94 protein-coding genes, 1 tRNA gene and 1 riboswitch (1 of these 96 running past the window's edge) are annotated in these 115,343 nt (G+C 39.2%); of the genes, 50 read left to right on the top strand and 45 right to left on the bottom strand.

Translation table 11 applies throughout. From position 1 onward, the window contains the following. The 4 genes in view from F580_RS0107875 to F580_RS27100 are tightly spaced (at most 34 nt apart) and all read left to right on the top strand, a layout consistent with a single transcriptional unit that may run on beyond the window. Positions 1 to 12: the end of a PilW family protein gene (locus F580_RS0107875; protein ID WP_019027167.1), read on the top strand. 951 nt of this gene lie to the left of the window's left edge; the window shows 12 of its 963 coding nt (coding positions 952-963); its start codon lies off the left edge, out of view; it ends in the stop codon at positions 10 to 12. 11 nt (positions 13 to 23) lie between these two features. After that, positions 24 to 554, top strand: coding sequence for a pilus assembly PilX family protein (locus F580_RS0107870; protein WP_019027166.1), 531 nt, complete (start codon positions 24 to 26; stop codon positions 552 to 554). A gap of 34 nt (positions 555 to 588) precedes the next feature. Continuing rightward, complete coding sequence (locus F580_RS0107865; RefSeq protein ID WP_019027165.1) at positions 589 to 3,705, top strand: pilus assembly protein; 3,117 nt, start codon at positions 589 to 591, stop codon at positions 3,703 to 3,705. A gap of 24 nt (positions 3,706 to 3,729) precedes the next feature. Further along, the gene (locus F580_RS27100; protein WP_019027164.1) at positions 3,730 to 4,194 is read left to right on the top strand and encodes a type IV pilin protein; all 465 of its coding nucleotides are present in this window, start codon (positions 3,730 to 3,732) and stop codon (positions 4,192 to 4,194) included. A gap of 142 nt (positions 4,195 to 4,336) precedes the next feature. On the opposite strand, the gene F580_RS0107855 is transcribed toward F580_RS27100, so the two are convergent. The 5 genes from F580_RS0107855 to F580_RS0107835 form a co-directional block, all read right to left on the bottom strand. After that, positions 4,337 to 5,686 carry a sensor histidine kinase gene (locus F580_RS0107855; protein WP_019027163.1) on the bottom strand — a complete coding sequence of 450 codons (1,350 nt, stop codon included), beginning with the start codon at positions 5,684 to 5,686 and terminating at the stop codon, positions 4,337 to 4,339. Further along, positions 5,676 to 7,028, bottom strand: a complete 1,353-nt coding sequence (locus tag F580_RS0107850) for a sigma-54-dependent transcriptional regulator (protein ID WP_019027162.1) — start codon at positions 7,026 to 7,028, stop codon at positions 5,676 to 5,678. Before F580_RS0107850 ends, F580_RS0107855 begins: the two co-directional genes overlap by 11 nt. 188 nt (positions 7,029 to 7,216) lie before the next feature. Then, entirely contained in the window at positions 7,217 to 9,709 is a 2,493-nt protein-coding gene (locus F580_RS0107845) for an ABC transporter permease (protein WP_019027161.1), read from the bottom strand. After that, entirely contained in the window at positions 9,706 to 10,449 is a 744-nt protein-coding gene (locus F580_RS24175) for an ABC transporter ATP-binding protein (RefSeq protein WP_019027160.1), read from the bottom strand. Before F580_RS24175 ends, F580_RS0107845 begins: the two co-directional genes overlap by 4 nt. Before the next feature lie 110 nt (positions 10,450 to 10,559). Continuing rightward, the gene (locus F580_RS0107835; protein WP_019027159.1) at positions 10,560 to 11,798 is read right to left on the bottom strand and encodes an efflux RND transporter periplasmic adaptor subunit; all 1,239 of its coding nucleotides are present in this window, start codon (positions 11,796 to 11,798) and stop codon (positions 10,560 to 10,562) included. A 401-nt stretch (positions 11,799 to 12,199) separates the two neighbouring features. On the opposite strand from F580_RS0107835, the gene F580_RS0107830 reads away from it, so the two are divergent. The 9 genes from F580_RS0107830 (at position 12,200) to F580_RS0107790 (ending at position 25,024) form a co-directional block, all read left to right on the top strand. Continuing rightward, on the top strand, positions 12,200 to 12,628 hold the full coding sequence (locus F580_RS0107830) for a hypothetical protein (RefSeq protein WP_019027158.1): 429 nt from the start codon (positions 12,200 to 12,202) through the stop codon (positions 12,626 to 12,628). A gap of 211 nt (positions 12,629 to 12,839) precedes the next feature. Beyond that, entirely contained in the window at positions 12,840 to 13,562 is a 723-nt protein-coding gene (locus F580_RS0107825) for a pseudouridine synthase (protein ID WP_019027157.1), read from the top strand. A 139-nt stretch (positions 13,563 to 13,701) separates the two neighbouring features. Then, positions 13,702 to 14,001: a hypothetical protein gene (locus F580_RS0107820; protein WP_019027156.1), complete on the top strand. Its 300-nt coding sequence runs from the start codon at positions 13,702 to 13,704 to the stop codon at positions 13,999 to 14,001. 69 nt (positions 14,002 to 14,070) lie between these two features. After that, positions 14,071 to 16,674: a sensor domain-containing phosphodiesterase gene (locus tag F580_RS0107815; protein ID WP_019027155.1), complete on the top strand. Its 2,604-nt coding sequence runs from the start codon at positions 14,071 to 14,073 to the stop codon at positions 16,672 to 16,674. A 242-nt stretch (positions 16,675 to 16,916) separates the two neighbouring features. Continuing rightward, positions 16,917 to 20,756, top strand: coding sequence for a bifunctional proline dehydrogenase/L-glutamate gamma-semialdehyde dehydrogenase PutA (gene putA / locus F580_RS0107810; RefSeq protein ID WP_019027154.1), 3,840 nt, complete (start codon positions 16,917 to 16,919; stop codon positions 20,754 to 20,756). A 133-nt stretch (positions 20,757 to 20,889) separates the two neighbouring features. Further along, the gene (locus tag F580_RS0107805; protein WP_026301320.1) at positions 20,890 to 21,366 is read left to right on the top strand and encodes a winged helix-turn-helix transcriptional regulator; all 477 of its coding nucleotides are present in this window, start codon (positions 20,890 to 20,892) and stop codon (positions 21,364 to 21,366) included. Positions 21,367 to 21,494: 128 nt separating this feature from the next. Then, positions 21,495 to 22,337 (top strand): HDOD domain-containing protein, encoded by an 843-nt coding sequence (locus F580_RS0107800; protein WP_019027152.1) that lies wholly within the window; start codon positions 21,495 to 21,497, stop codon positions 22,335 to 22,337. Positions 22,338 to 22,533: 196 nt separating this feature from the next. After that, positions 22,534 to 23,958 (top strand): sodium-dependent transporter, encoded by a 1,425-nt coding sequence (locus F580_RS0107795; protein ID WP_019027151.1) that lies wholly within the window; start codon positions 22,534 to 22,536, stop codon positions 23,956 to 23,958. A gap of 154 nt (positions 23,959 to 24,112) precedes the next feature. Continuing rightward, the gene (locus F580_RS0107790; protein ID WP_019027150.1) at positions 24,113 to 25,024 is read left to right on the top strand and encodes a class I SAM-dependent methyltransferase; all 912 of its coding nucleotides are present in this window, start codon (positions 24,113 to 24,115) and stop codon (positions 25,022 to 25,024) included. Positions 25,025 to 25,067: 43 nt separating this feature from the next. Here F580_RS0107790 and F580_RS0107785 read toward each other — a convergent pair whose 3' ends face one another. Further along, complete coding sequence (locus F580_RS0107785) at positions 25,068 to 25,931, bottom strand: DNA ligase (protein WP_245560598.1); 864 nt, start codon at positions 25,929 to 25,931, stop codon at positions 25,068 to 25,070. 113 nt (positions 25,932 to 26,044) lie between these two features. On the opposite strand from F580_RS0107785, the gene F580_RS0107780 reads away from it, so the two are divergent. Further along, positions 26,045 to 26,581, top strand: a complete 537-nt coding sequence (locus F580_RS0107780) for a hypothetical protein (RefSeq protein WP_019027148.1) — start codon at positions 26,045 to 26,047, stop codon at positions 26,579 to 26,581. 29 nt (positions 26,582 to 26,610) lie between these two features. On the opposite strand, the gene F580_RS0107775 is transcribed toward F580_RS0107780, so the two are convergent. After that, on the bottom strand, positions 26,611 to 27,333 hold the full coding sequence (locus F580_RS0107775) for a DUF3581 family protein (RefSeq protein WP_019027147.1): 723 nt from the start codon (positions 27,331 to 27,333) through the stop codon (positions 26,611 to 26,613). Positions 27,334 to 27,443: 110 nt separating this feature from the next. Further along, positions 27,444 to 27,716: a GIY-YIG nuclease family protein gene (locus F580_RS0107770; RefSeq protein WP_026301318.1), complete on the bottom strand. Its 273-nt coding sequence runs from the start codon at positions 27,714 to 27,716 to the stop codon at positions 27,444 to 27,446. A 55-nt stretch (positions 27,717 to 27,771) separates the two neighbouring features. On the opposite strand from F580_RS0107770, the gene arfB reads away from it, so the two are divergent. The 3 genes from arfB to F580_RS0107755 all read left to right on the top strand — a co-directional run bounded on the left by arfB (position 27,772) and on the right by F580_RS0107755 (position 30,368). Further along, the gene (arfB, locus tag F580_RS0107765; protein WP_019027145.1) at positions 27,772 to 28,185 is read left to right on the top strand and encodes an alternative ribosome rescue aminoacyl-tRNA hydrolase ArfB; all 414 of its coding nucleotides are present in this window, start codon (positions 27,772 to 27,774) and stop codon (positions 28,183 to 28,185) included. Positions 28,186 to 28,549: 364 nt separating this feature from the next. Continuing rightward, entirely contained in the window at positions 28,550 to 29,401 is an 852-nt protein-coding gene (locus F580_RS0107760) for a DUF2797 domain-containing protein (RefSeq protein ID WP_019027144.1), read from the top strand. 115 nt (positions 29,402 to 29,516) lie between these two features. Further along, positions 29,517 to 30,368 (top strand): HDOD domain-containing protein, encoded by an 852-nt coding sequence (locus tag F580_RS0107755; RefSeq protein ID WP_019027143.1) that lies wholly within the window; start codon positions 29,517 to 29,519, stop codon positions 30,366 to 30,368. A gap of 107 nt (positions 30,369 to 30,475) precedes the next feature. Here the strand turns inward: F580_RS0107755 and F580_RS0107750 are convergent, their stop codons facing one another. From F580_RS0107750 to F580_RS0107730, 5 genes are all read right to left on the bottom strand, one after another. Next, positions 30,476 to 32,149, bottom strand: a complete 1,674-nt coding sequence (locus tag F580_RS0107750; RefSeq protein ID WP_019027142.1) for an FAD-binding protein — start codon at positions 32,147 to 32,149, stop codon at positions 30,476 to 30,478. A gap of 43 nt (positions 32,150 to 32,192) precedes the next feature. Then, complete coding sequence (locus F580_RS24170) at positions 32,193 to 33,035, bottom strand: PEP-CTERM/exosortase system-associated acyltransferase (RefSeq protein ID WP_019027141.1); 843 nt, start codon at positions 33,033 to 33,035, stop codon at positions 32,193 to 32,195. A 90-nt stretch (positions 33,036 to 33,125) separates the two neighbouring features. Continuing rightward, positions 33,126 to 34,376 (bottom strand): pyridoxal-dependent decarboxylase, exosortase A system-associated, encoded by a 1,251-nt coding sequence (locus F580_RS0107740; protein ID WP_026301316.1) that lies wholly within the window; start codon positions 34,374 to 34,376, stop codon positions 33,126 to 33,128. Between the two features lie 16 nt (positions 34,377 to 34,392). Further along, entirely contained in the window at positions 34,393 to 36,015 is a 1,623-nt protein-coding gene (locus tag F580_RS0107735; protein ID WP_019027139.1) for an acyl-CoA ligase (AMP-forming), exosortase A system-associated, read from the bottom strand. A 39-nt stretch (positions 36,016 to 36,054) separates the two neighbouring features. Then, positions 36,055 to 36,894: a patatin-like phospholipase family protein gene (locus F580_RS0107730; protein ID WP_019027138.1), complete on the bottom strand. Its 840-nt coding sequence runs from the start codon at positions 36,892 to 36,894 to the stop codon at positions 36,055 to 36,057. 195 nt (positions 36,895 to 37,089) lie between these two features. Here F580_RS0107730 and F580_RS0107725 point away from each other — a divergent pair, with 195 nt between their 5' ends. Beyond that, positions 37,090 to 37,854: a S1 family peptidase gene (locus F580_RS0107725; protein WP_019027137.1), complete on the top strand. Its 765-nt coding sequence runs from the start codon at positions 37,090 to 37,092 to the stop codon at positions 37,852 to 37,854. Positions 37,855 to 38,134: 280 nt separating this feature from the next. On the opposite strand, the gene F580_RS0107720 is transcribed toward F580_RS0107725, so the two are convergent. From F580_RS0107720 to gpmI, 3 genes are all read right to left on the bottom strand, one after another. After that, positions 38,135 to 38,917: a divergent polysaccharide deacetylase family protein gene (locus F580_RS0107720; RefSeq protein WP_019027136.1), complete on the bottom strand. Its 783-nt coding sequence runs from the start codon at positions 38,915 to 38,917 to the stop codon at positions 38,135 to 38,137. A 563-nt stretch (positions 38,918 to 39,480) separates the two neighbouring features. Continuing rightward, positions 39,481 to 40,665, bottom strand: coding sequence for a murein hydrolase activator EnvC family protein (locus F580_RS0107715; protein ID WP_019027135.1), 1,185 nt, complete (start codon positions 40,663 to 40,665; stop codon positions 39,481 to 39,483). 110 nt (positions 40,666 to 40,775) lie between these two features. After that, positions 40,776 to 42,341: a 2,3-bisphosphoglycerate-independent phosphoglycerate mutase gene (gene gpmI, locus F580_RS0107710; protein WP_026301314.1), complete on the bottom strand. Its 1,566-nt coding sequence runs from the start codon at positions 42,339 to 42,341 to the stop codon at positions 40,776 to 40,778. Between the two features lie 197 nt (positions 42,342 to 42,538). Here gpmI and F580_RS0107705 point away from each other — a divergent pair, with 197 nt between their 5' ends. The 4 genes from F580_RS0107705 to gpsA all read left to right on the top strand — a co-directional run bounded on the left by F580_RS0107705 (position 42,539) and on the right by gpsA (position 44,887). After that, positions 42,539 to 42,964, top strand: a complete 426-nt coding sequence (locus tag F580_RS0107705; RefSeq protein WP_019027133.1) for a rhodanese-like domain-containing protein — start codon at positions 42,539 to 42,541, stop codon at positions 42,962 to 42,964. Positions 42,965 to 43,034: 70 nt separating this feature from the next. Further along, positions 43,035 to 43,295, top strand: coding sequence for a glutaredoxin 3 (grxC, locus tag F580_RS0107700; protein WP_019027132.1), 261 nt, complete (start codon positions 43,035 to 43,037; stop codon positions 43,293 to 43,295). 46 nt (positions 43,296 to 43,341) lie between these two features. After that, the gene (gene secB, locus F580_RS0107695) at positions 43,342 to 43,842 is read left to right on the top strand and encodes a protein-export chaperone SecB (RefSeq protein ID WP_019027131.1); all 501 of its coding nucleotides are present in this window, start codon (positions 43,342 to 43,344) and stop codon (positions 43,840 to 43,842) included. Positions 43,843 to 43,882: 40 nt separating this feature from the next. After that, positions 43,883 to 44,887: an NAD(P)H-dependent glycerol-3-phosphate dehydrogenase gene (gene gpsA / locus F580_RS0107690; protein ID WP_019027130.1), complete on the top strand. Its 1,005-nt coding sequence runs from the start codon at positions 43,883 to 43,885 to the stop codon at positions 44,885 to 44,887. A 101-nt stretch (positions 44,888 to 44,988) separates the two neighbouring features. Here the strand turns inward: gpsA and trmL are convergent, their stop codons facing one another. Then, positions 44,989 to 45,453, bottom strand: a complete 465-nt coding sequence (gene trmL, locus F580_RS0107685) for a tRNA (uridine(34)/cytosine(34)/5-carboxymethylaminomethyluridine(34)-2'-O)-methyltransferase TrmL (protein ID WP_026301313.1) — start codon at positions 45,451 to 45,453, stop codon at positions 44,989 to 44,991. 87 nt (positions 45,454 to 45,540) lie between these two features. Here trmL and F580_RS0107680 point away from each other — a divergent pair, with 87 nt between their 5' ends. After that, a complete protein-coding gene (locus F580_RS0107680) occupies positions 45,541 to 46,458 on the top strand; it encodes a cation diffusion facilitator family transporter (RefSeq protein WP_019027128.1) in 918 nt (305 codons plus the stop codon). 25 nt (positions 46,459 to 46,483) lie between these two features. On the opposite strand, the gene F580_RS0107675 is transcribed toward F580_RS0107680, so the two are convergent. The 5 genes from F580_RS0107675 to rsgA form a co-directional block, all read right to left on the bottom strand. Continuing rightward, positions 46,484 to 47,488: an alpha/beta fold hydrolase gene (locus F580_RS0107675; RefSeq protein ID WP_019027127.1), complete on the bottom strand. Its 1,005-nt coding sequence runs from the start codon at positions 47,486 to 47,488 to the stop codon at positions 46,484 to 46,486. 99 nt (positions 47,489 to 47,587) lie between these two features. Next, a complete protein-coding gene (locus F580_RS0107670; protein WP_019027126.1) occupies positions 47,588 to 49,759 on the bottom strand; it encodes a M56 family metallopeptidase in 2,172 nt (723 codons plus the stop codon). Between the two features lie 18 nt (positions 49,760 to 49,777). Further along, entirely contained in the window at positions 49,778 to 50,158 is a 381-nt protein-coding gene (locus F580_RS0107665) for a BlaI/MecI/CopY family transcriptional regulator (RefSeq protein WP_019027125.1), read from the bottom strand. A 169-nt stretch (positions 50,159 to 50,327) separates the two neighbouring features. After that, positions 50,328 to 51,161 (bottom strand): archaetidylserine decarboxylase, encoded by an 834-nt coding sequence (gene asd, locus F580_RS0107660; protein ID WP_040357074.1) that lies wholly within the window; start codon positions 51,159 to 51,161, stop codon positions 50,328 to 50,330. Between the two features lie 63 nt (positions 51,162 to 51,224). Next, on the bottom strand, positions 51,225 to 52,277 hold the full coding sequence (gene rsgA, locus F580_RS0107655) for a small ribosomal subunit biogenesis GTPase RsgA (RefSeq protein WP_019027123.1): 1,053 nt from the start codon (positions 52,275 to 52,277) through the stop codon (positions 51,225 to 51,227). A 97-nt stretch (positions 52,278 to 52,374) separates the two neighbouring features. Here rsgA and orn point away from each other — a divergent pair, with 97 nt between their 5' ends. From orn to F580_RS0107625, 5 genes are all read left to right on the top strand, one after another. After that, positions 52,375 to 52,920 carry an oligoribonuclease gene (orn, locus tag F580_RS0107650; protein ID WP_019027122.1) on the top strand — a complete coding sequence of 182 codons (546 nt, stop codon included), beginning with the start codon at positions 52,375 to 52,377 and terminating at the stop codon, positions 52,918 to 52,920. Between the two features lie 150 nt (positions 52,921 to 53,070). Continuing rightward, positions 53,071 to 54,810 carry a DUF885 domain-containing protein gene (locus tag F580_RS0107645; RefSeq protein ID WP_019027121.1) on the top strand — a complete coding sequence of 580 codons (1,740 nt, stop codon included), beginning with the start codon at positions 53,071 to 53,073 and terminating at the stop codon, positions 54,808 to 54,810. 442 nt (positions 54,811 to 55,252) lie between these two features. Next, positions 55,253 to 55,335: riboswitch (cyclic di-GMP riboswitch) on the bottom strand. 143 nt (positions 55,336 to 55,478) lie between these two features. Beyond that, positions 55,479 to 57,383, top strand: a complete 1,905-nt coding sequence (locus F580_RS0107635; protein WP_019027119.1) for a tetratricopeptide repeat protein — start codon at positions 55,479 to 55,481, stop codon at positions 57,381 to 57,383. Then, complete coding sequence (locus tag F580_RS0107630) at positions 57,383 to 57,919, top strand: hypothetical protein (protein ID WP_019027118.1); 537 nt, start codon at positions 57,383 to 57,385, stop codon at positions 57,917 to 57,919. Before F580_RS0107635 ends, F580_RS0107630 begins: the two co-directional genes overlap by 1 nt. Before the next feature lie 101 nt (positions 57,920 to 58,020). Beyond that, on the top strand, positions 58,021 to 59,634 hold the full coding sequence (locus F580_RS0107625) for a GGDEF domain-containing phosphodiesterase (protein ID WP_019027117.1): 1,614 nt from the start codon (positions 58,021 to 58,023) through the stop codon (positions 59,632 to 59,634). Between the two features lie 8 nt (positions 59,635 to 59,642). Here F580_RS0107625 and rraA read toward each other — a convergent pair whose 3' ends face one another. Then, a complete protein-coding gene (gene rraA, locus F580_RS0107620) occupies positions 59,643 to 60,128 on the bottom strand; it encodes a ribonuclease E activity regulator RraA (protein ID WP_019027116.1) in 486 nt (161 codons plus the stop codon). Positions 60,129 to 60,870: 742 nt separating this feature from the next. On the opposite strand from rraA, the gene F580_RS0107615 reads away from it, so the two are divergent. Continuing rightward, positions 60,871 to 62,730 (top strand): methyl-accepting chemotaxis protein, encoded by a 1,860-nt coding sequence (locus F580_RS0107615; protein ID WP_019027115.1) that lies wholly within the window; start codon positions 60,871 to 60,873, stop codon positions 62,728 to 62,730. 465 nt (positions 62,731 to 63,195) lie between these two features. Here the strand turns inward: F580_RS0107615 and F580_RS0107610 are convergent, their stop codons facing one another. The 5 genes from F580_RS0107610 to priA form a co-directional block, all read right to left on the bottom strand. Further along, positions 63,196 to 63,573: a gamma-butyrobetaine hydroxylase family protein gene (locus tag F580_RS0107610; RefSeq protein WP_019027114.1), complete on the bottom strand. Its 378-nt coding sequence runs from the start codon at positions 63,571 to 63,573 to the stop codon at positions 63,196 to 63,198. A gap of 201 nt (positions 63,574 to 63,774) precedes the next feature. Then, positions 63,775 to 65,106, bottom strand: coding sequence for an ATP-dependent protease ATPase subunit HslU (gene hslU, locus F580_RS0107605; RefSeq protein WP_019027113.1), 1,332 nt, complete (start codon positions 65,104 to 65,106; stop codon positions 63,775 to 63,777). Between the two features lie 85 nt (positions 65,107 to 65,191). Then, positions 65,192 to 65,710, bottom strand: a complete 519-nt coding sequence (gene hslV, locus F580_RS0107600) for an ATP-dependent protease subunit HslV (RefSeq protein ID WP_019027112.1) — start codon at positions 65,708 to 65,710, stop codon at positions 65,192 to 65,194. A gap of 77 nt (positions 65,711 to 65,787) precedes the next feature. After that, entirely contained in the window at positions 65,788 to 66,363 is a 576-nt protein-coding gene (locus tag F580_RS0107595) for an SPOR domain-containing protein (RefSeq protein WP_019027111.1), read from the bottom strand. Positions 66,364 to 66,496: 133 nt separating this feature from the next. Then, positions 66,497 to 68,707 carry a primosomal protein N' gene (gene priA / locus F580_RS0107590; RefSeq protein ID WP_026301311.1) on the bottom strand — a complete coding sequence of 737 codons (2,211 nt, stop codon included), beginning with the start codon at positions 68,705 to 68,707 and terminating at the stop codon, positions 66,497 to 66,499. 283 nt (positions 68,708 to 68,990) lie between these two features. Between priA and rpmE the strand changes: the two genes are divergently transcribed. Continuing rightward, positions 68,991 to 69,203: a 50S ribosomal protein L31 gene (gene rpmE, locus F580_RS0107585; protein ID WP_026301310.1), complete on the top strand. Its 213-nt coding sequence runs from the start codon at positions 68,991 to 68,993 to the stop codon at positions 69,201 to 69,203. Between the two features lie 193 nt (positions 69,204 to 69,396). On the opposite strand, the gene F580_RS0107580 is transcribed toward rpmE, so the two are convergent. After that, a complete protein-coding gene (locus F580_RS0107580) occupies positions 69,397 to 71,955 on the bottom strand; it encodes a zinc-dependent metalloprotease (RefSeq protein WP_019027108.1) in 2,559 nt (852 codons plus the stop codon). A gap of 394 nt (positions 71,956 to 72,349) precedes the next feature. Between F580_RS0107580 and F580_RS0107575 the strand changes: the two genes are divergently transcribed. The 4 genes from F580_RS0107575 (at position 72,350) to dnaB (ending at position 76,158) form a co-directional block, all read left to right on the top strand. Further along, entirely contained in the window at positions 72,350 to 72,958 is a 609-nt protein-coding gene (locus F580_RS0107575; protein ID WP_051092063.1) for an RNA polymerase sigma factor, read from the top strand. Continuing rightward, a complete protein-coding gene (locus F580_RS0107570) occupies positions 72,951 to 73,508 on the top strand; it encodes a hypothetical protein (protein ID WP_019027106.1) in 558 nt (185 codons plus the stop codon). Before F580_RS0107575 ends, F580_RS0107570 begins: the two co-directional genes overlap by 8 nt. Positions 73,509 to 73,605: 97 nt before the next feature. Beyond that, positions 73,606 to 74,571: a DUF4097 family beta strand repeat-containing protein gene (locus F580_RS0107565; protein WP_019027105.1), complete on the top strand. Its 966-nt coding sequence runs from the start codon at positions 73,606 to 73,608 to the stop codon at positions 74,569 to 74,571. Positions 74,572 to 74,739: 168 nt separating this feature from the next. Next, positions 74,740 to 76,158 carry a replicative DNA helicase gene (gene dnaB / locus F580_RS0107560; RefSeq protein ID WP_019027104.1) on the top strand — a complete coding sequence of 473 codons (1,419 nt, stop codon included), beginning with the start codon at positions 74,740 to 74,742 and terminating at the stop codon, positions 76,156 to 76,158. Positions 76,159 to 76,423: 265 nt separating this feature from the next. Here the strand turns inward: dnaB and F580_RS0107555 are convergent, their stop codons facing one another. Further along, positions 76,424 to 76,843 (bottom strand): secondary thiamine-phosphate synthase enzyme YjbQ, encoded by a 420-nt coding sequence (locus F580_RS0107555; protein ID WP_019027103.1) that lies wholly within the window; start codon positions 76,841 to 76,843, stop codon positions 76,424 to 76,426. 38 nt (positions 76,844 to 76,881) lie between these two features. Continuing rightward, positions 76,882 to 77,844 (bottom strand): LysR family transcriptional regulator, encoded by a 963-nt coding sequence (locus F580_RS0107550; RefSeq protein WP_019027102.1) that lies wholly within the window; start codon positions 77,842 to 77,844, stop codon positions 76,882 to 76,884. A gap of 137 nt (positions 77,845 to 77,981) precedes the next feature. Between F580_RS0107550 and metE the strand changes: the two genes are divergently transcribed. Next, positions 77,982 to 80,291 carry a 5-methyltetrahydropteroyltriglutamate--homocysteine S-methyltransferase gene (gene metE, locus F580_RS0107545; RefSeq protein ID WP_019027101.1) on the top strand — a complete coding sequence of 770 codons (2,310 nt, stop codon included), beginning with the start codon at positions 77,982 to 77,984 and terminating at the stop codon, positions 80,289 to 80,291. A gap of 124 nt (positions 80,292 to 80,415) precedes the next feature. Here the strand turns inward: metE and F580_RS0107540 are convergent, their stop codons facing one another. From F580_RS0107540 to F580_RS0107525, 4 genes are all read right to left on the bottom strand, one after another. Continuing rightward, positions 80,416 to 80,946, bottom strand: a complete 531-nt coding sequence (locus tag F580_RS0107540; protein ID WP_019027100.1) for a VOC family protein — start codon at positions 80,944 to 80,946, stop codon at positions 80,416 to 80,418. 193 nt (positions 80,947 to 81,139) lie between these two features. Continuing rightward, a complete protein-coding gene (gene purU, locus F580_RS0107535; protein ID WP_019027099.1) occupies positions 81,140 to 82,000 on the bottom strand; it encodes a formyltetrahydrofolate deformylase in 861 nt (286 codons plus the stop codon). A gap of 128 nt (positions 82,001 to 82,128) precedes the next feature. Beyond that, positions 82,129 to 82,380 carry a VF530 family protein gene (locus F580_RS24160; protein ID WP_019027098.1) on the bottom strand — a complete coding sequence of 84 codons (252 nt, stop codon included), beginning with the start codon at positions 82,378 to 82,380 and terminating at the stop codon, positions 82,129 to 82,131. 152 nt (positions 82,381 to 82,532) lie between these two features. Further along, complete coding sequence (locus F580_RS0107525) at positions 82,533 to 83,261, bottom strand: glutathione peroxidase (protein ID WP_019027097.1); 729 nt, start codon at positions 83,259 to 83,261, stop codon at positions 82,533 to 82,535. A 297-nt stretch (positions 83,262 to 83,558) separates the two neighbouring features. Between F580_RS0107525 and hutG the strand changes: the two genes are divergently transcribed. Further along, complete coding sequence (gene hutG / locus F580_RS0107520) at positions 83,559 to 84,347, top strand: N-formylglutamate deformylase (RefSeq protein WP_019027096.1); 789 nt, start codon at positions 83,559 to 83,561, stop codon at positions 84,345 to 84,347. 332 nt (positions 84,348 to 84,679) lie between these two features. Continuing rightward, positions 84,680 to 86,089, top strand: coding sequence for a formimidoylglutamate deiminase (locus tag F580_RS0107515; protein ID WP_019027095.1), 1,410 nt, complete (start codon positions 84,680 to 84,682; stop codon positions 86,087 to 86,089). Positions 86,090 to 86,159: 70 nt separating this feature from the next. Here F580_RS0107515 and F580_RS0107510 read toward each other — a convergent pair whose 3' ends face one another. Continuing rightward, on the bottom strand, positions 86,160 to 86,516 hold the full coding sequence (locus tag F580_RS0107510; protein ID WP_019027094.1) for a hypothetical protein: 357 nt from the start codon (positions 86,514 to 86,516) through the stop codon (positions 86,160 to 86,162). Between the two features lie 161 nt (positions 86,517 to 86,677). Here F580_RS0107510 and ccoG point away from each other — a divergent pair, with 161 nt between their 5' ends. From ccoG to F580_RS0107495, 3 genes are all read left to right on the top strand, one after another. After that, positions 86,678 to 88,138 (top strand): cytochrome c oxidase accessory protein CcoG, encoded by a 1,461-nt coding sequence (ccoG, locus tag F580_RS0107505; protein ID WP_019027093.1) that lies wholly within the window; start codon positions 86,678 to 86,680, stop codon positions 88,136 to 88,138. Further along, positions 88,138 to 89,124, top strand: a complete 987-nt coding sequence (locus F580_RS0107500) for a serine/threonine protein kinase (RefSeq protein WP_019027092.1) — start codon at positions 88,138 to 88,140, stop codon at positions 89,122 to 89,124. The genes ccoG and F580_RS0107500 overlap by 1 nt, the downstream gene beginning before the upstream one ends. A gap of 82 nt (positions 89,125 to 89,206) precedes the next feature. Then, positions 89,207 to 89,851, top strand: a complete 645-nt coding sequence (locus F580_RS0107495; protein WP_019027091.1) for a thiol:disulfide interchange protein DsbA/DsbL — start codon at positions 89,207 to 89,209, stop codon at positions 89,849 to 89,851. Between the two features lie 169 nt (positions 89,852 to 90,020). On the opposite strand, the gene F580_RS0107490 is transcribed toward F580_RS0107495, so the two are convergent. From F580_RS0107490 to F580_RS0107480, 3 genes are all read right to left on the bottom strand, one after another. After that, positions 90,021 to 91,091 (bottom strand): trypsin-like peptidase domain-containing protein, encoded by a 1,071-nt coding sequence (locus F580_RS0107490; protein WP_019027090.1) that lies wholly within the window; start codon positions 91,089 to 91,091, stop codon positions 90,021 to 90,023. A 161-nt stretch (positions 91,092 to 91,252) separates the two neighbouring features. Further along, positions 91,253 to 92,653, bottom strand: coding sequence for a Do family serine endopeptidase (locus tag F580_RS0107485; RefSeq protein ID WP_019027089.1), 1,401 nt, complete (start codon positions 92,651 to 92,653; stop codon positions 91,253 to 91,255). A gap of 139 nt (positions 92,654 to 92,792) precedes the next feature. Continuing rightward, positions 92,793 to 93,248, bottom strand: a complete 456-nt coding sequence (locus tag F580_RS0107480; RefSeq protein ID WP_019027088.1) for a Z-ring associated ZapG family protein — start codon at positions 93,246 to 93,248, stop codon at positions 92,793 to 92,795. 252 nt (positions 93,249 to 93,500) lie between these two features. Between F580_RS0107480 and zapE the strand changes: the two genes are divergently transcribed. Both zapE and F580_RS0107470 read left to right on the top strand, forming a co-directional pair. Then, entirely contained in the window at positions 93,501 to 94,616 is a 1,116-nt protein-coding gene (gene zapE / locus F580_RS0107475) for a cell division protein ZapE (RefSeq protein WP_019027087.1), read from the top strand. Between the two features lie 114 nt (positions 94,617 to 94,730). After that, entirely contained in the window at positions 94,731 to 96,668 is a 1,938-nt protein-coding gene (locus F580_RS0107470) for a putative bifunctional diguanylate cyclase/phosphodiesterase (protein ID WP_040357071.1), read from the top strand. 47 nt (positions 96,669 to 96,715) lie between these two features. Here the strand turns inward: F580_RS0107470 and F580_RS0107465 are convergent, their stop codons facing one another. The 4 genes from F580_RS0107465 to folB all read right to left on the bottom strand — a co-directional run bounded on the left by F580_RS0107465 (position 96,716) and on the right by folB (position 99,420). Then, positions 96,716 to 97,558, bottom strand: a complete 843-nt coding sequence (locus F580_RS0107465; protein WP_019027085.1) for a tetratricopeptide repeat protein — start codon at positions 97,556 to 97,558, stop codon at positions 96,716 to 96,718. A gap of 118 nt (positions 97,559 to 97,676) precedes the next feature. Next, positions 97,677 to 98,498 (bottom strand): undecaprenyl-diphosphate phosphatase, encoded by an 822-nt coding sequence (locus F580_RS0107460; protein ID WP_019027084.1) that lies wholly within the window; start codon positions 98,496 to 98,498, stop codon positions 97,677 to 97,679. A 53-nt stretch (positions 98,499 to 98,551) separates the two neighbouring features. After that, positions 98,552 to 99,049, bottom strand: a complete 498-nt coding sequence (gene folK / locus F580_RS0107455) for a 2-amino-4-hydroxy-6-hydroxymethyldihydropteridine diphosphokinase (protein ID WP_019027083.1) — start codon at positions 99,047 to 99,049, stop codon at positions 98,552 to 98,554. After that, complete coding sequence (folB, locus tag F580_RS0107450; RefSeq protein ID WP_019027082.1) at positions 99,049 to 99,420, bottom strand: dihydroneopterin aldolase; 372 nt, start codon at positions 99,418 to 99,420, stop codon at positions 99,049 to 99,051. Before folB ends, folK begins: the two co-directional genes overlap by 1 nt. 168 nt (positions 99,421 to 99,588) lie before the next feature. Here folB and plsY point away from each other — a divergent pair, with 168 nt between their 5' ends. Beyond that, positions 99,589 to 100,179 carry a glycerol-3-phosphate 1-O-acyltransferase PlsY gene (plsY, locus tag F580_RS0107445; protein WP_040357059.1) on the top strand — a complete coding sequence of 197 codons (591 nt, stop codon included), beginning with the start codon at positions 99,589 to 99,591 and terminating at the stop codon, positions 100,177 to 100,179. A 434-nt stretch (positions 100,180 to 100,613) separates the two neighbouring features. Here the strand turns inward: plsY and tsaD are convergent, their stop codons facing one another. Next, positions 100,614 to 101,675: a tRNA (adenosine(37)-N6)-threonylcarbamoyltransferase complex transferase subunit TsaD gene (tsaD, locus tag F580_RS0107440; protein ID WP_019027080.1), complete on the bottom strand. Its 1,062-nt coding sequence runs from the start codon at positions 101,673 to 101,675 to the stop codon at positions 100,614 to 100,616. 289 nt (positions 101,676 to 101,964) lie between these two features. Between tsaD and rpsU the strand changes: the two genes are divergently transcribed. The 6 genes from rpsU to F580_RS0107410 all read left to right on the top strand — a co-directional run bounded on the left by rpsU (position 101,965) and on the right by F580_RS0107410 (position 107,606). Beyond that, positions 101,965 to 102,180 carry a 30S ribosomal protein S21 gene (gene rpsU / locus F580_RS0107435; RefSeq protein ID WP_011045067.1) on the top strand — a complete coding sequence of 72 codons (216 nt, stop codon included), beginning with the start codon at positions 101,965 to 101,967 and terminating at the stop codon, positions 102,178 to 102,180. Between the two features lie 37 nt (positions 102,181 to 102,217). After that, positions 102,218 to 102,667, top strand: coding sequence for a GatB/YqeY domain-containing protein (locus F580_RS0107430; protein ID WP_019027079.1), 450 nt, complete (start codon positions 102,218 to 102,220; stop codon positions 102,665 to 102,667). A 132-nt stretch (positions 102,668 to 102,799) separates the two neighbouring features. Continuing rightward, on the top strand, positions 102,800 to 104,557 hold the full coding sequence (gene dnaG, locus F580_RS0107425; RefSeq protein WP_019027078.1) for a DNA primase: 1,758 nt from the start codon (positions 102,800 to 102,802) through the stop codon (positions 104,555 to 104,557). 216 nt (positions 104,558 to 104,773) lie between these two features. Further along, positions 104,774 to 106,612, top strand: coding sequence for an RNA polymerase sigma factor RpoD (gene rpoD, locus F580_RS0107420; RefSeq protein WP_019027077.1), 1,839 nt, complete (start codon positions 104,774 to 104,776; stop codon positions 106,610 to 106,612). A 122-nt stretch (positions 106,613 to 106,734) separates the two neighbouring features. Beyond that, complete coding sequence (locus F580_RS0107415; RefSeq protein ID WP_019027076.1) at positions 106,735 to 107,352, top strand: outer membrane beta-barrel protein; 618 nt, start codon at positions 106,735 to 106,737, stop codon at positions 107,350 to 107,352. 177 nt (positions 107,353 to 107,529) lie between these two features. Further along, positions 107,530 to 107,606 (top strand) — tRNA-Ile (locus tag F580_RS0107410). A 156-nt stretch (positions 107,607 to 107,762) separates the two neighbouring features. On the opposite strand, the gene F580_RS0107405 is transcribed toward F580_RS0107410, so the two are convergent. Then, the gene (locus tag F580_RS0107405) at positions 107,763 to 108,011 is read right to left on the bottom strand and encodes a hypothetical protein (protein ID WP_019027075.1); all 249 of its coding nucleotides are present in this window, start codon (positions 108,009 to 108,011) and stop codon (positions 107,763 to 107,765) included. Positions 108,012 to 108,988: 977 nt separating this feature from the next. Between F580_RS0107405 and F580_RS26830 the strand changes: the two genes are divergently transcribed. Further along, a partial coding sequence (locus F580_RS26830; RefSeq protein WP_051092059.1) for a thrombospondin type 3 repeat-containing protein occupies positions 108,989 to 115,343 on the top strand: 6,355 nt, incomplete at its 3' end.

The following is a 115,343-nucleotide window of genomic DNA, read 5'->3' as shown; positions in this document are numbered from 1 at the left end:
AATAATAGTTAATGGTGATTAATATGCTGAAAAAAGACTTTTCTTTTCGTTCTTCAACAGATGGTTTTATATTACCTGTCGCTTTACTGATTTTATTGCTAGTTACATTAATTGGTATAACGGGCTATAAAACGGCTATTTTACAACTGGCTATGTCAGGCAATAGCCAGTTTCAGACGGTTACGCGTAGCAACGCCGATAGCTCTTTAGTAATAGCAGAAAACGCATTAGAAACACAGGTAGCTATAGCGGGCACTTTTGATTTTAGTATCGCTGGAGACGGCTATTATAATAACGATGAGATACTTAATGTTAGAGCGTTGAATTGGGATACTTTTACCGCTGTAGAGGCGGGTAGAACGGCTAATGAAGCCTTTGTTATCCAGTTTGATGGTAGGCAAACCTTGCCAGGGGAAGATGAATCCTCCGAGAGTAGTGGCTTGTCTAAGACCGGTTCATATGTTTATGCCTACAGGGTCACGGCGAGAAGTTTGGGATTAAAAAGATCGGAACGAGTGGTACAGTCTGTCTATGTAACATTAGAACAACCATAACACGGAATATATCAGTTTAAATTGGAGCAATGAAATGAATAGATTATTGATGTGTAGTTTGTATTTTATCTTACCGGCTTTATTTTTCCTAAGTCCTGCCTATGCAGCCGACCCTTTTACTGCAAAAAATCAGCCTCCTGGTTATATCCAACCGATGGCACTAAGTACTTTTGATTTGAAAGGTGGTGCTAAAGGCTATCGTCCTTGGTTTGAAAATGGTGCTTGGCAAGGGGATCTCGTTGAGTACGATATATCCTCTTTAGGGGCAATATCAACAAGTGTTGACTTATCTACTTTAGAGCCGAGAAATACAGGTACCGGCGCTAACTGGTCTGCACGCCTGCGGTTTAATGCAGCAGAAGCTGCGAATCCAAATTATTGGGATGCTCGTAAAATAATCACTTGGGATGGTAACAAACAAGTTGCTTTTAGGTGGAAAAATTTATCAGCTGAAAGGAAGAGAAAACTAGATAAAATTGCCTTTAATAATGATGCTACTACTACAAGCCCGATATTGGATTTTATTCGAGGCGATAGAAGCAACGAAAAGCCTAATGGCACATTACGAACCCGTTATAATTTATTAGGCGATATTATTCATTCAAATCCTGTATATGTCGGGGCACCAGCAGGCAATTATTCAGATTCAAGCTATATAGCCTTTCAAAAGCTTCACGCGTCACGAGCGCCAAGGGTTTATGTAGGCGCAAATGATGGCATGTTACATGTTTTTAATGCCGTAACCGGCGATGAAGTTTATGCCTTTATTCCAATGTCAGTTATTCAAAGGTTAGATAACCTTTCAGCAGATCCTTATAGCCATACATATTATGTAGATGGGGAACTTTCTGTAAACGATGTTTATTTCGATAATGCTTGGCATACTGTTTTAATAGGAAGCTTAGGTGCGGGTGGTAGTGAACGTTTTGCTTTAGATATTACAGATCCTAACTTATCTTCAGAAACAAAAAATACCGGAACTGATAGCAAAGTGATGTGGATAAAAACTAGCTGGGAACAACCTGTATTAGGTGATGCTTACGGCCGAGCAAGCGTAGTTAAGTTAGCAGATGGTAAGTACTACTCTATCGTTGGTAATGGCTATAACAGTGCTAGTGGAGTAGCACAACTGATTCTTAGCGACATTGAAGATGGTACGTTCACAACCATTAGCACTAACTCAGGCACTCCTGAAGCCCCCAATGGTCTATCTACCCCTTCATTAATCGATATCGATGGTGATGGCATTTATGATTACGCCTATGCGGGTGACTTAAATGGTAATTTATGGAAGTTTGATTTAAAAACCAAGTCATTGGCCTATGGTAAAGCTATTTTTTCTGCAGGCGTGACCCGCCCTATCACAACAAAAGTTAGTGTTACCACTCATCCACACGGTGGGAAATTAATATTCTTCGGTACAGGAAAAATACTGTCTGACAGCGACCTTTCGGATATATTTACACAAGCTATCTACGGTATATGGGATAAAGGTACAACCCCAGGTACCCATTCATTGCTAACGCAAACATTATCGGCTGAAAAAACCATTTCAACGCAGACCATTAAAACATTATCGAATGCTGCGATTGATTGGACCAGTCATACCGGTTGGATGGTCGAATTAACGGGTGGCAATCGTGTGGTGACTAATCACCAATTAAGGGATGGACGAATTCAAACGACAGTGACAAATCCCATCAATGAAGAAAACTGGTTAATTGAACCTGCCTATTTAAATGGTGGTCCACCGCCACACGCAATTTTTGACATTGATGGTGATGGTTCGTTAGATCATGACGATAATGTGGGGGGTAGTAAGTTAGTTACTGATGTCGCGGTCGCATGGAAGGTTTCATCAGGCATCATGTCTGGCCCGCTAATAGCTAGAATTGCCAATGGTATAGATACCAAGTTCCTTAACTTTGAACAGTTAGCTGTTGCGCCAATAGCTTGTACCGAGGGCTGTGGGTTTTTAGGGGGTCATATTGATGTTGATACAGATTCACCAAAGGGCCCTAATAATAAGGATAAAAATGCTGGTTATGGCGGAAAAACAACGGCACATACCCATGAATACGATAAAAAAGTAAATCAACCTTATGTTGACTATTTTGAAGTAAACCAAGGGGATGCAAAACAATTACAAGTTGATGAAATTCTCGCTAATGACAAGAACTTCATTGTCATCATTGCAAACGCGGATTTATCTTCAAAAAGTCTACTGCATATCGGCACTAATACTTATAATGTGCTTGAATATCAGACCATGATCCATCGTAGATTAAAAGCTTTGCAAGCATCGGGGACTGCTATAACTACCCTAACAGACGATGACGGTAACTCTCTTCTTGTTTCTATTAACGATATTCAAGCCAATGGCGGCACACTGAGAAATGCCTTCGATAACCACTCAATTTTAGATGGAGGTCTGCACGCAACAAATACAGGTTGTGTTAATAAAAATTCTGCCATCACCCTTGGTCGCTGGAGAAATGGCGCGCTCATTACCCAGTTAATTGATCCAACCGAAATAACGACTTTGTCAGACTTATATCATCAAAATCCAGATGATTTACCTGCATCAATGTTGATCAATGGTAATACCATTGTTTTAAAAGAAGATGTTGATGGTGATGGCACCTTTGAAAATATATATGGCGGACTTAGAGTTAAAGTTGAGGAAGAGGCAGGGCTATTATACGAATCAACGTTATTTTGGCATTACAAAGGACCTGTATGTTATGGCGACGATACTTGGAAAGCGGCCGTTGCCGTTAAGATTAAAGAGGCATTAATTGCGGAGTTTTTGCAGATACTGGAACCTTACGATGACCTTCATAGCATTGAAGATGTTACCGCTGCTTATGACAGAATAATCGCAACGCATTGTGCTGGAAGTTCTGATATAGAACAATGTGCAAATGAAAATAGAGATCAAATAGATGTGGATAACACAGAGATAAGCTTAGGGATTCTGATTAACTTAATTGCCATTTATGATGGTGTGCAGGATGGTCCTGGTTCGGGGGATCCTGCTGTTCCAATTACTCCACTTGTTATTGTTGGTGGCAATGAAAGTACTGGCTTTACCGCAGGCCCTAACTTTATCAAAGGAAGGCGCACTTGGATCGATATTACCGACCAATAAAACTAAAAAAGGAGTGTCATCGGGATGTTAAGTAAAAAATCAAAGGGTAAGTATGCCAGTAAAGCAAAGGGTTTTACCCTCATTGAATTGATGATTACCGTGGCTATTATTGGCATTATTTCATCAATTGCCTATCCAAGTTATATGGATTCGGTGAGAAAAGGCCTCAGGGCTGATGCCACAGAGTCGTTAATGCGCCTTGCTATTTCACAGGAGAAATTTTTTATTCAAAACGGCACTTATACCGCAGATATAACATCATCGAGTGGTTTAAATAATGGTTCTGCAGAAAGCACAAAAAGCTATTACACGCTTTCGTCGAGTGCGGGTTCTAGTGGCTCAATTACCACTAGCTTCTCGTTAAGTGCCACGGCTAAATCGGGATCTTCACAGGCTAAAGACAGCTATTGTAAAACCTTTACCATTGACTCTAAGGGGCAGAGAACGGCAAAAAACACTAGCGGCACTAGTAATCCTTACTGTTGGTAGCATATAACCCCGGGTGCTAATAAGTCACTATTGATAGCAGAAATTTACTCAATAAGAACGGGCCATTAGGCCCGTTTTTGTATGTATTGGTAAGTGTTTATTAAGGTGAAAGCACCGGAGAAGTTATTACTAGCACGGCGGTCTAATTATTCATTTTATTGCCTACAGGCCATGACATAATTATTTTTGCTCCACTATCGATATTTTCTAAGCTGAATTCGCCACCATGATTACGTGTTATTTCGGCGCACAATGATAGCCCTATACCCGAGCCATGACTTTTTGTGGTGTAAAAAGGCGTTAAGGCATTATCAAGGTTGGCAAAACCAGGACCATTATCGATAATTTCAATAACCTGCCTGCCATGTTGATTGCCTTGCAGGCTGTCTTGCTGATAGAAAATACAGACGCTAATTTCACAGCTTTCTTTCTCACAAGCTTCTTGGGCATTTTTGAAAATATTGATTAATATCTGCGCCATTTGTTGTTCGTCAGCATAACATTGGGCGTTACCTTGATAATGGATAGTGCAAGGCTCGGTGATCATGGCTTTGGCTTCATCAAGTAAGGTATTAAAATCAAACCAAGTCGATTTAGGCGCTGGCAGGTGACTTAGTTGACTATATTGATTAATAAAACTAAGTAAGCGTTCACTTCGTATTTTGATTCTACCCAGTACCATGCGGACTTGTTCTTCATTAAAACTATCGTTGCATAATAAGGTGTCTGCCATTGAGGCCATGGGCGTTAATGAATTACGCAGTTCATGGGCCAATACCCGAATAAGGTTCTGTTGGGTAATGCTTTGTTGCTGATGCAGCGGCTGGGAAATATCTAAGGCAGAAAAAATGTGACATTTTTTTTGCTGATAAAGGTAGCTAATACTTTGGCACTGCCACTGTTGATTGAACTGGCTGTGCGTTAATGTATCGTTCTCCATGACAAAACCTAAATCTGCAGCACTAGTACCCATTAACATAGGCTGTTGGATTTTTTCTTTCATGGCTATATTACGATAAGTTAATTGGTTGTTTTCATCGAATAAGCACACCGGAATAGGCCAAGAGTCGAGAATATGGCTAAGCACATTTTCAAGGGTTTGGTTTTGTTTTACTTTTTGTTCGTTGCCTAAGGCTAGGGCAGATATTTCTTGTTGTAAACCCGCGAGTAAATTGTCTGGGTGTTGTGCTTTAAAGCGTAAGTTTGTTTCACCCTCTCGAATAACCTGGGTGTAGGTAGTTAGCTGCATAATGGCTTGCCGCCAAAAATGGTAACACCGCCACGCAAGCCAAATAAGGGGATAACAGAGCAAGAATACTAAGGTAGCAACCGCCAGTTTGCTCCAACCTAAGCTGTACGTTAAGGCCGAAACCAGTATTAAGATTACTATTAGCGTACTTGTTAAACCCAAAGCAAGCCATTGCTCATGGCTAAATTTTAGCGTGAAAGATTTTCCTGTTTTAGGATTACCAGCTTTAATATTATTGGTCATGATGAATAGCAAATTTTTCTAAACGTCGATAAAGCGCGTTTCGTGAAATATCTAATAATTTTGCTGCTTCAATAACTTGCCCGTCAGTCACGCTCATTGCTTTTTCAATTAATTGTCTTTCAGACTGTTCAAGGGGTTGTAATATTACCGAATCGCTAGTGTTATCTGTGCTTTCTAATAACAGTTGCTGCGCGGTTATTTCATCAGTAGAGCTAAGTAATACTGCACGTTCAATAACATGACTAAATTCGCGAATATTGCCTGGCCAACTGTGCTGTTTTAATTTATTGATCGCACAAGCACTCATAGTTAAAGTTTGCTTACGATACTTAGCGCTAAATTGACTGATAAAACTAATGGCTAAGTCTGCAATATCTTCAAGGCGTTCGCGCAGGGGCGGAATGGTAATCACTAAGGTATTTAAGCGATACAATAAGTCTTGGCGAAAAGCTTGCTTGCTCACCAGTTGTTTAAGGTCGGCATTGGTGGCGCTTATCAGCCTAACATCAGCAACTTGCGTTTGGCTTGAACCTAAAATTTCAAATTGTCCGGTTTCTAAAACCCGTAATAATTTAGGTTGCAGAGTGAGTGGCAAGGAACCAATTTCATCAAAAAACAAGGTGCCCTTGTCGGCCAGTTGAAAGCGGCCGATGCGATTTTGTTTGGCATCAGTAAAGGCGCCTTTCTGATGACCAAAGAGTTCACTTTCAAATAAGCTATCAGGAATTGCCGCCATATTTACGGTAATAAGTGGCGCATGCTGGCGTAAAGAGAGTTGATGAATACGCTCGGCCAGCAGTGATTTACCGGTACCATTTTCGCCTAAGATTAGAATGTTGGCATCGGTTGGTGCTATTTGTGCTATCAAGGTTTCAATGGCCTGCATGCTAGGAGATTGACAGACCCAAGCTTTTTTACTCTCTGGGGCGAGTAATTGTCGGTAGCCTTGGTTTTGTTCTTTCACCTGAGAAAAACTTAATTGTTGTTTGATACTGTTTAACAGCTTTAGTTTATTCCATGGCTTTTCGATAAAGTCATTGGCACCTTTTTGTAAACCTTGCACTGCCAACTCGATTGAGCCCCATGCTGTCATTAATATCACCGGGATATTGAGCGGCTGTAACTGCTCTAAAATGGCTAACCCTTCTTGGCCACTGGTAGTATCACGAGAAAAATTCATATCGAGTAGCACTAAATCTGGCTGTTGTCGATTGCTTTGAATGATGATCTCTTTGGCATTTTCGGCTTCAATGATCTGGTAACCCTCAGAGCTAAGTAATAAGTTTAACGCAAAACGAATATCTTCATCATCATCAGCAATTAAAATCGTGGCATTGGTCATATAGGTTTCCATTAAAATAAGTGGTCTTGCTTAGCTAAAATATACAGTGTGGTAAAAGAAAAGGAAACGAGTGAAGTCGCTTCCTTTATTATTTTATTGGCTAGTAGTATGCCAACTAGTTTGGTCGATTGGCTAGTGTTATAGCAATAAAGACTCTATTTATCGGTACATTACCAGAGGTTAGCTGATTACTCTTCACGTAAGGCTTGCATCGGATCGCTACTGATAACTCGCCATGCAGGCATAATGACCGACAAAATAACGATAATAACTAAGGCAGCATCTAAGGCGGCCATCGCTAACCAGTTAAAGTCGGGTAACATCTCTAAGTGTTGTGATATTTGTGCATAGCCAAATACTGAGATAATAAAACCTAAGCCTAAACCTACCACTAACATAACAAGCGCATCTTTTAAGATAAAGTTAACCAATTTAGCTTGTTTCGCTCCTGTAGCCATACGTACGGCAAGCTCATATTTTCTGTGGTTAGTGGTCATTTGTGTTAAGCCAGCAACACCGATGGCAGCAAGGAAAAGGGTTAAGCCGGTCATAGCTAATACTATCCATAAACTAAGGCGCTGGTTTAGTGTTTGTCTCTGCCAAGCATCATTTAATGACTCCACTGTCACGTTAGTTAAACGCGGGAATTGGCGTTTAACTGCACTTGTTAGCATGGCGGCAGTTACGGTTTCACCTTCAGGCAACATCACAGTGAACTGCATGGTCGTGCCGGGTCTTACTCGATGAGAGTAAATTGCCGGTAAACCTAACGGCTCAGCAATACCCGTTTGACCTATGGTATTTCCAACAATGCCAGTAACAATTGAGGGAGGGATTGAGCTATCAGCACTCATTTGAATCGTTTTGCCGATAACCTCTTGGTAAGTTAACTCTGAAAATAATAGTTTTGCCATATTTTCATCTATGACAATTCTATCTTCATCATTATCGATTTGCGCTTGGCTGACATTAGCACCCGCTAACATAGGGATATTAAAGGTAGAGAAATACTTCGCCCCTAAGGTTTTTATTTGGTGAATAACCCGCTGACCTGAGGTTTCATCGCGAAAGGCATTTACCCGTAAAGAATCAGATAAAGGGCCATAGTTAGGTGTTATAACTTGGCTATTGCTAACTTCTTGTTCGATTAAACGAGATAAGTCATCAAGCAACTGTTTAGCTTCGCTCTTGCCGTAATCGTCAAAGGTGTTTAATTGCGTTACGTATTCTTCATCGCTAACGGTTACGCCAATTTCATAACTATTGCCAATATCATAACCAAGATCTTGGTAAACGGCCTGATAGCTTTGCATAGCGATCATCACCGAAGCGGTCAGTAATATCGAAGCAATAGATAATTGCAGCACCATTAATACCCGGCTTAACCATTGATTGCTTTGTGCCTGAATACCTTTACCACTACTGTTTAAGTTGTTACCCAAAGCCTGTTTATCAATATCAACTAGGGCTAGTGCGCTAAATAAAACGCTTAACACTAAGATGATAGCAACTGAAGCAAGCATGGTTGTGCCATCAATGGCAATGGCATCCATCATTGGTAAACTATCACCGGCAATTAACGGTAAACTTCTTATTGCCCAGCCGGTAACTAATAAACCAGTTAATGCCGCTAAAATAAAACTCGGTAGGTTTTCAAGTAATACCAACAAGCGCATTTTTGTTAGACTGGCGCCTAAGCTTATTTGAATAGCAAACTCTTTGGTTCTTCCTTGGTAATGGGCGATAAATAAATTAAGTAGATTAAGCGTCGCCATTAATAACAAACCGATAACCGCGGCAAATAAAGCAATAAGTAAACTTTCGGTTTCCCCTAACATATTGCTGCGATAGCGACTGCCCTTGGCGACTTTATTGGTGTTGTTGATAAAGTCCATAAACATTTGTACTTGCTCACCATCAACATTGCGGGTGACATAATCTTCTAACCAGGCATCAACTTGTGCTTGTGAAGGCACTTTTTCTTGGCCATCAGCTGATTTTAGAATGAGGTTATCAAGTTCATTGCTGATATTACCGACGTTATCCGTTTGAGCTTTTACCTTGGTTAGGTTGGCGATAAACCACACTTGTTGAGGTAAAATGGCTTGGTTACTTTTAATCGCCATAACATCTTCAATGACACCGGCAATGATATAGTTTTTATTGGCAATGGTAACTTGTTTACCGATGACAGATTTAACACCAGCAAAAGCATTTTGCCAAAGGCTGTCTGATATCCATACGTATTTTTCTGGTGACTCAATGGTGACATCATCTCCCAGTAATAGCTGGCTACCTAACACTGAAGTAATGTTACTGGAAGCATCATAACGGGTGGTGGCAAACGTGGTGTTATTGACGACAACATCTTGCTCTGACGGGGCGATACCTGCCCATTCACCTAAATCGCCAAACTGTTCACTAAAATCGACCAAGCGACTCATGTTCCAATAAGACACACTTAAGGTATCCGACATATTAAAGCGATAGTCAAAGGTTTTCAGCGAAGCCTCATTTTTAACACCTTGCAATGGTTGGTATAACAAGGTCGATGCAATTGAGATAACACTTAGTACAGCACCTAAGGTTAATCCTAAGGTTAAAATCAACGGTACGCTTAAGCGCGGTAATGAAAATACCCGAGTTATGCCTTGATATAAGGCTTTTTTCAATAAACTCATGCAACCCCCTGCAATGACTTTTTATTTGTCTCAACAGTACTTAAATCGGCGCTTACATTAGCGCTGATTTCTGAAACAATCTGGCCATCCAATAACTGAATTTGGCGGCTAGCACAACGTGAATAACGGCTATCATGGGTTACCATAACAATCGTTGAGCCGTTTTTGTTTAGTTGCGCTAATAGCGACATAACTTGGTCACCATTTTTGCTGTCTAAGTTACCTGTTGGCTCATCCACTAATATCAAGTCGGGTTTGCCGACAAGGGCACGAGCAATGGCAATTCGTTGTTGCTGACCACCGGAGAGTTGATTCGGTCGATACTGTTGACGGTGTAACATATCAACCTGGTTGAGCACTTCTTCTACTCGCTGTTTTATTTCTGCTTTTTTACAACCTCGGTGTTCAAGCGGCAGCGCCACATTTTCAAATACCGTTAAGTTATCGATTAAATTGAATGATTGAAAAACGTAGCCAATATGTTCATTACGAATTTGCGTGCGTTGATCCACTTTTAAGCCATTGGTGGCAATATTAGCCAGTTGATATTCGCCTTCACTGGCGGAGTCCATTAAGCCCATAATTGATAACAACGTTGACTTGCCACAACCTGAAGGTCCGGTAATAGCAACAAACTCACCTTGGTTTATTTCTAAACTAATACCTTGTAAAGCATGGGTTTCTATTTGTTGGCTGTCGTAACGTTTGTGGATATTTTTCATAGTAACTATATTTTTCATAGGGTATTCCTTAATTTTTATCGTTGTTGCTGCAGAATTAGCCATCTGCTTTCATGTGCGTTATTTTTAATATTGGTTATTTGTGCTGTTCAGTGCCGTTGTTTAGGTTTTTATTCAATGAGTAAAAGTTGCTGATATTTATTGTATTTCTGGGTATCGCTGCTGACTAGCTGCTCGCCAGGTTGTAAGCCTGAGGTGATCACTAATTTATTTTTTGAAAGTTCGCCGAATGTGACCGTTTTTTGCACTAGCAAGTTGTCTTGCGTGCGAACAAAAACGCTTTGCTTACTACGTGGACGAAAGCCTGGTACTTGCTCAATATAGCTAGCCGCTTGTTGATTTTTAACAAATACTTGCGCTGAGATTGATAGTGCTGGGCGAGCATTAGAGGTTAATGGCTCATCAATTACCGCCTCGGCTAATACTGAACCGTTGCTAACGACACTTTCGATACGAGTGATATGGCCTTTGATAATACCTTTTTGCGTGTCAATAAAAACAGGCGCATTGATGTCTATTTGATCGGCTTGATTTTGTGGTAAACGTAAACGCACAATGAGTTCTTCATCACTACCAACTTTTGCTAGCGATTGACCTAATTGTACACTTTGTCCTAATTCAACTTCTAAGGTTTGCAGTGAGCCATTGATGCCGGCTTTCACCTTCATATCATCCAGTTGCTGTTCAAGTAAGCTAACTTGGGCTTGCTGTTGTTTGATGGTGATATCGCGTTGGGTAAGTTGGTAGCCTTGCATTTCAATGAACTGCTTATATTTTTTCTTTTCAAAACCCAATCGTCTACTTTCTTGTTTTACTGCCAACTTGGCACGTTGTAATTCTATTTTTGATGAAACACCTAGATTCATTAAATTATTGTTAACGGATAGTTCTAGCTCAGCTTTTTCAATTTCAGCTTCAATGTCGGCAATTCGGCCCTGATAATTTAAGCGTTCACTTTGTTGTTCGTATTTGTACGCTTCTCTTTGCGCTAATTGCTGAGCAAGTTGGCCATTGGCGGCATTAACTTCTTGCACGAGCCTAGGATTGGTTAAATGGAGAATAACCGTTTCTGGTGTTACTTTCGTACCCGGGCGTACTAAAATTTCAGCAACCTTACCTAATGCGGGCGCCGTTAATAAACGTTCTTTTGCTGAAGCAAACTCCCCATAGGCATTCGCATAAATATCTAAGTCGCCTTGTACTACCGTTTGAAAACTTAACTGACTTAACGACACCGATTTTGTTGCTTTGCCGCTGACACTGTAACCGGCATAGGCCATTAATAAAGTAAAGCTGGCGATGGCGGTCCATTTTTTCCAAGGTTGTTTTTTTGTTAATGCAATCTTCATAAAGTTTCACTGTTATTCTTAACTGATGAGTTAAGTAATGAAATAACCATGCCAATATAAAGAATATAATAAAATCAACTAGTTAGTTGTTTGTTTTTGGTTTTTACTGCCAGTGCTGTTCGCTTTTAAAGCAGGCATGTTCGAAAGTGAACGTGGGGTTAGACCAATGACACTAATAAAATGGTCAATTAATTAATGTACTTGGTATTAGTTAACCTGAAATAAGTCACCAATCGCCACAACAGTAATTTTTGTAATGCGCTGTAATGTAATCATTCAACGCTATAGCGTAAATTAATAAATGGAGTTTGATTATATTGACTGAACAAGCTGGAGTTTAGCGGCAACACGGTTATGATAGGGGTTACAGCACAGAACTGATAAAATGAAGAGCATATGTAATGACCGAAACGCTACCCATATCGATTCAAGTAGCTCAAGACTTACTTGATAAGTTTGTAAAATTAAAAGCCATCGCTAATAAGCTCGAGGCATTGTTTAATTTTCAGACCTTAACCGCTAATTGGTATGGTGATGAAGAGGATATTTTAACTATTCGATTATCTTTGGAGACACCGGCAAGTTTTAAGCAATGCCAAGGTGAATTAGAGACGTTATCAGCCGATAGCCTTGCTATTAGTGAGTTCTCTGATGATGTAATTAGTGGCTTTAACCAAAGCGAACAACAATTACGTTGCCATATCGCCATTACCGAATCAGAGTTGTCGCTACTTACACAGCAGCCGAAAATATTAAAGGGATTTGTACAAGCTAAATTACACAAAGTCCTTAATTTAATTGCTACACAGCAATCATTGGCCAGTATTTAGCAGCTAAAGCTTCTCTTTTTCAAGCGTATCTTTTTAAGGAAATACCATTTTCATTAAGTTTGTGATCTTGTTGTGCTTAGAGAAAATAAATCAGGGCAAGGCGCTTGATTGAGTAATAGCTGGCTATTGGGATTGAGAGCAACGCAGACGTGGAATATTTTAACCAGCACAAGTGAGCAATAATTTAATGGAATTGGTATAAGTAAAGTCTATGGCTATTAGTACCACACGATTAGATCGTTTTATCAGCGAGTCTTGCCTAGTGAATCGAAAATCAGTACGGCTGATTTTGGCACAAAAGCGAGTGTATGTTGATGGCAGAGTAGCAAGCGACATAGCTCAGCTTGTTGATAAATTTTCGCACATCACTTTGGACAATAAAGTATTACAGTCTAATCAAGCCCATTATATCATGCTCAATAAACCTATTGGCGTGGTTTGTGCGACCAAAGATGACAAGCATAAAACGGTTATTGATTTATTAGCGCCACTGTTTGCTCAAAACATTAGAGATAGCTTACACATCGTTGGTCGACTCGATCTAAATACGTCAGGGCTAGTGTTATTAACCAACGATAGTCGTTGGTCTGAGCGGTTAACCTCACCGGAACATAAAATTGCTAAGCATTATCATGTAACACTGGAGCAGCCTTTGACTACTGAATATATCGGTGCTTTTGCCAAGGGTATGTATTTTTCCTATGAAAAAATAACCACCCAACCGGCAGTGTTACACATTCTTTCTACTTATGAAGCCGAGGTTACTTTAACCGAAGGACGTTACCATCAAATAAAGCGTATGTTTGGTCGTTTTGATAATAAAGTACTGGCCTTGCATCGTTTTGCTATTGGTAAATTAGCTTTAGATGGCAACCTCAATACTGGCGAGAGTAGATCGTTAGAGCGTTTCGAAATAATGAATATAAGTGGTTAAAAATAAAGCTAAAAATACAAATGATAAGTTTAAGTAATTGATATCGTTTAGAACAATATAGCTACTCGCATTTTAGCCTTGCTTGGGTATAATAATGCCATTGTAATAAAATGTTTTCAAAAGTTAATGGAATGGTAAAATGAATAAATTATTGTTATTGGTAGTTCCTGTTGTCGTGTTATTAACAAGTTGTTCAAGTGTGGATAGTGCATGTGAAGACATCACTTTAGCCACTGAGCAAATCCAAGAGTGTCAAACGCTGCATAAGCAAATTATTAATGCAAAAAGTATTATTGTGCGCACCGAGTTAGATCGTCGTTATCAGCAAGATTGTATTGAAATACGTTATTATCGCGATGAAAAACAATCGGCAATTTGTGGGAATAAACACAAGATTAAAGATATTAGCAAGTCGGCCCTAGACGAAGCTAAGCAATAAGAAAAACTACGCTTTAAAAGCTATGCTTTAAAATCTATGTGAGCGAATTAACTAAACGGTACGGTAATTTTGAAACCAGAAAGTCAACAAACTACAACTCAAACTAAAAAGCCATTAATGGGTGCTAAAGAGCCCGTTATTGCTGATCTGGCTGAAAAAATTGATTTTTTAGAGAAAAAAAATGCTGATTTAGACGCTCGCTACACCGCATTATTTAAACTTAATCATCTATCACAAGAATGTAATGAACTTGATAGTTTTTATTCTCAAGTCCACAACACTATTGCCTCGTTAATGACCGCAGAAAACTTTTTTATTGTGCTTTATGAACAAACCTTTGAAACCTTAGAATTTGTCTATTTTGTTGATGAGAAAGATGATAAACCGTACGGCATTATTGACTATCTAGACTATGAAGGCTCATTTACTAATTTAGTGATTGAATCAAAGCAACCGCTCTTACTCACACCTGAGTTGGAACAACAGCTTTTTGAACACTATAAAATTAAGCAGTTTGGTGCTCGAGGCACAGATTGGCTAGGGGTACCGCTACTCCACAATGGCTTAGTTATTGGTATCATGACAGTACAAAGTTATGATGAAGTTAATCGTTATAATGAAGCCGATCTAGATTTACTTACCTTTGCCGCTCAACATGTTGTTGGTGCTATGGTGCGTTTACATGATCAACAACGCCTGAAAAATGCGGTTAATGCGCGTACTAAAGAATTAATGGCACAAATTCGAGAGCGTGAAAAATCAGAGTTATTACAAGAGTCACTCTATAGAATATCTGAATTAAGTACGGATATTGAACTGGATATAGATACCTTCTATAGCAAAGTACATAATATTATTGGCCAATTAATTAATGCTAAAAATTTCTTTATCGCCAAATATGAACAAGCCCGTGACACTTTACATTTCTCCTATTATGTTGATGAGAATTACACTGGTTCAGTAGGCGAGGCTCGACCACGAAAACTGACTAACTTCTACTCTGAATTAGTTCTGCGCCGACGTGAAACTGTTTTACTGACTTATCAGGAAATGTTGACTTTACATTTAGCAGGCGAAACGGGAAAACCACAAGCGGATATCCATTCTTGGCTTGGTGTACCGTTAATCTATTCAGGGCAGTTACTTGGTGTAATGGTACTACAAAGCTACCATTATAAGACTACCTACAATCAGCAAGATGCAGAGCTACTTAACTTTGTTTCCAACCATGTCTCTACAGCAATCAAGCGCCGTGAATTAGCAGACTTTGAAAGACGTAGTCATGAGCTACTTGAACAGCAAGTGAAATTGCGTACCTTGGCGTTAGAAGAAGAAATTAACCACCGTAAACAAGCGGAAAAATTATTAAAACATACCGCAGCACATGATAGCTTAACTGGGCTACCTAATAGAATGGTTTTCCTCGATTTACTTAATCACGCTATTGCCTGTGCGAAACGCAAAGATGACTTTTCTTTTGCGGTACTCTTTTTAGATTTAGACCGTTTTAAAATGGTCAATGATAGTTTAGGGCATCATGCCGGTGATCTATTATTGAAAATTATTGCCCGAGAGTTACTTACTATTGTACGTGATAAAGATACCGTCGCTCGGTTAGGTGGAGATGAATTTGTTATTCTCATCGAAGACTTAGCCACTAACGAGGAAGCGTTTGATGTAGCAAAACGCATCACTGACTTTCTTCAAGAACCCTTCACTATTGATAATCAGCTGGTTTACACTGGCACGAGTATTGGTATTTCTTTTAGTAATCAACGTTACGATGATGCCAATACCATGCTGCGCGATGCAGATACGGCGATGTATCATGCTAAAGATAATGGTAGAGGGCGCTTTGAAGTTTTCGATGACAGTATGCATCAAAAGGTACAGAACGCGTTAAGCCTTGAGGCTGATATTCGAGAAGCGATTGCTTGGCAGGAGTTCATTCCCTATTTCCAACCAATACTTAAACTTGATAACCAGGAGCTGAGAGGCTTTGAAGCTTTAGCTCGCTGGAAAAGTACTAAGCGGGGCTTTGTTTATCCTAATGACTTTATTCCGCTAGCAGAAGACACTGATTTAATTCAGGCTATTGATATGCAAATCATTGAAAAATCATGTCAGCAACTTAAAGTTTGGCAAGATGAACTCGGGTGTCACGATCTTTATGTCAGTTGTAATTTATTTGCTAAACAATTCTTTAGTCCCAGCTTACCGCAACGAATAGAAAATGTCTTACAAAGCACGGGTCTTGCTCCACATAACTTACGGGTAGAATTAACCGAGCGCGCTTTATTAGATAACGCTGACATTGTATTAACCAATATGCAGGCGCTAAGGAATATGGGGGTAAAAATATTACTCGATGATTTTGGTACCGGTTACTCCAGTTTAGGTTACCTGCACCGTTTCCCTATTGATGTCTTAAAAATTGACCGCTCTTTTATTAGTAATGTCCATGAACATGATAACCATAGGGCCATTATTCGTACTATTGTCGATTTAGCTAATAATTTAAAAATGGCTACCGTAGGAGAGGGTATTGAAAACTTAGCCGATGCTCAACTGCTACAGCAAATGGATTGCAAATACGGGCAAGGTTATTATTTTGCCAAGCCGATGTCACCAGAAGATGCCGCTGACTATATAATTAAAAAAACCAAAAAGTAAAAGTCAACTCAGCTAATACAACAGACTGCTGAATCGTCGTTTCAGTAGTTAATACTGTAATTCAACGATTTCCCCCCATAAAAACCCTTTTAAAGCGAAAAATAAACAGCACATTCTGTGGTTGCTCTCCTAAAATGCACTTATTAAATATCTCTTGTTAGTCACGGTGAAAACTTTTATTAGCAAGAATAATGACTATAACTAAAGCAGGATTTAACCTGCTTGCATTTGAGGAAAACGTTATGCTTTTTACTGGTTCATTAATCACCGATTGTCCCATTAGACAAAAAATTCGTGAATTTTATCGTATTGACGAAAATGTTGCTGTTGACCATATTTTACCCGCAGCTGAAGTAAACGTTAGTGCACGAAGCCGTGCTTGGGAACGTGCCCGTAAAATGGTCTTACAAATTCGTCAAGACCAAGAAGGTAAAGGTGCTATAGATGCCTTGCTAAATGAATATTCACTTTCTTCAGAAGAAGGGGTGGTGTTAATGTGTTTGGCCGAAGCTTTATTACGGGTGCCAGATAAGCATACTCAAGATGAGTTGATTCGCGATAAAATATCTCAAGGACAGTGGAGCTCTCATTTAGGCGCCAGTGACTCAATATTTGTTAATGCTTCCTCATGGGGACTATTACTGACTGGCTCTATGGTTGATTACGCCGATAAACGTAAAAAAGATCAATTTGGTTTATTGAAAAAAATTGTTGGTCGTTTAGGTGAGCCCGTTATTCGTAAATCAATGAACTTTGCCATGAAAATCATGGGCAAACAGTTCGTTATGGGTGAAACCATTAAAGCCGCTACCGTACGCGCAGCCACTAAAGAGCAGCAAGGTTATGTTTATTCATACGATATGCTGGGTGAAGGTGCGCGCACCATGGCTGATGCAGAAAAATACCTGACAGCCTATCAAGATGCCATCACTGCTATTGGTGAAGTTGCTGTCGCTTCAGGCAAGAATGATCCGCGTAAAGTACCGGGTATTTCAATTAAATTATCTGCTATCCATCCACGTTATGAGTTTTCTCATAAAGGTCGAGTAATGGCTGAATTAGTGCCTAAGTTAAAGGCGCTTTGTTTACAAGCTAAGCAGTACAACATAGGTTTAACGGTTGATGCAGAAGAGTCTGAGCGCTTAGAAATTTCGCTTGATGTTATCGAAGCGGTCTTTTCTGACAACGACTTAGGTGACTGGCAAGGTTTTGGCATAGCGTTACAGGCCTATCAAAAACGTGCTATTTTCGTCGTTGACTGGTTACGTGATTTAACGATTCGCACCAACAGAAAAATGATGGTGCGCTTAGTCAAAGGAGCTTATTGGGATACTGAGATTAAAAACACCCAAAAAGATGGTTTAAGTCATTTTCCTGTTTTTACTCGTAAGTCATCTACCGATGTTTCCTATCATGCTTGTGCAAACAAGTTATTAGCATACCGTGATACCATTTACCCGCAATTTGCAACCCATAACGCTTACACCGCAGCCACCATTGTTGAATTAGCTGGCGATGATAAAGCCGGTTTTGAATTCCAATGTTTACATGGCATGGGGGATTCTTTGTATGATCAAATTGTTAAAGAAGACGGTATTCAATGTCGAATTTATGCACCCGTAGGTCATCATGAAGACTTACTGGCTTACTTAGTACGCCGACTTTTAGAAAACGGAGCTAACTCATCATTCGTTAATGCCATAGTTGATGATTCTCAACCGGTCGAGTCATTATTAGAAGATCCCGTTGAAAAAACCCAGCGTTTGAAAGTTAAATATAACAACCAAATCATCATGCCCATTGCTCTGTATCGTGGTGAAGATAAAGCTGAAGGCGACAAAGGTCGTGATAACTCAAAAGGTTTAGATTTAACCGATATCAATGAACTTACGCCATTAAAAACCTCATTAGATACTTGGTTTGTTGAGCACTCTCTTAACAAAGCCGATGTTCCAGTAGGTGCTAATGCAGTAATGAACCCGGCTAATCGCAGTGAAATTATAGGTTTTCATCAACACGCTACTGCTGATGAGATGTTGGTGATGATTGATAAGGCTGAAACGGCTTTTAGCAGCTGGTCAAAAACACCAGTAACTGAGCGCGCTGCATTACTTTGTCGTATCGCTGATATCATAGAACGCCATATGGATGAGCTTATTGCCCTTTGTATTAAAGAAGCAGGTAAGGTTGCCAAAGATGGTATTGATGAAGTACGCGAAGCCGTTGACTTTTGTCGTTACTACGCAGCACGTGCTATTGAATTAAATGATGATGAGCGATTAGAAGCACGTGGCGTGGTGTTATGTATTAGCCCATGGAATTTCCCACTAGCTATCTTCTTAGGGCAAGTTGCCGCAGCAATAGCTACCGGTAATACTGTTTTAGCAAAACCCGCAGAGCAAACTGGTTTAATTGCTTTGCGCACTATTGAATTGATGAAGTCTGTTGGTTTACCAGAAAATGTAGTACAAGCGGTTATTGCGCGCGGTAGTGCGGTCGGAAGTACCATTATTCCAGATAGCCGTATAAAAACGGTAATGTTTACTGGCTCTACGGAAACAGGCACACTCATTTCTCAAACGCTGGCTGAGCGTGGTGGTGATCAAGTGCCCCTCATTGCTGAAACGGGTGGTCAAAACTGTATGATCGTTGACTCGACTGCTCTACCTGAGCAAGTGGTTGATGATGTTATCTCATCGGGTTTCCAAAGTGCTGGTCAACGTTGTTCGGCACTACGGGTACTGTTTTTACAAGAAGATATTGCGGATCAAGTTATCACTATGCTGCAAGGTGCTTTAGCGGAGTTACATATTGGTAACCCTGAGAAATTAAGCACTGATGTTGGCCCGGTAATCGATCAAAAAGCACTTGATGCGCTTAATGCTCATAGCGATTATATGAAATCGCATGGCAAATTATTATATCAATGTCAGTTTTCTGATGAAGTAGTAGATGAAGATGGCCATTTCTTCTTCGCGCCACGCTTATATGAAATTGATGATATTAGTGTCTTAACTAAAGAAGTGTTTGGTCCTTGTGTACATATTGTGCGCTTCAAAGGGGATGAAATTGAAAATGTAGTTGATAAAATTAATGGTACTGGTTTTGGTTTAACTATGGGCATTCATACTCGTATAGAGCAAAGAGCCATTGAACTGGCAAAACGTTCACGTGCCGGAAATATTTATATTAACCGTAATATGATTGGCGCTGTTGTTGGTGTGCAACCCTTTGGTGGCCGTGGTCTTTCGGGTACCGGTCCTAAAGCCGGAGGTCCAAATTACCTAACGCGTTTAGTGAAAGAAAAAGCAACACCGGACGCTAATACCTTAAACTTACCCGCAGATAAAATTGCTACCTTAAAGGGGGATGCCGCACAAAACCATGAAGCAACACGTTTAATGGATAAAGCAAACTGGGCCGAAAAAGAATGGCGCTCAACTGAGCTTAATACCCGTATTTCATGTGTACGTCAGTTACTCGCTAAAATAGCGCATGTGGAAATTGTTGATGATTTAGCCGATGATTTAAATAAAACCTTAACAGCGGCACGTTCACAGCTTATCAATATTGAAAAACGTTTGAAAAAACCGCAAGAGTTACCAGGGCCAACAGGAGAGTCAAATATTATTTACCTAGAAAACCGCGGTAATATTATTTGTTATGCCGATGAAAAGGTGAGTTTCCACTTTTGGGTGCAATCTATTGTTACTGCATTAGCGACCGGCAATACCGTTATCACTGTTGTTTCTGATCTGTTCTACCAAGAAGCCTTAGCGTTTAGAGATAAATTTATTGCTACGGGTGCCGGAAAAGATGTTTTCCAAGTGGCTAAATTATGTCATTTAGAATCGATGTTAGCTCATCCGGCCTTATCAGGTGTAGTGGTTGATAGTCAGTGTGAAAGCAAACATTATGTTAGTGAAAAATTAGCACAACGTTATGGCGCTATTTTACCGGTAATAAGCTCGGAATATTTTGATAACTTGATTCAGCGTTTAGTCACTGAAAAAACCATTAGTATCGATACCACGGCATCGGGTGGTAATACTTCCTTGATGACTTTGGTTGAAGAAGACTAAGCAGTACGGCTAACCGCTAGATAAAGACTAAGCGCGAAATTTTGCTGTAAGGTAGAGTTCGCGCTTTTTTTAACTATTTTTTTTAATGTTTCTATGGCAGTATTGGAAATATACCCGATTAAATAGTGATCATATGCCCACAAACAAAATAAAACCCATTGATCGTATTGATAGAGTCATTTTATCTACTTTACAAGCGGATGGCAGAATTTCCAATGTCGATTTAGCTAAAAAAGTTAACTTGAGTGCCAGTCCTTGTTTAGATCGAGTCAAGCGTTTAGAAACCGAAGGCTATATAGAGCGCTATGGTGCTTTTTTAAATGCTAGAAAACTTAATTATAGTATGACCGCCTTTGTACAAGTGACCTTAAATAGAACAACGTCGGATACTTTTAAGTTGTTTAAAAAAGAAGTGGTGACCATAAAAGAAATTGTTGAATGTCATCTAGTCGCGGGGGGCTATGATTACCTGTTAAAAATACGTTTTGCTAATATAGAAAGTTATCGCTTGGTATTAGAAAAAATTGGCGGTCTACCTGCAATTGCTCAAACCAGTACTTATATGGTCACTGAAAACATTAAGGAAGATACTGGCGTACCATTAGACTAGTGTTTACTTACGGCTATGGTCGACTAGAGCGCTGCAGTTCAAAAGTAAATGCTAGGTTGTCAACCAGATAAGCTTTTGCTATAAATCTAAGTACTGACTTATTAAGGCTGATATTCTAAGGATAAACTATGCGCGCACATGATTATGCATTACAAGCCAATGGCTCCTTTGCTTTGCCAGATGCCTGTTTTAAAGTTAAAGCATTAATGTCTGATGACAGCGCTGAAATATCTGATTTTGCTGATGTCATTAGTATCGATCCCTCCATGACCTCACGCTTGTTGAAAATAGCTAATAGCGCTATTTATAGTTTCCCGGGGGAAATTAGTACTATTTCGCGTGCCATTACCATCATAGGCACGCAAGCCATTTATAATATGATGTTGGTTGATGTTGCCGCTTCAGCCTTTAAGCACTTTGAAAATCAAGCCATTGACTTGAAACGGTTTTGGCGTATGAGTGTTTATTGTGGTTTAGCCGCAAAAAACATTGCCATAAGTGCCGGCGTTCGTGACATAGAGCGACTATTTATTGCCGGTTTATTGCAAAACTTTGGTGAGTTATTAGTCGCTAAAATAAGCCCAGAACTTGCTCAAAGCTGTGAAAAGTATAATAAAACTCAATTACCTTGGCAGCTGCAAGAACTTACTTTAGGTTACACCTACACCGATATTTCGGCCAACTTATTAAAAATTTGGCAAATTCCTGAAAAAATAATTTTACCTATTCGTCACTTTAATGCGGCACCAAGCATTGAAATTAATAAAGATGTTAAAATCTTAAACCTCGCGTCGAGGTTGGCGTTAATTGATAGTCACCGTGAAGAGTTTTCTATGGATGATGTCATTGACGCGTCCCTTTGTCCGTCTTTGGGCATGTCTTGTGAGGATCTTAAGCAAGCGGCTGATTTTGCTGATAAAGAAGCGACCAATATTTTATTAATGATGAATCCAAAACTGTTTTCCAAGTAAAACGCTATGCCACCAAAGTGACTTTACTTAACCTCAAGCTTTATTGACGGCAGGTGAAAGTAAAACTCAGTTGCAATGGTGTACGAAAGTAACACTAAGAATCTAAATAAAGCATAGTGTTAGCAAGAAAAGCTTGTTAGCATCGAAAGATTAATTTTAGCAAAACTCTCCATAATAATTATAAAAAAGGATAAGTATGACAGCTACAAGAGAGCACTTTAGCTCACGCATGGGCTTTATTTTAGCCGCTGCAGGTTCAGCGGTAGGTATTGGTAATTTAGTCGGTTTTCCCGTTAATGCCGCAAAAAATGGCGGTGGCGCATTTTTATTAATGTATGCCGTGTTTGTTTTTCTTATTTGTTTACCGGTAATGATTGCTGAAATGGCTGTCGGTCGCAATACGGCTAAAGAGCCTGTAGGTGCCTTTAAAACTTTAAGCCAAGGTAATAAATTTTGGGGAGCTGCTGGCTTTTTAGCTGTATTGACGCCCTTTATGATCGCCGTTTTTTATATGGTGATCACCGTGTGGATATTTGGTTATATCGCCTTAACGGTAACCGGACATTTAGATTATTTGGCGAGTAACGCGGGTTTTGGCGAATTCATCAATAGCCCTTACTTGTACCTTGCGTTGGTTGCGGTAGCGGGCATTGTTAGCTTTATACTGGCGGCAGGGGTTAAAGACGGTATTGAAAGGGCCGCTAAAACCTTAATGCCCGCTTTGCTAATAATGCTTATTATTATGGTGGTATTTGTCTTAACGCTTGATAATGCGATGGCAGGGGTAAGATTTTTCTTAGTGCCTGATTTTGATAAACTCAATGCCAGTGTCATTAACGGCGCGTTATCACAAGCCTTCTTCTCCTTATCTTTAGGTATGGGGATTTTATTGACTTACGGTTCGTATATTAATAAACAAACTAATATCCCTAACTCGGCCAAATTAGTCGCAATAACAGATACGGGTGTGGCCTTTATTGCTGGTTTGATGATTTTACCTGCAGTATTTTCATTTAACCCCGAAATCAATCCAAGTGAGTTAAATGACAGTTCAGTCAATTTGATTTTTACTTTTTTACCGAAAATATTTTTAGCAATGCAAACCTCACTAGGTTATGTTGGCGCCAGTGCCGTGGCAGCATTCTTTTTCTTATTGGTGTTTTTTGCTGCGATTACCTCTTTAGTTTCTATCATTGAAGTACCTGTTTCATATTTAGTTACAGAGAAAAAGCAAACCCGTAAAAAGGCGCTAGGTTATTTAACGGTTACTGCAGGTTTATTAACTCTATTTGCCATGGCGTCATTTGGTATGGTGTCATTCTTTACTGAATTTACCTCCTATGCTGGCGGCACTAAATCATTTTTCGACGTTGTCTATGATGTGTTTTATGACACTATTTTACCGCTGAATGGCTTTTTACTCTGTGTGTTTGTAAGCTACCGTTGGAAGAAAAAGCAATTATCAGAAGAACTAAGTATTGGTAATGAAAACTATAAAGGCTCATGGGTAGAGAAGTATATTAATTTCTCATTGGGCACTTTTATTCCGGCGATAGTTTTACTTATTTTTATTAATACCGTAGCCACTAAGTTTTTTGCAGTAAGCCTGTTTGGTTTATAGTTAAAATGATCAGCTGAGGTAAACTTAGCTAACGACTATAAACGTCCAACAATAACTTAATAGCACAATTATTAATGTTATTATTGGGCGTTTTTTATTATTTATTATTTATTAATTATTCGACCCTCAGCCAAGATAGAAGCTATTACCCGCCATGATTGAACATATTAGCAGTACTGATTTCACTGATGCCCAACGACTATTTCATGGTCGAGGCCATGCTTACCCCAATTTAAACCACGTGAATGTTGATTGGTTATCACCGGTCATTCTTATCACCTTATACCAAGCGGTAGATAGCGATTGGTTAATTGAACAAGCGACTGCCTTAAAAGTATTAGTGAGTGATTGCCGCTCTGTGCAAGTACAGCACCGCTATGAGAAATTCTCTCCTACAACCGTATTACTTGGCGAAACAATATCGAACACAGTGGTCAGTGAGCAGGGACTTAATTACTATATCGAATTTGGCAAAGCGCAAAATAGTGGTTTATTTTTGGATATGGCTAATGGCAGGGCGTGGTTAAAACAGCATGCAGCAGGAAAAAATGTGCTAAACCTCTTTGCTTATACCTGCGCCTTTTCTTTAAGTGCTATTGCTGGTGGAGCTAGCAAAGCGGTTAATATCGATTTAAGTAAAGCCTCATTAAGTAAAGGGCGAGAAAATCATCAGCTGAATCAATTAGCAAAGAAACAGGGCAAAAAAATTATTTTTGAAGGTGTCGATATTTTCAAATCTAATAGTCGTATTAAAAAATATGGCCCCTATGATATATTGGTTTGCGATCCGCCATCATTTCAAAAAGGTAGTGTCAATATTGAACGTGATTACGCGAAAATAATTCGTCGAATTCCGCAGTGGATGAATGCAGGGGCGACCTTGATGTTATGTTTAAACTCCCCTGATTTAGATGAAGACTTTTTAAAAGCTGAGGTGGCACGTGAATGCCCTGATTGTTTATTTGAACAGCGACTTGAAAACCCCAGTGTCTTTAAAGAAGCGCATCATGGTAAGGGTCTTAAAGTATTGATTTTCAGTTATCAACCCACACTTATAGCCGATTAGTCTTCAGCTAATATCGTTATTTTTAAGTTACAGCTCAATCGATTTACTGGCTAGCCTTTACTCGCCAAAAACGGGCGAAGCGAGGGATACCTGCTTGTGTTAGTCCATTGTATTTAAAGGTGATGATGGTGCCAATGTCCGGTGGGTTGGCACGCTGATAATCACTAAAACCTGAGCCAATTTTAAAGGTAATACCTTTTGCTGTAGCCACTTCAAGTGCGCCTAGTTTGCCTCGATACTTACCCTTCCCCTCTGTATGACCAATGACAGTCGCTTCAGCGTCTTGGTGTCTCTTTAGCTTCATTAACCCCGAGTTTCGCCCTACTTTATAATGAGCACTGGCAAGGTGTAGCATAAGGCCTTCTCCATAAGCCTTGATGATGAGATTCATCTTATCATCAAGCGCTTTGTTATCTTTAAGCTGGACTTGGTCAATCATGGCAAAATAAGAGGACGGTACCCGCGATAATAAGCTGCGCATTTTAGTCACTCTTTGGGCAAAGTTACCTTGCTCGCTCGGCAGATCAAACATCATGAAGCGTAGGTTTTTCCAACAACTTAAGGGGAGATTTTCTTCAGGTATGTCTTTACTGGTACAAGAGAGTACCGATTGAAATTTACCTCGACCAATCCATAACTCGCCATCAATTGGTAATGGTGGCCAGTGATGGGTGAACCAGGTAGGACTATGAATCACATTGCCTTGTCGAGTTAGTAGCTGCTTACCATCCCAATAACCTCTTATACCATCAAGTTTTTCAGAAACGTAATACTGACTAATATTGGTTACTTCTTGATAGTTAACGCCGTGCTGAATAGCCGGTTTGGTCTTTTGTTCAACGGCCATAGACCACTGCGCAGTTAATGCTAAGGTGAGTAGAATCCAGATAAAATAGTGCTTCATCATTACCTCCATGTAAATCATTTTTTTAGCGTATGTTTTTTGATAACAATGCTAAAAAGTAAAGTCTAGTCTATATTTGAAAAAAGGATGTTTAATTTAGAGCAAGGACTGCTGTTATGAAGAGAGTTATTAATTCCACCATGCTTTACTTAATGGTATTGCTGTTTATTCTGCCATTGAGCCCCGCGACTGAGGCTAAAAAACGTTGCAAGCCACTCCTGAAAAAGTTACATAATATTCAAGCTTTACAACGTAATGGTTACTCATTAAAACGCGGTCAGAGCCTTAGGCGCAAGGAAGATAAAGCGAGAAAGTTGTGGTGGCAATGTGAGCATAGCGCTGTGGTTAAGGTTAAGAAAAAAAAGCGTAGGAAAAAAAGCAATAAACAGAAAAGTAGCTTGGTAAAAAATACTAGCCATAAGGCTACCAAGAAAAATCCGAGCCTTTATCGACCAAAAAAACTGGTTAGTTTCAATCAAAGCAGCGCTATTGTAATTAAATCAAAATACCAAGGGGTAAAGAGACAGGCTTGGTTACTGTTTTATCAGCAACCAAGTAAGTGTCAACGGCCCAAAAACCTGAGCGAGTTTGCTTATTGTCATGAAAAGAAGCGACAGCAACAAAGTGTCTTTGAGCAGGGATATCGTCGCTAAGTAACCTTATGCCCTAGCATAGTAAGTAGCTAAGCTAGGTAACTGGCTTTACTTTCACGGTATTGGCTCACCATAGCATCGATAGTTTCTTGCTCATAGGGACGAAGACCACTTAACAGCATATGTTTCTTACCATGACCAATAACCTTATCGTTTGATAATAAATCAAACTCAAGCCAGGCATCACCACGTTTTCCATTAATGGATAAGCTAGTTTTTGCTAGCTTTAAGGTTATTGAATCAGCGACTAAGGTATGTAAATCGATAGACATTGATTGGTACATTACCATAGGGCGTGAAGGATTGATCATGACATTATTTTCAGACATTAATTTAACCAAAATATCGGGGAAAGTCTGGCCAGAAAAATCTACATAGGCTTTCGTTAACGCATTAATTAGAATGGGGTTGTGAGTCGATTTACCACTGACACTAACGGTTAAACAGGTTTTATCTTTATCATCTTTAATATCGTAATGATTATCAATTTCCTGAGGGAAAGTGAGGTTAACATTGTCGCTAACCATGCCAGAAAAATTGAAGGTCATTTGCTGATGAAGCCCAGATTTGGCGATAATAATTGAAAAAAGTAAATCACCGGGTACACAGAAACGTCTTGCATCAATATTGTGTAAGGGATTAAAATCATCAGCTACTTGCTTGGCAAAATCACTGCCTTGTTGGCGCGTAAAGCTGATTTTATCAGCGCTAAGAGAGCAATAATTTTCAATAAACATTTCTTTTATAGACATGGCTACAACTTAATTTTTAATAATATTTTTATGACCGCTGCATTCTAACAGTACTTTTGCCCTAAATCGAAAAAAAAGTGCATATCGCTAACTGAGCAGACCTGTTAATTTTACAGATAATTGCTGACTAGCAGTTCTTTCTTAACTTTGGCGAGATGGCGTATTTTATACTCTCTTTTACACGCTAAACTTTTATTATCAGCTTCCTCAATATACGCCAGGCTTACAGGTCGTCTTGCACGGGTATATTTTGCGCCAAGTTTACTGTTATTATGTTCATCAATACGGCGGTGTATATCGGTGGTAACACCAGCATATAAGCTATTATCGCTACAACGTAGTAAATAAACCCACCAAGTTGTGGTCTTGTTATGTTCTATCATTTTGAATAACTGGTTCATCATAAATAATGTCAGAGTGTATAAAGGGTAATTAAAAGTGCTTGAAATATCAAACAATGTAATTTTGGCTGGTTGGGAAATAGAGTTGAGTGCTATCCGTGCTACAGGTAATGGCGGCCAACGTGTTAATAAAGTGGCCACAGCTATCCACTTGCGGTTTGATATCAAACGTTCATCTCTACCAGTCATTTATAAAGAACGCTTACTTGCTTCTAAAGATAGCCGTGTCACTAAAGATGGGGTGGTTATTATTAAAGCACAAAGTTTTCGTACGCAAGAAATGAATAAAGACGATGCCCTATCTCGACTAAAGGACTTCATTCATTCAGTGATGGTGGTGCAAAAAAATAGACGAGCGACAAAACCGACCAGGGGCTCAGTACAAAGGCGTCTGACAGGAAAGTCAAACCGAAAAGAGGTTAAACAAACACGAAAAAAAGTTCAATTTTAGCTAGGTGTTCGGCCTTTAATATCACTGAAAAGGGTAGCTGAACATTTAGACAAACTAAAAAAGTTAAGGTACTTTAACGCTACCCTCAAATTTAATATTTAACCTGAACTCTGGATGATGAGTGTTTGATGTTTAAGTAAAAACAACAATTTACGGTTGTTAAGAACAAAGTTTACAAGTTTAAGTAGCGATATACTCTATCGATGTTTCAATTTATTCGATTATCAAGGCAAAACGTTTATGAATAACGGGTTATTTATCGACGTTTTAACGCTGAGAATCGGATAAAGGGGAATATTGAGCAAATGCTGCTTATCCAGAGTTCAGGTTATTTAGTCAAACAGAAATAAAATAGAGAGCAATTATGCCAATTAGTGAAGTCGGTGCGATAGAGAAACTTACCGCACAACTTGATAGTAATAATGTCGTCCAGTATCAATTACCTTTAGCTAGCCTTAGCGCAGATGGCACTAAGCAGAGTATTGAGCTGAACCCTTTAATAGGTAAGCATATCAGTTTACATTTTACCGGTACTATTGCTTGTAAGCATTGTGGTAAACGTACCAAAAAAAGCTACTCTCAAGGGTATTGTTACCCATGCATGAGTAAGCTCGCTCAATGCGATATGTGTATAATGAAACCAGAAACTTGTCACTTTCATCTAGGCACTTGTCGTGAGCCTGAATGGGGAGAAAGTCACTGTATGGTTGACCATTATGTTTACCTAGCCAATAGTTCAGGCTTGAAAGTTGGCATAACTCGTCATACTCAATTACCAACGCGTTGGATTGACCAAGGTGCTTGCCAAGCGCTCCCTATCTTTAAGGTAAGTACTCGCTTACAGTCTGGGCTTGTTGAAATAGCACTGGCGGAATTTATTAGCGATAAAACAAATTGGCGTGCCATGCTAAAAGGTGAACCAGAGCCTTTAGACTTAAAAGCTAAAGCAGAAGAGTTAATCCCAGAGATTAGTTTACGCTTATCGCAACTGAGGCTTAAATTTGGCAGTGACGCAATAAAAGAATTGAATGCAGAAGTACAAGAGATCCATTACCCGGTCAATGAGTACTTAAGTAAGATTAGTTCGTTTAATTTTGATAAGACAGCAACGGTTTCAGGACTGCTTTTAGGGATTAAAGGCCAATATTTAATCTTTGATAAAGGTGTTATTAACATGCGAAAATTTAGTTCATATCAAATAAGTATTGACTATTAATAGTTTGAACTTGAGAATAACTCATTATAGTTAGCTATAATTAGCTAACGGGTAAGTAAGATTACTTAACCACTTAATAGTCAACTTTATAGACTGCTGTAATTAAGGGACCAAGATGACCGCAGATGAATATGTAGAGCAAGCGGGTAAGATTTTTGTTTTATCTGATTCTTTTATAAGGATCAGAGAATTAATTGATGATGAAGCATCAACTATAGATGATATTTCAGAAGTTATTTTACTTGATCCTGCGCTTGCTGGTAGCGTATTAAAGTTGGCTAATAGCCCCTTTTTTAATTACTCAGGTAAAATCGATACCATCTCTAAAGCGGTATTAGTTTTAGGTATTACTGAGGTCTATAACCTTGTGATTGCTTATTTCACCACTGAAGCATTTAAAGGCATTGATGCCAACCAAGATTACCTTGATGATTTTTGGGTAAAAAGTATTGATTGTGCCTTACTGATGAAATTTTTAGGCACCAGCTTAGGTATTGTTCATGCAGAGCGACTGTTTATTTTAGGCTTACTGCATAACTTAGGTGAGTTAGTGGTACATCAAATTACGGCTGACAAGCAGCATGCTTGTGAAAGTCAGGATATCAACCTACTACCTTGGGTGAAACAACAAGATATTTTAGGTTTTACTTTTGGTGAGTGTTCTGCTGAATTACTAAAACAATGGCAGTTACCTTATAGTATTTTTGCTCCTATTCGAGATCAAGATATTGACGACTTAAGTCAGTACAACACCGAAACACAGTTGTTATATGTAGCTAAGCGAGTGATGAGTAATAGCCAAGTATTTAAAGGACAAAACCTAGATTACAGTGAGTTATTAACCGGTTCGCAGCTAAAACAACTGGGTATTGATATGGATATGTTAGCTAATGCTGTTGATTATTGTGATTTAGAACGTTTAGGCTTATTGTGTATTTTGAATCCTAACACTTCGATGCTTTATTAGCCTGTAGATGTAGATGAAGTGAATTTCTTGACACAAACTATTGTATTAAGCCCGCTAAGCGTCATCTTAGCGGGCTTTTTTTATCCGGTTAATCAGTCCAATTGGTATTACCTCGGGTTATATCGTCCTTGGCTTAAAATATTATAGGGGTCTAAGCTCATTTTTAGTTGGTTAACTGTTCGCCAAAAATCACTATCTTTGTTAAGCAACCATTGTTGCTGATCGATATTAAGTCGATAAGGGACAAAGCCTTTTTTAAGGCCTTCTTCAACTAATGCTTTTAAACAATTATGCGCATCATTAACTGCTTTAGGGTTACTCAAGTCAAAGACTATTGGGATAGTGCTATCAACACAGTCATGTTTTAAGTTGGTGAAAGTGATGAAAGGTTCAATGTTAAATCTTGGACAAGTTTCTCTAATAAACTCGACGAACTCCCGCATTTTTTTTGCTTTCATTATTATTAATGGCGCATACCAAAGTAATCCACAACCATCTTTCCCAGGAGATAAGGTGTTTTTATCGAAACTCTCGGCATCTTTATGACGCCAATAAGCGAGTTTTAAGGCGACCTTATTGGGTTTACCAAGCATAATCTCCTTGCCTTTATTAAAGGAATCGAGTTGTTCTGCTATTTTACTTAAGGTGGGAATCCTATTAATCAACGGGGTTGGCAGGTGTTTGATTAATTTATTTGCGATAAAAATTGCCGGGCTATTTGAGTAAACTCGCTTACAAGGCAGTTGTTTGAAAATGTCATTTATTTCTTTTTTTACCGCTTTAACGACTCGGCGACTACCGTAGATACTACCAACGACAGTCCAACAAGGGGCTTTTAAATCTTTAGCTAAAACATTAATGTCTTTATTTAACATTACTTTATGGGCATCGTAACCATTGGGGTTTTTAGCAAACATCGATAACAAGCGGCGTTGATCCATTAAGTTAATGGATCCGACAATACCCTCGTAATCTTGTAAAACCTGTCGAATTAAAGGCACTACTTTTTCAAGTAAGCCATCATCATCCATCTGGATAAAAAAAGAGGTAAAATCAGGCTTTACTTTAGCTAAGCGAATGGTCATTTGGCTGACAATACCAAGGTTTGATTGAGTGAATAGCCCTTCTAAATATGGGCCTAGCCCCCACTTAAAGGTTTTGTCGACGAACTTTTCTTCGCTAGCATCTAGCTCATTGACAGCAGATTGATAAGGGGTGCCATTTCCCCAAAAACCTTGAATGCTAGTCACTGCGCTAAAATGATCGGTATAAGGGGTTATACCATAACCACGTTCTAATGCATTGGATAGGATGGAACAACTAGGGCCTGCGCCCGTCACGGGCACCATGTAGTGATGATTATGTGCAATTAAATAGTCGCTCAATTGCTGCTGGGTAACGCCTGGTTCAATAGTCACTAAGCCCAATTCACTATCAAAATGACTTATGTTAGTTAAGTTACCTAAATCTAAAAGGATTATAGTTTTGCTTAAACCTGCAGGCTGACTTGTGCCATAGCCCCAATTATTACCGGTACTAATGGGGTACAACGAAAAAGCGAGTTCTTCATCTGTTGCACATTGGTTAGCTAAATCGAGCAGTACCTTAATTTCACTTACCTGGCTTAACGTAATAATAGCCAGTAGACTTCTTTGCTTATCGGAAAAGTTATCTAATCCCTCGGTGCCTTGTATGGAATGAGCAAGTAGTGAGGGGTCAATTGACAGGCTTGAGTTTGAACAAAGGCTATCTTCAATAAGTGAGGCAAGTTTCGGTAACATGGGATTGCGCTTAGCGGTTAGCCGCTGTTAAGTTGTATTTTTTTTACTTATTGCTCTTTAGTGAAGCTAGGTCTGCTTGTGCTAATTGCAAGCAAATGTCTTTCTCAATGGTTTTATAAAGACTCTTAAAGCCAGGAGAAAGGTTATTCATAAAAATTGCAGGGTTAATATAGTAAGGGGCACGCAAACCATGGTAGTCAACGGGTTTGCCAAGTTGTTGAAAGTTAATGCCAATAAAATTCATACTACGAGCAAGTCTTGGTTCCATCATCACGTAAACATGACGAATTCCTGTATTCATGCCCATCGTTGCTGCAGCCATATATAGCCCAATAGCAATAAATGGGAAGCAGCGTAATTCAGTTTCTGAATAGTTAACTTCACTGATTACACCCGTGCTAGAGCCTTTAAAGTGATCGGCTTTACGACGACGAAAATCAGACTTTACCGCGAGGCGAGATATTTCGGCAATTTCCTTACGATTAAAGCGTTTAGGGCTTAGATCTTCATTAGTAATGGAGTCCATACAATACTTTTCTATCGGCAATAATTCATCAGGACCGTTTGAGGTAACTAAGCGCACGCAGCTAGTGAATGTTTCGGTCGGTTTATGCTTAATTAAAGAAAATAGCGATTGTTGGTCAAATTCATCAGTCTCTAGGCCGTCTTCTCTGACATCTTCGAAAGCGAGCTCTTCACAATAAACATTATGACGAATCCGGAATACTTCATCTTTTAATTTTTGATCTACCGCAACATAGGGTTGGAGAAATGCAGTGAAATGTTCGGAAATACTATGTGCTTCTCTGCTCGCCTTAGCAGAGACGATCCTTTTGGTGATATTGCCAATAATAGGTGTATTTAATAATCGCTTATTCCAGTTCATTATTAATCCATGATGTGAGTGTCAATTACCCAGTTAATACCAGTATAGTCACTATCCCTGCTTATTTTAAAATTAATACCAATATCAGAACTATAGTAATATTTCGCTTAACTGAGGCTGGCTAAGGAAGTCCTTAGGACTTGCTGACGCGCCATACGCACCAGACTGAAATATTACGACATAATCATCTAAGTCAGCTTTAGGGAGTCTAATTTTGTCAGCTAAGATATCGAGAGGTGTACATAGTGGCCCGACAATATTAACTTGCTCTGTTTCACTAGCGTTGAGTTTATTGCCAATCGTTAAGGGGTAGTTTTTTCTAATAACTTGGCCAAAATTACCTGAATTAGCAAGGTGATGATGTAAACCGCCATCACACACTAAGTAGTTAGTCCCCCTAGACACTTTTTTATCTATTATCTTACAGACGTAAATTCCGGCTTCAGCCACTAAATAACGCCCGAGTTCAATGATGATTTCTACACCATCAACTAAGGTTTTATATTGTTTTAAAAGTGCTTGTAAATTATCAGCGATTGTTGAAATAGTTAATGGCTGCTCATGAGTAAAGTAAGGCACGCCAAAGCCGCCACCGATATTTAAATACTCTATTTTGACCTTAGTCACTTGTGTTGCCAAGGTGACTAAATGCTCAGCCAAAGCAAACGTTTGCTGCTGTGCACAGGTGATAGCATCAGCATTGAGGTTTTGTGAGCCAGTGAATATATGGAAACCCCGCAAGTTAACTTGCGCTAAAGGAAGGGTTTTTAGTATTTTGGGGACTTGCTCCTCATCGATACCAAAAGGTTTCGCGCCGCCAGACATTTTCATACCAGAAGACTTTAGTTCAAATTGAGGATTAACTCTAATGGCAATGTTTGCTTTAACCTTTAGCTGCTTGGCTACACGTTCAATCTTAGATATTTCACCTGCGGATTCAACATGTAAAGTGACTCCCGCAACAATTGCTGCACCGATATCTTCAGTCGTTTTCCCTGGCCCGGTAAAGCTAATTTTATTGACCGGCATACCGGTTTGCATGGCTAAGAGCATTTCTTTTTTTGAAGCAACATCAAAGCCTGATACTTGGTTTGCCATTAATTGCACTAGGCTGGGATAAGGGTTTGCTTTAACGGCATAATGTATCGCTATCTGCTTTGGTAGCGCTTTTGTTAATTGTGCAACTCGGTTAATGATAAGTTGACGATCATAAGCGTAATATGGAGTACTACCAACGAGCTTTTCAATCTGGCTTATGGGCATACCTCCCACCTTAATTTCGTGACAATTAACACCGAAATCTTTGAGTGATGTCGGCAGTATGCTCGGCGCTTGATTCATAGGGTTACCCGTATCGTTAATTGTTATTAATTATCTGAGGTCGATTGTTTTCGCTATATCGTCTTTTTAATTGTGTCGAGTCTATTTTGCCATTGGCATTAATAGGTAGCTCAGTTAAGAAAATTATTTCTTTTGGCACCATGTAGTTAGGCACGTTGAGTTGGCAGTGTTTGAAGACCTCTGCCGTTGAAAGCGGGTGATTATCACTTGCTCTGACAATGAATGCGGTAATCGATTGGCCCAGCTTTACCGAGGGGTAGGGGATAACCGCCGCTTCCTCTATTTGTGGTAGTTGTAAGAGAACTGATTCTAATTCTGTTGGACTAACACGGTAGCCAGATGTTTTTATCATGGCATCTTTTCTTGAGACAAAAAAGAGGAAGCCGTCAGCATCACGTTTAACATAATCACCTGAAAAGACGGCTAGGGCAATATTTTGAGTGTTTTGAGCTTGGGCTGGCGTTTCTTTAAATCGTGCTGCAGTTGCTGGTTCATTTTTCCAGTAGCCTAAAGTGACCAATGGGCCAATATGAACTAATTCACCTACTTCATCATTGTCACATTCACTACCATCTTCACGTAATACCAAAATTTCAGCATGGGGGATTGCTTTACCGATCGAATTTGGTTTGTTGTCTATTTCATCGGGTGATAAAAAACTAGAGCGAAAAGCTTCAGTTAAGCCATACATAAGGTAAGGTTTTGCTTGTGGCATCGTTTTTCTTAATATCGCTAAAGTTGCCAAAGGTAGCTCACCACCAGAATTGGTGAAATATCGCACCGAGCAAGCGGAGTTCCTCGGCCAGGTTGCTTTGGTCAATTGCTGCCAAAGTGTTGGTACAGCGGCTAAGCCAGTTATCTGGTATTTGGATATCGCTTTGACAACATCATTGGCTAAGAGGTAATCAAGTAATACGCAGGTAGCACCGACAAAAAAGCAACTGGTTAATTGATTTAAACCATAGTCAAAACTTAGCGGCAATAGCGCCAGAATATTATCATGCTCCGTAAGCTGTAAATACTCACTAACGGACAGTGCCCCTAAAATAATATTTTGGTGGCTAAGCATAATACCTTTTGGCTGTCCGGTACTACCTGAGGTATATAAAATCCCGGCTAAACTACTTGGATTACTTGAACTTTGACTATATTTTAATGTATGGGGACTATGGCTAATAAACGCTTGCCAACTCAAAATAGTTACCCCTGGAGTACTCGGAGATTGTGCTAATTCATGCTCATTAGCATCAATAACTATAATGGTAAACAATGTGGTAAATTGCTCGATTAAAGGGGCTAGTGCTTTGAACCGTGCATGATTGGTGATGAGTAATTTTATTTGGCAATTATTGGCTATGTACTGTACTTGGCGAGTTTTTAATACTGGGTTTATGGGTACAAAGACAGCACCTACTATGGAGCAAGCGAACAGGCTTTGCACATTTTCAGGGTTTTTAGCTAAGTAAATACCAACCCTATCACCTTGGGTAATTCCTTGGGATAAAAATCCTTGCGCTACCACATTAATCAGATTGTTAAGTTGTGAATAACTGATTTGGCTACTTTGTATTTGCAGGGCTATTTTGTCAGCAGACCTTTGGGCACTATGGCTAATGAGCTCATGAACAAAGGAGATCATTTATCATCCTTTTATTTTATGAATAATCTTATCAACCATTTAATGAGCTATCTCATGAGTGGTCATATTAACTTTCATCGGAATAACTTCCATTGCTGTTTTAAAGCCTATTTTATAAAGCTGGTGCTTTTGCTCTTTGGTCATCTTAAAGTCAATTGCTGAGTACTCGCCAATATTAATTACTATGGTGTTGTGCCAAAAATTTTCGTTAATATATTCACGAGAAATAGTGGTCATAAAAGTACGAATAAGCAAGGTTACATAGTTAAATATAGGGAATAAACCATTAACATCTAGTTGATCATATTCATGTTCACCGCGTAAACGAAAACAGAGTACGGGTGTACCTTTATGATCCCAATCTCTATGCAATGCATCTTCAGATAAAATACTGCCATCGACCATAATTCGTTTACCAAAGGACTTAAAGCTAAAAACCAAGGGGATAGACATGGAAAACCGTACGGCGAGTGATACTTTCATATCAGGGGTTAATTCAGCATCGAAGATGACAGGTTTGCCATTAGTGACATCGGTAGCGACAATATGTAGGTTTTTATCTAACTGAGCGAAAGTTTTACCTTGTAAATGATTGTCCACCCAACGCTCAAAGGCATCACCCGAACTTAATCCTCCCTGCCGAATGAGCTTGAACAGTGAGAAACCACGAAAATCATTGTAATTAGTTTTTAAAGCAATGGTTTTAATTTCACTTAAGGTTAATCCCGCGGCATAGAAACTGGCAATAATACTTCCACCTGATACCCCGACTAAATGGTCAAACTTAATTTCGAGTAATTCAAGTGCTTTTAACACACCTAAGTGAGCCGGTAGTCTAGTACCACCACCGGCAAATATAGGTACAATAGTGTTATTCATTTAACCCCCTTAACGGGAAAATATAGCTCGTCTATGATGATATTGTTTATAAACGTTAGCCCTAATTATGAACAATGTTAGCGATTTTGCGAAAATATTATTCAACCGCTCTAAGTCAGGGTTTTATATGTCGCATTTTTTAAGCTAATCTTTATCAGCAATAGCCAATGCCGCTAAAATTATTTAGGGAAAATTATGGGCCGATATATATACATTTCTTGCTTTGTTTTTGTCTTTTCTATTGGTAACGCTCAGGCTAATTTTGTCGAGGTGGTTGCCAAGGTTAAGTTGTCAGTTGTCGGGATTGGCGTACATACACCGACAAGCAGGCCTCAAAACATCTTACGGGGAACAGGCTTTGTCATTGGTGATGGTCGCTATATAGTCACTAACAATCATGTCTTGCCGACGCTATTAGATGAAAGCCTTTTACAAAAAATGGCAGTATTTATTGGCTCAGGCAGAAATGCAAAAGTAAGGGAAGCGGAAATTATCGCCACTTCGAGTTTATACGACTTAGCGATTTTAAAAATATCGGCGCCTGCGTTACCGGCAATGACATTAGCAGATAATGATTTTTATGCCGACGGCAGTAGTATTGCTTTTACCGGTTTTCCTATTGGTGGCGTTTTAGGCTTATATCCAGTCACTCATCAAGGCATTATTGCCAGTGTTACCCCTACGGTTATCCCTGCCGTGTCAGCCGAGCAAATTAATTTAAAAATGCTCAAACGTATGCGTAATCCTTATTTAGTCTACCAGCTAGATGCTACCGCTTATCCAGGTAATAGTGGCAGTGCTATGTATGATGTGAAAACAGGAAAGGTGGTGGGTATTATCAATAAAGTTTTCGTACAAGCGACGAAAGAGGCTGTTATTAGCAACCCAAGTGGCATTACCTATGCGATTCCGGTGAAATACTTACATCAAGTGCTGCGAGAAAATAACATTAAGTTATAATTATTTCTTCTGATGCTAGGGTCTGTTGATCTTTCGAGATTACTTTTACAGCAACATGTTTGATATTTAGGCAAGGCAGAGCATGTGAAGTGTAGCTGGCTACATGAACATGCGATAACGTCGTATAAATTTCAAACAAGTGCTGCCCTTTGGGTTCATTTAAAACGAACTTACTCCTTGTTGCTCGCTTATTTAATAGAATAACTATGATACAAAGCTCGCGCCGCGATTAAGCCCGTTTTAAATTGAATAAATTTTAACCCTGAAAGATCAACAGACCCTAGTTAGTGACTACCGTCATGACATCGTCGGCACTGGGGTCTTGATATAATTGTGATAAAGGCACCAGTTCAATATCATGTAGTTTTAATGTCGGGATCAGTTTATTTAATATCGATACTGTTTTAGGGTGAGGGTGGGCAATGGCAATGGCTACTTGCTTCTTTTTGGCAATAGCGATCAGCTGCTTAAATTGTTGACTAATATATTCTTCGCTTAATTCATTATCTAAAAAAATATGCCTTGATTTCACCGGCACACCGACATCCATAGCCGCTTGTTTCGCTTTTGACAGTGCACTGGTTTTACTGTCTAAAAAGAGCAACTGATGTTGTTTTAAAAAGGTCATGGTCCAAGTCATTGGCTGATAAAGTTGCGTTAGATAACTACCCATATGATTATTTATGCCAATGGCGAAGGGAATCTCAGCCAAAGAGTTCGCTAAACTTTGATTAAATGCTTGCTCATTCATGTCACTTGTTAATGCACCAGGGCCTAATTTTTTTCTATTTTCAGATTCCATTGGAATATGAATTAGCACATCGTGATTATCACTATTGGCTTGCACAGCAAGTTTTTTACCATAGGTGGTGTGAGGTAAAAAAGCATAGGTGATTTCACCCGGTAAGTTTAAGGCATTTTTATCAGTATAACGGTAACCCATATCATCAATAACGATGGCAACGCGGATGGATTTAGCCTGTGCTTTAAAGCCAAATAGCGTAGGGTTAAGTAATAATGTCGCGAGAAGAGTCACACTTATTTTTAGGAGAATATTTTTCACTGGGGAATATATATCTTTTTAATTATTAGAATCATAAACATTAGCAGCAATCAAATTAAAAAATACAATGTTTTAACTAAATAACACAAATAAATAACACAAATAAATAGCGCAAATAAATAATACTACTCTCACGGTGATTTTCTTTAGGCTCGTTGCCTGTCAATTAGGCTAAGGGGGGTGGTAGCTATACCAAGTTGATCAAGTTCTTTCCCATTCAGCGAGAATTAAAAGGCTTAGAGGCAAGGCATTGATTGAAGAGAATGGTTATTCAGGAGAATATGCTCAGGATAATATGCTCCTGCATTATCTAATAAGGTACTTCCTGTACCGTCTGCATTCTCTATTAAGCTGCATCCATGCAGCGTCCTTGTCAAAATCAATAACGCAGCATGTAAGCCTTTGCCTTTTATTAGGTACTCGCCCTCTGGGAGCTTGCTCGATGCCCACTAACATCGTTAAATTTATTTGATTTAGAATGACTAAACCGAAACAAATTTTCCTTGTTATTGAACATTGAGCAGAGCTCTGAGTTGGGAAGAAATTTAATCAAATTGGTATTGTTATCGACACCAAAGGCTAGGGTTAAGAGCTTTACCTCGATGGCGGATTTCAAAATATACTCCTGATTGCTCTAAACCGCCACTTTGACCGACTAAAGCGATTGGTTCACCTGTTTCTACCCGATCACCTACGGACTTGAGTAAGGTTTGATTGTGAGCATACAGGCTCATATAACCATTGCCATGATCAATCACCGTTAATAAGCCATAGCCTTTTAACCAATCAGAAAATAACACCTTTCCATTATGAATAGTTTGCACTTGTCGGCTAATAGGTGCCGTAATCAAGACACCTTTCCACTTTAAATAACCCTGTTTACGAGTACCAAATTTATGGGCCATACGTCCTTTAACCGGCCAGGATAATTTACGTTTCAACTTACTTAAGCCGGTTAAATCTATTTCTGCTTGCAGGATGGCGGCTAATTTACTTAAGGCTTGGTTTAAGTTGTTTTCTTCGCCTTTAAGCTTGTTCAATTGCTGCTGGCTAGAAAGTAACTTGCGGCTTAATTTAGCTAAGGTTTTACTTCGTTGTGATTTACTCAACCGCAATTGGCTATCTTGTTGTAGTTGATCTTTTTTTAGTTGCTGTAAATGCTCAATTTGTTCTTGATGCTCGGTACTTACTTGTAAAAGTTTAGCAATGGTCGTTTGGAATTTATCTATTTCTTTTGTTCTTGCTTGGTTTAAATATTGATAGTAGCTAATGGTTCGTTGTATTTTTTCACTTTGGTCTTGGTTTAACAGTAATTTTAAAAAATCATGTTGCCCGGTCGTGTAAGCGGATCTGAGTTGCTGCGCTAATAAACGTTCCTGTTTTTGTTTGGCAAGGGTAAGCTGTTTTTTTTCTTTGGTTAATTTGGTGATTTTTTTTTCGGTAAGTGTAAGGTTGCCTTCAATTTTATTGATGGCTTTTGTGACTTTGGCAATGGCCAAGTCATTACTTTTTAATTCTTGCTCTAAATTGCTGCGTTGCTTATTGGTATCAAAAATATTTGACTCTTGCTTGGCAATGGCTTTTTGTACGTCATTGAGTTTGGCACGGTTTTGTTTTTGCGCGCTTTCATTACCCGTTGATTTAGCTGCTTGCAGGGGAGAAGTGAACAACAAGCTTAATAATAAGCTTGTTGTGACAATCTGTTGAATGAGTTTACTTGCTAAATAAGTGTGGATAAACAATCCCATAGTCGATGATGATCTAAATCAAAAGCCAATATATCACCTAACCCTATGCTTTATTGATTTAATATGACTTGGCTTATTTAGTTTAGCTATGTGAGCGCGGCTATTTTAGTTTATTTAGCTAAAGTCATTAAAATTGAGCCAGTCATCTCTTCTGGTTGCTCCATCCCCATTAGATGTAATAGGCTAGGCGAAATATCACTTAGCGTACCAGAGGCTGCTGGCGATGCCTTTCGGCCAACATAAATTAACGGCACTGGCTCACACGTGTGGGCGGTATGTGCCTGACCCGTAACATTATCTTGCATTTGTTCGGCATTGCCATGATCCGCTGTAATGAAACACTCGCCGCCACTTTTTTGCAATGCATCTACAACTCGGCCTACACAAATGTCTACCGCTTCACAGGCTTTCACCGCCGCATCAAAATTACCCGTGTGGCCGACCATATCACCATTTGGGTAATTACAAACGATGAAGTCATATTTACCACTTTCAATGGCGCCAACCAATTTGTCGGTCAGTAGCGTGGAGTTCATTTCTGGCTGTAAGTCGTAGGTTGCCACGTCAGGTGACGGAACTAAAATACGCTCTTCACCAGTAAAGGTATCTTCCTTACCACCGCTAAAGAAAAAGGTGACATGGGCATACTTCTCTGTTTCCGAAATACGTAATTGCGTTTTATTATGTTTTGCTAACCACTCACCCATGACATTATCAAGCGTGGCAGGCGCGAACGCTGATGGCGCGTCAATGCTAGCCGCATATTGGGTTAACATCACAAAGTCGCTGATTGCCGGAATGTATTTTCGTTCAAAGTCGGAAAAATTCCCTTCTGTAAAGCAACGAGTAAATTGGCGCGCTCGGTCAGCTCGAAAGTTCATAAAAATTAACGCATCACCATCAAGGACCTTGATAGATTCGCCTGAGGGAGTTGTGATCGCGCTAGCGCCAACAAACTCATCATTCTCATCTCGTTGGTAAGCAGCAGAAAGAGCATCTAATGCGTTAGAGTATTGATGTAAACCTTTACCACTAACCATCAAGTTGTAAGCGGCTTCGACACGATCCCAGCGCTGATCTCTATCCATCGCATAATAACGGCCAATCACTGACGCTATTTGCCCTTCGCCTGTTGCACTGTCTGAAAACAACTCAGAGAATTTTTGTTGGGCTTTTTCTAAAGACGTTTGAGCACTGCGTGGTGGGGTATCCCTACCATCTAAAAATGCATGTAAATAAACCTTTTTTGCACCACGATTTTTAGCGAGTTCCATCATAGCGAAAATATGATCTTCATGGCTATGAACGCCACCGGGAGACAGCAAACCAAAAATATGTACGGCGTTATTACTGGCGACAGCATTATCAACGGCTTGACATAGTGTCGGGTTATTTACGAAATCACCATCACTGATTGATTTAGTGATGCGGGTGAAATCTTGATAAACTACTCGGCCAGCACCTAAATTGACATGACCTACTTCAGAATTACCCATTTGCCCTTCAGGTAAGCCAACGGCCATGCCAGAAGTATCAATTAGCATATTTGGGTAGTTGGCTTTTAAATCATCTAATACCGGAGTGTTTGCTTGATGAATTGCATTGGAACTAGTCTCTTCTCTATAGCCCCAACCATCTAGAATCATCAGTACCGTTGATTTTTTATTCGCCATTATATTCCTCGTTAAAAATTAGTGTAGCTTGGGTATATAGCCGGTATTGTACACCCTAGGATTGTGTTATTCACTAAGGATTTAGCATTGAAATGTTCCAAGGAGACTTACCGAGTTTTACCTTGTCGGATATGCTCGCAATTCTAAGAGGTTTGCGTATAATATGCCGATTCTAAATTTGATAAAAATGGTCTTTATTTATGGAACAATTGATTACTTTTGCTGGCGATAATGGCATGTTGAGCGCGGTTTGGGTTGCCTTAGTGGTAATGATTATTGTCACGACAATTAAAATGAAAATGTCGCCAATTAAACAAATTAGTACACAAGATTTAACTTTTTTAATGAATAGAGAAGAAGGCGTTGCCCTTGATATTCGTAAGGAAAAAGAGTTTAAAGCAGGTCATATTCTTGATGCTATTAATTTATCCAATGAAAAAATCACTGAAAAGGGTTTCACTAGTCTTGAAAAATACAAAGATAAACCCATCATTGTAGTATGTGCGGCAGGAATGAGTGCTGTACAAGTTGCAAGTAAAATACATAAAGAAGGTTTTACTCGTGTTAGCGTACTTAAAGGTGGTATGAATAGCTGGACTAGCGCAGGCTTACCTGTCGCTAAGTAGTTAATTACCCGTTTAAATCACTAACCGATGTCATTGAGTAATGACAGAGAATTAATGACAGAGAATTAAAATGGCAAAAATTGATATTTATACTAAAGCATACTGCCCTTATTGTACTCATGCGCTTGGCTTACTGAAAAATAAGTCGGTTGCATACAATGAAATTAAGATCGATGGTGATATGGCAATACGTAGCACTATGATCGAACGCAGTAACGGTGGTTATACCGTGCCACAAATCTTTATTAATGATGTTCATGTTGGTGGCTGTGATCAGTTAGTAGCCTTAGAAATGAATAATCAGTTAGATGTGTTATTAGATGCAAGCTAACCTTACCTTCCATTAAATAAAATAATTATAATAACAGGAGCCCCTCATGGCTGAAGAAAATCAAGTAGCAAACAATGAAGCAGCACCACAACAATCGCCGGAATTTGCTATTCAACGTATTTACACCAAAGATGTTTCTTTTGAAACACCTAATTCTCCTGAAGTATTTCAGTTAGATTGGAAACCTGAAATTAAATTAGATCTTGATACTCGTTCAACTAAACTAGCCGATAATACCTATGAAGTTATTTTATCGGTAACGGTTACTGCCACAGTTGAAGGTAAAACCGCCTTTTTAGCTGAAGTACAACAAGCAGGTATCTTCACTATTGGTAACTTACCTGAAGCACAGATAGCACATACTATCGGCGCCTTCTGCCCAACGACATTGTTCCCGTATGCTCGTGAAACAGTAGCAAGTTTAGTAAACCGTGGTTCATTCCCACAATTTAATTTAACGCCGGTTAACTTTGAAGGCTTATATGCCTCTTATGTTCAACAACGTGCAGCGCAAGAAAATGCACCACAGAGCACTGAAACACATTAGTAATTTGCATCCATCAATTAGCTTATAAATAAGGTTATACATGACAGTCGCTGCAAAAATCACGGTACTGGGTGCTGGCTCTTACGGCACGGCCTTAGCAATTTGTTTAGCCAGAAATGGTCATAAAACGTTGCTGTGGGGGCGTGATGCTGTTCAAGTTTCAGCAATGGTGCAAGATAATGAAAATGCTAAATACCTGAGTGGATGTCCTTTTCCTAAAAATCTAGTGCTTGAAGCTGATTTAACAACGGCCGTGCAAGCGAGCGATAACATATTAGTTGTCGTCCCGAGCCATGCCTTTGGGGATATGCTTAAGAAAATTAAGCCAATGTTAACAAAAAAAGCAAAAATTGCTTGGGCAACCAAGGGCTTAGATCCTGATGCGGGCGATCTATTACATACAGTCGCCTCTAAAATACTAGGTGACAAGGTATCTTTAGCCGTTTTATCAGGGCCCACTTTTGCTAAGGAAATGGCTTCAGGCTTACCTACCGCAATCTCATTGTCTTCTGTTGATGATGAGTTTGTCGCTGAACTATCTGACTTACTGCATTGTGAGAAACTATTTAGAGTCTACTCTAATAAAGACTTTATTGGCGTGCAATTGGGTGGCGCGGTGAAAAATGTTATCGCTATTGCTGCAGGTATATCGGATGGTATTGGCTTTGGCGCTAATGCACGTACAGCTTTAATTACCCGTGGTTTAGCTGAAATGACCCGTTTAGGTTTAGCATTGAATGCTGAGCCTGCAACATTTATGGGCATGGCAGGTTTAGGTGATCTGGTGCTAACATGTACTGATAATCAATCTCGTAATCGCCGCTTTGGTTTAGCATTAGGTCAAGGTAGTGAAGTTAAACAAGCGATTACTGATATTGCTCAAGTCGTGGAAGGTTATAGGAACACTAAAGAAGTCTATATGCTTGCTCAGCGCCATGGTGTTGAAATGCCCATTGTCGAACAAGTTTATCAAGTACTTTATCGCGGAAAAGATGCCAGGGCAGCTGCGGCTGATCTGCTCTCTCGTGATAAGAAATTTGAGTAATCACATTTTTTGATTCAGAATAATGTGAGGGAAAAAAAGGGTAAATCAGTCAAACACTGCTTTACCCTTTTTATTGTCTGTATTATCTATATATATACGGATTATACCGCGTTAGGAAAACCTAGTTGACGCCAAGCATCGTAAACGATTACCGCTGCAGCATTTGAGAGATTCATGCTTCTACTTTCTTTTAACATCGGAATTCTGATTTTATTTTCATCTGGAATTTGTGCGCGCACTTCTTCAGGTAAGCCCGAGGTTTCTGAACCAAACAATAAATAATCGCCTTCAGTAAAGCTTATATCACCATAAAAATTATTAGTTTTTGTCGTGATAGCTAACACGCGTTTTGGCTGTTCTTTATCCATGAAAGCAGCAAAGTTACTATGGCGATTTATAGCGGCAAATTCATGGTAATCTAAGCCTGCACGGCGTAGTTTTTTGTCATCTAAATCAAACCCTAACGGTTCAATTAAATGCAAACGAAAGCCTGAGTTTGCGCATAAACGAATTATATTGCCGGTATTTGGCGGGATCTGTGGTTGAAAAAGAACAACATCTAGCATAACGATCATCATGTGATAAAATTTTTGTTATTATAACTAATAATGACTTTCAGTTTTCAGTTTTTAATTTTTCTTTAAGGATTCGTAATGGCGACAAGTTCTACTTCTGCCGATGAATATGCATTCTGGGTGCGGTTAGCCGCTATTTCTTCAACTTCAACGGCATTGGTTTTAGTGGTAATAAAACTCTATGCTTGGCTAGCAACTGACTCTAGTGCCATGTTGGCCTCTACCACAGACTCAATCTTAGATTTATTCGCCTCGATAATGAGTATTGTTATTTTACGCTTTGCCCTAGCACCGGCGGATAAAGAGCATAGTTTTGGTCACGGTAAAGCTGAAAGTTTAGCGGGTTTAGTACAAGCTTCCTTTGTACTGGGCTCAGCAATATTACTTATTTTTAGTGGTGTTTCTCGGCTACTTAATCCACAGCCGATAGTTCAGGGAGAAATTGCTATTTGGGTAACACTCATATCAATAGCGTTAACCCTGGTGCTTGTCGTTTTCCAGCGTTATGTGATAAAGCGCACCGGATCCATTATTATTAGTGGTGATGCATTACATTACCAATCTGATCTCTTTTTGAATTTAGGCGTTTTAGCCGCAATCATTTTGAGCCAAGGTATTTGGCTACACGCGGATGGCGTATTTACTATATTAGTTGCCCTGTACTTAGTTTTCGGTGCCGGTCAAATTATGGTGCAAAGTGTCTCTCAGTTAATGGATAGCGAGTTAAGTGATGATGAATTAGCTAAGATTAAAAATATTGTGCTAACTCATGGCAAAGCAAAAGGTATGCATGAGTTACGCACTCGCCAGTCAGGAGCAAAGCGATTTATACAATTTCATTTAGAATTGAGTGATGATTTATCGCTATTAGAAGCGCATAGCATAGGCGATGAAATTGAGTTTGAGATGTGTCAAGCGCTCGCTCCATGTGAAGTCTTTATTCATCATGATCCTAGTTCAGTGGTGCAAGGTGTGCAGTCTCGATATGAAGCTTAATTATTAGGGCAGTAACGTTAAGGGTTTAGCTATGTTGTTTAAACCAAGCAAGACTTCGTTGTATTGCAATGTCTCTATAGTCATCAATCTCAAAAAATAATTCATGATAGGCATCATCAAACCTTATGGGGACACCATCAGGGCAAGATTGTGGTTGTAGTGCGTGTAATTGCTGACAAAATTTATTTTGTGCCTGTTGGCAAACGACGGTATCTTTTCCTGCTTGGAGTACTAATATAGGTGTCTTTAGCTGGTTTATTTTGGCAAATATTTCTTTTTGTGCACCAATGCTTTGAGCAAGCCAATGACAAGTAACACCGCCGAGTTGTATGCTCTTATTTTGTTGGTATAAGTCGCTAAAATTTTGATAACGCGGTGCTGAGTGAGTTAACTTATTCTTGCTAAAGGAGACGGTAGAGAAACCTTGCTGTCCGATAAAATACCAAGGATGGACACTGAACATTCTGTTTAGTGTTAACTTAATTTTTATTAACCCTGTCGCAATAGGGCTGGGAATACTGCCTGAATTAAAACCTAGCATAGGCGATGCTATTACTGCTGCTCTTACCGAGTCAGGTGAGTCTTGCATAAACCGAGTTGCTATCGCGCCGCCCATAGAGTGGGCTAGTATGTACGGTTTACTGGTGCTATTTTTCGCAACAATATGATCAATGAAATATTTTAAATCATCAATGTAGTGCTGGAATTTAACAACATAACCCTTATGTTTATTTGCAATTAATCGCTCGGATAAACCTTGACCCCGATGATCGATAATAAAAATATTGAAGCCTTTTTGGTATAAATCAAAGGCGAGCTCTTGGTACTTCAAATAACTTTCACTTCGCCCGGGGACAAGCACTAATGAAGGCGTGGTATCATCAGGGTGTATGAATAATGCATAATGAATATTTATTCCTGCAATACCGGTAAACGAAGCAAAAAGACCTTGTTGCCAAAATACCGTCATCGGGGCTGACAAATTATTGGTCGAGTCTTGGTCAAGGGTCGAAATATGAAGTTTACGCACGAGTAAGTCTCTAAAAATAAGCAACCATAATGAATAACTTTCATTATATAAGAAAATATCGAACTAGCATGAGGGTAATTGAAAACTAAAGCTAAACCTTTAAGCGTGTAGGCTAAACGAGAATATCTTACTCATCTTACTTTTAACCTTTTCTCCGCCCTTTGTTGCCGGGCTAAAGCGCCATTTTCGAATAGCTGTTCTTATCGCCGATTTGAAATAGATAAGTTTATTCTTATGGCCAAATTGAATATCTTTCACTCGGCCATTTCGGTCAATGGTAAAGTTTACTTGTACTTCCATCTCAATGCCACGACGCTTCGCTACACTGGGATAAATAGGGCTAATGGAGTTAAGTAATTTCGCTGCGTGCGTCATTACCGGCTTATGAATAGCTTGCTTAGTAAACGTTATTTTACTGGTGTTAGTGGCTTGGGTATTGGTAGGGGGTAATCTATATGATGTTTGATATAAATCATTTTGTATTGCTAATTGGCTGATTTCGTGGCGATATGAAATCGGCGTATAGGCAATGTTTTTCTTATCAAAGCTATCGTTAAAATTGACGGGGATAAACTGGTTTGCTGCTTTTAACGTGTCTAATGCCGTAGGAGATACTCTCAATTGAATAGCTTTCTCGGCTTTAGTCTTTTTAAAGACTTTATTTTCTGCCCGCAACCGATCCGATGCATTAGTTAGTGATGGTATACGGCTAGATTCTTGTTCAATATTATTCAGTGCAATACTCTTAGAGATAAACTCTACTTCGATATTATTTTTAGCCGGGTTAACTTTAAGTTGAGCTTTAGCTGAACTAGCGCTGAGACTTTGCTTAGCCAATGTTTTTTTATAATCTACAAACGTAGCGTTGACCGTGTCGATAGGAGTAATTTTTTCGACTTTTATCTTGGTTGAGGAAAGTGCTAGAGCAGGTTTAGAGGAAGAGTTAGCGTTGTCGATTTGCAATTTATCATTAATGGCGGGGATTATTGATAACTCATTATTTATTGTTGCATTGGTATCGCCATTGATAATCACAACTTCACTCAATGAAGCCTGAGTAGACGTTTTTTTACTCATCAGTAGTTGTTGAGCGATAGAGTCCTTCGATAGACGAGGTTGGATATTATCTCGTTGGCCTAATTTAGGATCGCTTATTGCTAGTCTCGAATGAACGATATTATTGGCAAATGAACTGTTTTGTTGCCACGGGAATTGATTATTCAATTGATGGGCGAAAGGCAAGGTTAGTAATTGATTGATACTGAGTAATGTTAACGCTAGCAGCAGGCTGATAGCCGCTAGCCATTTACTGGTGAGGTTACTTGGTGCGCAATGATGATCAACTAAACGCAGTACTCGTGCTTTTAAATCACCACCAGATGCTGCCATTGCCATGGCTGGTATCGTATGTAGGTGACGCTTCGAACATAACGAAGCGGTATCAGTTAAGGTATGTGCATAAGCAATAGCATCGCCGCATTGCTGTACCGCGATATCATCACTACAATACTCCCGTTCATTACGCATTTGCTTACCAACCCAGTGCACACTCGGATGGAAGAAAAAGAGTAGCTCTATCAGAGTCTGTAAAAAATTAACTAAATAATCGTGACGACGAATATGAGCAAGCTCATGTAAAATTAGCATTTCAAGTTGCGCAGGGGCTAATCCAGTCACCATGCTAGCCGGCAATAAAACTACCGGTTTTAACCAACCAATAGCCATAGGAACTTCGGCTTTTAATGAAATGAGTAATTGGGGTGTTTTCGCTAAGCTAATTTGTTTGGCTAATTCATCAAAGCGAGCTAATAAAGCTGAAGGGGGAGTAATACTTGAATGCACAGGTAAGTTATTAACATTACGTACCTCAATCAAAAGTTTACCGGCGAGCATCGTGATGGTCGCGAGCCAAAGTATGGCAAGATAAGGTAATGAATAAGCTAAAATAGACGGCAGTAATTCTTGATAGCTATACAAGGTGTTTTGCTGAGTAAGCTCATTAACTAAATTCGTTAATGGAATCGGGCTGAGGTTGCTATTAAGACTTGCACTTGTGTCAGGATAAACCATAACGAAGGTAAGTATCGCCAGTACCGCATTAGCAAGCATAGCAATAGTTGCTAATGCGTAACGTAATTTAGGCTTGTTTGTGTCAATAATAAATAAGGCTGACTTTAAGGTAAGCGCAACGAGTAGACCTTGCCACAAAAAGTGCAATAAGGTTAACGATAAGCTATATAATAAAGGGCTATTAAATAATTGTTCAAACATAGTTAAATTTGGGTCTAGCTACTTTTCTAATGAGTTTAATAGTTGACGTATATCACTAATTTCTTGAGCACTGGTTGAATCATCAATAGCGCGCATAACCAATTTTGATGTTGAACCGCCAAATGCTTTACTAATTAAGTCTTTAATAAGTGACGATTGTGTTTGTGTTTGGCTATTAGCCGTAGCATAAACATGAGCTCGATTACTTTCATCGCGAATGACTAACGATTTTTCATGCATGATCTGTAATATTTTTAAAACAGTAGTATAGCCAGTTTTTTGTGTAATGCTAACAACATCATGAACCTGCCTGACCGTAGCGGGTCCCATTTTCCAAAGCACATTAAGCAGTGTTAACTCAGCTTCAGTGGGCTTAACAACGGAATTATCCTGCGCCATTTATATATCCTTTATGTGGTAGTGTTAGTTTTGGCTGATATTTTTTATCATATTAGACAAGATACGAATGTAATCGTATTTTGTCTAAGCATATATTGAGTACACTAAATGAGCAACATTTTTATTCAATGATGGGTTTTTGATGCTTTATCTGAACTACAGTCCACATTTATGACTTTTTAAGGGAAGCATAGATCTCGCCAAGGCGAGTGACAGTACCAGGCCCTGCATCTTGGGCAAATTCACTTAGCATTTTTGGGGCGAAAGCACTGACAACCGTTGAACCTAACTTGAAGCGGCCCATTTCATCCCCTTTCTCAAAGGTAATCGCATCGCTACCTCCTTGTGGGTATTGCCATCTGAAGATAGCTTTACCTGCTGGGGGGGTAATTGTACCTGCCCAGGTTGTTTCAATACTAGCAACAATCGTAGCGCCAACCAATATCATAGCTAGTTCGCCGAATTCGGTATCAAAAATGGCAACGACACGCTCATTTCGAGCAAAAAGATCAGGTACATTTTCAGCGGTAAGGGGGTTAACTGAAAATAGTTCGCCGGGGATGTAAATCATTTCACGTAATGTTGCTGCCATTGGCATATGGATTCGGTGATAATCTTTTGGTGCAAGGTAAATACAAGAAAATTTTCCGCCTTGAAAAGGGGCTGCAGTTTTTTCATCACCACCAAGTAACGTGGTTAGGCTATAATTAAAGCCTTTCGCTTGGATAAGTTGCCCATCAACAATATCACCTTGTTGACTAATAGCACCATCTACTGGGTAGCATATAGTGTTTTCATCATTATTGATTTGGCGAGCACCTTCTTCTAATTCGCGAGTAAAAAAATTATTAAAAGTGTCAAAGTCACTGGCCTTTTTTAGTTTCGCTTCATCCATATTGATGCCATATGCATTAATAAATAGACTAATAAGCTTAGTGGTTAACCAGCCCATTTTTGCAGCGGCTAACTTACCAACTAAACGTGAAATAGCATGTTTAGGCATAATGTATTGCAAGGTGATTTTTATTTTATCGCTAAGATTATTGTTTGAAGACACTCGTTTTCCTTAATTGTTAAAACGTGAGGTTAATGTATTATCATTGAGGCTAGCTAAGATACGCTGAAAGCTAGCTAAGCGGGCAGGATTAATTTTTTTATCCTTTGCGGCGGCTATTAAGGCACAACCAGGGTCTATTTGATGTTTACAATCTCGAAATTTACACAAACCAAGGAAATCTGAGAACTCGGTAAAACCATGGCATACTTGCTCGGGTGTTAAATGCCATAGACCGAATTCACGAATGCCAGGGGAGTCAATTAAGTCACCGCCTTCATCAAAGTGGTATAAACGCGCTACTGTCGTGGTATGTTGCCCTAGGCCGGAGTTTTCAGAGACTTCTTTTGTTAATATTCCTACGCCAGGCATAAGGGCATTAACTAACGTTGACTTTCCAACGCCGGATTGACCGACAAAAATACTGGTATGTTGTGCCAATTGTACTTTAAGTTCATCAATACCATCGCGCGTCGTACTACTAGCATAGAGAACGTGATAACCAATATCGTGATAGATTTTGAGCTGTTTAGCGATCGATGCTTGCTCATTGCTACTGATGGTTGTTAATAAATCCGTCTTATTGAGTACAATGACTGGGGTAATACCGGTCTGCTCAGCGGCGACTAAGTACCGATCAATAATATCGCTATTAAAAACAGGTAAGACCGAAGAAACAATCAAAATTTGACTGATATTTGCTGCGATAGGTTTAACGCCATCATAAACATCGGGACGACTTAATACTGAGTCTCGCTCGTGGACAGCTTCAATAATTCCGGTAATTGAGTGCTGGCTTTCTTTGCCCTGTCGCCATAGTACCTTGTCACCACAGACAAGGGAGGAAATGGAGCGGCGTAAATTACAGCGAAAGACTTTACCCGAACCATCTTCTACATCGGCATGTTGCCCAAAGCGACTAATAATGACCCCTTGCTCGGGAGCACCTAAATCATCATCTTGCCATTGCACTTTATTTTTAGTGTTTTTGCCTGAAAGCTTTTTATCATGATTGGCTTTGATACGCCTTTGTTGACCTTTGGTCAGTTTTTTTACCTTAGACATGTGATTTATTCATCTATTTAATTTGATCCAACTTAGTTCTGACGTATTATACTAACAATTATATGCGAATGCTTGTGCATTTTTTTAAGGGAAGTTTATGGTGGGTAATGACAGTAATTTAATTTGGCTTGATCTGGAAATGACCGGGTTAGAGCCAGCAGATGATGTTATTTTAGAAATAGCTATCATTATCACCGATAGTCATTTAAATATGTTAGCGCAAGGACCAATTTTTGCTATCAATCAAAGTGATGACGTATTAAATAATATGAACCCGTGGTGTATTGAGCATCATGGCAAGTCAGGACTTACCCAGCGGTGTCGTGATAGCAAGGTAAGCTTAACGCAAGCAACCGAACAAAGCTTAGCTTTTATTCAAGCGTGGGTGCCAAAAGGTAAGTCTCCTATGTGTGGTAATAGCATCGGACAAGATAGACGTTTTATTAATAAATATATGCCTGACTTTGAAGAGCATTTTCATTACCGTAACCTCGATGTTAGTACTATTAAAGAATTGGCAAGACGCTGGAAACCCGAAGTACTTGATTCAGTTGTCAAAACGGGTGCACATTTGGCCTTAGACGATATAAAAGAGTCTATTGCTGAGCTCAAAGTTTATAGAGAACTTTTCTTTAAAATGTAGTGTTAACCCAAAAGTTAACAATAAAGACACAAAAAAATTAAGGCAGGATAATTTACTTCACGTTATTATCGTGCCTCCTTCCTTTTTTGAGTTACCCCAATGAAGACCTTAGTTACTTACCTTGTATTTTTGGCTGTTAGTCTTTGCCTCATGAATACCAGCCATGCTGTTAATATTAATAATGATGATCAAAGCGAAGATCAACAATTAGCGACAATCATTCAAGCCCATGAAGATTTTTACTTACAATCAAGCCCCTTCAATCAACCTGAAGTCGGTGGTAATAATGCGATATTACCTGATTTATCAGCCGCTAGCTTATTAAAGAAATACCAGCAAGGCTTAGTCATATATCAGCAATTGATTGCAATAGATGCTGAAATGTTAACGCAAGAAAATCAAATTAATTTATCTGTTCTCACTTATAGCCTCAAAAATCAGTTAGATAACTACACTAATAAAGAGCATTACATGCCATTGACGGCAGAGTCAGGCTTTCATGTTTGGATTGCAGGTATCTCCAGCAAAATTGACTTTAAAACTTTTGCTGATTACCAAGACTATTTAGCCCGCTTAGCTGCGCTACCCAATTACTTTTCACAGCAGACTCACTGGATGAAAGAAGGTCTTAAACACGGCATTAGCCAACCTAAAATCGTGCTTGTAGGGTTTGAGCAGTCTATCGCGGCTTATATTAAAGAAGATGTAACGCAGAGTGGTTACTATAAACCATTTATTAAAATGTCGGCTTTTATCAATCAAAGCCAGCAAAAAGAGTTACAACGACAAGCTAAGCAAATTTTAACGGCTAAAGTGATGCCTGCATATAAAGCTTATTATGATTTTATGGTTAATGAATATCAGCCAAATGCCCGTGATAATATTGCCGCCACTTCTTTGCCTAATGGTAATAAATACTATCAAAATAGGTTAGTGCATTATACCACGCTACCGATGACAGCAGGGCAAGTACATCAGCAAGGCTTAGTGGAGGTCAAGCGGATACGTGCAGAAATGGAAGACATTATTGAACAAGTTAACTTTGACGGCAGCTTCAGCGATTTTGTGCAGTTTTTACGTACAGATCCACAGTTTTATGCCTCAACACCGACTGAGTTGTTAAAAGAAGCGTCATTTATTGCCAAGAAAATGGATGCTAAACTTCCCGCTCTGTTTAAAACACTACCAAGAACACCTTATGGGGTTATGGCTGTGCCAGCTAACATTGCGCCTAAGTACACGACGGGTCGATATGCGGGTTCATCTCGTGATGACCAACCTGGCAATTATTGGGTTAATACCTACAGACTTGATAGAAGACCACTTTATGTATTAACCGCACTAACACTTCATGAAGCTGTGCCAGGGCATCATTTACAAATATCTCTTGCAAAAGAAATGCAAGACGTCGCAAAGTTTAGAAATCGAACTTACATTTCGGCATTTGGTGAAGGTTGGGGTTTATACTCAGAATATTTAGGTATTGAAGCTGGCATGTATGAAGACCCTTATCATGATTTTGGCCGTTTAACTTATGAAATGTGGCGAGCATGCCGACTCGTAGTCGATACTGGCATGCATACTCAAGGATGGAGTCGCGCAAAAGCAATGGCATTTTTAGCGGATAATACTGCTTTATCACTACATAATGTGCAGACAGAAATAGATCGTTATATCTCATGGCCAGGACAAGCATTATCCTACAAAATGGGCGAATTAACGATTAAGCGTTTACGTCAAGAAGCTGAAAAAACGTTAGGAAAAGACTTTGATTTAAGAGACTTTCATGACCAATTACTCAAACACGGCTCTATGCCATTACCTATGATGGAAAAGGTAGTGATGAAATATATCAGTGAACAAACAGTAACGAGTAAGTCACTGCGTTAATTATACCAAACGGATTAATTAGTCCGATTGGTATTACTTTATTTATCTGAGTGAAGGGCCAAATTTTCATCATGAAATATTAGGTTTTTCACTCATACCAGTTCCATTAACTTGGTGATCTTGTTGTGCATAGGAAAAATAACTCAGGGCAAAGCGAACGATTGAGCAATAGCTAGCTATTGGGATTGAGAGTACGCTGACATGGCGTATTTTAACCAGCGTAATTGAGCAATAATTTAATTAAATTGGTATCACTTTTTCTACTATAAATTTAAGGAGATAAAGTGACCTTACAGTTTTCATTAATTGAGTCATCCCGATTAAAGTGTATTTTAGTAAGAAATGTGATCTTTTAAGGAATAAAGGAGAACGGGCACGCAAAGAAAACGGAAGGATAAGATAGCGAATTATCGCATCAAGATAAGCCCCCACTATATCTAAACTTGGCAGTCCCGCTATCATAGGTTTCCCATTAGACCGGTAACTTTGCGTCCCTAACTTTCATTAGGTTTGCCCTTTTCAAGCTTTACAGCTCAAAATCATTATAGGATTAATTAAGTAAATGTAAACAGAAAAAGCTATTTTTGTTCGCCTTTATAGGGTAAAAATAGTTCTCGGTAATATCGAGTTATTCCCCATTCTTTTTTTCAATCACTAACGGTCTATTTATGTTGAGTAAATCCTTACTTTTTTTCATTATTTTTACACTTAACCTTGTTATGTTATTTGGAGCGATTAAAGTTTTAGCGCAGCCGCTATCAGAGTTGGCTATTTTGACTAATCAAGTACAGCAATTACTCAAAGAAAATAATGAAAAGCTCGATGCTCAAAGAGTGAAGCAGATATCAACTAAAATTCTAGAAAATAGACAGCTGTATTCAAATGATATAATCGCTAAAATGTACCTTCTGTCTGCTACTGTCGCGAGCAATAACAGAGATATAAATCAAGTGTTTAAATTTTCGCAAAGTGGTTTGTCGCTGAAAAGTAGGGATAATATAGTTAATTTGTCGCTATTGTTAAAATTGGCCGAAGTGTACTTGGCGAGAAAGCAGTACCAACAGTTAATATCCTTAACTCAATCAGCGTTAAAAAATAGTGAGTTTAGCCTCCCAATTAAGTATGAATTACTTTTGTTAAGTTATCGAAGTGTTGCGTTGGCAGTGATGGGAGAGCATCAGCAGGCTTTAAAAGACTTACAGCAAATTGAGTTAGGTATGAATCAAAGTGAATTGACCGAACATATCAAGTTATTAACCATCATAGCACTATCCTTCCATCATTTAGGTGATTATCAAACAGCGCTGACAATGCAATTAAAGATATTAAAATTAAGGTATAAAATGGATGAAAAGGGCAATTTAGATCAAACCTATTTATATCTGGGTTACGCCTATTTTTACTTACTACAATTTGATGATGCCTATAATGCTTTTTGGGAGTCTAAAAAGCATGCCGAGAATAAAAAGGCACCTATTAGTGCCGCTTATGCAAACAAAGGCACAGGTATTGTGCTTTTGAACCAGCAGCAATATTTTCAGGCCATTGCCCCTCTAGAGCAAGCCGTCACCGTTTTTCAGCAAAACAATATGCAGACTCAAAGTATTGAAAGCATGGTGGCCTTGGCTAAAGCAACGTTAGGCGAACAATTGGTAGCAGAAGGTCATGTCCTATTAAAGCAAGTGTTACAACTTTTGAATGGTCAGGATATAGCTATAGAATTTACTGGCTTCTATAGCATGGTCGCTGAGATGTACCGAGTTAAGAATGACTATCAAAATGCCGATTTTTGGCGTGCAAAACACGTAAAAATCCTACGTGAAAAACTTAAAGCTAAAAAGAAGGCTTCTGCGCTTATACATGGTTTATCCCATTTAAGTTTAGGGAAAAAACAAAGTATTGAATCTATTGCTGCATCACGAAATTTGGCGGTGAAATTAGCAAGCAGCAGCGAGTTATCGAGTAGTTTTATCAAAAAGTATCAAAAACAACGTACCTTCATTATTAGTTTGGCTGCGCTTGTTTGTCTTTTGGTTATCACTTTACTGGCTGTTATCATCAGGTTAAGGGCAAAAAGAATAAGTTCAGCCTACGAAGAGTTGCATAAGCCAAGTCATGTTCTCCTAGGCCCTAGGCAAACTAAATTTGACTATCAAAGAGCTTTTAATAAAGCTCGAAAATTTCAATACCCTTTGAGTGTTGGTTATCTTGTTATTGAAAACTGGCAGGAACTGACTTTTCGTTTCAACAAGAAGACGCTTAGTGAAGTGACTAAAACAATCGCTAGTTTGATTAATGAGCAATTAACCGACTTTGATATTACCGGTCTATTAACTGAAGGTGAGTATCTGGTCATTATTGAACACCAAAGTCCTGAAGAGGTGGCTAATAAAATTGATAAGTTAGTTCAGGATTTGAATAACCGAGCCTTTGCTAATTTAGGTAGCTTTTCAATAATAGTAAAATACTCATTAACTGCGCCAGACTTTAAAGATATTGACCCTTACCTCTTTTTGGCTCGTATGGCTGAATCTGTTAACGTAACCCAAATTAATCAATCTAAGGTCTCTTAATGTTTTTTGTTTTAGTGATAACTGCTGTGTTTGTCGGCATCAGCATTTACTTTTTCTTTCGAACAGAAAAATTACAACGACAGCTAATAATGCAGAGACGTGAAAACTTAAACACACGTAAAGAGAATAAAGCACTGGTCGATTCAATGGCCTTAATTGCAGTTCGGGGTCAAGATTTTTCAAAAACAAGATTAGCGCGATTAAAAAAGCAGGCACAAGCAAATGAAGATGAGCAACTGATTAAATATACGCAGATGATAACCCCACTGATTAATAATTACAGTATGATCTTTAGAGAATGCTTAAGAGGGAAGGGTAGACTCAAGGCAATGAGCCAAAAGTGTTTTAAAAATCAAGATAGCAGTGCTTATAAGAACTTTGTAGCGCTCATTGTGACTAGTGATAAACAATTGCAACGCTATTGGTCAAATGACAATTTAAATGGCTTTCTTTTCCTCGTCGATGCCCTATTAATCATGGATGGTGAAAATACTCCCATACTTTCAAAAAATAAAAAAACTAGTTGTATCTCTTAATATTAGCTCGAAATAAATGAGTATATCTGTACAAAAGTCTATATTTTAATTAGGCTAGGATTTGCTTTAATTAGATAGCCTAGGATGGGGTTTGGTTAAATATGAGTCGTTTTAACGAAAAACATTTCTTTTTATTTATAGTTTTTATTGCTGTAGTTGCCCTTTCAGCACTCTTTGCTCAACTGTATTACGAGCAATTACCTGTAGGTTTAATAGCAATAATAAGCTATGTCACCGCTATAATTATCGCTATTACCTTAGCTTGGTTACTGACTCAGAAAATATTTAGCTCTGAAAACCGTAATACCGGTAGTGAATCTATCAGTGTTGAGGAGCTTTTTAGTTATACCCATGATCCGGTCACAAACTTACCTAGCGCACAACAAGCATTAAAAAAATTCGAATGCGCTTTTAAATCAGGAACTGGACAGTGTTATGCTGCTGTTGTATTTAATCCTATTAATTTTCAACAAGTTAATAGTTTGTTGGGTTATCACAATTCAGATATACTCTTACTTCAACTTGCCTATTGCCTACAACAAAAAATAAAGGGAAATAGCCACTTATTAAGTTTCGGTAATAGCCCTGAGCCGGTGCGTATTGCTCGACTACAAAGTTTACAGTTTTTAGTGGTTTATAATTTAACCGAGAGCCGCTTTGATAGTCAAAGTTTACTTAAGGAGTTATGTCAGCAGTTAAGTGATGCTGTCCCTAATGCGATGAGCTTTAAAAGTTTCTCGTTAAATTTTGAGCTGGCTTTCGGGATTGCTGTATCTGGTGAGCATGGCAACAGTGTTGAGGAACTTGTTTCGCATGCGGGGGATGCATTACTTTATGGTATAAAGTCACAGCAATTGATTAGTTACTTTGATAATAGCAGTATTTTGCATACCCAAAACCAATTAGCTAGGATGGAATCAGTTCGTCAAGCGATACAAGATAAAAAAATATTGTTCTATTTACAGCCTCAAGTTAACGCCAATAACTATAAGATTGTTGGTTTTCAGTTGAAAGCTCACTGGTATGAAGATGACCAGCCTAAGCCCCTAGAACTCACTGACTTTGCCGAGATTGCCGAGCAAAGCGGCGAACTCTACTGTTTAACAAGGCAGATGTTTATCCAAGCATTTACCACTCTTAAAGAATTACAGGGCATTGGTGTTTACCAGAAAATCTCTGTTAGTTTAGCCAGTGAGAGTTTATTTGAAGTCGATTTAGTTGATTTTATTGAGCAACAGTTACAAGAGCATGGCATAGCGGGCAAGTATTTGATGATTGAGTTCAACGAACAAGTTATGCTCAATGCCAGTCAACGGGTTAAAGGCATCATAGACCAACTTAAATCATTAGATATCAATATCTCAATAGCTAATTTCTCTGGTAGTTATGAATCACTACGTTATGTGCGAAAAATGGCTATTCATCAATTAAAAATTAATTGCCAACAACTTACTGATGATAGTAATAACCGAGTTGATAAAGCAATCACCAATGCGTTAGTTACCTTAACACGTAGTATGAAAATTCCACTCGTGGGTACTCATATTGACAGACATGAAGCATCTAAAGCTTATATTGCTATGGGAGGTGAGTTGATTCAAGGTGAGATTATTCACTCTGGCATGGTACCGGAGGAGGTTAGCATTTGGTTAGAAAATTGGTATTTACAACATCCCGAGTCTATCCCGCCGGAGACAAGGCCGTCGATTTACTAGCCTTGTTATTATTCGATATCTAATGCTTCAGCAGACAATATAATGCCGGTGTTATCAGCATATATATGATCATCAGGCAGAATGGTAACACTGGCAAAGTTAATGGCAATATCCGTTTCACCTATACTTTCATCATTTGCGCCAACAGGAATTGCCACTAAAGCTTGAATACCCATATCAACATCCTCTAAGGCATCTACATCACGAACACTACCATAGCAAACAATACCTTCCCAACCATTGCTCGCCGCACATTGAGCAATACTCGCATCAATGAGGGCACGACGAGTCGAGCCGCCACCATCAATAACTAGCACCTTCCCCGTGCCGTTCATCTTGACTAGCTCGGCAATTAAGCCTAAATTTTCAAAACACTTTACGGTAACAACCTGTCCTGCAAATGAGCTTCGACCGCCATAATTACAAAAGATAGGATCAATAACATCAATCAAGTCGGCATAAAAGTCACATAATTCAGAGGTGTTATATTGCATATTCGTGCTCTTTAGTGGAAGGGAATATTGAAGTTAGTATATCGTGTTATCTATAAAATAAAAGCCATTATATAGGTGATAATTATCACTTGAATTTAAGGGCTGAGCTATTTAAATAACACTATTACTGTGGGATTAAACTAGATGAAATCTTAGAAGCTTATTCTCTAAACTACAAGGTTATAGCGAGAGATGGCAAAACAATTTTTATGATTGAAGTGGCGAGTAATGATTTTGATCTTACTATTATTAACGCGATGTTTAACCTTTCACACGGCTTGGGTAAATGCGTTATAGCGGAGGGAAACCGTTGACCAACGTGATGTATTACATCATTTAGGCTGTGGCGCCGTTCAGGCTATTTTACTGACTAGTTATTTGCCGAAGATAGATTGCTTCATTACCTTAAAATAAAATAGTGCTAAAAATATTACCATAATTTTCCAATGATGAAACTCGATAAACGATTAAAACATGTATTAAATGTTAATTCTTCTCGCCAGGAAATTTATTATAAATAATAAACTTACCATTAAATTAAAATAAATTAAAAAAAATCTGGTACTTACCGATACAGGACTATACTAGATATATGGAAAAGCTAGGGTATTATTTATCACTTGTATTTTATTGTCATATGACAAAACGAGAAGTGGATAATAAAGGAACATAAGCTAAGGATAAGCACCGGTTTGTCATCATTTTAATAAAATATTTTGTTTAAACGTTAAGGTTTAATTCTATGCTTATCAAACACAAACTAATCGCTAACACCAGTATCTTAGTGTTAGCTTTGATCCTAATGTTAGTTCTATTGAGTTATCAAAGCTCGTCTTTACAACATGACATCACTATCGCCAAAAACATTGGTAATATTAAAGCTTCGGTACTCGAGCTGAGGCGTGATGAAAAAGACTTTGTCGCCCGGAAAGAAATAAAATACGCAGAAAAATTCAACCTGCAAATGAGGAAAGCTCAACAACAAATCGTTATGTTGACAGAGGATTTTATCCAAGTGGGTTTAACCATGCCTGAGTTAGTGAGTACCGGGAGTATTTTACTTAAATATAAGGCTCAGTTTAATAACGTTGTTGCTCTGCAAAAGAGAATAGGTCTAGATGCTAAAGCCGGCTTATATGGAAAACTTCGTGCATCGGTCCATAATGTAGAAACACTTATTGGCCAAGATCATTACCAGCTGCGTAGTGAAATGTTGCAGCTCAGACGAAATGAAAAAGACTTTATGCTCAGACTCGATGATAAATATGTCGATAAACATAAAGCTAATGTTATTAAGTTACTTTCAAGTACTCAAAATAGTAATTTGTCATCAGCCAAAAAACAAGAGGTTAGCAATCTTATTGAAGGCTATCAAAGCGCGTTCTTAAACTTAGTCAGCGCTCAAAAAGATCTTGGCTACAACGAGTCTATGGGTGTGATGAATGAGATGCGTGATGTTGTTCATCAGGTTGATAATGAATTATCAAAACTATTTATTGCCAGTGAGATTGCGGTACAAGACGATGTCAGCTTTATTAACACCTTAGCATATACTCTTTTTACCGTTGTGCTATTGGTGGCCTTAGTGAGTGCGTGGTTGATAGGTAAAAGTATTCTAGGTCGCATTAATAATTTACAATTTACCATGAACGGTATTGCTCAAAGTAATGACTTAACCATTGAGGTAGATGTGAGCGGGGGTGATGAACTGTCTGAAATGGCGGAAGTTTTTAATCATATGCTGACTAATTTTCGCTCGCTTATCGTTGAGGTTAATCATTCGGTTAATACCCTCAATACTGCTACAGGAAGCTTGGCGGAGAATATCTATAACTCCAATGAAGGCGTAGAAACCCAAATGCAACAAACTGACCTTGTGGCAACTGCGGTCACACAAATGGTTGCAACAATAGACGAAATAGCCACTAATACTCGAGAAGCTGCACATAAGGCAGAATTGACAAATAATAATGCTGACAAAGGTAAGGCAGGAGTAGAGCAGACGATAAATAAAATTAGCGAGTTATCAGCTAAATTGCTTGATTCCGAAAATGTTGTTAAAGAATTAGAAAAAGAAAGTATTACCATCGCCTCCGTTTTAGATGTTATTCGCGGCATTGCCGAACAAACTAATTTACTCGCTTTGAATGCCGCCATTGAGGCTGCTAGAGCGGGAGAGCAAGGCAGAGGTTTTGCTGTGGTTGCCGATGAAGTCAGAACCCTCGCTAGCAGAACTCAAGATTCCACTCAAGAAATAGAAACCATCATTGGCTTATTACAAAAACGTACTCAAGAAATTGTACTGTTAATGGCGCAATGTCGTAATCAAGGCGATGAAAGTGCTGCGCAGGCGAGCTCTGCAGGTGCGATGCTTGATGAAATCACACAAGATGTAGCGTTAATCATGGATATGAACAGCGCAATTGCCACCGCTATTCAAGAACAAAGTACCGTTGCTTCTGAGGTTAATCAGCACGTAGTGATGATAAGAGATGTGACCGAACAATCAGGTGAATCAGCCAAGAAAAATGAGAAAATGAGTGAAGAGCTATCCCAACAAGCGCAAGTACTCAGTACCGAAGTGAGTCGATTTACTGTCTAATACCAAGTTGATTAAGTTCTTTCCCACTCAGCGAGAGTTAAAGGGTTTAGAGGCAAGGCATTGATTGAAGAGAATGGTTATTCAGGAGAATAAGCTCCTGCATTCTCTAAGAAGCTACATCCATGTAGCGTCCTTGTCAAAATCAATAACGCAGCATATGAACCCTTTCCTTTTATTAGATATTCGCCCTATGGGAGCTTACTCAATGACCACTAACATCGTTAAATTTATGTGGTTTAGAATACTAGACCTAAACAAATTTGCCTTGTGATTGAACATTGAGTACAGCTCTGAGTTGGGAAGAAAGTTAATCAAATTGGTATAGGGTAACGAGGTAAAGTTACCGTATGATATGACTTTATTGATTCTATTCCCCCTAAATAAAAGCCCTGACCTTTTAAAGTCAGGGCTTTATCAATTAGTGAAACCGCGAATCTATTACCGACTAACTTAGTAAGCAGTAGACTATAACTGTTTAATCTCAATCATCGCTTCACGCGAATGGCCCGTTGCTTTTAAATCATTTAAATAACTCTGCCAACGCGCTTCATATTCAATGGCTAAGGTGTGGATATACACTTCACTATAAATAGCATTGTGGCCATCACTGAATATTAAGCGATAACCATGTTTAGCAACACTTTCAATACTGATTAAAGTAACATCCTTTTTATGACTCGTGACTTGAACTTGACCCGACTTTAATTTTTTAGTTGAGTTTTCCGGCGAGCAAATACGTAAATATTCAAAGCTAAGTTGAGCATTAGTCACCCCTTTACTAGCGGAAAAATCAATAGTAAGGTTGTGTTGGCTATTATCTATAATAAAATTAATAATTTTCATTGTAGTAATACCAGTTCCATTAATTAGGTGATCTATTTTATACGTAGAAAAAACTGCCAAATACAAGGCATTTACTGTAATAACTAGTTGTTCTAATTATTAAATAAATAACGAAGTAGTTGGTAATTTTTGCAAGTAGAAATGATCGCATAGTTAGTGGGATTGGTATAATCCCCTAATTTTTCTTTAATGAGCCAGAGACTAAAGAATAAAACGACTTAAGTCTTCGTCTTTAACAACGTCACTTAATATTTTATTCACATAAGTTTCATCTATGCTGATTGACTCACCACTGCGTTGGTCGGCATTAAACGATAAATCTTCAACCAAACGTTCCATCATGGTATGTAAACGACGGGCACCAATGTTTTCAGTGGTCTCATTAACCTGCCAAGCTGCATCGGCAATTGCCTTAATACCATCAACAGTAAAGGTTACTTCTAGGCCCTCAGTAGCGAGTAAAGCGCTATATTGCTCTGTTAACGAGGCAAAAGGTTCTGTTAAAATACGCACGAAATCGTCAGCCGTTAGCGCTTGTAACTCAACACGAATAGGCAAACGACCTTGCAACTCAGGGATCAAGTCTGAAGGTTTGCACATTTGAAAGGCACCCGAGGCGATAAATAAGATATGATCAGTTTTGATCATGCCATGCTTAGTACTTACCGTACAACCTTCAACTAAAGGTAATAAGTCGCGCTGCACACCTTCACGAGATACATCGCCGCCGCCAGAATTCTCGGCACGTTTACAAATTTTGTCAATTTCATCAATGAAGACAATACCATTTTGCTCTACCGCATCAATAGCTTTTTGCTTTATGTCATCTTGATTAACGATTTTAGCGGCTTCTTCTTCTTGTAAAGCTTTAAAGGCATCTTTAATTTTAAGTTTACGTTTGGTGGTTTTATCACTCGACATGTTTTGGAACATGCTTTGTAATTGTGAGGTCATGTCTTCCATACCTGGAGGAGCCATGATTTCAACACCCACTTGTGGTGAGGCTAAATCTAGTTCAATTTCTTTATCGTCTAGTTTACCCTCTCGTAATTTCTTACGGAAAATTTGCCGAGTATTGGTGTTTTCACTTGTTTCATCATTACCAAAGCCGTCACGAGCAGGCGGTAAAAGTACATCTAAAATACGTTCTTCAGCGGCTTCTTCAGCAAGATATTTAACTCTTTCCATCTCACTTTCTTTAACCATCTTTATTGCCATATCGGCAAGGTCACGAATAATAGATTCAACCTCTTTACCAACATAACCTACTTCGGTGAACTTAGTCGCTTCTACCTTGATAAATGGAGCGTGGGCAAGCTTTGCTAAACGGCGCGCTATTTCAGTTTTTCCAACACCGGTAGGGCCTATCATTAGAATATTTTTAGGGGTAACTTCGTTACGTAAATCTTTATCCAGTTGCATTCTACGCCAGCGGTTTCTAAGTGCGATGGCAACAGCACGTTTGGCATCACTTTGCCCAACAATATGGCTATCTAATTCATGGACAATTTCGCGTGGGGTCATATTTGACATGTTTATTCCTCGTTGCTGCCTAAGGAGTCTTTGACTCATACTCAGGTTACATTTTAATCAGGCTTCCCTATAGAAAATACTAGGGTTATAGTTCGTCTATGGTATGTTCTTGGTTGGTAAATACACAGATATTGCCAGCAATAGTTAATGATTTCTCTACTATCTCTTTGGCACTTAAGTCAGTATTTTCTAACAGTGCTATGGCAGCCGATTGGGCAAAATTACCGCCACTACCAATGGCGATGAGGTCATTTTCTGGCTGAATAACATCGCCATTACCGGTAATGATTAAGGAGGCTGTTTCATCGGCGACAGCAAGTAATGCTTCAAGTTTTCTTAATGCTCGGTCACTGCGCCAGTCTTTAGCAAGCTCTACTGCCGCTTTGGTTAAATGACCTTGGTGTTGTTCAAGTTTGCTCTCAAAACGCTCAAACAGAGTAAATGCATCGGCGGTGCCACCAGCAAAACCAGCCAGTACTTTGTTATTATATAAACGGCGAACTTTTAGGGCATTGCCTTTCATTACGGTATTGCCAAGTGATACTTGACCATCACCACCAATAGCCACTTTGCCATTACGTCTTACTGAAATAATAGTAGTCACATTAACCTCATTTTAACTCAATTCATTGATGCTAATATAATTGGGGTCTTTGCTGAATTTTCAAGGAAAGTTATTAATTAATTCATTAGCATAATTTGGCAATAGTTAATATTATTGCGCTTAAGCATATGTTTGTCTTTTTCAGCGAGGCGTTTACGGGGGTAGGGGCCTAAAACAACTTTGTACCAAGTACCATTTTTACCCTTAGACTTTATCACTCGTGCTTCTAATCCGGTAAAGGCAATTCGCGCCTTTAAAGTGTCAGCACGTTCAATTGTTTTGAACGAAGCACATTGCATTTTATAAGGGCCTTTTTCTTTTACTTCATACTGGCCCACTTCGATTTCTTTTGTTGCTAAATCCTTTACATAAGTCCATTTCTCTTTTGGTAGCTTAGGTAATTCTTTTGTGTTGTTATTCGTTTTTTTATCCTGCACTGTTTTAACAGGTAAAATTAATGGGGTTTTAGTGCTTGGATCTGTTTTTAACGACCATAAACCATAAGAAAACGCGCTGATTAAAATCACTAAAAGGGCACTAATTAGCTTAGCTTTTAGCGAGATTGTAGTGACGTTTTTTGATGGCTTTTTACCACGACGAGAGTTTTTTTTCTTTTTTGCCGGTGCGCGAGTAACGTAATCTTGATTAGCCATGAAGAGGGGAGGATCGATAACAGGGAAAATTTTAGCTAGTGTAACTGAGCTAACCGAAAAAAAACACGATTAATGAAGTTCCGCACCAAGAAGTATCATTTTTCCTCATAATAGCGATAAATTTCAGTTTTTATTACCAATTGAGATCAATGGGGTCGACATCTAAACTCCAACGCACTTTACCTAGCCATTCATTGTTAGGTATTTGTATCAGTAATTGTAAGATTGCACGATGTAAATCTTTCCGAGACTTTGCTTGAATGATCAAGTGGTACCTAAACTTACCGGCTTTTTTCTCCATTGCCGCAGGCACTGGGCCCGCAAATTCACAACCGTCCAGGCGCTGTTGGGTCAGAACACGTAAAAATTTCTCTGGATACGATGGGTAATTTGAATCGGCGCGTAATAACGCTTGAAAAGTAAAGGGTGGCAGTAATGCTTGCTTTCGCTCTGTCAGTGCTTGGTGGGCAAAATGATGGTAGCCATTGTGCACTAAATCTTGCAGTAGTGGGTGGTCAACATAATTACTTTGTACCAGTACTTTACCCGGTTTACTTGCTCGTCCGGCACGACCTGCTACCTGTATTAGTAGTTGTGCCATTTGTTCACTGGCACGAAAATCAAAGCTAAATAAAGCACCATCAACATCAAGTACCGCAACTAAGGTTACATCCGGGAAATGATGGCCTTTGGCGAGCATTTGGGTACCAACCAGTAGTTGATGTTTTTTGTCGGTAACTTCTTGTAGTAATTTTGCCAACTCGCCTTTTTTGCGAGTGCTATCACGGTCAATACGTACGATAGAGCAGTCAGGAAATAGCTCGGCTAAACGGGACTCTAATTGCTCAGTACCTTGACCTAATGGTGCAATCCGAACACTACCACAACTAGGGCATTGAGGCGGTATACGCTTTTGACTACCACAGTGGTGGCAAATCAGTAGCTGTTGTTTTTGGTGCAAAGTATAAGGCTTATCACAACGCTGACACTCGGCTAACCAATGACATTCTTGACAATTTATCGCGGGTGCATAACCTCGTCGGTTTAAAAATAATAGTACTTGTTCACCACGCGCTAAGGTTTTTTTAATTTCAGCTTTAAGCGTGCCTGATAGGCCAAATTCTACTTGCTGTTGATTCATATCAATCAGAGTGATTTTAGCTTTATTACTTTTGCCAGCGCGCTTGAGCAGCTGATGGTAGCTATATTTTCCGGATAATGCATTTTGCAACGTTTCAAAGCTTGGCGTGGCGGTGCCTAAAACAATGGGGATATTCAATTGACGGGCCCGCAGAATTGCCATATCACGGCCATGGTAACGAAAACTATCTTGTTGTTTTAAGGACGAGTCATGCTCTTCATCGATAATGATTAAACCAAGGCGATGTAAGGGCGTAAATATTGCTGAGCGCGTGCCAATCACAATAGCGGCACTGCCTTGTTGAGCGCTTAACCAAGTCGCTAAACGTTCTTTATCGTTGAGACCTGAATGGTGCAAAGCAATTGGCACGTTAAAACGCTGCTCGAAGCGGTTTAACGTTTGGGGCGTTAAACCTATCTCGGGCACGATCACTAAAACTTGCTTATTTTTGGCAAGTACCCCCTCCATGGCTTGCAAATATACTTCTGTTTTTCCGCTACCGGTAACACCATCAACTAAGTGACAAGTGAAGCTTGCTAATGAGCTATTAATAGCACTAACAATGATAGCTTGCTCACTTGAAAGTAGTAACTTGTCTGCTTGATTTAGTGTGTCTTCTTGCCAGGTAAATTGGCTAGCTACTTGTTCTTGTTCAATGATCAACTCTTTACTTTGCAGAGCATTTAATTGCGCTTTGCTATAACCTAAGGTGCGAAGCTCTACCCAGCTAATACCATGATGACTGTTAATGAGTTGATATAAAGAAAATTGCTTGGCCGCTTTTTTTTCGAGTTTAATCAGTATTTCTTTATGGTTTTTATCATCTGTTTGTGTCTGCCACACCATTGGTGGGCTTAAGGTAATATTTTCTATTTTTCGCAGCAGTATAGGTAGGGCTTGTTGAAATACATCACCCACGGGGTGATGATAATAATGGGCGCAGAGCTGAAGGAAATTAACTAAAGGCTTACTTAGATTGAAGTTATCGTTTAGGCGGCCGGCAATGCTTTTAATTTTACTGGGATCGAAATTACACTCTGCTTGCTCATCAATAACGATACCAATAACTTTTCGTGGCCCAAAAGGAACCACTACGCGTTCACCGGCTTTAATTGCAGGAGAGCACAATGACTTTGGTACTTGATAAGTAAATAACTGCCGCATGGGGACAGGGATAGCAACTTGAATGTAATGTTCAGACACGTTTAGTCAGTAAGTTTTGTTAGCAATAATTAGCACCATTTTGCCCCGTGTAACAGAGACTGCCAAGTAACATTATTACTTTGCTAGTAAATAATCTAAATAAGGCTATTTTTGGCTGTTTTATGATTTTTTATGTTGCAGTTATTAAAGCTATGCTTTATTATTCGCCACCATTAATTTTTAACTACGTATGGTGCTTAGCATTTTGTCTATTATAGTGATAGACGCTAATAAATGGCTAAGTGGCGATGCGCCCAAATTCTCAAAAGAGATAGAGGTCCCCATGAAAAACGGTATTCATCCTAAGTACACTGAATTCAAAGCAAGTTGTTCTTGTGGCAATGTTATAGTAACGCTTTCTACTATAGGTAAAGATATTCACCTAGACGTATGTTCTGAATGTCACCCATTCTACACTGGCAAGCAGAAAGAAGCTGAGACCGGTGGTCGTGTTGATAAATTTAACAAACGTTTTGGTGCACTTAGCAAGAAGTAGATTCTTCTTTACTGCGATAAACGTAAAAAAGCGCCAATTGGCGCTTTTTTTGTGTCTAAAAATTGATGAATATTTACCTCTAAACTGTAGCGGTAAAAGTAAGCTTAAAAATAGACATAAAAAAGCCCGACAAACTCTTTATTTAGTGAATGTTGGGCTTTTGTTTTTTGGTATTGTCAGTAGTGCTAAATCATTAGACCTTAAGTGCTTTGTTTATCATTAAGCTAATATAAGCATCTTGTGCTTTCTCTGTTGAGTTCTTACCAAAGCTCATTGAAGAGCTTTTATCTAATATCTCGGTAAGTTGCCCTACTGCTGCTGCTTTAGCTAGGTTGTCGTAAGATGATGCTTTAGCAACACCGGCAATAGCAATTAAACGTTTTACATACTCTACTTGAATGTTACGACTGGTAGAGCTGGCTTTGTTACTGTCAACAAAAATAGCAGCGGTTAAATCCGACAGCACAGCGGTTAACGAATAGTCGTTACCGTACAAGCTAGTATCAGAAATACGCTGTAATACATTTTTATGCAGTAGCTGGTTTAATACCGACATTTGCATATGTAAAATCATATCATGCGCTTTAGGATCTTCATTTTTACTGTAATGATTAAAACCACGACGTTGATGTTGCATGTAACTGTACAGAGGTTGCATTTCTACTAGGGTATCACCGGCAAAGACATAGCTTGTTAAGGCTTGCATAGCCGCTTTTTGTATTGCCATCGGCACAGGTGTATACGGCAAGCTTTGTGTTTTAGTGCTATCTACTACGTTACGCTCAACATAAACGCCGCCAATTTGGCGAGAAATCACCTCGGCTTGGCGTCTGTATTGACCAAACAGTGAATTGGCTGAAATTAACAGCTGTTGATGTGATTGCCCATCAATAAGCGCTTTACCTTTTAGGTCACCAAGCAAGGATTGAATTAAACTCATACGATCGCTTGCGTAAGCAACAGGGTTAGAGGATAAATCGCTAGTCATAATACGTGGGTCGATATGACGGCCAGGAGCACGCATATCATCGGCATCATTACCAAAGGCTAAACCTTTTTCACCAGAGCGAGCCAGTATTTTTGCTAAACGAGCTTGTTCTTCTTCAGGATCCTCAAGGGCAATTGAATAACCGAAGTTAATAGCCCAATCATCATATAAACCGGGCTCTGTTTGAAAGTAATCGCCTTGGGTAGTGCCTTTAGGGGCAACATTAATTGGCGCATAATCCATCACTGAGCCAGTTAACGCGCCTTGGGTAAGTGATTTATCGTGAATTTCTTTTTCATCCCATAAAATGGATGCTTTCATATTGTGGTTCAAACCCAGGGTATGGCCTACTTCATGTAGCACCAAATGACGTAAGCCTTCTTTTAGCACGGCTTTATTTTCTATGTCGTTACCCTTTGACATCGCTTGGCTAAGTAATAAACCTTGTTGCAACTCATGACCTGCACTGCAGTTTAGTGCATTGTTTGAGTCCGGCCCTTGATTATTTTGCTCCATATCACTAAAACCGACACTAGCAGCACCTTGACTATATAAGCTGTTATATATCCAACGGTTTTTCATAAATATGAATTCGAGCATGATATCTGCGCCAAGCATCTCACCGGTTAACGGGTTGGCTAAAGAAGGGCCATAACCACCAAAGCGTGGTTGTGGCGATGAGGTCCAGCGCAAGACGTTGTAATTTACATCTCCAGCTGACCAAGTCGCGTCATCGGGTTGAATTTTAACTTGTAGGGCATTTTTAAAACCGGCTTTTTCAAAAGATGAATTCCACGCTAATACCGCTTCGCTTATGGTGTCACGCCATTCAAGTGGAGTCGTGTTTTCAATCCACCAAACAATAGGCTCAACGGGCTCAGATATTGCTGCATTTGGATCTTTTTTCACTAAGTTCCAGCGATTAATAACATCTTTATAAGGTGCCCAGCTGCTTGAAGTCATTTGATCATATTCAGTACCAAAGTAACCAATACGGGCATCTTCATAACGCGGAGCAAATTCTTCTTTAGGCAACTCGATAAAAGAATGCTGTAACTTAATGGATACCGAGCGCGGGTCTGAAACCGCTTTAGAGCCATAAACACTTGGGTTAGGATTATTGAACACATAATCAACGACAATATCAACATTATTATCGTAAGCGCGCTTATCTAGAATGCGTGATTTTTTGCTATTTAACTTTCCTAGTTTAAAACGTTTTTTAGCGTTTTTATCATCAACTCGCGCCCACGGCGATACTTTATGTAGTGATTCGCTTAAAAAAAGTTTATCTACTTTTAAAGCGATTTGGCCATCTTCTACTTTTTCTATTTTTAAACTGGCTAAAACCGCTTCACTAATATTGGCGTCTTTAGCACGGCTAAGTGGGTTGTTTTCGTCAAATTGAAAACGAGAAGTTTTAGTTACTATATCTATGCGGTCAAAGTAACGTCTAAACTCAATGATTTTTGCGCCACGGTAACCGCCGCGAAAATGTCCCGCATCAGCAAGACCATCAACCGTTTGGGCGAAATGTAAAAAAGGCGTATCTAATTGACTTTCATCCAATAACATCAGTGTTTCGCCAGTCTTTTTATCTTGATAAAAATCAAACAAGCCTAATGTCGCTGTTTTATCTTTTATCATTTGTTCAATGGTTTGATCTTTTTTCTTGGCTTTGTCTTCCTTGCTCTCTGCTGCAAATGCCGATTGGCTGCTGCCTAAAGCGAGTGTCAGTGCTATGGCTAGACTGGTTAATTTCATGGTAAGTTCCTTTTGGGGCGGTTGTTATTGTTATAGGTATAGTTATAGTTCTTGAAATAGTTATGCTAATTTACACATGATTTTAAATAAAGTAACTAAGCAATATCAGCAAAGCGTAACAAGATGTTACAAGTGATTACCTAGCCAAAAGATTTTTTTTAAATATGCTTTAAACCTTTTTATTCCGTTTGGTATCTTATTACCAAGTACATTAATTAATTGACCAATTCATTAGTGTAATTGGTATTAATTAATATCGAAGCTTATTTTGGCTAGCAACTTTAAATAGTTAAATAGTCAAATTGGAAAGTTATTTTGAACCTTATAGAGGCTTTATCAGTTGGATAGCCAAGAAAAAGCAGATAAACCACAAACAACAGTCATTGATGGGCTAGTGCGATTTAGCGCTAATAAAAGTCATGACTTCGCTGATAGTGATGCAGAGCATACTTGGATAGCACAAGCCAAAAAAGGCTCACAAGATGCTTTTTATCAGCTATATAAAAAACATCACAAACAAATTTATGCTTTGTGCTGGCGAATGCTAGCAGACAAAGATAGTGCGGAAGATGTCTGTCAGGAAGTTTTTGTGGTGTTATGGCAAAAAATAAATAATTTTCGCGGCGAAAGTAAATTCAGTACTTGGCTGCACAGTGTTGCTACTAATGTGGTTTTGGGGCATTTACGTAAACATAAAAATTGGTTGCAGCGTGTTTTTAGTATTGAAGAGCAAGGCGCACACGTGGTCGAGCCAAGTGTTAGTTTAACCGATGATTCAACACTGCGGATGTTAGACCAACACATCTCTCGTCTACCGGAACGAGCACGCTTAGTTTTTGTCTTGTTTGCCATTGAAGGCTATCGCCATGAGGAAATTTCCAACATGTTGAAAATGGCGGTGGGCTCGAGCAAGTCGCAATATCATCGAGCCAGGCAATTATTAAAAGAGTCATTAACCGCGAATGATTTTATATCAGTTGAGGAGGAGTTAAGTCATGAATAAGCACATACCTCAAAAAAAGGTGATATCAGAGCAAGTACTTAATGAACAAGTAGCGGCATTGCCTAATGAAATGACTCCAGCAAGAGATCTATGGCCGGGCATAGAACGTGCCTTAAACCATAAAAGCCAACAAGTCACCACAAGTCAGCACCGGAATGTCTTTGTCCCTAGCGCCTGGGCAGCTTCAATTGCGATGGTTGTGCTGATGTCTTGGTTCACTTTTTCACCAAAAATGCAACAAGACATACCAACATTGGTAGATAGCCAAAAGCATGCTATCCCTACGCAGGGGCAGTTAGTCAGCTTTATGCAACAAAACTTTCAACAACAAAAACAACTATTGCTTGCTAGTTACGGACAACCCTCGGTTGAAAAATTATCCATGGCAATGCAAACAGAATTAAAACAATTAGCGGACGCCAGAGCATCAATAAGAAAAGCGCTGTTAACGGATGAAAATAATGTCGATTTATTGAATTTACTCGACTTTACCCAACAGCAAGAATTGAAGTTATTACAACAATTATATCGCCAATATCAAGTTATTTAGTACCTTGTGAAGTTGATACAAAGCACAGTTATAAAATATCGTTAGCTAAAGTCTAATTGGTTAAGCAAAGCATTAAATACCAGATAAAGAGGTTCTTATGAACAATTTAACAAGAAAGATACAACAAGGCGTAAACATCATTACAGTGACCACTTGCTTACTATTAAGTGGCCAAACAGTGGCTGCCATTGAAGTAGCTGAAAGCATATCTAGTACGAATGTCACTAACGTATCCATTAATAACCACAGTGGCTCTATCATTGTTATTGGTTGGAATAAAGATAAAATATCAGTCACGGGCACGTTAGATGATGATGCGGAAAAACTTACTTTTGAGCAAAAAGGTGCGCAAGTACTGATTCAAGTTGAATACCCAAGGATGAATAATTGGCGTGCAGATGGCTCAAAAATAACCATTTTTATGCCAAAAAATATCCGCATGAAATCTTCAAGTATCTCTAGTGACATTCATTTATCAAATTTACATGGCGGCGTAGAAGTTAAAACCGTTAGTGGTGATATCTTGGCTAAAAATATTAGCCAAAGTGCTGAACTCAGTAGTATTAGTGGCAATATCAATAGTCATAATTTAGCCGGAAAGGTCTCGTTAGCTGCAGTCAGTGGTGATATTAAAGATACCAACTCTACCGGGCGTTTAGAAATTAGATCGGTCAGTGGTGAAGTTGATATCAACAGCCAAGCCAAAGAAGTCTTTTTTAACAACGTTTCCGGCAATAGTGAGCTTGTTTTAGCTGAAGTTGTTGAATTGCGTATCAGAACAGTCAGTGGCGATTTACAGGCAAAGTTAACCTTAGCTGCAAAAGCCTTATTAAAAGCCTCAACGGTAAGTGGTGATTTAGCTTTTACCTTTCAAAAAGGTGTCGATGCTGATTTTTCCCTTAAATCGAGTGTTGGCGGTGACATAGTCAATAATATTACCAAGGCAAAAACCGAGCATGCTGAGTATGGTCCGGGTGCGAAGTTAAATTTTCAAACCCTAAACGGTAGTGCTTTAGTTAGAGTGTCAACCGTTAATGGTAATGTCGAGGTAAGCAGTAAATAATCTATTTCCTTATAAAGCGGCTTTTAGGAAAACTTTTATATTCCCATAAGCCGAATTCTGCTACATTAGCACTCCTTTTTTAGATACTCGCGAGCCTTTTTTTACTTTAATTAAAGTCAGGGTAAAACGAACGCGAGTACAGTAATGTAGCAGAGTAGGGTTCAGGTAATGGCCGAAAAAAAGCCACGTAAATTTGCGAAAGAACAGCAATTTATTAGAGATAAACAAATCGATGAATTAAAAGTACCACCGCATTCGTTAGAAGCGGAACAGTCGGTGCTGGGTGGTTTGTTGCTTGATAATGAAACCTGGGACCGTGTGGCGGAAAAAGCGGTTGCCGATGACTTTTATAGTCGCTCTCATCGCCTTATTTTTGAAACTATCGGCGCCTTAATTGAGTTAGGTGAGCCGGTTGATTTAATAACCCTCTCTGAAGCCTTAGAAAACGATCAAAAACTTGACGATGCCGGCGGTTTTGTTTATCTCGCTGAGATGATGAAAAACACCCCGAGTGCCGCTAACATCACAGCCTATGCCGACATTGTTCGAGAACGAGCAGTAACCCGTGAAATGATCAGTGTAGCCAATGAGATCGCTGAAGCCGGTTATGATACCCAAGGGCGTAGTAGTGCAGAATTACTTGATTTTGCTGAAACCAAAGTTTTTGCTATCGCTGAAAAACGTGCCAGTAAATCACAAGGCCCTGAAAGCCTTAATTCAGTATTAGAAAAAACCGTTGATCGCATTGAAAAACTTTGTTCAACACCATCAGGCGGTGTTACTGGTGTCCCTAGTGGTTATGCGGACTTAGATAAAATGACCGCGGGGCTGCAAAAGTCTGATTTGATTATTATTGCCGCGCGTCCTTCCATGGGTAAAACCACCTTTGCCATGAACTTGGCCGAGCATGCGGCGATGACACAAGAATATCCCGCACTTATTTTCAGTCTAGAAATGCCCGCAGATCAAATCATGATGCGTATGTTGGCCTCTTTAGGTCGTATTGACCAAACTAAAATTCGTACCGGTCAATTAGAAGATGAAGATTGGGCGCGTTTATCTTCAACCATGGGTTTGTTGATGGAAAAAGGTAAAATGTTCATTGATGATGCTTCTGGTTTAACCCCAACAGAGTTACGAGCTAGAGCAAGGCGAATTCACCGTGATCACGGCGGTATCTCTATGATCATGATTGATTACTTGCAACTAATGCGCGCACCGCAATTTTCTGATAATCGTACCTTGGAAATTGCTGAAATATCTCGTTCATTGAAAGCCTTGGCTAAAGAGTTAAAAGTACCTGTAGTTGCGCTTTCACAGTTAAACCGTGGCTTGGAACAACGCTCTGATAAACGCCCAATTAACTCAGATTTACGTGAATCGGGTTCAATTGAGCAAGATGCGGATTTAATCATGTTTATTTACCGTGATGAGGTTTATAACGATGACAGTGAATTTAAAGGCATGGCAGAAATTATTATTGGTAAACAACGTAATGGACCGATTGGTCGTGTAGCACTGACTTTCCAAGGCAAATATTCACGTTTTGATAACTACGCCGGACCGCATGTACTAGAAGAAGACTAAATACATAGTTTTCATCTTGTCATTTTACCGTCCAATTTATGCGTCAGAAGTACTCATTGACTAACGTCAACTCCGTGCTTTTTCCTTTAACTTGAGCAGTACAACTTAAAGCTGAATACTATTATTACCCCCATCCTTATTTTAAAAGGCTAGATTTGCAGCTGTCATCCCCGTGGTGTTTTAGTCGGGGATCCAGATTTTATCTCTTAAATCTCCTAAAGAATGGCCTCCCGATCAGTAACTTCGGGAATGACGGTAATGAAGATTACTCACCATTAATAGTTGCGACAATCGTGCGGCTACCGGCATGGTTTCTATGTTCACCTAAATATACTCCCTGCCAAATCCCTATATTTAATTGCCCATTCGTAATGGGTAAACTCAAACTATTACCTAATAGACTTGCCTTAATGTGCGCGGGCATATCATCATCACCTTCATAGGTGTGCTGATAATAGGGGGCTCTTTCTGGGACAAAGTGGTTAAAATGCGCTTCCATATCTGCGCGCACCGTCGGGTCGGCATTTTCATTGAGGGTAATGGAAGCAGAGCTGTGTTTGATAAATAGGTGCAGAATGCCGCAGCTAATGTTATTCAGTTCCGGTAGCTGGCTAAGAATTTCATCGGTGATTAGGTGAAAACCGCGCTTTCTCGAGTGCAATGTTATTTCAGTTTGATACCACATGGCTTACCTCATTAAATTATAGTAATGATTTTTTAATATTAACTAGCATATAAGTTAGCAAATTCTTTGATCGCTTCAGGCAGGAGCTTTTCTATCATAGCTAATTGTTGACTATTTTTATCATAACGAGCATACAATTTTTTATGAATGCCTTTTTCGCCTAAACGCATACAATGAAATAGTGATCTTTGAGTTACGCTTGTGACTAACCAATCAGGTAAAGTCGCTACGCCCATGTTGGCCGAGACCATTTGCAACATAACATGGCTATTCGTCACTTGTTTTACCTTCTTCGGTTTACATTTTGCTGGTGTTAAGAATAAGTTGAAAATATCAAGTTGCTCAGGCAGTAAAGGGTAAGTTAGCAAGGTAAATTGGCTAAAATGCTCTGGCAATAAATAGGGCGTAACTTCTTGCTCTGGAGAAAAGTTGCCAAGATGCTTTGATATTTTTCCATGAGTTAAGTGCTGATTAGAGCGGTGTTGTTTAGCGAGCACAGCAATCACTTCAAACTGACCAATCTCTTGATAAATGACGTTATTTCCCGTTAACTTCTCATCGGTAAATAAAATATCTACTTTATTCTCACTGAACTTATTTTGTTTATTGATTGCAAAATTTTCATCAATAAATTCAAGGTCAACACTGTTATTTTGTTGGGAAAAGTGACTAGTCACCGGTAACAACCATTGAAAACAAGCATGACAGTCAATGGCAATTTTTAGGGTCGCGGTAGCTAATAAAGGCGACTTTAGCGCGTTATTTGCCTGTTTAATCTTAGGTAATATCTCTTCGCCAAGATTAAGTAACACCTTACCCGCTTCGGTAAATTCAACCGGTGAGGTATTACGAATAAATAACGGTGTATTTAATCTTTGTTCTAAATCTTTTATTTGATGTGACAAAGCTGATTGGCTACTAAACAACTGCTCAGCCGCTTTACGAATATTCCCGGTATCGGCAAGGGTTGTCAGCGTTCTTAAATGTTTTATCTCGAACATAATGAATTTATTTCAACTCCCTGTTGAATTATTTGCGCTTGTCTTAAACGCTTATTTTCTAGAGTATAACCATTTAAACGTCTAGACGTCCATTTGTTTCTAGATATTTATTGGTACTGATAATTTTTGGAGCAGAGATGCAAATTCACAATTTAGGTTTTCCACGTATAGGCGCAAAACGCGAATTAAAATTCTCATTAGAGAAGTACTGGCGTGGTGATTTATCAAAAACTGATTTTTTAACTGAGTGTAAAGACCGCCGTCAGGTTAACTGGCAGATACAGCAGCAGGCAGGTATTGAGTTATTACCTGTGGGTGATTTTGCTCATTATGATCATGTTCTTAATACCACACTATTACTTGGCTTAGCGCCTGAGCGCTTCTCTACCCATACAAGTAATAGCAAGCATACTCATAGTAAAAATGAACAGCGAAATACCCTTGATTTAGAATTTCGTATCGGTCGTGGCCAAGCACCATCAGGTTGTCAATGTGCCGCCAGTGATATGACTAAGTGGTTTAATACCAACTACCATTACATAGTGCCTGAGTTAAGTGCGGCGCTATTATCCCACGATACGCCGGTTAATACTGACAACTTACTTGCACATTTCAATGAAGCACAAACCATCACCGATAATCGTAAAGTCGTTTTACTTGGGCCAATTACTTACCTTTATTTAAGTGTTAGCGGCAATGAAGATAAATTAGCTTTATTACCGGCATTGTTAACACGCTATCAAACGGTGTTAACACAACTATCTGATGCTGGCGTTCAGTGGTTACAACTGGATGAACCCGTACTAGGACTAGAATTAGATCACCAGTGGCAACAAGCTTTTACTCAAGCTTATCAGCAACTCAAAAAAGGCCAACTGAAAGTATTACTAACTAGCTATTTTGCTTCAATTGACCATCATATAGCGTTAATTAAAGATTTAGCTTTTGATGGACTTCATATTGATACCATTGCCGAACAAAGTGATGTCGTCAGTATTATTGAACGCTTACCCAATGATTGGATTATTTCATTAGGTGTTATCAATGGTCGAAATGTTTGGAAAACAGATTTAGTGTCTGTTTATCAAAAGCTACAACCTTTATATAAAACCTTAGGTGCACGTTTATGGCTAGCACCGTCTTGTTCTTTATTACATTCGCCAGTGGATTTAGACCAAGAAAGTAAACTCGATAGTGAATTTAAATCATGGTTAGCCTTTGCTAAGCAAAAGTGTCAAGAATTGAGCTTGCTTAAAAGTGCCCTAGTTAATGATAACAGTGATGAAATTAGCCAATACTCGAATCCTGCTGTAGCGCGTCGCGTATCAAAACGTATTAATAATATAAAGGTACAACAAAGGGTTAGTACATTAACAGCAGTAGACTTCAGCCGAAAAGAAAGCTTTGAAGTACGTAAAGTCGCGCAACAAGCTGAGCTTAATTTACCACTTTTACCAACCACTACTATCGGCTCATTCCCACAAACTGGGGATATTCGTGAAACCCGTGCGAAATGGCGTAGAAGCGAGATCAATGACGAGCAATATACTAAGCTTATCCAAGACGAAATTCGTGACACCATTAAGCGTCAAGAAGAAATAGGCTTAGATGTTTTAGTACATGGGGAAGCTGAACGTAACGACATGGTCGAGTATTTTGGTGAATTACTTGAGGGTGTTGCTTTTACTCAGTTTGCTTGGGTGCAAAGTTATGGTTCACGTTGTGTTAAGCCGCCAATCATCTTTGGTGATATTAGCCGTAAAAAACCAATGACGGTTGAGTGGGCCAGTTTTGCTCAGTCATTAACCGACAAACCAGTAAAAGGCATGTTAACTGGCCCTATCACTATTTTATGTTGGTCGTTTGTTCGTGATGATTTATCACGTGAGCAAGTCGCAAAACAAATAGCCTTAGCAATTAGTGATGAGGTGGTTGATTTAATTGCTAGTGGCATACAAATTATTCAAATAGATGAGCCAGCGATTCGTGAAGGCATGCCTGTAAAACAAAGCCAATGGCAAACATACCTTGATTGGGCGACGGCATCATTTTGCTTATCAGCCGCTAAGGCGCCAGCAGCAACCCAAATTCACAGTCATATGTGTTATTCAGAGTTTAATGATATTTTACCCGCCATCGTTGCGCTTGATGCTGATGTATTAACAGTCGAAACCTCACGCTCGAATATGTCATTACTTGATGCTTTTGATAAGCAAGCCTATCCCAATGATTTAGGCCCAGGTGTGTATGATATTCATACCCCTAATGTACCCGAGGTTGATTGGATGGTGAATTTAATTGGCAAAGCACAAAAGCATATCCCGGTAGAGCGTTTATGGGTAAATCCAGACTGTGGTTTAAAAACACGTGGTTGGACTGAGACCAAATTAGCGTTAGAGAATATGGTCAATGCGGCGAAGCAATTACGTAAAGAATATCAAGCGTAGTGCTGGTATTCGTTAATCTCTTTAGCTAACGAAAAAGCCCCCTAGTGATAACTCGGGGGCTTTTTTAGTTTTAACTATCTGATATTCTGGCGGTAAAAAACAGCGGTGTTTTTAGCCGCTAAAATTAATCTTGTTCGTGTAACCAAGCCGCATGACGTGGTGCGCGTTTAGTCACTGACCATTCTTCAATCATGGCGTAAGCTACTCGGTTGAGTTCTTTAAATTGCTCTGCAGTGCCGGTATCGGTAGCAAGCTCTAGACGATGACCGTTTGGATCAAAGAAATAAATAGACTTAAACACACCATGGTTTACGGGCCCTAAAACGTCAACACCTTTACTTTCTAATTCTTCTTTCGCCATTACTAGCTCGTCATAACTCGCCACTCTTAAGGCAATATGTTGCACCCAAGTCGGAGTATTTTGATCTCTGTCCATGGCTGGTGAATTAGGCAGTTCAAAAAAGGCTAAGACATTTTCATTACCCGCATCAAGAAAAATATGCATATACGGGTCTGGCGCTTTAGTTGATGGCACTTCATTTTCTGCAATAGCCAGTACTAAGCCCATGTTTAGCTTATCTTGGTACCAATCAGTTGTTTCTTTGGCATCTTTGCAGCGATAGGCAACGTGATGAATTTTTTCAACATTAATCATGTATCAGACTTTTTATTAAAAGGGGTTATGAAGTAATTCTAATCTTAAATAGAACAATAAGGCTACTTTTAGCCTTATTTAGTGAAAGGTTGTACGTCAGGGGGAGTTGACGGCTGTAAGAAAATACTTACAGTCTGAGTGGTAATAGACCTTTCGACAACGTTAAAATCCCGTCTATACAGTAAAGTCAAACTCAAGCCAAAATCACTGTTTTATCGCCATTTATACAAACACGTTGTTCTGCATGAACCCTTACTGCGTGACTCAATGCGGTGGCTTCTAAGTCATGACCCATATGTACCATCTGCTCTATGGTGAAAGTGTGATTAATGGGCTTTACTTCCTGCGCTATGATAGGCCCTTCATCAAGATTAGCGGTAACGTAATGCGCGGTAGCACCAATGACTTTAACGCCGCGGGCATGGGCTTGATGATAAGGGCGAGCGCCTTTAAAACTAGGTAAAAAGGAGTGGTGAATATTAATGGCTTTACCTTGCAGTTGCTGACATAAACTATCAGACAGTATTTGCATATAACGCGCTAATACTAATAAATCTACCTTGAGCTCTGTCATTAACTGACTAATTTTCGCTTCTTGTATTGCCTTAGTTTTCTTATTTACCGGTAAATAATAAAAGGGAATATTATGCCACTCACTTAACGACTGGCAATTTTGATGATTCGAAACAACGCCGACGATATTGATCGGTAATACCCCTGACTTCCACTTAGTTAACAAAGAGACTAAGCAGTGATCGTCTTTGGATACGGCAATTAAAACATTAGGCACGTCATCTCGCTTGCGCAATTGATAGCGCATCTCAAGTGGCTTTGCTAATTCATTTAAGGCGTTAATAAACTCACGGCTAGAAACGGTTAAATTACGATCATCAAAAGCAATACGTGAAAAAAAGGTTTCACTATAAGGGTCACTGTATTGTGAAGTTTCGGTAATAAAAGCACCCAGTGAGAACAGGCTTTGCGATACTTTGGCTAAAACACCTGAATTGTCAGGACATTGCCAAGTTAAAATATAATGCGTGGCTAAAGACATAATTACCTAATTTCTGATGAGTATTAGCCCATCATTAGGTATTTATCGGTCTATTGCCAGTGCTTTAATAGCTTGTTTGGCAATATCTTAGAGAGTAAATAGTCAGCTAAGCGAGGGGATTTATCGGACTAGTTCAGATCATCTGCTTCAAATGAATTTTGAATTCTAATTTTATTTTTAAGGTAAAGCTGCTCAACCTTTTCTCTAGCCCAGGGGGTTTTACGCAGAAATTTTAATGTTGATTGAATACTTGGGTTATCAGTGAAACATTTAATTTTGATTGTTTTACCTAAGGTTTCAAAACCAAAGTAGGCTTCTAGTTCAGTAACTATGGTCTTTAGCGTTAGACCATGAAGAGGGTTGTATGGCTGGTTATCCATTTTTAATTCCAATAAGTAACATCTGTACTAGTTGTTGAGCACCAGCAGTCGGATGTAAACAAAAAAACACAATAACGACAGTATATCATTATTGTGTTTTTATTGGGGCTTGCTGGCTTTGAGGTTTAAGCCGTAAAGCAAGCAAAGGGCGACTAGCTAAAGTACTTGGTTAACTCATCATTGCCACCAATGAGTTTACCGTCAATAAATATTTGCGGGGTAGTATCGGCTTTGGTAATAGCGCGCATAGCGGTAATACTAGTATCTTCACCTAAGATCATCTCTTCATACTGTAAGCCTTTTTCAGCTAAAAGTGCTTTTGTTTTGGCGCAATGTGAACAGCCATGTTTAGTAAAAATGGCTATTTCAGTTTTTTGTACCGCCGCTGGGTTAATAAAATTAAGCATGGTATCAGCATCAGATACTTCAAACGGGTCGCCTGGTAAATCAGCTTCAATAAACATTTTTTCAACAATGCCATTTTTAACTAACATGGCATAACGCCAGCTACGCTTGCCAAAGCCAATTTCAGATTTATCAACTAACAAACCCATACCTTGAGTGAAATCACCATTTCCATCGGGAATAAAGCTTATGTTGTCGGCATCTTGGTCTTTTGCCCAAGCATTCATAACAAAGGTGTCGTTTACTGAGATACAAACAATTTCGTCAACGCCGTTGGCAAAAAACTTAGCGGCTAATTCGTTATAGCGTGGTAAATGAGAAGATGAACACGTTGGCGTGAATGCGCCGGGTAATGAAAAAACTACCACCGTTTTGTTGGCAAAAATATCTTCGCTGCTGCGTGCACTCCATGTGTCATTAGCTATGATTGGAAAAGTGACTGCGGGGACTTTTTGACCGGTAATATCGTTAAACATAATGAAATCCTTTATTGGGTGATTGTATTCTTATTTTCGAGTTGCTATATGAGGTAACTCGTTAAGATGCCGCTATTATGATAGCTCAACTTTGTTTAGTAAAACTCATTAAATCTATCATTACAATAGGTAAAACCTATTTAGAAAGGAAGTGAATTGTCAATTACAGACTAGGGTCAAAGTAAGCGAGTCAAAAGAATTCCATCTATCCTTGCTCAGACTCACTAACGCATGATAAATTAGTGGTAATTAAGTTGTATATACAATTACATCGGTAGCCAATTTTTAGGGGATAATATGAATACAAGTTATGATTTGGTCACGGGCAACATTGGTATGTTAATTAGCATGCCACATAATGGTCAATCAATCCCTGATGGTATAATAAATACCATGACCAATACCGGTCATCAGGTTCCAGATACTGACTGGTATATGGATAAGCTCTATGATTTTGCCCAAGATCTTGGTATCTCGGTTATTAAGCCTAAATACAGTCGTTACGTTATCGATTTAAACCGAAATATTGATGGCGTAAATTTGTATCCAGGCGCCAATAGTACCGAGCTTTGTCCGACGACAGCTTTTGATTTGTCGCCTTTATATAAAACTGGCCAAGAGCCTAATGAAGCTGAAATACAACGAAGAATTGAGCTTTACTGGCAACCGTATCACCAAGCATTAAATGATACCTTAGCTAAGATGAAGGCGCAGTACGGCAAGGTTGTTTTATTAGATGCTCACTCTATTTTGTCAAAAGTGCCACGTTTCTTTGAAGGACAACTACCTGACTTTAATTTTGGTAGTGCTAATGGTGAAAGCTGTAGTGCTGAGCTAATTAACAAAATTGAACAGCTTGATTTATCACCTTATTCAACTGTAATTAATGGGCGCTTTAAGGGCGGGTACATCACCCGAGGTTACGGCAATCCTAAAGAAAGCATCCATGCGGTGCAGTTAGAATTATCACAACATACTTATATGGATGAACCTAGCGACCATTACAATGAACAAAAAGCAGCGCTAGTCAAAGAGAAATTACAGCAATTTGTCCAGTGCTTAGCTGATTTCACCCAAGAAAAGTGATGTAAAAGTAATAATAGCTGAGTGAATTTAGCAACAATATTAATAGAGAACTTTATACCAATTTGATTAAATTTCTTCCCAACTCAGAGCTGTACTCAATGTTCAATAACAAGGCGAATTTGTTTAGGTCTAGTCATTCTAAACCACATAAATTTAACGATGTTAGTGGTCATTGAGTAAGCTCCCATAGGGCGAGTTTAAAGGGTTCATATGCGGCGTTATTGATTTTGACAAGGGAATAACCATTCTCTTCAATCAATGCCTTGCCTCTAAACCCTTTAACTCTCGCTGAGTGGGAAAGAACTTAATCAACTTGGTATTAGTGGAGCAATATGAAACTATACGCAGAAAATATTTTATTAAAAGATGGTTGGGCAACTGACCAAACCCTCACTATTGAACAAGGTGTTATTACGGCCATTGAAGCGGGCATGATTGTCGGTGCAGAAGTTGCGAAAGGCGCGGTAATTCCCGGTATGGTTAATTGTCATTCACACGCATTTCAACGGGCTTTTGCCGGTTTTAGTGAACAAGGCAGTGAAGGGCAAGACAGTTTTTGGACATGGCGGAAGATCATGTATCAATTCTTAGCGCAACTAACCGAAGTAGATGCTAAAAACATTGCGAAACAACTCTATATTGAAATGCTAAAAATGGGCTATACCCGAGTAGCTGAATTTCATTATTTACATCATGATATTGATGGCAGTACCTATGGGGCTAACACTTCTGAAGGCTCATTATCAAATGGCAAGTCAGCAAGTTTAGCAACTATGGCACAAGCTATTTTTGATGCAGCCAAAGAATCAGGTATAGGCTTAACCTTATTGCCAGTGCTTTATCAGCACAGTGGCTTTGGTGAGCAGGCGCCGAGTGATGGTCAAAAACGTTTTATTAATTCTACTGAGCAATTTAATCAGTTAGTCAGCGATTGTTTCATTTTGAGTGAGCAATATTCAAATACCAATGTAGGTATTGCGCCGCATTCGTTACGTGCAGTAGATAAAACCTCACTCACCAGTGCCGTAGCGCATGTACGCAGTTTAGATAACCAAGCGCCAATCCATATTCATATTAGTGAGCAGCAAAAAGAAGTTGATGACTGCTTAGCGCATTACGGTAAAAGACCGGTGCAGTGGTTACTAGATAACGCTGAGCTTGATAAACATTGGTGTCTTATTCATGCCACCCATATTGATGAAGCAGAACGAAAAGGCATTATTGCTAAACAAGCTATCGCCGGTATTTGCCCGACGACTGAAGCTAATTTGGGTGATGGTATTTTCCCAACAACAGAGTTTATGGCTGAAAACGGCACTATTGCCATTGGCTCTGATAGCCATATTTCAGTAAACCCCATTGAAGAGTTACGTTGGCTTGAATATGCACAACGTTTAACAAAGCAACAACGCGCAATTCTAGCGACATCAGAGCAAGTGTCAGTTGGTCAAAATTTATGGCAGCAAGCAGCGAGAGGTGGCGCACAAAGTACCAATAGCAATACCGGTTATTTAGCTATTGGTAAACAAGCTGACTTATTAGTACTCGATAGTGATAAAACTAAGTTGTTCGCCAACGATAACCAACACTTACTCGATAGTGTTATTTTTGCCAGTCAGCAAAATCCGATTGCGGATGTGATGGTTAATGGCCAGTGGCAGATAAAAGCTCAACAACATGTAGATCAAGTGCAAGCGAGCGATAATTTCGCGACACTTTTAGCAAGATTGTCTGCTAGCTAGTATTGTCGGGAATAGGTACATTAACCTTACTGTAAGCTTGAAAGTAAGGTTAATGTTAAAGCAGCTAGTGCTAAAGCAGGTTAGCGTAGCGACTGATTACCCCGCAAACCTTTTTTTGGTTGGTGATATGAAAAACTATATCACGCTGTTCAGTTTTGCAAATTGAAAAATAATACTCTTTAACTACGTGTCTTGATGAGGTGATAACTTTTAATCGCTCGATTTCTTTCTCGGAAAAACTTCCTAATTCTGACTCTAAATCAGTGTAAACTTTATCGGCTTTTAAGCGTACTTTGGTATCGCTAAACTCAGAGAATCCCTCAAGTAAAACTTGTTTACCGTCGTTATATAACGCTGTCACTTCTTCATTAGGATAAAAATGTAAGTAGAGTGCAGCTGCAACGATTAAGATCAATAAATGCTTCATAATATGTCATATAATTAGTTTGGTGAGTCGATTTTATCTTAATTCCCTCACTAAGGTAATAAAATATTAGCTATTGTGTGTTTTTGTTAATAAAATTAATGTTCTTTTAAGGCTAACAACAAGTTCGTTAGTCGTATTTACCCGCTTACCAAGGATTTCTCGTGATAGAAAACGACCCTTCTTCCTCTACGCCTAAAAAAAACAAGGCGGTTGAACAATATATCCCTATAAAAAATGTCAAAATTCATGGCAATAAAAATACGGGAAAAGAGCGTTATAAGCCAGGTGATCAAATTTATGTGCGTAAAGTGTCCGGCTTTTTCCAAAAGTTAAGACAACGTATGAATCTAGTTTATTTTGCCTTCTTTTTACTGCTGCCTTGGTTACAGTTTAATGGTCACCAAGCAGTATTGTTTGATATTAGTGAGCAACGCTTTACCCTATGGAGTCTGACGTTATGGCCACAAGATTTAACGCTACTGGCATGGTTTAGTATCTTTGGCGCATTTTTACTGTTCTTTGTTACTACATTTATTGGACGAGTATGGTGTGGCTACATGTGCCCGCAAACCGTGTGGACTTTCATCTTTATTTGGTTTGAAGAGAAAATTGAAGGTACCGCCAATCAGCGGAGAAAGTTGGATGAGCAAGAATTTAATAGTAATAAAATCATCCGGAAAACCTTAAAACACGCGGCTTGGTTATTATTCTCACTCTATACGGCAATGACTTTTGCCGGCTATTTCTCGCCGATGCAAGACTTGTTTGTTGATGTATTTACCATTAATACTAGTATGACAATGGCGGTGATTTTAGCCTTTTTTACTTTCGCTACTTACGGCAATGCTGGTTGGATGCGAGAAACTGTGTGTTTACACATGTGCCCTTATGCACGTTTTCAATCAGCCATGTTTGATAAAGATACCGTAACGGTTACTTATGACAGTAAACGTGGCGAAAGTAGAGGAGCCAGGGGTCGTAAAGACGACCACAAAGCCATGGGGCTTGGCGATTGTATTGACTGTAACCTTTGTGTCGAGGTTTGCCCAACTGGTATCGATATTCGTAATGGCTTACAGTATGAATGTATCAACTGTGGTGCTTGTGTTGATGCTTGTGATGGCGTTATGGACAAGATGAATTATGAACCAGGGCTTATTCGCTATACCACAGAGCATGAATTACAAGGTAAAAAAGTACACTTTGTTCGCTCTAAGCTCATTGGTTATGCGGTATTACTGGTTATTATGAGTACAATGTTAGTGCTTGAAATCGTTAATAGGGTACCGTTATCTTTAGATATCATTCGCGATCGCACTGAATTATCGAAAGAGAACTTTAATGGTGATATTGAGAATGTCTTTACCTTAAAAATCCTTAATATGTCGCAAACGAACAATACCTATAAACTTTCTGTTAAAGGTATTGAAAATACAACATGGCATGGAAAGCAAGAAGTGACGGTAAAGGCGGCGACGGTTTATACCTTACCTATTAGTATTTCTGTGGACCCTTATGAATTGGAAAGCTATATGAATAATATTATTTTTACCGTTGAACAAATTGCACCGGAAGGTGAGGCTAAAATAGAGAAAGAAAGCCGATTTTTTAATAAACGCTAATGGCATCATTTGATTTTAGTGCCTTGTCACCAGATTTAATTATTGACGCCCTAGAAAGTGCCGGTTTTACTGTTGATAGTGGTTTACTAGCGCTTAATAGCTATGAAAATCGTGTCTATCAATTTCATGATGATAACTTAGTAAAATACGTCACTAAGTTTTATCGACCACAGCGTTGGCAGCTAAAGAATATTCACGAAGAGCATGAATTTTCCTTTGAACTGGAAGAGCACGAATTGCCTATTGTTGCGCCGTTGAAGATTAATGGCCGAAGCTTGTTTGAGTACCAAGGTTACCATTTTGCGGTCTTCCCTTGTCGAGGTGGCCGGATCTTTGAAGTGGATAATCTCAATCAATTAGAGTGGATGGGCCGTTTTATTGCTCGTATTCATGCGGTATCGTCACAAAAGGACTTTAAGCACAGGCCAAACTTTAATACCGATGAATTACTGTACCAAGCACGTGAAAGTATCATTGCCTCTAACTATGTGCCGAAAGGCTTAATAACGCCATTTTTTACCATTTTGGATCAAGTGATTGACGTTGCCGCCAAGCAGTATCTACCCGCGAAACATACTAAACAGATTCGCTTACATGGCGATTGTCATGCCGGCAATATTTTATGGCGTGATGAAGGGCCGCACTTTGTTGATCTAGATGATTGTCGCACCGGTCCAGCTATACAAGACCTATGGATGATGCTATCAGGTGACAGGCAACAGCAGTTGTTACAGCTTGATACATTATTAATGGGCTATGAAGAGTTCTTTACGTTTGAAAGTGACCAGCTAATCTTGATAGAATCATTAAGAACTATGCGACTAGTTAATTATATGGCATGGTTATGCAAACGTTGGCAAGATCCTGCTTTTCCGCAAAATTTTCCTTGGTTCAATACTGAGAAATATTGGGAACAGCAAATATTAATGCTTAAAGAGCAAATGTCTGCATTGCAACAGCCGCCGTTAAGTTTACAAAATTTTTAACCCAAGTAGCTAATATAAATAACTAATTTAAGTTATTTATAGTAGTTACTGTAATTGGGCCATTTTACTTTAGGAAATAATAATGAATAAAATACTTAAATCTCTTTTGCTAATGCCTCTGTTAGCTTTATCTGTCGGCGCTTCTGCTGCGCAATACACTGAAGGCGAGCACTATACTAAAGTAAGTGAAAAGGTGAGCAATAAGAAAGAAGTCAGAGAATACTTCTCGGTTTATTGTCCTGCTTGTAAGAATTTTGAACCGGTGATGCATGGCCTGAAAAAATCTTTACCTTCGGGGGTTCCATTTAAACGTAACCATGTTGATTTTCTTCGTGGTGCTAGCCCTAAGATCCAACAAATGCTCACTAAGGCAATCGTTGCTGCTGGTCAACTTGGCAATGAAGATAAGCTAATTGGTGCTCTTTTTAATTATCTTCAAGTACAAAAAGCGGTAATCACCTCAGAAAAAGATATCCGCAATATCTTTGTCTTAAATGGCGCTGATGGTGATAAGTTCGATAAATTAATGAAAAGCTTTGGTGTTATTTCACAAGCAAATTCAATGAAGAAAAGCCAAGAAACGATGAGTGCAAAACGTGCTTTAACGGGTGTGCCATCAGTATTTGTGAATGGTAAATACCGTATTAATGCAAATAAATTAGATCGTAAAAACTTTGATAAAGATTATCAAAACTTAGTAAAGTACTTACTTGAATTAGACTCATAAGCACTTAGCTAAGGGTGTTTTTACTTAGTAAAGGTAATAGTAACGCGTGTTAATGTTTATTTAATATTAGCTAGTATCTAACGAATACCTAACTAATACCTTATATATAAAAGGCAGACGGTAGTTAATACCGTCTGCCTTTTTTGTGTCTTGAGAAAAAAGTTAAAACTTAATTATTTAGCTCTATAATTTTTACTCGCCTTTCAATCGCATTACCTTGTCGATAAATTTTAAAGCTAAGTTCGGTATTTGGCTCTGTTTCAGCAATGATATCCAGGGCGTGAGTTACGCTTTTAATTGACTCGTTATCAATCTGATAAACTATATCACCTATTTGGATACCAGCAGCTTGTGCTGGGCTATTATCCATCACTTCATCAACAACAAAGCCTTTTAATTCTCTATGGTAATTTTTGGTGGAAATACCCAACCAGCCACGTACTACTTTGCCATTTTCAATAATTTGACGCATGACCTTAAAAGCCAATTGATAAGGTACAGCGAAGAAAATACCTTGGATGGTCAATTGCGGATTTGACTGAGTAAATTTTCTTGAATTGATACCGACCAAAATACCGTTACTGTTGATCAGTGCACCGCCTGAATTACCCTCATTGATGGCAGCATCCATTTGTAAAAACTCTAAATAACTGGTGTTACTCAGCCCATTTCGACCCGTGGCACTAATTATGCCTTGAGTAACGGTTTGCCCTAAATTTAATGGGTTACCAATCGCGAGTACAATATCACCGACTAATGAGGTTTGTTGCTCTTTTTGCGGAATGACCGGTAAATTACTGGCATCAACTTTTAAAACGGCCAAATCAGTATAATGATCAAAGCCTATTAATTCAGCCGGATAGACTTGACCACTTTGTAGTAGTACTTGGATAAGATCTGCTTGGCGAATGACGTGCAGATTAGTCAAAATATAGCCATGGCTATCCATTATTACCCCGGAGCCTAAACGGGTGCTTTTACGGGCTTTTCGGCCATATTGAGGGTTAACTTCAATTTGTTCCGAGTAGATGTTAACAACCGCAGGGCTGGAGATACTAACGGCTTTAGCAAATGATAACGGTGCTTGTTGTGCTTGGCTGCCCTTAAATAGACTGCTCACTAAACTGGTTTCATTTAAGCCAGGTACAATACCCGGGATAAGTAGTAATAAAACTAAGGCCAGTAACACGCCGTAACTGATTGCTGTCAGGGTATATTTTATTGAAGAGATGATTTTCAAAGGCTATCTTATGTTGTTTTGCACCAATAATTTCAGTGTAACATAAAAAAAGCTGATGAGACTGAGTTCGACTTTATACTAAGGTCTTATCAATTTAATCAGCTTACAGTTTGCTTGAGTATTTATTATTTAATTGTTACTCATGTTTTATTGAACAGTATTTAACGAATCATGATGTACTGAGCATGATTATCACGCACAATATTTAAGGCTAATACACCGGTCTTACCTTTAAGGTAATCACGTAGTTGCGCGATATCCTCAATACGACTGCGGTTAACGCCGGTGATAATGTCACCTGCTTGTAAACCGGCCATTTGTGCAGGGGAACCCTCGGCAACTTGCTCTATAATTACAGTTTTGTTTTTAGTGTCATTATCCAGCTGAGCGCCATCTAACATACGGTGAATACTGGCAGCGCTAATATCAGCACTTTGATCTTGCTTTAATTTCACCGTGAAGACTTCTTCTTCACCATCTCTTATTATCGTTAAGGTAACTTTTTTATTTGCGCCAATTGAACCAATCTTAGCGCGTAACTCTAAGAAGCTTTTAATCGCTTTACCATTCATAGCGACAATGACATCGCCGGCTTTAATACCTGCTTCATCAGCGGCAGAATCTGGCATTACTTGTTCAATAAAGCCACCTTGACTAACCTCAAGCTCCATCGCTTTGGCTATCTCGCTGTTAACACTGCGACCAGATACGCCAAGAATGCCACGATGTACTTCGCCAAATTCAATAATTTGCTGCACTAGGTTGTGCATCATATTACTGGGGATAGCAAAGCCAATGCCGACATTACCGCCACCTGGGCCAATAATGGCAGTATTGATACCAATTAATTCACCGCGTAAATTAACCAAAGCGCCACCAGAGTTACCACTATTGATGGCCGCATCGGTTTGAATGAAATCTTCATAGTGTTCAATATTTAAATTAGTACGCCCTAACGCACTGACAATGCCTGACGTTACGGTTTGCCCCAAGCCAAATGGACTACCAATAGCCACGGCGAAATCACCAACGCGCAGTTTATCTGAGTCAGCGAGTTTAATGTCTCTTAAGTTGTCTGGCTCAATTTGTAGTAAGGCAATATCACTTTTGGCATCGCTGCCTAATTTCTTTGCTTCTAACTGGCGACCATCCTTTAAGGTGATCATGATCTTGTCAGCATTTTCGATGACATGATTATTGGTAACAATATAACCTTTCTCACTATCAATTATGACACCTGAGCCTAAACCACGAAATGCTCGTTCTTGCGCGGGCCCTTGGCCTTTATTACCGAAGAAAAATTGAAAAGCCTCGGGCACGTTTTGTTGCGCTACTTTATGAGTACCGACGACAGAAATACTGACAACGGCAGGGGTGGCATGCTCCAACATAGGAGCCAAACTTGGCATTAAATGACCATCAACTTGGCTTGGCAAATGTGCTAGTACCGGGGCGCTAGTTAACGCAAGAGTTGATGAGAGTATGGCTGCGCTGATAACAACAGATAATTTAGCGTAGGTAGATGATTTGCTGCGCTGGGATAGTTTAGATGAGTTTTTCATATTTAAGAGTGCTCCGAGATTTATTGTTATATCAATAAAAAATACCAATAAAAAAAGTTAACCCGTATCTGTTAACTTTTATAATTACTCCAAAATAGACTGAATTAAAATACTTTAGTTCAGTGTTTTTTATGTCATTTTACTCTGCAGTTGTAAGTTTTTGTTGCTGACCATCGAATAAGCCACTTTGCTCATTTGAATAGTCAAGCGGGGGCTCGGTTACGTTGGTAGCTGTTTCTACATGACGTTTTTGGTGCCGTAATGTCGCTGTTTGTGCTAGTTGCTGCTGAGTTTCGGCAGAGAAGAATGGCATGCCATCAACTTCAACGGTAGTGGCTCTTTGTAACAATTGAGTACTCTCTTGCATCTGTTTCATTGCTGTTTGGCAAGTACTGTTCATTTGTTCCAGTAAGTTGGCAGAAGTTGATAAATGATCGGCAACATCAAGCTTGTATTGATCCAATGCGGCTTCGCTTTTGGTAACTTGCTCCGCTAATTTACGTTGCTCTTGGCTGCTGCTAGAAAGAAGGCGTGTTGCAAAAAATCCAGCGATACCGCCGATGATAAAAATGACTAGAGCTATTACTACATTCATAGGGTTTACCTTACATTGTATTTAGAAATTAAACTGTTGGGTATATACCCGTTATCAATCAAGATGCAGGTTTCAGAGTGCTTGAGCAATTTCAATTCAAGGCACTTTGAATGGAAACGGGTATTAATATAACGCCGAGATAGATTATACTATCATCAAAACAATTTACTAAGTTAGAATATCGTAGTAAAAAATTATTTTTCAAGTGCATGTTCACCAATAAAGTTACGTTTTAAATAACATAGGCTCTCAATGATAAAACTCTCACCTATTGATAAGTATAAACAAGATTTAACCCGGGATGATTTTTTTTTCGATGCGGCACAAGAAAATGCTGTTATGCATCTGCAACGTTTATATGACGATTTACAAAGTAAACCTTTAGCGGTTTCAGGTTTTAAAAAAGTACTGAATCGCTGGAAAAAAATATATAAGAAGCAAGAAGTAAAACCGGTTAAAGGTTTGTATTTTTGGGGCGGTGTCGGGCGGGGTAAAACCTACTTAGTGGATACTTTTTTTGAAAGTTTACCGTTTGATAATAAAATGCGGGTGCACTTTCATCGCTTTATGCACAGAGTTCATCAAGAGTTAAAAACGCTTACGGGGCAATCTGATCCACTTAAATTGATCGCGAAAAAATTCGCTGACGAAACACAGATAATTTGTTTTGATGAGTTTTTTGTCTCCGACATTACCGATGCTATGATTCTTGGCACTTTATTTGAAGAGTTATTTGCTCACAATGTAACCTTGGTGGCGACCTCTAATATAATTCCAGATGAACTGTATCGAAATGGCTTACAACGAGAGCGATTTTTACCGGCGATAAGGCTGATAAACGAGCATACCCTGATTGTTAATGTTGATAGCGGTGTTGATTATCGGTTAAGAACGTTAGAGCAGGCAGAAATATTTCATTATCCACTGGATGCGCAAGCAGATGAAAATTTAAGCCACTACTTTAAGCAATTATCACCCGATGAAGGTAAAGCTGGGCAATCTATCGAGATTAATCACCGTCAATTAGAAACTGTGTTGGTCAGTGATGGTGTGGTCTATTTTGACTTCTCAGTGCTGTGTGAAAGTGCCCGTAGCCAAGGTGATTACATGGAAATAAGTCAACTGTATAACACCGTATTAATGGCTAATGTTAAAAAGATGGGACCAGACACCGATGATACTACTCGCCGCTTTATTGCTTTGGTGGATGAGTTTTACGAACGTAATGTTAAATTAATTATGTCAGCTGAACTTGCTTTAGAAGACTTGTATAGCGGCGGGCGTTTAGCCTTTGAATTTAAACGTTGTTTGAGCCGTCTACAAGAGATGCAATCACACGACTATTTAGCGAGTGAGCACTTGCCTTAATATTGGATGAAATTTAATTAAAGTTTGCTTTTATTGTTTTTATTGGTTTTATTATGGATTGTTTTCGAGTTAATTCGTGATATATATTATAGTTTCTCATTGTCGGGTTTAGTTATGGAAAGTCATCAAGCGTCAACATGGAAGTTAAATACACTTTTTGTTTCAGTGTTTTTACTCTTAGTTTACTTACTCCTCATTACTTCTATGGCAAAAAATCCCGCTAAGTTATCTGATAATAATGAAATTATTACCGTTAACAAAACGGAACTAGTTAACTTGACTCGTTTTGATAAATTAATGTCAACCGTGCTGCTGATGCCGAAAAGTTACTTATATCAAGGTGAAATATTTATAACCTTAGAAGAAAAAGCAACTGAAATTAGGGTATTACCCTTTGAAAATCTTTTAATCTCCTCGTTTATTGATATAGCCATTCCGGTAACGGCTTTACTTCTGATGGCACTGACTTCAGTTGTGGTTAATGCCCTTTATTACCACAAAAATATGATTAAAAAAATCACCCCGCTTTGTCATAAAGTTGATGGTATTATTTCTACTTATCAATTAGATAGTAGTGTAAATGAAAATTCAGCCAATCTACATTCTCTTACCAATTCATTGAATTATTTGCAAAAGATAAGTGAGGAATACCAACTTAAAGCGGAAGAGTATAATTTCTGTGACAAGCTAACCAAACTTGTCGATCGTTATCATTTTTTAGATCATATTAATAAGCAACTTATCATTTCGAAGAAAAAAGGCATAAAAAGTGCCTTGCTTTTTATTGATCTTGACGGCTTTAAATCGGTTAATGACTCTTATGGGCATTCTTTTGGTGATGAAGTGTTAATTCAGGTTGCCGAGCGATTAAAGTCTATTGTGCGTCGTAAAAAACTTAATTTTAAACAGGATGATAGTGTACTAGAGTACAATTTATCACGCTTAGGTGGTGATGAATTTACTATGTTTATTAGAGAGTTAGAAAGCCCTGAACAATCGATTGGTGTTGCTATTGATGTACTTAAAGAGTTAGAGAGGGATTTTATTTTAGGGACTAAAATAATCAAAATTAGCGCAAGTATTGGCATTGCGATATACCCAGATAGCGCAGCGACGCCTTATGCACTTATACAAATGGCCGATGTTGCTATGTATCGCGCTAAAACGGACGGTCGTGGCGTTTATCGCATTTATTCTCCTGAAATGGGCGCTAGTATGCGTCGTTACCATTACTTACTCGATGAAATGCGTGCGGCCATCGATTCGAAAAACTTCTTTTTAACCTTTCAGCCGGTCATTGATATTGATGATTATGGCATAATTTATTTTGAAGCCTTAGTTCGTTGGCAGCATCCTGTTGAAGGTACCATTACCCCCGATGAGTTCATTCCCATTGCAGAAAGTTCTAATTTAATTCTCGAGTTAGGCGATTGGATTCTTGATGAGGCTTGTCGTCAAATGTCGGCTTGGTATAACGCGGGCATGAGAAATGCACGTATTTCAGTCAATCTTTCAGCAATTCAGCTAAAACATAAACCTTTAGATGATTGGATTTTTGAGAGCCTTGAGAAAGCGGGCTTGCCGCCACGTTCATTGATGTTGGAAATTACGGAAAGTTGTTTTATTGACGCTTCCGATAAATTATTTACTATGTTGGAAAACCTGCGCGCTAAAGGGGTTTTGATAGCCATCGACGATTTTGGTACCGGTTTTAGCTCATTATCAATTTTAGCTAACTTACCTGTAGATGTATTAAAAATCGATAAGATTTTTGTTTCTGAAGCGATGAATAATAGTAAGTACAATAAAATATTGCACTCGATTGTAGATATGGCAAAAAAGCTTGATTTGAATATAGTTGCTGAAGGTATTGAGCAAGTGGAGCAATTAGAAATGCTAAGGTCTTTAGGTGTCCAGCATATTCAAGGCTTCCTAGTTAGCCGGCCTCAGCGCTCTAACTATGTTGGTAAGAAAATATTTGAACAAGGCGTTAATCATATGGCGCATACAGGAACCAGCCAGTGGGCACCACAGGTTAACGATCTTAACTAAATAATCTACTTATGCAGCTAAACTTCTGTGTATGCCCTTGATATTGATTAGTACATTAAGGTATATAGTTTTCTACGAAACTTTGCGGCCAGTGGCTCGCCATCAGGTAGCGCTTTCAATATATCGAGAAATAACTCTTTGCTTTTGTCTTTAGTACTTTCATCGCCAGCTTGAACTAAACGAAATAATATTGTTAGCGCCTCTGCTTGACGGTTAACTTGGCTATACTGTGCGGCAAGTTGCTGACTGAGGTTAATATCATCAGGGGTTGCCGCTAATTGTGCTTCTAAGGCTTTAATTTCAGGAGAATTCTCTGCCTGCTCTGCTAGCTCAGCTTTAGCCACTAACGCTTGATAGTCACTATCTTGATCAACCATCATTATGGTATCTAATAATGCTTTTGCTGCCGTTGTTTTTCCCGTTTGTAAGTAAACATCAATTAAGACTAATTTAATGTCTGCACGACTATTATCAATGTTATAGGCTTTGGTGATAGCAGTTTGTGCCTCGGTTAATTGCTCTTCATCAAGAGCATTTTTCGCTTGCCCTAACAATATATCTTCAGCTTTAGGTAAATGCTTATCTAAAAATTCACCTAGGCTAGCATCATCTTGTGGTCCCGAAATACCATCAAGGGGTTGGGCATCTTTTAGTAAGATAGCCGTTGGCAGTCCTTGAATACCAAATTGCTGAGCGATTTGCTCTTGGCTTTCACAGTCAACCGTTGCCAAGCTGATGTAATCATCTAGTCCTGATAGTCTGGCGGCTAGTTTATCTCTAAGTTCAACACTTTCAGGCACTTTTTGCGCCCAAAAGCTGACAAGTACTAATTTGCTTTTTGACGCTTCTACAACCGCTTGTTGAAAGTTATCTAAGGTAATGGCAATCATATTTATTCTCGAGTGTATTGATAGTGATTTTTTAGCTATCGATTTTTCAATCATTGATTTTAAATGATCGATAGCTAAAAATTTATTGGTTGTTTTTCATTCAGACAAGTTAAAGCCGTTACCCTAATATGAACCATAATAAGCCAACACCTAAAATTAAGCGGTAGATAACAAAGGGCATCATCCCTAACTTGTCTAATAAAATAAGAAAGTAGTGAATACAAGCATAGGCACTGACAAAAGCAATAAGGCTTCCTAACCCCATGGCAAACCAGTCGACGGCTTCAGTGGATAAAACTAACTTTAACGTTAAGTAACTTCCCGCCATTGTTATGGCGGGAATAGAAAGTAAAAAGGAAAAACGAGCGGCGTTATCACGGCTTAAACCCAGCATTAAGCCGATGGTCATGGTAATACCTGAGCGAGATGTTCCCGGAATTAAGGCGATAGCTTGTGCTAAACCAATTAACATTGCGCCTTTAAAACCTAGTTTCTCTAGCGGTTTATGTTCAATACGTTTACCCGCTTTAATATCGGCAAAACCTAACAGAAAGCCAAACAGTATAGTTGTCGCGGCAATCACTAGGGCAGAGCGTAAGTGTGCTTCGATAAAATCTTTACCTAACAAGCCAAATAAACCTGCTGGAATGGTGGCAAATAAAATCCACCAGGCAAGTTTACCATCAAAACTTTGCTTACCTTTTTCAGGACCAATACCGACAGTACCGCACCAAGCGACGGCCATGGCACCAACTTCTTTACGAAAATACAATACTACCGCCAATAAAGTGCCAACATGAACAGCGACATCAAAGGCTAAACCCTGATCTTGCCAACCTAATATTTGCGAGGGCAAAATTAAGTGGGCTGAGCTGGAAATAGGTAAAAATTCGGTTAAGCCCTGTAATAAGGCTAAGATGATAATTTCTAGGGTACTCATATATCGTTAGTTATCCTTTAACTTTAGATGTGAAATTTAAATGCGGGGCAACACTACCAGCAATTAGCGACAATGCTAAGTTGTTGGCTGCTTTTATTATAATCTTGCCATAATGTTTGATAGCTTTTTTTTAAAATAGGGTGCTTCAATTGTGGGGCAATTTGACTTAGCGGCCATAAAACAAAAGCATTCTTGGTTATTTCATCACGTGGCAGCTGCGCAGGCTGGTCAATAATTAAATCCTCGTATAATAGTAGATCTAAGTCTAGGGTACGCGGACTAAATTTTTTGGCGTTATGATCACGGCCATGAGAAAACTCAATGGCGCGCAATATTGTCGTCACTTCCTCAACATTGTGCGAACAATTGAGGGCTATTACCATGTTGTAAAAGGTAGGGCCGTGAAAACCGATCGCTTCACATTCAAATAATGAAGATAAAGCTAATTGTTCAAACGGTAGTGAAAACTCTTTCGCCAGAGACAATAGACCTTGTTTTACATAATGTTCACGTTCAATATTACTACCTAGTGAGATATAGATTTGGGCCATTAAAGTGGCTTCTCTGTGGTTTGACAGCCACGTTCTATTTCTACACCAACGGTTTGCGCATTATGTACCGCGCCCGGTTTACCAATGAACAGCTTTAACCAGGGAATATGGTATTGCGTCATTAAAAAGCTTGCCATACGCTCGGCAAGTGTTTCAATTAAGTCAACGGGGTTATCATTGGCAAAGCGCTCTATCGCCACTGAAATGTCAGCATAATCTAAGGTTTTAGCAAGCTCGTCATTTACTGCTGCATTGGCCGTATTCCAACCCATGGCAACATCAATAACCAAGGTTTGTTTTATCTCTTTCTCCCATTGAAAAAAACCAATGGTGGTTTGAATACTTAAACCTTTTATGAACACCTTATCCATGACTTACCTATTATGCTGTGAGAAGACTGTTAGAGAACTATTGCAGTCGCTATGCAATTGTTACACAATAAACAGCGATTTTACCTGCGAAGTGGTAGAAAAACTAGCAGAGATGAAGATAGAATAATAATTCTTCTTTTGTGCTCAATAATGGATTTTCTCATTTAGATGATATTACTCACCCTTTCCATGACAATTTTTGCTTATTTAATAGGCTCTATTTCTAGTGCAATATTGGTGTGTAAATTTTTAGGGTTGCCAGATCCAAGAACGACAGGCTCGAAAAATCCAGGGGCAACCAACGTCTTACGTATAAGTACTAAGTTCACTGCCGCCACAGTATTATTTTTAGATATTCTTAAGGGCACGATACCTGTATGGGGGGCGTATTTTTTAAAGATTGATTCGCTTTACCTAGGCTTTATTGGTATGGCTGCTTGTTTAGGGCATATGTATCCTATATTTTTCAACTTTAAAGGAGGCAAGGCCGTTGCGACGGCTCTGGGGACATTGCTACCAATGGGATTTACATTGGGAGGACTGTTAATTATTACTTGGGTTTTAGTGGTTAAATTGACTAAATACTCTAGTCTAGCGGCCATTATCACTGTCGCTACTGCGCCACTCTTTGTGTACTTATTAAAACCTTTGTATGTTTATCCAACCTTGATGTTGAGCGCGTTAATAATATTTCGCCACCGAGATAATATTAAACGCTTACTTAAAGGGACAGAAAGTAAAATCACCCATAAAATGTAGTCAGTCGCTGTAGTATTAATAGCGGTACCGTCTATTTTAGTTCTCTATATTGAGTGATGAGCTAACCGGTGCTAGTGAATCTAAAGCCCACCTAGGGTTAGCTTTAAAGGTTAAATCCGCATTTATTGCCGCTTTTAAACGTTGCCTTTGATTTTGATAATTGCATAAGCAATCATAGTGCCGACTGTCCTAATCAGAGCGGAGAAAACTCAGGACCGACGGCTTACTCATCTTTTGTTAACTACTTTAATGGAGGAAGTGAATCCAGTGGCCATCTTGGATTAGCTTTGAACGTTCTGACCTTTAGACAGGGCATCTGTTCCCGCTTTTAAACGTTGCCTTTACTTTTGATAATTGCATAAGCAATCATAGCGCCGTTGTCCTAATCAGAGCGTACATAACTCAGGACTGACGGCTTATTCATCTTTTGTTAATTACTTTAATGGCGGAAGTGAATCCAGTGGCCATCTAGGGTTAGCTTTGAACGTTAAATCCGCATCTGTTCCTGCTTTTAATCGTTGCAAACCAGCATACGCAATCATAGCGCCGTTATCGGTACAATATTCAGGGCGAGGATAGAATACACTGCCACCAAGTTTTTTAGTCGTCAGGGCAAGTTTCTCACGTAAAGCAGTATTAGCACTGACACCACCCGCAATCACTAAACGGCTTAATTTCTCTTGTTGTAAGGCGCGCTTACATTTTATCGCTAAGGTATCTATCACAGCTTGTTGAAAAGCATGAGCAATATCTGCGTGTGTCTGTTTTAGTTGTGTTTCAGATAAAGCCGGCTCGATATTAATGCATTCTTTACGTACTAAAACAGCCGCGGCTGTTTTTAAACCACTAAAACTAAAGTCCAAACCGGGTCTGTCTGTCATAGGGCGAGGTAATTTAAAACGTCCGGCTAGACCGCTTTCAGCCATCTTGGCAAGGGCAGGGCCGCCAGGGTAATCTAAACCAAGCAATTTAGCTGTTTTATCAAACGCTTCACCAGCGGCATCATCAACCGACTCACCGAGTAGCTTGTATTCACCAATAGCGTCGACACGAACTAGCATGGTATGGCCACCAGAGACTAATAAAGCGACAAAAGGGAACTCAGGTACATCATCTTCGAGCATAGGAGCTAATAGATGACCTTCCATATGATGTACTGGCACCGCAGGTAAATCCCAGCCATAAGCTAAACTTCGGCCAATAGAGCAACCTACTAGAAGTGCACCGACTAAACCCGGACCCGCGGTATAAGCAACACCGTCTAAATCTTCGGGGGTAAGATTGGCATCGGCTAAAACTTGTTTTATTAAAGGTATAGTCTTACGAACATGGTCTCGTGAGGCCAACTCTGGTACCACGCCGCCATAATCAGCATGCACAGCAATTTGACTATATAAGCGATGAGCAAGTATACCTTGTGGACGATCGCCTTGACCATCATCATAAATGGCAATGCCAGTTTCATCACAAGAAGTTTCAATACCCAAAATACGCATAAATATAGTCTCAAAAAAAGTAGGAATGTTAACTCGTATTTACCTGCTTTAAGCACCATAAATACAAACACGACAATTTTACCGTGTTTGCCAGTTCTGTACCAGCGGATTTAGTCTATTGTTCTTGATATTAGCTAAATTAATCTTTACATTCCTATCTGCTTAGAAGTAGAATACGTCACCAATTTTTAATAGAGTGGGTGTGGATGAGGCAAACATTGCAAATATTTGTATTGTTCAGTCGAAATCAGTCACCAATTTATATAGCTACCCTAAGGTAATAAAGTACATGCCAGTAATTAAAGTAAGAGAAAACGAACCATTTGACGTTGCATTACGTCGTTTTAAACGTTCATGTGAAAAAGCAGGAATCCTTTCAGAAGTTCGTCGTCGCGAATCTTATGAAAAGCCTACTTGGGAACGTAAACGTAAGAAAGCCGCTGCTGTTAAACGTGCTGCGAAAAAAGTTTCTCGTGAGAACGCTCGTCGCGTTCGCATGTACTAAGAATTATCTTAGTATAACTATTCTAAGAGATTGATAGATGTCACTTCTAATACAACTCAAAGATGAAATGAAAATTGCTATGCGAGCCAAAGACAAGTTACGTCTTGGTGTTATTCGCATGGCGCTTTCTGCAATAAAACTAGCAGAAATTGATCACAAAACCGAACCAACAGATGACAATATTATTGCTGTTTTTACCAAAATGGTTAAACAGCGTAAAGAGTCAATTAAAATGTTCAGTGCAGGTGGTCGTGATGAATTGGCAGAAAAAGAAGCAGCTGAAGTCGTTGCTATCGAATTTTTTATGCCACAACCGCTAAGTGCAGAAGAAATTAGTGAATTAATAAGTAAAGCAATTACTGAGTCTGGAGCAGCCACTATGGCTGACATGGGCAAAGTGATGGCGGTGTTAAAACCTTTAATGCAAGGTAAAGCCGACATGGGCGCAGTAAGCGGTCAAGTTAGAGCGGCACTTAATGCATCATAGTTAACACAATATTTAATACATTAAATAAAACCGTAATGGCTTTGGCTGTTACGGTTTTTTTATGATTTTTTTACGAGTATTGTGTAGAATAGTCATGTGATATTTTCCCTTTGACGATGATTTTTAAACATTATGGCTGGACGCATTTCCCGACAATTTATAGATGATTTATTAAGCCGAGCAGATATTGTTGATCTGGTAGATAGTCGAGTGCCGTTAAAAAAAGCCGGCAAAAATTACCAAGCTTGTTGTCCATTTCATAATGAAAAATCCCCCTCCTTTACCGTCAGTCAAGATAAGCAATTCTATCATTGCTTTGGCTGCGGCGAACACGGTAATGCCATTTCCTTTTTGATGGAATTTGATCGTCTCGATTTTGTTGATGCGGTAGAAGAACTTGCTTCTCATTGTGGTATGGACGTAGTTCGAGAGGAAAATACTGCCAGTCCGGCAGAGCAGCGCCGACAGCAACAAGTTTATCAGCAAAAGCAAGATGATTATGAGTTGATGTCGAAAATAAGCCAGTTTTTTCAGCAACAATTGAAAGTGGCTAGCGATAAAGAAACGGCTATTAATTACTTAAAAGGCCGAGGCCTAAGTGGCGAAGTCGTTAAGCGCTTTGGTATAGGCTACATTAGTGATGCATGGGACGGTATGATGAATTCCTTCTCAAATAATGGTCAAGCCAACCAGCAATTGATTGATTTAGGCATGGCTATTGCGGGCGATAAAAAGCGACCTTATGATCGGTTTCGTGGTCGTATCATGTTTCCTATTAGTGATAAACGTGGCCGAGTGATAGGATTTGGCGGCCGAGTATTAGGTGATGCAAAACCTAAATATTTGAACTCTCCTGAAACGCGTATTTACCATAAAGGCCAAGAGCTTTATGGGTTGCATGAAGCGAAACAAGCCAATAAACAACTTAAGCGACTGGTTGTCGTTGAAGGTTATATGGATGTGGTGGCGTTAGCTCAGCATGGCGTAGACTATGCTGTTGCTTCATTAGGCACGGCAACTACCTTTGAGCAGTTACAAACGCTATTTCGTACTGTACCTAATGTGGTGTGTTGTTACGATGGTGATAGAGCAGGGCGAGATGCCGCATGGCGCGCCATGGAAAATTCATTGCCACTAATTCGTGATGGCTTTTCGTTAAAATTTGTTTTTCTCCCCGATGGTGAAGACCCTGATTCATTGATTAGGGCACAAGGGCAACAAGCTTTTGAAGGTATGCTCGATAGTGCCATGCCGTTATCAAAGTTTTTATTTGAACAATTAATGCAACAAGTTGATATGAGCTCTCTTGAAGGGCGGGCGGCTTTAGTTGAATCATTTCAACCCTTTTTAGCTAAGCTTCCTGATAGCATTTTAAAAGATGCCATGCTTAATGAGATAGCGAATAATTTTGGTACGGGTAGTGAGCAGTTTTTAGCTAAATTCACCAAGAATATAAAAGGTGACGTGGTAAAGCCTAAGAAAAAAATCAGCACAAAAGTTACGCCTGTAAGGTTAGCTCTTGCTTTATTGTTAGAGCACCCCCATATAGCAAATAGCTTAGGTGAGATAAGTGTCTTGCAGCCATTAACAGCACCCGGAATACCGTTATTAATGCAGGTGTTAGCTGTTTGTCAGAAAAACCCTGATATTAAATCGGCGCAATTACTTGAATATTTTCGTGGTACAGAACAAGGAACACAATTAGCTAAGTTGATGTGTTGGCAGCATCATGTCGAAGCGGATGCCGCGACCGATGTTTTTCTTGATAGTATTGAAAAGCTACTAAATAACTTTGTTGAGCAACGCGCTGAAGTGTTATTACAAAAAGCACGCGCTGGACAAATGACTGCTGAAGAAAAACAAGAGTTACAAGCAATACTAAACGCTTAACTCCCAGTTTTGACTATACTTAGCAAGCAATAATGAGATTAGAGCCATAATATTGGTTTGAAATTTCACCAAGCGATTAAGACAGGATATTAGCTGGTAACTGTCATGAAAATTCGCTATAATTTCCGGCTTTATTACGCCATTTATTAGCTTTTGCTAATATTTAAGTGCATATTTTACATCCCATATTTATATAATACAGGTGGACACTCGTCAATGGAACAAGCCCCTAAATCTAGACTTAAAGAGTTGATAACCAAAGGCAAAGAACAAGGTTATTTAACATTTGCTCAAGTTAATGATCATCTTCCACAAGACATTATCGACTCTGATCAAGTTGAAGATATCGTTAGTATGATTAACGATATGGGCATTCAAGTATTTGAAAATGCACCTGATCAAGATACCTTGATGATGAGTGAAGGTAATACTGATGAAGATGCAGCCGAAGCTGCAGCTCAAGCACTGGCTACCGTTGAAAGTGAAATTGGTCGTACTACAGACCCTGTTCGTATGTACATGCGTGAAATGGGTACCGTTGAATTGCTTACGCGTAAAGGCGAAATTGTTATCGCTAAGCGTATAGAAGAAGGCATCAGAGAAGTTCAGCGTAGTGTTTCAGAATATCCACCTGCGATAAACTTCTTATTAGACATGTGGGATAACTTTGAAGCGGAAGAACTTCGCTTAACTGATATCATCACTGGCTTTTTAGACCCCGATGCGGAAGAAGAAGTTGCTCCTGCAGCTACACACGTGGGTAGTGAACTGTCAAAAGCAGATCTTGCTGATGAAGATAAGTCAAAACAGGAAGAAGAGGATGAGGAAGAAGAAGATACTGGTCCTTGCCCTGAATTAGCTCGTGAGAAATTTACCGCTTTACGCGAAGCGTATGAGAAAGCAAATAAGATAATAGAGACCAAAGGTCGTGGTCATAACGATGCTCAAGAAGCTATCGATGCCGTAGCTGAAGTCTTTAAAGAATTCCGTTTGATCCCTAAGTTATTTGATAAGTTAGTTAAAAACATGCGCAGCATGATGGACCGATTACGTGTTCAAGAACGTTTGATCATGAAACACTGTGTTGTTGGTGCAAGCATGCCTAAAACAACCTTTATCAAATTATTCCCAGGTAATGAAACCTCAAAAGAATGGTTTGAAGCAGAAAAAGCAGCGGGTAAGCCATATTCAACTAAATTAGTTGATATTGAACTTGATGTTGAACGCTGTATCTACAAACTAAACCTAATTGAAGAAGAAACGTTCCTAAACATACACGGTATTAAAGACATTAACCGTCGTATGTCAATTGGTGAAGCAAAAGCACGTCGTGCTAAGAAAGAAATGGTTGAGGCAAACTTACGTTTAGTTATCTCCATTGCTAAAAAATACACTAACCGTGGTTTACAGTTCCTTGATTTAATTCAAGAAGGTAACATCGGTTTAATGAAGGCCGTTGATAAGTTTGAATACCGTCGTGGTTATAAGTTCTCAACTTATGCAACGTGGTGGATTCGTCAAGCAATTACCCGTTCTATTGCTGACCAAGCGCGTACCATTCGTATTCCAGTACATATGATTGAAACGATTAACAAGCTAAACCGTGTTTCTCGTCAAATGTTACAAGAAATGGGCCGTGAGCCTACGCCAGAAGAATTAGCTGAACGCATGGTAATGCCGGAAGATAAAATTCGTAAAGTATTGAAAATTGCTAAAGAGCCAATTTCAATGGAAACGCCAATCGGAGATGATGAAGATTCACACTTAGGTGACTTTATTGAAGATGGCAGTGGTGAACTTCCAGTTGATTCAGCGACTTCAGAGAACCTTAAAGGCGCTACTCATGAAGTACTTGCCGGCTTAACGGCTCGTGAAGCTAAAGTACTGAGAATGCGTTTTGGTATTGATATGAATACTGACCATACTTTGGAAGAAGTAGGTAAGCAATTTGATGTTACACGTGAACGTATTCGTCAAATTGAAGCTAAAGCGTTACGTAAATTACGTCACCCATCTCGTTCAGAGCAGCTTAAAAGCTTCTTAGATGGTGAGTAAATAGTAAGAATTTAAAATAGTATTTTAAATTCTGTTTTAAATAGACATTAAAAAGAGTAAGTTAGTTATACCAGTAGGTATAATTAGCTTACTCTTTTTTGCTTTTACCCTAAGGAACTTTTATGCGCGTTATTGTCACTCTCGTTTGTATACTTGCCATCATCTCTACGCCCTCAGTGGCCAAACAAGCACTAAACTTTGAGATTACCCCACTCATCGGCTATCGCTTTGGTGGTGACTTTGATACCACTACAGATAAAGTGTATAACCGCATAGAATTAAGTGATGACACCAGTTACGGCTTATTAACCGCTTGGTCCTTTGATCGTCAGCGACAAGGTGAATTTTTAATAAGTCATTACAATACACGTTTCTCACAAGCTGATGACTTCTCTGCGAGTAATACCGGCCTTGGTATCACCTATGCACACATCGGCGGTAATGTACCTATTACTGAGGGGCCAATACCTATTTATGTCGCAGGTGGTTTTGGTTTAACTCACCTTGACCCGAAAGACAATCAAATGAGTAATGAAACACGTTTCTCTGTGAATATTGGCTTAGCGAGTAAAATAGCACTAAGTGAACGTCTTAGCTTAAGATTAGACAGCCGCTTATATGGCACCTTCTTTAACTCAAACAGTGCCATATTTTGTGAACTTGAAACTTGTGCAATATATATATCAAGTGATATTTGGTTTCAAACTGAAGTGAGTATTGGGCTTACTTACCGATTTTAGTGTTCGGTGAAGCTAAATTGTTTGATAAGTGAGCTGTCAGTGAAAAAAATGCAATTATTTAAAGTTCATTAGGTGACAACAAAATAAAAAATGCTTATACTGCACGCGCTTTATTGGTTTACTCTTTTGATTAGACTGATTAACGCGTAGAACACCCTAGGCCAAATATGTGAAAATGGGCCTTTAGCTCAGTTGGTTAGAGCATCCGACTCATAATCGGCAGGTCCCCAGTTCAAGTCTGGGAAGGCCCACCATTTTCATCATGTAGTACAACCATTTAGGCCGATTTAGACAAAGCTTAATTCCCCTATTTCAAAGTTCCGGTCCATGGCTGATATCAAATTTTCAAGTGTTGCCCAAATCTCGACGACGAGGACAACAACGAACTTGAAAAATAATTTGTTAATTACCTAACATTTAGAAACTCTTTGATTTTGATAAATGATTATCCGTTCGCCTTTTTTTTTGCTGATAACCTGGTATCGTCGAGTGACTTTGCCATTCTTTGAGGTGTTAACCCAAAGACAAGCGCCATGTCTTAAAGCTTCTAATGTCGATTTTCCACTTATATTACCTACCTGTTTCCAGCCACCAAGGGCATATGACTTGATAGGGAAACTTAACAAGAGCAAAAGCATAATCATGCTGGCAATTTTCATAACTCTCTCCATGTGTTATTAATATGGTTATATTTTACGGAATATCACTTTTAACAATATAAGACCTTTTTTACTTGCAAGCAAGTCCAAAACACCCTTTAAATCCAGATAAAATAGTGGTTTCAAGGTGTTTCCATGTCCAAGTAGAACCAAGCAAACTTCACACTATCCAACGTTTAATATACCATCGGTTGTACCAACCACATATTTTATCTTTTCATTGGTACATCATGGCAAAACAAATTACTCCTTTAGCAAATACATAAGTTAAACAAGCTAAGATTAAAGACAAAGAATATACTTTAGCCGATGGTGGGGAAGACACCATTTTCATCTCATTGAGCGTGGGCTGTTTCTCATCAAATTCCATGCTGCTATATATATCTGCTATATTTCATCATTAGATTTAATCACCGTTGTTTGAAATAAACCGACTATCAAAATTAATGTGTCTACGCAATATAGCGAACACTATACAAGAACGAAATAATTAACTAGATTCTAGGCCTATTTAAATACTCGTCAACTCGACAAAATAGCATTTATTATTTCTCATACACCCACTAAATTTTTCATTTATTTCGGGGGGTGGGGCATTCAATATGCCAAAAATCCATAGGTCTCATGCCTTTTTCTATCACTTAATTAATCCGAGAAGACCCATGTTTAGTGAACAACTAATTTTCATCAACCATTAGTGATCGCTCAAATTTTAATGGGAACCTAAATAAACCCCATCTTTTATTCAAGTAATTCTTATATAGGCCTAACCCGCTAGTCACAGTCACTATAAAACGTAAAGTATAAAATAGATTATTGAACACATACTGTTAAATGTAATTAAGTGTAACGTTTATGGTTGATTTTTGATCAGGAAACGCCTACATTATTTTATTATAAAAAAAATGTAAAGATTCGAATGTACCTTGCATTTAAAAAATAAATACAAAAAATAACAAACAAAGGGACTTATCACTATGCTCACCCTGCACAATGCTATCTCTAAATATGTCAAAATTTTATTCCTTATTCTATCAGTAACCTTTATTTATGGTTGTCACAGCGATTTGGAGCCACCACCTGATCCTATTATTATACCCGAACCTGAGCCAGAGCCAGAGCCCGAACCTGAGCCTGAGCCCGACCCTGACACATTAACGATTGTTGGTAGTGGTGTAAAAGGACCTTTGGCTGCCGCTAATGTTACCGTTTATACCATAAACCCTGACAATGAAAACTTCCTTGGTACGATTGTCGGTACCGGTAATACCGATGAGTCAGCTCAAATAGAAAATCTATCTCTGCCTTTTCCTCTCTCTCCTCCTTATATTCTAGAATTCAGTGCTACAGAAGGCACGACAGATATTACCACCGGCCAATATCCGGTTATTGAAGTCATGAAAACTCTATTAACGGATGAGATGTTATCAAATGGTCAGCAAATATTTGCTACTCCATTAACAGATATGACCGTTTCGCTTATTTTTAAAAATGCCGATTCAAATGTCGTACCATATACTGGAAACAATGATGGTACAGTTACGAATACTGAGATTTTAGCGGCAATCCCCATTGCACAAGAGCAAGTAAAATCCACCCTTGGTTTTGGTCTGGGCGACGATGTCGATCTTTTCAATACCCCGCCACTGATTAATGAAAATTCCGAGTCAGCTGAAGAACAAGCTTCAACTACTGCTTATCGAAGTGCGGTAGAAGCGTTAACTGCCGTGGTTTATCAAATTAAACAATTGAGTGGTGATTCAGATATTACCACTGATAGCATTATTGATGATTTAGCCGCCGATTTGTCTGATGGCACAATTGATGGTGCAGTAGATGGTGTCGAAACGCCTAGTTATCCTACAACGGCTTTGGAAATATTTGAGCAAGACCCTGCAACATTACCGATTCCCAATGATCCCGAAGGCAGAACGGTAAGTGATGTAAAAGAACTCATCCTTGAAGAAATGGCACAAACGGGTAATACCGCAACCGACACCACAGCTTTTGAAGCGAGTGAAGAAGTTATTGAGCTTTCACCTGCAGTAACTTCTCCCGATATTGATGGTGATGGTGTTTTAAACTCTCAAGATGCTTATCCGGAAGATGCCGCAGCAGATAGTGACTTTGACCAAGATGGCATGCCCGATGTAGCTTATATTGTTGTCGACGGTGTTCGGACCACAACCATTGATACGGAACGCTCAGATAATGATGATGATAATGATGGTGTCAATGATGACAGCGATGCTTTCCCATTCGATGCTACAGAAACCACAGATACCGATTTAGACGGTATAGGCAATAACGCCGATACCGATGATGATAATGATGGCGTATTAGATGATGCCGATGATTTTCCATTAGATAGCACACGCTCCAATGCAATAGATGAAGACAACGATAATTGGCCTGTTGGCCAAGATCCCAATGACAGTGATGCCAATAATCCAGGTATTGACTTCATTGACACCGATGGCGACGGTCAAGCTGATATCGGTGGCTTAGCCCCCGATAATGATGATGATAATGATGGCGTAGTCGATGTTGATGATGTCTTCCCGTTAGACGCTAGTGAGTCAAAAGATCTGGATATGGATGGTATTGGTGATAATAGCGATACCGATATTGATGGAGATAATGTTGCCAATGCGGATGACTTATTTCCTTTTGACGGTTTAGCCTCAATAGATACCGATAAAGATGGTATTGCCAATTACTACGATATTGATGACGACGGCGATAGTTTAGCCGATGAAACTGAAATGTTATTGGGCACAGACCCATTAAAAAATGATACCGATGGTGATGGTGTATTTGATAATGTTGATGCCTTACCTCTTGACCCATCTGAGCGTTTTGATACCGATAAAGATAGCGTGGGTAATAATACCGATAACTGTCCTTTAATTGCCAATACCTTCCAAGTGAACTCTGATGACGATGCTTTTGGTGATGCTTGTGATACCGACGATGATAACGATGGTGTGCTTGATGCGGACGATGACTTCCCATTAGATGCAACTAAGTTTGATGCAGTTGATGCCGATAACGATGGTTGGCCCACCGAGCAAGACCCTGATGATAATGACCCTGCTGTACCAAGTGAAACATTTGTCGATACCGATGGTGATGGTCTTGCCGATAGCGGCGGTTTAACACCCGACAATGATGATGATAATGATGGTGTTCTTGATGTTGACGATGCCTTTGTACTTGATATCAATGAATGGTTAGATTCCGATTTAGATGGTATAGGTAACAATGCCGATCTTGACGATGATAACGATCAATACTCTGATATTGACGAACTATCGGTAAATTCAGACCCTCTTGATGCAAGTAGTAATCCAGCTGATTTTGATGGTGATTTTATTGCTGATGTTAGTGATGATGACATCGATAATGATGGGGTATTAAATACTAATGATGCCTTTGACTATGACGCTTCTGAAAGTGTAGATACCGACTTAGATGGCGTAGGCGATAACGCTGATGCCTTCCCTAATGATGCCACAGAAACTGTGGATTCTGACGAGGATGGTGTAGGTGATAACGCTGATGTATTCCCGACTGATGCAACTGAAACAGCAGATTCTGACAAAGATGGCGTAGGTGATAACGCTGATGCCTTCCCGAATGATGCCACAGAAACGATAGATTCTGATAAAGATGGTGTCGGTGATAACACTGATGTATTCCCGAATGATGCCACAGAAACTATGGACTCGGACGAAGATGGTGTCGGCGATAACGCTGATGACTTCCCTAATGATGCCACAGAAACGATAGATTCTGATAAAGATGGTGTCGGTGATAACACTGATGTATTCCCGAATGATGCCACAGAAACTATGGACTCGGACAAAGATGGTGTCGGTGATAATGCTGATGTCTTCCCGAATGATGCCACAGAAACGATGGACTCGGACGAAGATGGTGTCGGTGATAATGCTGATGCCTTCCCTCATGATGCCACAGAAACGATGGACTCGGACGAAGATGGCGTAGGTGATAATGCTGATGCATTCCCGAATGATGCGACCGAAACGATGGATTCTGATGAAGATGGTGTGGGCGATAATGCTGATGCCTTCCCTGATGATTCTACAGAAACGATGGATTCTGATGAAGATGGTGTCGGTGATAATGCCGATGCATTCCCTGAAGATGCTACGGAAACTGTAGATACTGATGGCGACACTATAGGTAACAATGCTGATAATTGTCCTGCGATAGCAAATGAAGATCAATTAGATACTGATAATAATGGTGTCGGCGACGCTTGTGATGGCTATAGCTTTGATTTGAATGATCGTTGGTTGATCGAACAACAATACACGCAAACAGGTATTGAAGGTCAATGTCAGCCAGAACCTGTGGAAGCCGATATTGTAGTTATAACTATGAATACTCCAGATCTTCACATTGTCGGCCAAGAAAATGCTGGTATTGAAGGAGAAGGAATCAATGGCACAATCAATTCAGATGGAACATTCTCATTTAACGATGGCTCGTTTGTGTCAACAGATGGCGTTTATGATGCCAACACTGACTCTTTAACATTCTCTTTTAGCGAATTTGATGATGAAGAAAACTGTACCGAAGTTGGCAATATTTACGCGACTCGTATAACCCAAGTAAATGAACAAGCAGCGATGGCTAGTGGCGTTAGCTGGTTCGAAGGTGATATTGAAGAAGAAAACGGTGAAATCAGCGAAGTTTTCTTCGATAAAGGCGATCTAATTGATAGCCAAGAAGAAGTTATTTACTACTATGATTCAGAAAGCTCAGCTTGGGTTGTTGAAAATGAATCTAGTGAAGATATGTTGGTAACTGACCAAGGTATAGTCATAGGCTCAGACCTATTAACTGCCTCAGGTTATGTTGCAGATGGTGAAACCTTAGTCTTATCTGACAATAATGAAACCCTACACTTAGACTTTGAAGAACTCAGCCTTGAAGGTTATTCAATGGTCGGTATTCTTGGCGAAGAGTTTTCGTTAGTAATGGCTGAGTCGGATACATTCTCTGCTAACGCAACAGGATATTTCACTAGTGTCACTGCCGCGAATGATACTTACGAGTTCTGGTGTGATGATAATTGGGCCGAATGGTTTGTTGATAATTTAATTTGTGATAATGCTATACCAATTAGTTGGGACCCTGGGTTTACTCCAGCAGAAACAATGAATGATGTTGTTCTATCAACTGGTACTTCTGCGAATGATTTTTACGCAGGTACTTGGATTGGTGGCGATGAATATGGTTCTATGCAAGCATATTTTTCCTCAGATGATGGCACGATTAACGGTGCTAACTTAAGCGCTGTATTTGTAGAACGTTCGCATGAAGGAAACTCTGAAATAGTTGCTCAAGTTGCGGTAACAACCGCGCAAGTTGGCGCTAATACGGTTTATCGTTTCACTGTACCTGATGCTATCAATGAACAATATGATAGGGAACAAGACGAAGCTCATATGTTCCTAATCGAAGATAGTGAGACCGAAGTGGGTCAATCAATTGTTCGACGTGGTCATTACGTACCCGCAGGCTCGGCATTAGAAACTGTTGTACTATTTGATGCAACGGCTAAGGCTGAAATTGAAGCCGCGTTTAATTATGTTGATACTGACGGTGATTTCATTCCTGATTCGGTAGACCCAGATCAAGATGGCGATGGCGTAGCTAATGATGAAGATGCCTTCCCATTAGATGATAATGAATGGTCAGATTTGGACGGTGATGGTATTGGTGATAATGCCGATACTGATCGAGATGGTGACGGTGTCGATAACGACCTTGATATCGCCCCAGATGATGCCGAGATTAACTCAGTAATGACATTTACTTCGACCGAATTAAAAGCGAATTATATTCACTTAGCAGAGAGTGAAGGAGCTGAGCCAAGTATTAGATTAGGTACAACTTCAGGTGGTCAATATACCTTTAATAATGGTAATGGTGAGCATATATCTTCGGCAGGAACAACATCATTCAGTTATATACAAGCAAACGATGAGCTAGTGATGACCTTGGATGCTCCAATTGAAGCAACCACCTATTTAACTGCGTATGAATTGGCGGATAGTGGCGTTGTTACTCAACAAGTTGCAGATGATTTTGTCAATGCAAATGGTGAGTATCAGCTTGAAATCTTGTACACAGTAACGTCGAGAAAATGGCAGTTGGCAGTCGATGCCGGTACAGAGCAAACCTTGTGGGTGACCTCTACCACAGAGTACCGCTTTACCCAAGAATGGGAACAAGAACAGTTAGTAGGCTTAGATAACCCGGTCACTAGCGTAGATGATTCTGACTCTTTGAAATTAGTAGATTTGTCATCAATGGTCGCAATCGACTTTATTGAAAGTGAAATTGCCGATAGCAGTTGGGCAATGCCTTCAAACTTGGATGAGTTTTTTGATGATGCGCAATGGCGTTTGGCAGCTGATGTTGCTGAATTTGTTGCTGATTACAGTGCCAGTAACTTGATTAGTCAAACCGGCTTTACTTGGTCATTGAACAATGGCTCATTAGAAATGGTGTATCCAAATGGCGGAACAGTCACGCTAACTCGTTATCAAGACTTTGCCCAAATTGATGAAGTATTAGTGGTCACTGAAAACAACGGCATTAAGACCAGCTCCTATCAACTGATTGCGCCAATGAGTGATGCTACGCTTGACCCATTAATGAATAACTTTGCCCAAAACGGTTTCAGCTTAACTAACCCTGATGCGTTTGATGATGAAGGTAACTTCGATCCAAATGAGATATTTGGTTATCGTTTACAAGATGATGGTACCGCGACCCGAGTATGGGGTGCAAATGCTGACTTATCGAATTACGGTGCAAGATGGGATAGATGGCAGTTGAACTGGGGAGACTTGAACTCTGCTGAGATGACCGCGTACATGGATGCTAATGGAAATTGGCATGCCGATTGTAACCCAGATGACTGGGATTGTAGTCCAGTGCGCAAACGAATATGGGTTCCTATTCAACAAGTGGGTAATCGAGTTTATGTCATTGAGTATGAAGAACGAAATAGCGAAGCCTGGAATTATGGTTCCGAGCCTATCTGGTATATGGCTATCACTCCACGTATTCAATTCTATGAAGCTACAGATATTGGCTTAGATTCAGATTCTGATGGCATTATTGATAGCCTTGATGATGATATGGATAACGATGGTTTCACCAATGATATTGATGCGTTTGTGTTTGATGCCAGTGAATGGGCCGATGGTGATATGGATGGTATCGGTGATAACTCTGATTGGGATTTGGATAACGACGGTGTTGATAACGACAACGATGTATTCCCAT

Source organism: Colwellia piezophila ATCC BAA-637 (assembly GCF_000378625.1).
In the GTDB taxonomy this organism is placed as follows: domain Bacteria; phylum Pseudomonadota; class Gammaproteobacteria; order Enterobacterales; family Alteromonadaceae; genus Colwellia; species Colwellia piezophila.
Note: the sequence above shows the minus strand (reverse complement) of the source record. Positions and strands in the feature narration are given on the sequence as shown.

Bases quoted from the DNA above. Each gene is read 5' to 3' on its own strand.
- F580_RS0107705 (WP_019027133.1), top strand. From the start codon at position 42,539: ATGGAACAATTGATTACTTTTGCTGGCGATAATGGCATGTTGAGCGCG.
- F580_RS0107515 (WP_019027095.1), top strand. From the start codon at position 84,680: ATGAAACTATACGCAGAAAATATTTTATTAAAAGATGGTTGGGCAACT.
- asd (WP_040357074.1), bottom strand. From the start codon at position 51,161: ATGCCTAAACATGCTATTTCACGTTTAGTTGGTAAGTTAGCCGCTGCA.
- F580_RS0107635 (WP_019027119.1), top strand. From the start codon at position 55,479: ATGTTGAGTAAATCCTTACTTTTTTTCATTATTTTTACACTTAACCTT.
- F580_RS0107645 (WP_019027121.1), top strand. From the start codon at position 53,071: ATGAATACCAGCCATGCTGTTAATATTAATAATGATGATCAAAGCGAA.
- F580_RS0107725 (WP_019027137.1), top strand. From the start codon at position 37,090: ATGGGCCGATATATATACATTTCTTGCTTTGTTTTTGTCTTTTCTATT.
- F580_RS0107870 (WP_019027166.1), top strand. From the start codon at position 24: ATGCTGAAAAAAGACTTTTCTTTTCGTTCTTCAACAGATGGTTTTATA.
- F580_RS0107625 (WP_019027117.1), top strand. From the start codon at position 58,021: ATGAGTCGTTTTAACGAAAAACATTTCTTTTTATTTATAGTTTTTATT.
- F580_RS0107500 (WP_019027092.1), top strand. From the start codon at position 88,138: ATGGCATCATTTGATTTTAGTGCCTTGTCACCAGATTTAATTATTGAC.
- dnaB (WP_019027104.1), top strand. From the start codon at position 74,740: ATGGCCGAAAAAAAGCCACGTAAATTTGCGAAAGAACAGCAATTTATT.
- F580_RS0107580 (WP_019027108.1), bottom strand. From the start codon at position 71,955: ATGAAATTAACCAGTCTAGCCATAGCACTGACACTCGCTTTAGGCAGC.
- F580_RS0107680 (WP_019027128.1), top strand. From the start codon at position 45,541: ATGGCGACAAGTTCTACTTCTGCCGATGAATATGCATTCTGGGTGCGG.
- F580_RS0107430 (WP_019027079.1), top strand. From the start codon at position 102,218: ATGTCACTTCTAATACAACTCAAAGATGAAATGAAAATTGCTATGCGA.
- folB (WP_019027082.1), bottom strand. From the start codon at position 99,420: ATGGATAAGGTGTTCATAAAAGGTTTAAGTATTCAAACCACCATTGGT.
- rraA (WP_019027116.1), bottom strand. From the start codon at position 60,128: ATGCAATATAACACCTCTGAATTATGTGACTTTTATGCCGACTTGATT.
- F580_RS0107550 (WP_019027102.1), bottom strand. From the start codon at position 77,844: ATGTTCGAGATAAAACATTTAAGAACGCTGACAACCCTTGCCGATACC.
- F580_RS0107740 (WP_026301316.1), bottom strand. From the start codon at position 34,376: ATGAATCAAGCGCCGAGCATACTGCCGACATCACTCAAAGATTTCGGT.
- F580_RS0107465 (WP_019027085.1), bottom strand. From the start codon at position 97,558: ATGATTGCCATTACCTTAGATAACTTTCAACAAGCGGTTGTAGAAGCG.
- F580_RS0107730 (WP_019027138.1), bottom strand. From the start codon at position 36,894: ATGAATAACACTATTGTACCTATATTTGCCGGTGGTGGTACTAGACTA.
- trmL (WP_026301313.1), bottom strand. From the start codon at position 45,453: ATGCTAGATGTTGTTCTTTTTCAACCACAGATCCCGCCAAATACCGGC.
- gpsA (WP_019027130.1), top strand. From the start codon at position 43,883: ATGACAGTCGCTGCAAAAATCACGGTACTGGGTGCTGGCTCTTACGGC.
- F580_RS0107780 (WP_019027148.1), top strand. From the start codon at position 26,045: ATGAAGAGAGTTATTAATTCCACCATGCTTTACTTAATGGTATTGCTG.
- hutG (WP_019027096.1), top strand. From the start codon at position 83,559: ATGAATACAAGTTATGATTTGGTCACGGGCAACATTGGTATGTTAATT.
- F580_RS0107785 (WP_245560598.1), bottom strand. From the start codon at position 25,931: ATGATGAAGCACTATTTTATCTGGATTCTACTCACCTTAGCATTAACT.
- F580_RS0107760 (WP_019027144.1), top strand. From the start codon at position 28,550: ATGCCAATTAGTGAAGTCGGTGCGATAGAGAAACTTACCGCACAACTT.
- F580_RS0107735 (WP_019027139.1), bottom strand. From the start codon at position 36,015: ATGATCTCCTTTGTTCATGAGCTCATTAGCCATAGTGCCCAAAGGTCT.
- rpmE (WP_026301310.1), top strand. From the start codon at position 68,991: ATGAAAAACGGTATTCATCCTAAGTACACTGAATTCAAAGCAAGTTGT.
- F580_RS0107555 (WP_019027103.1), bottom strand. From the start codon at position 76,843: ATGTGGTATCAAACTGAAATAACATTGCACTCGAGAAAGCGCGGTTTT.
- F580_RS24160 (WP_019027098.1), bottom strand. From the start codon at position 82,380: ATGGATAACCAGCCATACAACCCTCTTCATGGTCTAACGCTAAAGACC.
- F580_RS0107630 (WP_019027118.1), top strand. From the start codon at position 57,383: ATGTTTTTTGTTTTAGTGATAACTGCTGTGTTTGTCGGCATCAGCATT.
- rsgA (WP_019027123.1), bottom strand. From the start codon at position 52,277: ATGTCTAAGGTAAAAAAACTGACCAAAGGTCAACAAAGGCGTATCAAA.
- F580_RS0107415 (WP_019027076.1), top strand. From the start codon at position 106,735: ATGCGCGTTATTGTCACTCTCGTTTGTATACTTGCCATCATCTCTACG.
- F580_RS0107615 (WP_019027115.1), top strand. From the start codon at position 60,871: ATGCTTATCAAACACAAACTAATCGCTAACACCAGTATCTTAGTGTTA.
- F580_RS0107485 (WP_019027089.1), bottom strand. From the start codon at position 92,653: ATGAAAAACTCATCTAAACTATCCCAGCGCAGCAAATCATCTACCTAC.
- F580_RS0107770 (WP_026301318.1), bottom strand. From the start codon at position 27,716: ATGATAGAACATAACAAGACCACAACTTGGTGGGTTTATTTACTACGT.
- F580_RS0107495 (WP_019027091.1), top strand. From the start codon at position 89,207: ATGAATAAAATACTTAAATCTCTTTTGCTAATGCCTCTGTTAGCTTTA.
- rpsU (WP_011045067.1), top strand. From the start codon at position 101,965: ATGCCAGTAATTAAAGTAAGAGAAAACGAACCATTTGACGTTGCATTA.
- F580_RS0107865 (WP_019027165.1), top strand. From the start codon at position 589: ATGAATAGATTATTGATGTGTAGTTTGTATTTTATCTTACCGGCTTTA.
- rpoD (WP_019027077.1), top strand. From the start codon at position 104,774: ATGGAACAAGCCCCTAAATCTAGACTTAAAGAGTTGATAACCAAAGGC.
- F580_RS0107470 (WP_040357071.1), top strand. From the start codon at position 94,731: ATGGAAAGTCATCAAGCGTCAACATGGAAGTTAAATACACTTTTTGTT.
- F580_RS24175 (WP_019027160.1), bottom strand. From the start codon at position 10,449: ATGAAAAATATAGTTACTATGAAAAATATCCACAAACGTTACGACAGC.
- F580_RS0107565 (WP_019027105.1), top strand. From the start codon at position 73,606: ATGAACAATTTAACAAGAAAGATACAACAAGGCGTAAACATCATTACA.
- F580_RS0107845 (WP_019027161.1), bottom strand. From the start codon at position 9,709: ATGAGTTTATTGAAAAAAGCCTTATATCAAGGCATAACTCGGGTATTT.
- putA (WP_019027154.1), top strand. From the start codon at position 16,917: ATGCTTTTTACTGGTTCATTAATCACCGATTGTCCCATTAGACAAAAA.
- F580_RS0107850 (WP_019027162.1), bottom strand. From the start codon at position 7,028: ATGACCAATGCCACGATTTTAATTGCTGATGATGATGAAGATATTCGT.
- F580_RS0107830 (WP_019027158.1), top strand. From the start codon at position 12,200: ATGACCGAAACGCTACCCATATCGATTCAAGTAGCTCAAGACTTACTT.
- F580_RS0107460 (WP_019027084.1), bottom strand. From the start codon at position 98,498: ATGAGTACCCTAGAAATTATCATCTTAGCCTTATTACAGGGCTTAACC.
- F580_RS0107790 (WP_019027150.1), top strand. From the start codon at position 24,113: ATGATTGAACATATTAGCAGTACTGATTTCACTGATGCCCAACGACTA.
- orn (WP_019027122.1), top strand. From the start codon at position 52,375: ATGGTGGGTAATGACAGTAATTTAATTTGGCTTGATCTGGAAATGACC.
- plsY (WP_040357059.1), top strand. From the start codon at position 99,589: ATGATATTACTCACCCTTTCCATGACAATTTTTGCTTATTTAATAGGC.
- F580_RS0107525 (WP_019027097.1), bottom strand. From the start codon at position 83,261: ATGTTTAACGATATTACCGGTCAAAAAGTCCCCGCAGTCACTTTTCCA.
- folK (WP_019027083.1), bottom strand. From the start codon at position 99,049: ATGGCCCAAATCTATATCTCACTAGGTAGTAATATTGAACGTGAACAT.
- grxC (WP_019027132.1), top strand. From the start codon at position 43,035: ATGGCAAAAATTGATATTTATACTAAAGCATACTGCCCTTATTGTACT.
- F580_RS0107795 (WP_019027151.1), top strand. From the start codon at position 22,534: ATGACAGCTACAAGAGAGCACTTTAGCTCACGCATGGGCTTTATTTTA.
- hslU (WP_019027113.1), bottom strand. From the start codon at position 65,106: ATGTCAAATATGACCCCACGCGAAATTGTCCATGAATTAGATAGCCAT.
- F580_RS0107670 (WP_019027126.1), bottom strand. From the start codon at position 49,759: ATGTTTGAACAATTATTTAATAGCCCTTTATTATATAGCTTATCGTTA.
- F580_RS0107775 (WP_019027147.1), bottom strand. From the start codon at position 27,333: ATGTCTATAAAAGAAATGTTTATTGAAAATTATTGCTCTCTTAGCGCT.
- zapE (WP_019027087.1), top strand. From the start codon at position 93,501: ATGATAAAACTCTCACCTATTGATAAGTATAAACAAGATTTAACCCGG.
- F580_RS0107835 (WP_019027159.1), bottom strand. From the start codon at position 11,798: ATGAAGATTGCATTAACAAAAAAACAACCTTGGAAAAAATGGACCGCC.
- F580_RS0107405 (WP_019027075.1), bottom strand. From the start codon at position 108,011: ATGAAAATTGCCAGCATGATTATGCTTTTGCTCTTGTTAAGTTTCCCT.
- secB (WP_019027131.1), top strand. From the start codon at position 43,342: ATGGCTGAAGAAAATCAAGTAGCAAACAATGAAGCAGCACCACAACAA.
- F580_RS0107570 (WP_019027106.1), top strand. From the start codon at position 72,951: ATGAATAAGCACATACCTCAAAAAAAGGTGATATCAGAGCAAGTACTT.
- tsaD (WP_019027080.1), bottom strand. From the start codon at position 101,675: ATGCGTATTTTGGGTATTGAAACTTCTTGTGATGAAACTGGCATTGCC.
- F580_RS0107800 (WP_019027152.1), top strand. From the start codon at position 21,495: ATGCGCGCACATGATTATGCATTACAAGCCAATGGCTCCTTTGCTTTG.
- F580_RS0107610 (WP_019027114.1), bottom strand. From the start codon at position 63,573: ATGAAAATTATTAATTTTATTATAGATAATAGCCAACACAACCTTACT.
- F580_RS0107540 (WP_019027100.1), bottom strand. From the start codon at position 80,946: ATGATTAATGTTGAAAAAATTCATCACGTTGCCTATCGCTGCAAAGAT.
- F580_RS0107755 (WP_019027143.1), top strand. From the start codon at position 29,517: ATGACCGCAGATGAATATGTAGAGCAAGCGGGTAAGATTTTTGTTTTA.
- F580_RS0107665 (WP_019027125.1), bottom strand. From the start codon at position 50,158: ATGGCGCAGGATAATTCCGTTGTTAAGCCCACTGAAGCTGAGTTAACA.
- F580_RS0107750 (WP_019027142.1), bottom strand. From the start codon at position 32,149: ATGTTACCGAAACTTGCCTCACTTATTGAAGATAGCCTTTGTTCAAAC.
- F580_RS27100 (WP_019027164.1), top strand. From the start codon at position 3,730: ATGTTAAGTAAAAAATCAAAGGGTAAGTATGCCAGTAAAGCAAAGGGT.
- F580_RS0107510 (WP_019027094.1), bottom strand. From the start codon at position 86,516: ATGAAGCATTTATTGATCTTAATCGTTGCAGCTGCACTCTACTTACAT.
- F580_RS0107715 (WP_019027135.1), bottom strand. From the start codon at position 40,665: ATGGGATTGTTTATCCACACTTATTTAGCAAGTAAACTCATTCAACAG.
- F580_RS0107825 (WP_019027157.1), top strand. From the start codon at position 12,840: ATGGCTATTAGTACCACACGATTAGATCGTTTTATCAGCGAGTCTTGC.
- dnaG (WP_019027078.1), top strand. From the start codon at position 102,800: ATGGCTGGACGCATTTCCCGACAATTTATAGATGATTTATTAAGCCGA.
- F580_RS0107820 (WP_019027156.1), top strand. From the start codon at position 13,702: ATGAATAAATTATTGTTATTGGTAGTTCCTGTTGTCGTGTTATTAACA.
- F580_RS0107805 (WP_026301320.1), top strand. From the start codon at position 20,890: ATGCCCACAAACAAAATAAAACCCATTGATCGTATTGATAGAGTCATT.
- F580_RS0107855 (WP_019027163.1), bottom strand. From the start codon at position 5,686: ATGACCAATAATATTAAAGCTGGTAATCCTAAAACAGGAAAATCTTTC.
- purU (WP_019027099.1), bottom strand. From the start codon at position 82,000: ATGTCTTTAGCCACGCATTATATTTTAACTTGGCAATGTCCTGACAAT.
- F580_RS0107595 (WP_019027111.1), bottom strand. From the start codon at position 66,363: ATGGCTAATCAAGATTACGTTACTCGCGCACCGGCAAAAAAGAAAAAA.
- F580_RS24170 (WP_019027141.1), bottom strand. From the start codon at position 33,035: ATGAACTGGAATAAGCGATTATTAAATACACCTATTATTGGCAATATC.
- metE (WP_019027101.1), top strand. From the start codon at position 77,982: ATGCAAATTCACAATTTAGGTTTTCCACGTATAGGCGCAAAACGCGAA.
- F580_RS0107480 (WP_019027088.1), bottom strand. From the start codon at position 93,248: ATGAATGTAGTAATAGCTCTAGTCATTTTTATCATCGGCGGTATCGCT.